Source organism: Nitrospirillum viridazoti CBAmc (assembly GCF_000730165.1).
GTDB lineage: Bacteria > Pseudomonadota > Alphaproteobacteria > Azospirillales > Azospirillaceae > Nitrospirillum > Nitrospirillum viridazoti.
This window is the reverse complement of record NZ_CP022110.1, coordinates 782632-894773: the sequence shown is the minus strand read 5'-3', so window position 1 is coordinate 894773 and position 112142 is coordinate 782632. Positions and strand designations below refer to the sequence as shown.

Genomic DNA, 112142 nt, shown 5'->3' with positions numbered 1-112142 from the left:
ACGCGCGTCCCGACGGTTCATGGTCTGGCGAGATAATTGTCTTTGGTTGTATTTTCCTTGATGGCGCCAATGCATAACGGCATTTTTGGCAAATAAATCATATGTGGGGTAGCGAAGATGGCGTTGATCCAGTGCGAGGATTGTGGCCGCGATGTCTCCGACCGGGCACCAGCTTGCCCCAATTGTGGTTGCCCCATCGCCGCTGCGGATATCGCCGCCACCGAAGCCCCGACCACGGTCACCGTTTCTGGCGATAAGTTCATCGGCACCAAGGCCTTGCTCATCAAATTGTCGGTCAAAGCGATCCAGTCATTGAACTATAAAGTCGATGCCGCGGACGAGACATCAGGCTTGGTATCGTTCACGACGGGGATGACCTGGGGTTCCTGGAGCGGTGTTTCAGGCTCCATTTATTTCGACGAAGTGGAACCGTTCCATTTCGAAGCCTCGGGCAACGCCAAACAGAACGTGAAAGGGCGGCAGATCGCCGCCTTCGACATTGGGGGCGAAGCAAAAGGCAAGGTGGATAAGGTTATCCAGGAAATGCGCCTACTCGCCAGTCGTTGAGCCACCCCGCCATTCCCTCCGCCGCCGCCACCGCCCCGCTGAAGCAGGCTTGCAGCAGATAGCCGCCGGTGGGCGCTTCCCAGTCCAGCATTTCCCCCACGGCGAAGACACCCGGCAGGCGGCGCAGCATCAGGTGATCGTCCAGTTCGGTCAGCGTGATGCCGCCGGCGGTGGAGATGGCCCGATCCATAGGGCGGATGGCGGCCAGGGTGATGGGCAGGGCCTTGAGGCGCTGGGCCAGCGCGGACGGGGTGGCGAGATCGGCGGGCGGGACGCCTTCCCGCAGCAGGGCGGGGATCACGCCCTCCAGCCCCAGGGCCTTGCGCAGGCGGTTCTTCAGGCTTTCCGACGGCGGCGCCTTGGCCAAACGCGCCGTAATGGCGGCCAGGTCCAGGTCGGGCTTGAGGTCGATATGCAGCACCGCCTGGCCGTCGCGGGCGATCGCCTCCCGCAGCGGCGCGCCCAGGGCGTAGAGGGCGCCGCCCTCCAGGCCGGTGCGGGTCACCACCGCCTCCCCCCGGCTGGTCTGGCCGGCGAAGGACAGGGCGATGCGCTTCAGGGGCTGCCCCTCCGCCCGCTCGATGAAGGCGGGGGACCAGGCGACGTCGAAGCCGGCGTTGGCGGCGCGGAAGGGGGCGAGGTCGATGCCCTTCGCCGCCAACAAGGGCGCCCAGCCGCCGTCGGAGCCCAGGCGCGGCCAACTGGCGCCCCCCAGGGCCAGCAGGGTGGCGTCCGCCGCCACCGCCAGCGGCCCCTCCGGCGTGTCGAAGGCCAGCGCGCCGTCGTCGGTCCATCCGGTCCAGCGGTGACGGGCCTTCAGCGTCACGCCCAGCCCATCCAGCCGGCGCAGCCAGGCGCGCAGCAGGGGGGAGGCCTTGAGGCCTACGGGGAAGACGCGGCCGCTGCTGCCCACGAAAGTTTCGATACCCAGGCCGTGCACCCAGGCGCGCAGGTCGTCCGGCGTGAAGCGCCTGATCCACGGCGCCACCACCGCCGCCGCCGCGCCATAGCGGGTGAGAAAGCGGTCCAGCGGTTCGGAATGGGTGATGTTCAGGCCGCCGCGCCCGGCCATCAGGAACTTGCGCGCCGGTGAGGGCATGGCGTCATAGACGGTAACGGCGATGCCCTTCCCGGCCAGCGCCTCAGCCGCCATGAGGCCGGCGGGGCCGGCACCGATGATGGCCACCGCCGGGCGCCCCCGCCCCTCTTGCCCTGCCGTCTGCGGCACCGCTCAACCCTTCCATAATGATCTCAGGCGCTTCTAGGCATGGGCGCCCGCCGCCGTCAATCCGCACCACCACAAAAGCACATGGCGCCTGCACTCGACGCATCACATAAAGACATCTTTATGTTTGCATCTGTATCCCCAGATGACTAGGGTGGCGAACATTGTTACCTGGAACATACCCGGCGCCCTTATGCCGGTGGAGTACGCGATCATGGCCCTGACCCGTTCCGAACGTTTGGCCCGCCTGCCGGACCTGCTGAAGCAGCGCATCCTGGTGCTGGACGGCGCCATGGGCACCATGATCCAAGGTTACAAGCTGGATGAGGCCGGCTATCGCGGGGAGCGGTTCAAGGACTGGCACCGCGACGTGCGCGGCAACAACGACCTGCTGAACCTGACGCAGCCGCAGATCGTGCGGGAAATCCACCAGCAGTATTTCGACGCCGGTGCCGACATCGTCGAGACCAACACCTTCAACTCCACCAGCATCAGCCTGGCCGATTACGGCATGGAGGATCTGGCGTACGAGTTCAACAAGGCCGGCGCCGCCCTGGCCCGCGCCGCCGGCGACGCGCTGGAGGATGCGGACCCCACGCGCCCGCGCTACGTCGCCGGTGCCATCGGCCCCACCAACCGCACCGCGTCCATCAGCCCGGTGGTGACCGACCCCGGCTTCCGCAATGTCGACTTCGATGAGCTGCGCACCGCCTACCGCACCCAGGTGGAGGGCCTGATCGACGGCGGCGTCGACATGCTGTTGGTCGAGACGATCTTCGACACGCTGAACGCCAAGGCCGCCCTGTTCGCCGTCGACGAGGTGCTTGAGGAAAAGGGGCTAGAACTGCCGGTCATGATCTCCGGCACCATCACCGACCGCTCCGGCCGCACCCTGTCCGGCCAGACGACGGAGGCCTTCTGGAACAGCCTGCGCCATGTGAAGCCGCTGAGCATCGGCCTGAACTGCGCGCTGGGTGCCGACCTGATGCGCCCCTATGTTCAGGAACTGAGCCGCGTCGCCGACACTTACGTCAGCGCCCATCCGAATGCCGGCCTGCCCAACGAGTTCGGCGGCTATGACGAGACGCCGGAGCAGATGGCCGACGCGCTGGGCCACTGGGCCAGCGACGGACTGGTGAACATCGTCGGCGGCTGCTGCGGCACCACCCCCGTGCATATCCGCGCCATCGCCGAGGCGGTGAAGGGTATCACCCCGCGCCCGCCCGCCGACCGCCCGGCGCGCATGCGCCTGGCCGGGCTGGAGCCGTTCGAGATGCCGGCATTCTAAACCACCCATCCAGACCCAGGCGCCCCGCCCCTCGTTTCGCTTCCGGAATCAGCCGCCATGACCCAGCCCCGCACCGCCATCTTCATCAATGTGGGTGAGCGCACCAACGTCACCGGATCGGCCAGGTTCAAGAAGCTGATCCTGAACGGCGACTATGAGGCGGCCCTGGCCGTCGCCCGCCAGCAGGTGGAGGGCGGCGCCCAGATCATCGACGTGAACATGGACGAGGCCATGCTGGACAGCGAGGCCGCCATGGTCCGCTTCCTGCGCCTGATCGCCTCGGAACCGGACATCGCCCGCGTGCCGGTGATGATCGACAGTTCCAAATGGAGCGTGATCGAGGCGGGGCTGAAGAACGTCCAGGGCAAGGCCATCGTCAATTCCATCAGCCTGAAGGAAGGCGAAGAGGCCTTCATCGCCCAGGCCAGAAAGGTGCGCCGCTATGGCGCCGCCGTGGTGGTCATGGCCTTCGACGAGAAGGGCCAGGCCGACACCGAGGCGCGCAAGGTGGAAATCTGCCGCCGCAGCTATGACGTGCTGGTGAACAAGGTGGGCTTCCCGCCGGAAGACATCATCTTCGACCCCAACATCTTCGCCGTCGCCACGGGCATCGAGGAACACAACAACTACGCCGTCGACTTCATCAACGCCACGCGCCGCATCCGCGCCGAGCTGCCGGGCGCCCACGTCTCCGGCGGCCTGTCCAACGTCTCGTTCAGCTTCCGCGGCAACGAAACGGTGCGCCAGGCGATGCATGCCGTGTTCCTGTACCACGCCATCGCCGCCGGCATGGACATGGGCATCGTCAACGCCGGCGAGCTGCCGGTGTACGAGGATATTCCGGCCGAGCTGCGCGAGCGGGTGGAGGATGTCATCCTCAACCGCCGCGAGGACGCCACCGACCGCCTGCTGGAAGTGGCGGAGAAGTACAAGGGCGGCGGCGCCAGGAAGGAGGCTGACCTCAGCTGGCGCCAGGCGCCGGTGAACCAGCGCCTGACCCACGCCCTGGTCCACGGCCTGACCGACTGGATCGACGAGGATGTGGAGGAGGCGCGCCAAGCCGCCGACCGCCCCCTGTCGGTCATCGAAGGCCCGCTGATGGACGGCATGAACGTGGTGGGTGACCTGTTCGGCGCCGGCAAGATGTTCCTGCCCCAGGTGGTGAAGTCGGCCCGCGTCATGAAAAAGGCCGTGGCCTACCTGCTGCCCTACATCGAGGCGGAGAAGGACGGGGCCGCCAGCCGCAGCAATGGCAAGGTGCTGCTGGCCACGGTGAAGGGCGATGTGCACGACATCGGCAAGAACATCGTCGGCGTCGTTCTGCAATGTAACAACTACGAGGTCGTGGACCTGGGCGTCATGGTGCCCTGCGCCAAGATCCTGGAGACGGCCAAGCAGGAGAAGGCCGACATCATCGGCCTGTCCGGCCTGATCACCCCGTCGCTGGACGAGATGGTGTTCGTGGCCAAGGAGATGCAGCGCGAGGGCTTCGACCTGCCGCTGCTGATCGGCGGCGCCACCACCAGCAAGGTGCACACGGCGGTGAAGATCGACCCGGCCTACCAGGGCCCCGTCGTCCACGTCATCGATGCCAGCCGCGCGGTGGGCGTGGCCGGCAACCTGATCAGCCTGGCGGCCAAGGGCGACTACACCCAGGGCGTGAAGGGCGATTACGCCCGCATGCGCGAGGCCCACGCCCGCGCCCAGGCTGGCCGCGCCCGGCTGCCCATCGCGGACGCCCGCGCCAACCGCGCCAAGTTGGACTGGGCCGCGTATGAGGCGCCGCAGCCGCTGAAGCCCGGCCTGACGGTGTTCGAGGATTACGACCTGGCGGAGCTGGTGTCGCGCATCGACTGGCGCCCCTTCTTCCAGGCCTGGGAACTGGCCGGCACCTTCCCCGCCATCCTGGAGGACGCCGTGGTGGGCGAGGCGGCGCGCAACCTCTACGCCGACGCCCAGGCCATGTTGCAGCGGATCGTCGGCGAGAAGTGGCTGACGGCCCGCGCCGTGGTCGGCCTGTGGCCCGCCCACACCGTGGGCGACGACATCGAGGTCTATGCCGACACCAACCGCACGACGGTGACGGCCACGCTACATACCTTGCGCCAGCAGATGGCGCGCGAGGCCGGCCGTGATCGCCCGCATCTGGCCCTGGCCGACTTCGTGGCGCCCAAGGAAACGGGCGTGGCCGACTGGATCGGCGGCTTCGCCGTCACCGCCGGCATCGGGCTGGAGGAACGCGCCAAGGCCTTCGAGGCGGCGCATGACGATTACAGCGCCATCCTGCTGAAGGCCCTGGGTGACCGCCTGGCCGAAGCCCTGTCGGAACGCCTGCACGAGCGCGTGCGCACCGAACTGTGGGGCTATGCCGCCGGCGAGGACCTGAGCAATGAGGACCTGATCGCGGAGAAGTACCGGGGCATCCGCCCGGCCCCGGGCTACCCCGCCTGCCCCGACCATACGGAGAAGGGCATCCTGTGGCAGCTGCTGGACGCGGAGAAGAATGCCGGCATCACGCTGACCGAGAGCTACGCCATGACCCCCACCGCCGCCGTCAGCGGCCTGTATTTCGCCCACCCCGACGCCAAGTATTTCGGCCTGGGCAAGGTGGAGCGCGACCAGGTGGCGGACTATGCCGCGCGCAAGGGCATGGACATGGCCACCATGGAACGCTGGCTGGCCCCCAACCTGAACTATGAGCCCACCGCCGCCGGAGACGTGGCGGCGGCGTGAGGCTGCGCCCCTTGTCCGGCTAACCCTCCGGCCAAATGTCGGTTTGGCGGTAGGCGCAGTTATAGCCCCACACCTTGCCGTCCCAGGTGAGGCGCCCGTCACTTGGGCCGCCGTCGAAATCACCCTCACCGGCGGAGTCGAAGCGTTGGGCGAAGGCCGCACGGATATCGGGCCGGCAGTCGCCCGCGCTGGTGAGGGACCATAGGGTCGCCGGCCGTCTGGTGTTCCACACGATGGGTGAACCGGTGCCGGTGGTCGCCGCCGGTTCCGGCGCCGGCCGGTCAATCCGGCGTACGGAGGAAATGGCCTGGTCCAGGCCGATGCGGGACAGGTCGTTGACCACGTCCCAAGCCCTGACCGTCTCACAGTCACGATAGCCGGCGTGGCGGCACACCTCCCACGTTCCGCCCGTGACCGCCAGGGACCGCGCCCGGTCGTTCCAACCGTCGCCGGCCAGGTTCTCGGTATCCTCTTCAATATCGAGGGTACTTCCGCCCCGGTCCTGTCCCGAATACAGGATGACCATGGCGTCGTATGCCCATGCGGTCCCGGGCAGGGTGGCACCCAACATCAGGCCCGCGGAAATCAGCAGCCGCGCGGTGACCCCTGCCATTCCCATCCCCCATCATCACTGCCAGATGTTGATCTGCTCCGGCGTGCAGCGATAGTGCCAGCGATCCCCATTCCAGAAGATGCGGCCTTCCCACTCCTCACCCCGGAAATTGACGTCGCCCGGCGGGCCGAAGCGCTGGACGAAGGCGTCATAGATGCGGCGGCGGCAGTCGCCCATGGGCGGGGGGCCGTCCCGCCGGTCGTCATTCCAGGTGACGCCACCACCATAACTGGGCGGTGGGGGCGGTGGCTGGTCATAGGCCGGCGGGCCCGAGGGAGCATTGTTCCAGGTGATGCCGCCGCCATAACCGGGCGGTGGGCCGTATGAGGGCGGGGGCGGCGGGTCGTAGACGGGCGGCGGAGGCGGTTCCGGCTGGTAGTAGCGGCCATCGATCTGCCGGGCGGAGGAGACGGCGTTGTACAGCCCGATCTCGCCCAAATCGCCGATCCGGGTGCCGCGCCCCACGCGCTTGCAGTTGCGGAAGCCGGAGTCCTTGCACACCTCCCACTCGCCCGAGCGCACGATCATGGATTTGGCGCGGTCGTTCCAGCGCCCCATGTCGGCCAGGTTTTCCACGCCGTCGCGGATGGTCAGCGCCTCGCCCCGGAAGAAGGCTTCGGAGTACAGGGTGATTTCCCCCGCCAGCGCACCGCCAGCGGTCATCAGGGTGCCGGCCAGCACGGCCGCCCCCATCACTCGGTGCATCAATCGTGTCATGACGGTCCACCCTGTCGTCCGGACCAGCGGGCGTGCCCGCCGGATCAAGTCAGTACCGGCCCAATTCCTTGCAATCATCGTTTGCAAGAATGCCTGCCGGCGGATTTAACCTAAAGCCACGAGAATGGCGAGCCCGTGGCGACGCGGTGGCATCATCCGGATTTTGGGACCGCGACTGCGGGTTCGCGATTTCGGGCACGCTCAGACGGCCTTAGGCGCCCGTACCCCCAGCATATGGCAGATGGCGACCGTCAGGTCGGCGCGGTTGAGGGTGTAGAAATGGAAGTCCCGCACCCCTTCCCGTTCCAGCCGCAGGCACTGCTGCACGGCCACGGTGGCGGCCACCAGTTGGCGGGTTTCCGGTTCCGCGTCCAGGCCGCCGAACAGCTCATCCATCCAGGCGGGCACGGCGCAGTTGCATTTGGCCCCCAGTTCCACGGCGCGGCCGAAGTTGGTGATGGGCAGGATGCCCGGCACGATGGGGATGTCGATGCCGGCCGCCGCCACCGTGTCGCGGAAGCGCAGGAACCGGTCGGTGTCGAAAAAGAACTGGCTGATGGCGCGGGTGGCGCCGGCGTCCACCTTGCGGCGCAGATTGTCGATGTCGGCGGCGGCGCTGGCGGCCTCGGGATGGGTTTCGGGGAAGCAGGCCACGGAGATTTCGAAGTCCGCCACCCGCTTCAGCCCGGCCACCAGGTCGGTGGCGTAGGCGTAGCCGCCGGGATGGGGCTGGTAGCCGCTGCCGCCCAGGCCGCCACTGCCGTCCGCCGCCTGGGGCGGGTCACCACGCAGCGCCACGATGTGGCGGATGCCGGCGTCCCAATAGGCGCGCGCGATGGTGTCGATCTCTTCCTTGGTGGCCGCGACGCAAGTCAAATGGGCGGCGGCCGGAATGCCCGTCTGCTGCTGGATGGCGGTGACGGTAGCGTGCGTGCGTTCACGCGTGGAGCCACCGGCACCGTAGGTGACCGAGACGAAGGCCGGTGACAGCGGTGCCAGGCGGCGGATGGCCTGCCACAGCGTCTGTTCCATCTTTTCCGTCTTGGGCGGAAAGAATTCGAAGCTGACGCGCAGGTCCCGCGGCACTGTCACCAGTGGCTCCCCCCCGCCCAGTTGGCGGGCCAGGGGCGTATCGGCGGCGGTCTCGGTCACGGCGGTCTCATTCGCGGTGGTCATGGCTTTTCTCAGCGTCTTCGGGGCAATCAGGCGGGCCGCTGGCCGGACCACAGGGTCACGGTCAAGGGGGTGCCGGGCAGGTGCACAGGTTGGGCCGGCGTCAGGCCGGCATGGCCGAACCACTGCGCCATTTCGGCGTCCGTGAAGCCCAGGCGGCGGTGGGCATGATCGGTCCGCAGGTTCTCCAGGTCATGGCTGGTGAAGTCGACCACCACCACACGGCCGCCGGGGCGCAGCACGCGCGCGGCCTCCACCAGCACCTCCTGCGGGTCCTCGGCATAGTGGAGCACCTGGTGGACGATCACCATGTCTTGGCTGCCGCTGGGGACGGGCACCTGGTACATGTCGGCCAGCCGCACCTGCACATGGCGCAGGCCCGCCTTTTCCAGATTGGCCCGCGCCACCGCCAGCATTTCCCGCGAAGCGTCAATGCCCAGGGCGCGGGTGACATGGGGGGCGAACAGCTCCAGCATGCGGCCGGTGCCGGTACCGATGTCCAGCAGGTCGCCGATGCCGCCGCCCGGCACCAGGGCCAGCAGCGCCTGTTCCACCTCGCGCTCGGGCACGTGCAGGCTGCGCACCTCATGCCAGCGGGCGGCGTTGTCGCGGAAATACTGGGCCGCCGTTTCCTGCCGCGCGCGTTTGATCTGGTCCAGCCGCTCCAGGTCCAGCGCCAAGCCGGGGTCGTCCGCCGGGATGGCGTCCACCAGAGTCCGCGCCAGTTCTGCCACCGCCCCCCGCTCCGCCAAGCGATAGTAGGCCCAGATACCTTCGCGGAAGCGGTCCAGCAGCCCCGCATCGCACAGCAGCTTCAGATGCCGCGACACGCGCGGCTGGCTCTGCCCCAGGATCTGCGTCAGTTCGCTGACCGTCAGTTCGCCATGGGCGCACAGGGCCAGCAAGCGCAGGCGCGTCGGCTCAGCCGCCGCCTTCAGGGCCCCCAGCAGAAAATCCATGGTCCAACGATCCCCATGCCACCGCAGTCTAGGGGATCATTTGTACATATAAAGATGTCTTTATGCGAGAGAATAATGACAACGATACGAGACGACCAACGCGCCACACGGGTGACGGGCAAGGCGGTATAATGGCCTACATCCCAGCGCCGGCCCGAAAACGTGGGTGCGCCACCCCGCTCGTCCGCCCCACTCGTTCGATGGCCGACCCCTATATCGAAGGTCAGATAGAAAATGGCCCCACCTTGGCCCACCTCTTAGTGGCGCCTGGATTTGGCCACAAAGTATGCCAATCATTCATCAATAACCAACTTAACCGTGGGTTGACGCATGCGCCTGATGTCGCCGATCCCGCAGGGCGGGCCCTTGGTTTCTTTCATGCCGACATGGCTCCTTGCGAACCGGCGGCGGCGATTGGCCCCCGCATTACTTGCGGTGGGGATGCTACTGGGCGTCTCGGCCTGTGCCCACAATCCCGATGGCACGCCCCAGCACCCGGCCCTCGCGGGGCCCGAGGCTAACGACCCGTTGGAAGGCATGAACCGGGGCATCTTCTGGTTCAACGACCAGGTGGACCAAGCCGTGCTGCGCCCCGTGGCCCAGGCCTACCGCTGGGCCATCCCGCCGGCGCTGCGCGACGCCGTGTCCAACGTGCTGAACAACGTGCGCTCCCCCCTCACCCTGGCCAACAACCTGCTGCAGGGCGACTGGGATGGCGCCGGCGTGACCGTGGAACGCTTCGTCATCAACTCCACGGTAGGCATCGGCGGCCTGGTGGACGTGGCCGCGGCCAATGGCATCCCCTATCATTACGAGAGCCTGAGCCAGACCTTCGCCGTCTGGGGCATAGACGAGGGGCCCTACCTGGTGTTGCCCTTCCTGGGCGCCTCATCCGTCCGCGACGCCGTGGGCTTCGGCCTTGAAGCATGGGGTGACCCGGTCACCCGCGTGTCCAGCAACACCAACAATGACTGGGCCAACTATACCCGCGTGGGCCTGACGGTGCTGGACGTGCGTTCGACCTATTTCGAGGCGCTGGACGATTTGCGCAAGAACAGCGTCGACTATTACGCCGCCATACGCGCCGCCTACCGGCAGCAGCGTGATGGCTATGTCCTGAACGGCAAGGCAGATCCGCGCCAATACCCCAGCATTCCCGACTACTCCCAGAACCCTGACCCGTAATAGAAAGGCGCCGGGCTCCGGGGATCACCGGCATCGGTCGGGTGTTGAAACTGTACTGCCCCGCCGTGACACCCATCACTGCATCCGTTCCCGTCCCCGACAGACTGTCCTGACACACGAAGAGATCAACAAGGCCATGACCAACATGCTGACGCGCCGCACCCTTTTGCTCGGCACCGCCACGATGGGCCTTGCCCTGTCCCTGGGCTTGCCGCTCGCCACCCCCGCCCAGGCCGCCGCGGATGCCGGTGCCGCCGTGAAGTTCGTCCAGGGCCTGGGCGACAAGGCCATCGGCGTCCTGTCCAAGCCTGGCGCCTCGAAGGCGGAGGTCCAGTCCACCTTCACCCAACTGCTGCAGCAGAACTTCGACCTGCAGACCATCGGCCGCTTCGTCCTGGGCCGCTACTGGAACGTCGCCAATGACGCCCAGCGCCAGGAATACATGAAGCTGTTCCAGACCATGATCGTCTCGGTCTATTCAGAGCGCTTCAGCCAGTACGCGGGCGAGACCTTCAAGGTCGGCGCCGCGCAGCCGGATGGCGAGAAGGATGCCATCGTCAACAGCCAGGTGGTCCGTTCCAACGGACCGGCGGTGAACGTCGATTGGCGCCTGCGGTCCAAGGATGGCAGCTTCCGCATCATCGACGTGGTGGTGGAAAACGTCAGCATGAGCCTGACCCAGCGGTCGGAGTTCGCGTCGGTGATCGAAAGCCATGGCGGCGACTTCAACGCCCTGCTGGAAGCCCTGCGCGACCGGATTCAGAAGGCCAACGCCGGCGTGGCCCAGTAAAGGCCGGCATCCGAGAGAATTGGCAGTTGGAATGGCGTCCCGAGGCAACGACCCCGGGGCGCCATTTTCTTTTGGCGCGGGGCGCCGTAGCCTTCCGTCATGCTTAGGGAATGGATCGCCAGCCGGCTGACGCTCTGCTCACCCGCCGCCCGGCGGCTGGGCTATCATCACGAGTCCGCCGCCATCACGGCGCGGGCCCGGCGCCAGCGCGTCGCGTGGGCGTCCCATCTGGCCAACAGCCACCGCGCGGTGGCGCAGGCGGCACAGCGCTTCGGCCGGGGCGGCACCCTGCTGGTGCTGGGGTCCGGGCCATTGCTGGACCTGCCGCTGGACATCCTGACGCCCCGCTTCGGCCGCATCATCCTGGCCGACATCGCCCACGGGCCGGAAGCCCGGTGGCGCGCCTGGCGCGATCCCAAAATCACGCTGGACCTGGTGGATCTGACGGGGACGGTGGCCGACATCGTTGCCGGCCGGCCACTGAATCCCTATTGCGACGCGTACGCCGACACAGCACCGGACCTGGTTCTTTCCCTGAATCTGGCCTCGCAGTTGCCGCTGGCGGCGCGCAGCCTGGTGGCGGCGCAGGACGGGGAAACGGCGGCCGATGTCCTGGCGGCGGACATCGTGCGGGCGCACCTGGACCATGTCGCGCGCCTGGCCGCACCGTGCCTGATCCTGGCGGATGTGGAGCGGCGGTGGCTGGACGGCCAAGGCCGCATCCAAAGGGTCGAGGACCCCTTGTTCGGCCTGACACTGCCGGGGGAGCCGCTGGCCACCTGGCCATGGACCGTCGCGCCCGCCGGTGAAATCGCCCGAGACCAAGGCTTCGAAACCACCGTCGCGGCCCACCTGCTGCCGGCGCCCCCTCCGCCTTAAGGTGAGGTGCCGGTCATGAGAATGTCACGCGCCGGAGGTCGCAATTGGTGGCGGTTGGTGATAGAGGCCGCGCCATCGAAGGCCAAAGGCGCACGCCATGACCGAGGATTCGCTTCCAGAACGTACCAGCCTTTACCGGTTCATCATGCGCCGCGTGGGGGATCCCTGGGTCAGCGAAGACCTGGTGCAGGAAACCTTCATCCGTCTGTTCACCTACCGGCTGAAAAGCACGGTGGGCGACAGCGCCGCCCTATGCTTCCGCATCGCCCAGAATCTGGTGCGCGATCATTTCCGCGCCAGCCGCCGGGCGTCCACCGAGGAGTTGGGCAACGACCTGCCCTGCGAAGCGCCCCGGGCGGAAGAGGTGATCATGCATCGTCAGCGCGTCGCCGCCTTTCAACGGGCGCTGGATGCCATGCCGCCCCTGCGCCGCGAGGTCTTCGTCCGCCGCCGGCTGAAAGGGGAAAGCCTGCGCGACATCGCCCAGACGCTGGACATCAGCGAGGCGGCGGCTGAAAAGCATGTGGTGCGCGCCTTGGAATGGCTGCACCAGGAGATGTCCCGCAGTGAGCGCGCCCGCCCCCGCGCCACGCGGCAGGAGGAATTGCCGTGATGGCCGAGCGTCGCGTTGTCTGGAACCCCAGCCCGGTGGAAGAGGCGGCCCGCTGGGCGCTGCGCCGTGCCGACGCGCCCCTGACGCCCGAGGAGGAAGCCGCCTTCCAGGCCTGGCTGGCGGCCGACCCTGGCCATCGCGACAGCTATCAGGCGCTGCACGCCACCCTGGAGGACCCCGCCCTGGCCGAGGCGATGGCCGGGCTGAACGCCGCGCCGCGCGCAGCCCGCCGGCCCGCGTCCCGTGCAGTCCCCCGGACGATCCCCCGGGCGCGGCGCCTGCTGCCCGGCCTGGCCCTGGCGGCCTGCGCCGCGTTGGCGCTGATTGTCGTCTGGCCCAACGTCGACCGCTACATGGCGACACCGCTGCGCTATGAGACGGCCGGCGGCCAAGGCCGCACCGTCACCCTGCCCGATGGCACGGCCCTCAACCTCAACGGCGACACGGTGGTTGAGGCGCGCCTGGGCCACGGCCATCGCTGGCTGACCCTGAGCCGGGGGGAGGCCTATTTCGACGTGGCGCATGACAGCGACCGGCCCTTCGAAATCGAGGCTGGCGGCCGCGCCGCCATCACCGTGCTGGGCACCGCCTTCGACGTCGACCTGACGCGCGACGTGGTGGAACTGTCGGTTTACCGCGGCCGAGTGCGCTTCACCGCCGCCGGCGCCGGCACGGGCCGGGAATTGACGGCTGGCCAGCGCGCCGCCGTGCACAACGGCCAGCTCCAGTCCCTGGCGGACTTCAACCCCGCCGCCGAGGACTGGCGCCAAGGCTGGCTGGAGACGGAGGGCATCACCCTGGGCCGCTTGGCGGAAAGGTTGAGCCGCCGCAGCGCGCTGCCCATCGTGCTGACCGACAGCCGCCTGGCGACGCGGCAGATCTCCGGCCGCTTCCGCCTGGATAATCCCGCGCGGCTGCTGGCCACGCTGGGCCGGGTGCATGGCTTCACCGTGGACCGGCAGGCCGACCGGCTGCTGCTGGTTCCCGCGGCCTGAGCCCCGAGCCCCGTCTTATAAGCTTCATAAAATTCGATGTCCGGTTTCCGGACCGCCGGTCGTCTTCCGGCCCGAGGTCGCGTCCACGGGGGGACGTGGCCACGGGATTTGGGGACAAGAATGAAGAACCTGGACACGCCGCTCAATCGCGCCCTGCGCCGCCTGCGCGCATCGGCCTCCGCCCTGGCCCTGGCCACGGCCGCCCTCACCGCCACGGCGCCGGCCGCCCCGGCGGCGCAAAACGTGACGCAGTTCACCATCGCCGCCGGCGACCTGCGTGCCGCCCTCAACGCCTTTTCCCGCGCCACCGGCATGCAGGTGCTGGCCGACCCGGTGCTGCTGGACGGCAAGCGCACCGGCGGCCTCACCGGCGCCTTCAGCACGCCGGACGCGCTGGACCGCCTGCTGGCCGGTACCGGGCTGGACTACACGCTGGATGGCGACAGCGTCGTGCTGAAGGTCGGGGCCGCCAAGGCCGCGACCGCCGCCCCGGCGGCGACGGCCGCCAGCAGCCTGGCGACCGCCGACGCCAGCCCGCTGGAAGAGATCATCGTCACCGGCTTCGCCGGCAGCGTCACCCGCGCCTTGGACACCAAGCGCCAGGCGGACAACGTGGTGGACGCCATCTCGGCGGAGGATATCGGCAAGTTCCCCAGCCAGAACGTGGCCGAGGCCATGCAGCACATCCCGGGCGTCACCATCTCCCGCGACCGGGGCGAGGGCCTGTTCGTTCGCATCCGCGGCCTGGGGCCCGATTTCGAGGTCACCACCCTGAACGGCCGCAGCATGGCGGTGAACGAGAACGTGCGCGACAGCGGCCAGTCGGGGCGCAACTTCCGCTTCGATACCCTGCCGTCGGAGCTGGTGTCGGGCATCGAGGTGGTGAAAAGCCCCCTGGCCAGCCAGGATGAGGGCGCCATCGGCGGCCTGGTGAACATCCGCACCTTTCGCCCCCTGGAGTTGGGCGACCTGACCTTCACCGGTTCCGCCAGCGGCAGCTATGCCCAGCTGGCCGACGCCGCCGATCCCCACGTCTCCGGTCTGACCAGCTGGAACAACGACGCCAGGACCTTCGGCGTCCTGCTGGCCGCCGTGTATGACGAGCGCACGGTGCGCCAGGATCGCGTGCTGGGCAGCAACTGGACCCTTTACCCCAACGGCATCGACACGAACGGCGACGGCAAGGCCGACAGCGGCGCGGTCATCGATGCCAGCGGCGTGCGCCCGACCCTGGAGATGCAGCACAGCCGCCGGGTGGGCATGAACGCGGCGGCGCAATGGGCGCCGAACGACAATCTGGAAGTCGGGCTGGACGTGCTGTTCACCCGGCTGAACATGCACTACGACGAGAAGACCTACTCCGCCGACTGGACCATATCCAAGGCGGTGCCGGGCAGCGTGTCCATCCGGGATGGCGCTGTCGTGGCGGCGACCGCGCCGGTCAGCGTGCAGATCGGGCGCGAGGAGTCCGACCTGCTGCACACCAACTACCAGGTGGGGCTGAACGGCAAATACCGCATCGCCGGCTGGACCCTGTCGGCCGACGGCGCCTACAACCGAGCCGACAGCGGCACGCCCACGCCCATCCGCCGGTCCCGCATCCTGGGGTCCGCCGGCCAGGTCAGCTTCAGCATGCCGTCGTCGGACGATGGCGTGCCCAGCCTGAACTATCTGACCGCCGACCTGAACTCCATCACCCTGCTGCCGGGCCGCCGCCTGGAATGGCGTACCGAGAACGCCAAGGACACGGAAGGCGCCATCCAGTTCGACGCGGCGCATGAACTGGACTGGGGCCCCTTTTCCAAAATCCAGATGGGCGCCAAGTACCGCGATCGGGGCCGCGACTACGACCGCCGCGACCTGACCATCACCCAGAACATCGCCGGCCAGTACTTCCCCGCCAGCTATTACGACAGCTTCCCGGTCAGCGGCTTCCTGGCCGACGCCTCCGGCACCCTGCCCCGCACCTGGCTGGTGCCGGACACCAACGCCTTCTACAGCCGCATGGACCCTGCTGTGGTGAACCAGCCGCTGACGGCCGCCGATCAGCGCAATTCCTACAAGGTGACGGAAACCATCGGCGCCGGCTACGTCATGACCAGCCTGTCCACCACCCTGTTCGGTTTGCCCCTGCGCGGCGACGCCGGCGTGCGCGTCACCAACACCGACCAGACGTCCAGCGGCAGCGCCACCAGCGGCACCAAGGCCATCCCGGTGCGGTACGAGCGCATCTACACCAACGCCCTGCCCTCGGCCAACCTGGTGCTGGAGCTGCAGCCCGACGTGCAGTTGCACCTGGCGGCCTCCAAGGTCATCACCCGGCCGTCGCTGTCCAGCCTGGGCCCGCAGATCACGCTGAACTCCTCCAACACCATCTTCACCGCCAGCGGCGGCAACCCGCAGCTGCGCCCCTACGAGGCCTGGCAGTACGACGCCTCGGCCGAGTGGTACTTCACCCGCAGCAGCGCGCTGATCGCCGACTTCTTCTACAAGGACATCAGTACCTTCACCTTCAACCAGGTGACCCCGCTGGTGGTGGACGGGCAGAGCTATCTGCTCACCGCGCCCGTCAACGGCGGCGGCGCCCATGTCATCGGCGGCGAACTGGCCTATCAGCAGCTGTTCACCTTTCTGCCCGCCCCCTTCGACGGCCTGGGCTTCCTGGCCAACCTCACCATCACCAACTCCGGGGCGACCTACCACGACATCACCACCGGCCGCTTCTTCGAGGCCGACCTGGCCGGCGTGGCCCGCCACAGCTACAACCTGACCGCCTTCTATGAGAAAGGCCCCATCGGCGTGCGCGCCGCCTACAGCTGGACGGGCAACATCCTGAACCAGGTGGGCACCAACGGCCTGTCCTCGGTCAACGATCGGGCCTTCGGCACCCTGGACCTGAACGCGACCTACGCGGTGGACGACCACCTGACGCTGACGGCGGAGGCCATCAACGTCACCGGTGCGGCCCAGAGCCAGTATGTGAACAACGGCATCTTCGCGACCTACACCGACTTCGGCCGCACCTTCCGGTTCGGCGTGCGGGCAAAGTATTGATGCGCGGCAAGGCCCTGCTGCGGGGGCTGGCGGCGGCGATGCTGCTGCTGGCCCTCCCCACCCGGCCGGAGGCGGCCGGGGCGCCGGCGGACCATCTGGAGCGGGTGGTCATCCTCACCCGGCATGGCATCCGCGCCGCCATGTCGGCGCCGGAGGAGCTGGGCCGCTGGACGGCGGAGGCCTGGCCGACCTTCGCCGTGCCGCCGGGGCATCTGACGGCCCACGGCTTCCAGGCGGCCAGCCTGTTCGGCGCCTATTACCGGGAGCATTACCGGGCGTTGGGCCTGCTGCCGGCCGGGGACTGCGCCGCCGCCCAGGTGCACGCCAACCTGCCCCAGCGCACGGTGGAGACGGGGCGGGCGCTGGCCGAACAGCTGTTGCCCGGCTGCCCCGCCCGCGTCGACACCGTGGCGACCAAGGCCGATCCGCTGTTCGACCCGGTGCCGGCAGGGGTCACGCATCTGGATCCCGACCTGGCCCTGGCCGCAGTGCGCGGGCGCATCGGTGACGCCACGGCCTGGACGGCGGCGCATGCCGACACGGTGGAGGCCCTGCAGCGCCTGTTGCTGAACTGCGCCCCGGTGGAGTGCCGCGCGCAGGTCCAGCCCGGCGGCAGGCTGGCCGGCCGCCGGCTGCTGACCGACGTGCCGTCGTCGCTGGATCGGGGCCAAGGCGAGGACTGGCTGAGGCTGCAAAGCCCGCTGGCCACGGCGTCAGGCCTGACGGAAAGCCTGATCATGGCCTATGCTGATGGGGCACCGTTGGACGGCCTGCTGGGTGGGCGGGTGAACCCCGACGCGCTGAACCGCGCCGGGGCCGCGCATGCCGCCGATCTGGACGCCCGGCTGCGCACGCCCTACATCGCCCGCGTGGGCGCCGGGCCGCTCGCCCGGCATCTGGCGGACCTGTTGGCCGGCGACGGCCCCGCCGTCACCGTGCTGGTGGGTCACGACGGCACCCTCCTGCTGCTGGCCGGCCTGCTGCGCCTGGATTGGGTGCTGCCGGGCTATCAGCCCGATCAGGTGCCCCCCGGATCGGCGCTGGTGCTGGAGCGCTGGCGCCGGGCGGACGGCCAAACCGTCATCCGGGCCCGCTTCACGGCGCAAAGCCTGGACCAGCTGCGCGCCCTGAGCCCGCTGACCGAAGCCCAGCCGCCCCTGTCGACACCCGTCTTCATTCCCGGGTGCAGCCAAGCGGGCCCGGCGATGGACTGCCCGGTGGAACAGTTCCGACGGGTGGTGGAAGGCGCCACACGGGACGAATGAGTCACCAATGAAAACGGGGAGCGCCATCACCGCTCCCCGTTCCCCATTTCACTGACTCTGGCGCTCAGTTGCGCACCAGCGGGCGGTACTTGATGCGGTGCGGCTGGTCGGCCGCGGCACCCAGGCGCCGCTTGCGGTCGGCTTCGTAGTCCTGGTAGTTGCCCTCGAACCAGACCACCTGGCTTTCACCCTCGAAGGCCAGGATGTGGGTGGCGATGCGGTCCAGGAACCAGCGATCGTGGCTGATGACCACGGCGCAGCCGGCGAAGCTGACCAGCGCCTCTTCCAGGGCGCGCAGGGTTTCCACGTCCAGGTCGTTGGTCGGTTCGTCGAGCAGCAGGACGTTGGCGCCGGACTTCAGCATCATGGCCAGGTGCACGCGGTTGCGCTCACCACCCGACAGCTGCCCCACCTTCTTCTGCTGGTCGGAGCCACGGAAGTTGAAGGCGGAGACATAGGCGCGGCTGGGCATGGACTTCTTGCCCAGCTCGATGATGTCCAGGCCGCCGGAGATCTCTTCCCACACCGTCTTGTTGGGGTTGAGGGCGTCGCGGCTCTGGTCGACATAGCCCAGCTTCACCGTCTCACCCACCTTGAAGGTGCCGGCGTCCGGCGTGTCCTGGTTGGTGATCATGCGGAACAGGGTAGTCTTGCCGGCGCCGTTGGGGCCGATGATGCCCACGATGCCGCCCGGCGGCAGGCGGAAGGACAGGTCGTCGATCAGCAGGCGGTCGCCGAAGCCCTTCTTCAGGTGATCGGCCTCGATGACCACGTTGCCCAGGCGGGGCGGCACGGGGATGACGATCTGGGTGTCGGTGATCGCCTCCTTCGTGCTCTGGGCCAACAATTCCTCGTAGGCCTGGATACGAGCCTTGGACTTGGCCTGGCGGGCGCGCGGGCTCTGCCGCACCCACTCCAGTTCCTGGGCCAGCTGCTTCTGGCGGGCGTCCTCGGTGCGGCCTTCCTGGGCCAAGCGCTTTTCCTTCTGCTCCAGCCAGCTGGAGTAGTTGCCCTCGTAGGGGATGCCCGAGCCGCGGTCCAGTTCCAGGATCCAGCCGGTGACGTTGTCTAGGAAGTAACGGTCGTGGGTGACCATCACCACCGTGCCCTTGTAGTCGGCCAGGAAGCGCTGCAGCCAGGCGACGCTCTCGGCGTCCAGATGGTTGGTCGGTTCGTCCAGCAGCAGCATGTCGGGCTTGGACAGCAGCAGCTTGCACAGCGCCACGCGGCGCTTCTCACCACCCGACAGCTTGGTCACATCGGCGTCACCCGGAGGGCAGCGCAGGGCGTCCATGGCGATGTCCACGGTGCGCTCGATATCCCAGGCGTCGGCGGCGTCGATCTTCTCCTGCAGCTCCGCCTGCTCGGCGATCAGCGCGTCGAAGTCGGCGTCCGGATCCGCCATGGCGTTGCTGACCTCGTTGAACCGGTCCAGCAGGCCCTTGGTGGCGCCCAGGGCGTCCATGACGTTTTCCTGGACGTTCTTGTTGGGGTCCAGCTGCGGTTCCTGCGGCAGGTAGCCGACGGACACGCCGTCGGCGGCCCAGGCCTCGCCGTTGTAGTCCTTGTCCAGACCGGCCATGATCTTCAGCAGGGTGGACTTACCCGAGCCGTTCACGCCCAGCACGCCGATCTTGGCGCCGGGGTAGAAGCTCAGCCAGATGTTCTCGAAAACCTTGCGGCCGCCGGGGTAGACCTTGGTCACACCCTTCATCACATAAACATATTGGTACGACGCCATGGGCTGTCTCTTCACAAAGGGTGGCAACAAGGGCAGGGTCGCAACCCAGCCGGCGACGCCTTTTACCCCACCATCCCACCCGCGCGCAACGCGGGCGGCACGCATTCGAAAGCCTTAAACCCTATGCTGGAGATCTATGTCGACGCCGACGCCTGCCCCGTGAAGGAAGAGGTGTTCAAGGTGGCGGAACGCTATCAGCTGAAGACCTACCTGGTCTCCAACGGCCCGCTGCGGGTACCGCCCGGCGGCCTGGTGCAGCTGGTGGTGGTCAGCGACGGGTTCGACGCCGCCGACGATTGGATCGCCACCCATTGCGGCGTCGGCGACATCGTCATCACCGCCGACATCCCCCTGGCCGACCGCAGCCTTAAGGCCGGCAGCAGGGTCATCGGCCCCACCGGGCGCCCCTTCACCCCGCAATCCATCGGCACGGCCATCGCCACCCGCGCCCTGATGAGCGACCTGCGCGCCATGGGCGTGGTCCAGGGCGGCAACGCCCCCATGGCCAAGCGCGACAAGTCGCAGTTCCTGCAGGCCCTGGACCAGGCGGTGAACGCCGTCAAGAAGATGGGTAAATAAGCTCGACACTCGATCGCATGTCACAGCCTGGTCACAGGGCATCCCTTCCCCTGCCCCTTTCCCGCCCCAATGGCTGCCCACGCTGATGCTGACGTACAGCGTGGGCCTTGTTGGGGCCGCAGCGATTGGAGGGTTTGGGCATGCAACATGGTTCCTGGCGCAAATCCGCCGTGCTAGCGGCCACCCTGCTGCCCCTGTGCGCCGCTCTGGCTGGCGGGGTCGCCTTAGCCAACACACAGAAAGGCGTCGGCGCGTTCGAGCGCAAGGATTACCCCACCGCCCTGGCCGACCTCGCGCCCGCCGCCGACAAGGGCGATGCCGAGGCTCAAACTTATCTCGGCTGGATGTATGAAAAGGGGCTGGGCGTGCCGGTGGATTACGCCCGCGCCCAGGCCTGGTATCGGAAGGCGGCCGATAAGGGCCACGCCCACGCCCTGAACAACTTGGGCTCCCTCTACTATCTGGGCAACGGTGTTCCGAAGGACGCGGCCAAGGGCATCAGCCTGTTCCGCAAGGCCGCCAAGAAGGGCGACGCCCAGGCCCAGATGAACCTGGCGATGATCTATTATCTTGGTCAGGACGCGCCCAAGGATGATGCGGAGGCCGCCCACTGGGCCCGCGCCGCCGCCCGCCAGGGCAACCCGCACGCCCAGACCCTGCTGGCCCGCCTCTACGACACCGGCGCCGGACTGCCGCGCAACCCCGTGCTGGCCTACACCCTGACCATGCTGTCCGGCGACAACCCCGACGCCCAGGCCCTGCGCACCCGCCTGGACGGTGAACTGACGACCGCCCAAAAGGCGGAGGCGCAGACCCTGGCCAAGTCCTGGCAGCCGGGCCAACCGCTGCCGACGGCGACGCGGACGTGAGACGCCCGCCATTGTCCCGCCTTAGTTGTTTAACATTCTTCCCTAACACGCCTGGTAACGGGCGAATGGAGGGGAATGTCAGATGGGGAACAACAGGGTGGGGTGGCCGTGCGCGTCGCGCGCCTTAATCGTGGCGGCGTGGGCCGTCGCCGGACTGACCATGGCGGTGGGACCAGCCGGTGCCGCGACAATGCAGGCCGACACGCCACCGACATCCGGCATGCCAGCCGTACAACCCGCCGCAACATCCACACTGGACCAGGGTATCGCGGCCTTTGAGGCGGGGAAAGAGACCGAAGCCGTGGCCCTGCTGACGCCGCTGGCGGAAAAGGGCGACGCCGAGGCGCAAACTTATCTCGGCTGGATTTATGAGGAACCGCCGGTGAAGATCGAGCCGGCCTCGGGCCAGGGCGCGCCGCCCCCGTTCCTCCATGACAACGCCAAGGCCCGCGCCTGGTATGAGGAGGCCGCCGCGCAGGGCCAAGCCCATGCCCTGAACAACCTGGGCTCGCTCTATTTCCTGGGGCGCGGCGTGCCGGAAGACCAGGCAAGGGGCATCACCTTGTTCCGGCAGGCGGCGGCCAAGGGTGACCTGCAGGCCCAGGACAACCTGACCATGATCTACTACAACGGCGTGGGCGTGGCGAAGGACACCCAGGCGGCGCTGATGTGGTGCGAGCGCGCCGCCACTCAAGGCGATCCCGAAGCCCTGCGTTTCCTGGCCGTCCAGACCCTGGCCGGCGAGGGCGCGCCGCACGACCCGACACGGGCCTACATCCTGGTGCTGCTGAGCCCCAGCGATGACCCCGACATCGCCAAGATGCGGGCCGCGCTGGAACAGCAACTGCCGGCCAACGTCCAGCAACGTTCCCATGAGCTGGCCGCCGCCTGGCACCCTGGCCAGCCTCTGCCCACGGCGGATCAGACCAGAGGCGCCATACATCCGCTGTGACGCCGCGCCGGAATGAGAAAAGGGCCGCATCCCGGCAGGGATGCGGCCCTTCACTTTACTCAGACAGTCGGTCGCCTCAGGCGGCCGGCTGTTCCGTCGAGACGTCCGCCGGCAGGGCCGGATCCTCGCCCGCCTGCAAGGCGGAGAGTTCGCGGTCGCGCTCGGCGGCGATCTGCTTCAGGCGGTTCACGACACTGCCGGTACCGGCCGGGATCAGACGGCCGACGATGACGTTTTCCTTCAGGCCTTCCAGGTTGTCCGACTTGCCCTGGACGGCGGCTTCCGTCAGGACGCGGGTCGTTTCCTGGAACGAGGCGGCCGAGATGAAGGAACGCGTCTGCAGGCTGGCCTTGGTGATGCCCTGCAGCACCGGACGGCCGCGGGCGAACCGCAGACCACCCTCGCCTTCGTCCATGCGGGCCTGAACCTTGCGGTTCTCGGCCTCGAACTCGGCGCGGTCGACCTGTTCGGCGATCAGCAGCGTGGTGTCACCCGGCTCGTCGATCTCGACCTTCTGCAGCATCTGGCGAACGATCACCTCGATGTGCTTGTCGTTGATCTTCACGCCCTGCAGACGATAGACGTCCTGGATTTCGTTGGTGAGGTAGGAGGCCAGAGCCTCCACGCCCATAACGGCCAGGATGTCGTGCGGGACGGGGTTGCCGTCCATCAGCAGGTCGCCCTTCTGGACATAGTCACCCTCCTGCACGGAGATGTGCTTGCCCTTCGGGATCAGGTACTCACGCGGCGTCTCGTTCTCGTCGTTGGGGACGACGACGATGCGGCGCTTCGTCTTGTAGTCCTTGCCGAACTCAACCCGTCCGTCGATGTCCGAGATGATGGCGAAGTCCTTGGGACGACGGGCTTCGAACAGCTCGGCCACGCGCGGCAGACCGCCGGTGATGTCACGCGTCTTGGAGCTTTCACGCGGGATACGGGCCAGCACGTCACCGGCCTTCACATGCGCGCCGTTCTCCACCGACAGGATGGCGTCCACGCTCAGGTAGTAGCGGGCTTCCACGCCGTTCGGCAGCTTGATGACATCGCCGTTGGCGTCGCGCAGGGTCACGCGGGGGCGGAGATCCGCACCGCGCGGCTGCTGGCGCCAATCGACCACCACCTTGGACGAGATGCCGGTGGCCTCGTCGACCACCTCGCGCATGGACACGCCCTCGACCAGGTCGACGTAGTTGGCGACACCCTCCCGCTCGGTGATGATCGGCAGGGTGTAGGGGTCCCACTCCGCCAGGCGATCGCCCTTCTTCACCAGCACGCCGTCCTCGACCAGCAGCTTGTTCAGCTTGGCGCCGTAGGGGACGCGGTGACGGGCGCGCTCGCGGCCCTGGCTGTCGAACAGCGCCAGTTCCACGTTGCGGCCCATGATGACGGGAACGCCCTCGCCGTTCAGAACCATGTTGCGGTTCTTCACGACGACCTTGGCGTCAAGGCTGCTGTCCACGGACGACTGCTCGGCACCACGCTGGGCCGCACCGCCGATGTGGAAGGTACGCATCGTCAGCTGCGTGCCGGGCTCACCGATCGACTGCGCGGCGATGACGCCGACGGCCTCACCGATGTTCACGGTGGTGCCGCGGGCCAGGTCGCGGCCATAGCAGCAACCGCAGACACCCTCGCGGGTCTCGCAGGTCAGCACCGAGCGGATCAGCACGGTGTCGATGCCGGCGCGCTCGATCAGCTCCACGGCCTGCTCGTCGATCAGGCCGGCGGCCGGAACGAGAACCTTGCCGCTCAGCGGATCGACCACGTCAACCGAGGCGCAACGGCCCAGGATGCGTTCCGACAGGGGCGAGATGACCTCGCCGCCGTCGATGACGGCGCGCATGGTCAGGCCCTTGGTGGTGCCGCAATCGTTTTCCACGACGATGGCGTCCTGGGCGACGTCGACCAGACGACGCGTCAGGTAACCGGAGTTCGCCGTCTTCAAGGCGGTATCGGCCAGACCCTTACGGGCGCCGTGGGTGGAGTTGAAGTACTCCAGCACGGTCAGGCCTTCCTTGAAGTTGGAAATGATGGGCGTCTCGATGATCTCGCCCGAGGGCTTGGCCATCAGGCCGCGCATGCCGGCCAGCTGCTTGATCTGGGCGGCGGAGCCACGGGCACCGGAGTGCGCCATCATGTACACCGAGTTGACGCCCACGCCGGGGCGCGGCTGCTCGATGACCTTCATCATGGCGCCGGCGACCTTTTCGGTCGTTTCCGACCAGACGTCGACCACCTTGTTGTACTTTTCGCCCTGGGTAATCAGGCCGTCCAGGTACTGCTGCTCGTACTCCTTGACGCGCTCCTGCGCCTCATGGATCAGCGTCTCCTTCTCGGCCGGGATGACCATGTCATCCTTGCCGAAGGAGATGCCGGCGCGGCAGGCGTGGCTGAAGCCCAGCTTCATCAGGCGGTCGGCGAAAATCACCGTCTCCTTCTGACCGCAATGGCGGTAGACGGCGTCGATGATGTTGCCCACGTCCTTCTTGGTCAGCAGCCGGTTGATCATCGAGAAGCCGATGGCCGGGTGACGGGGAAGGATTTCCGACAGCAGCATGCGGCCGGGGGTGCTCTCCACGCGGGTGATGATGGGGTTACCATCCTGGTCCACGGTGTGGTAGCGGGCCTTCACCTTGGAGTGCAGGGTGACGACCTTGGCCGCGAGCGCCTGCTCGATCTCGCCGATGTCGGTGAAGGCCATGCCCTCGCCCACGGAGCCCGGCAGTTCCATCGTGATGTAGTACAGGCCCAGGACGATGTCCTGGCTGGGCACGATGATGGGCTTGCCGTTGGCGGGCGACAGGATGTTGTTGGTCGACATCATCAGGACGCGCGCTTCCAGCTGGGCCTCAAGGCTCAGCGGAACGTGCACGGCCATCTGGTCACCGTCGAAGTCCGCGTTGAAGGCGGTGCAGACCAGCGGGTGCAGCTGGATGGCCTTGCCTTCGATCAGGGTCGGCTCGAAGGCCTGGATGCCCAGGCGGTGCAGCGTGGGCGCCCGGTTCAGCATGACCGGATGCTCGCGGATGACCTCTTCCAGGATGTCCCAGACCTCGGGCCGCTCCTTCTCCACCATGCGCTTGGCCGCCTTGATGGTGGAGGCCATGCCGTACAGTTCCAGCTTGGCGTAGATGAAAGGCTTGAACAGCTCCAGCGCCATCTTCTTGGGCAGGCCGCACTGGTGCAGCTTCAGCTCCGGGCCCACCACGATGACCGAACGGCCGGAGTAGTCGACGCGCTTGCCCAGCAGGTTCTGACGGAAGCGGCCCTGCTTGCCCTTCAGCATGTCGCTGATGGACTTCAGCGGACGCTTGTTGGCGCCGGTGATGACGCGGCCGCGGCGGCCGTTGTCAAACAGGGCGTCGACGGCCTCCTGCAGCATGCGCTTCTCGTTGCGCACGATGATGTCCGGCGCGCGCAGCTCGATCAGCCGCTTCAGGCGGTTGTTACGGTTGATGACGCGGCGGTACAGGTCGTTCAGGTCGGACGTGGCGAAACGGCCGCCGTCCAGCGGGACCAGCGGGCGCAGTTCCGGCGGAATGACCGGGACGACGTCCAGGATCATCCATTCCGGACGCGAGCCGGATTCCAGGAAGGCTTCGATGAGCTTCAGGCGCTTGACCAGCTTCTTGCGCTTGGCCTCGCTGGAAGTCTCCTTCAGCTCCTCGCGGACGGTCTTCATCTCCTCTTCCATGTCGATGGCGGAGAGAAGGACCTTGATGGCCTCGGCGCCGATGGACGCGGTGAAGGCGTCCTCGCCGTACTCGTCCTGGGCCTGGATGTACTCCTCCTCCGACAAAAGCTGGTGCAGCTTCAGCGGGGTCAGGCCGGGCTCGGTGACGACGTAGTTTTCGAAGTACAGGACCCGTTCCAGATCCTTCAGCGTCATGTCCATGAGCAGGCCGATGCGGCTCGGCAGGCTCTTCAGGAACCAGATGTGGGCGACGGGCGAGGCCAGTTCGATATGGCCCATGCGCTCACGCCGGACCTTGGCCAGCGTCACCTCGACGCCGCACTTCTCGCAGATGATGCCGCGGTACTTCATGCGCTTGTACTTGCCGCACAAGCACTCGTAGTCCTTGATCGGGCCGAAGATGCGGGCGCAGAACAGGCCGTCGCGCTCCGGCTTGAAGGTACGGTAGTTGATGGTCTCGGGCTTCTTGATCTCGCCGAACGACCACGACCGGATGCGCTCAGGGCTGGCGATCGAGATGCGGATCTGATCGAAGCTCTGCGGCCCCTGCACCTGGCCGATAATGTTCATCAACTCATTCATAAGCCGTCTCCCCTGGGAAGGGCTGGGAATTCAATTGGCTGCGAACCGGGACGGACGAGCGCCCCCGGGGGAATCCCCCCGAGGGCGCCGCCCAAGCTCAACCGGTGATCAGTAGGACCGCTCGTTCAGCTCGACGTTCAGGCCCAGGGACCGCAGTTCCTTGACCAGCACGTTGAAGCTTTCCGGAATGCCGGCCTCGAAGTTGTCGTCGCCACGGACGATGGCTTCGTAGACCTTGGTGCGGCCGGACACGTCGTCCGACTTCACCGTCAGCATTTCCTGCAGCGTGTAGGCGGCGCCGTAAGCTTCCAGCGCCCAGACCTCCATTTCACCGAAGCGCTGGCCACCGAACTGGGCCTTGCCGCCCAGCGGCTGCTGGGTGACCAGGCTGTACGGGCCGATGGAGCGCGCGTGGATCTTGTCGTCCACCAGGTGGTGCAGCTTCAGCATGTAGATGTAGCCGACGGTGACCTTGCGATCGAACGCCTCGCCGGTACGGCCGTCGGTCAGCACCATCTGGCCCGAGCTGTCGATGCCGGCTTCCGTCAGCATGCGGACGATGTCGTCCTCCCGCGCGCCGTCGAAGACGGGGGTCGCGAATGGGATGCCGCGGCGCAGGTTGCCCGCCAGTTCCAGAACCTCACCATCGGTCAGGTCGCTCACCTCCTCGGTGTAGGCGGCCTCGCCGTAGATATGCTTCATGCGGCCCTTGATGTTCTCAAGGACGGGGGCCTTGGCCTCCGGCTCGGCATGGCGCATCTGGTCCAGCATCTGGCCGATCTGCTTGCCGAGGTTGGCCGACGCCCAGCCCAGGTGGGTCTCCAGGATCTGACCGACGTTCATGCGCGAGGGCACGCCCAGCGGGTTCAGAACGATGTCGACCGCCTGGCCGTCGGCCAGGTAGGGCATGTCCTCGATGGGCAGGATGCGGCTGATCACACCCTTGTTGCCGTGACGGCCGGCCATCTTGTCGCCGGGCTGCAGCTTGCGCTTCACCGCCACGAAGACCTTGACCATCTTCATGACGCCGGGCGGCAGCTCGTCACCGCGCTGCAGCTTCTCGACCTTGTTCTCGAACCGCTCCTGCAGCTTCTGGATGCTCTCGTCGAACACCCGGCCGTAGGCCTCCACGTTCTCCATGATCTGGTCGTTGGCGACCGCGATCTGGCGCCACTGGCCGCGCGACAGGCCGGACAGCAGCTCTTCCGTGATGACCTCGCCCGACTTGATGCCGCGCGGGGCGGACAGGACGGACTGGCCGACCAGCGTTTCCTTCAGGCGGGTGTAGAAGCTGCGCTCCAGGATCCCCTTCTCGTCGTCGCGGTCCTTGGCCAGCTTCTCGATCTCGGCCCGCTCGATCGCCAGCGCGCGCTCGTCCTTGTCGACGCCGCGGCGGGAGAAGACGCGGACCTCGACCACCGTGCCGGTGACGCCCGGCGGCAGGCGCATGGACGTGTCGCGCACGTCGCTGGCCTTTTCACCGAAGATGGCGCGCAGCAGCTTCTCTTCCGGGGTCATCGGGCTTTCGCCCTTCGGCGTCACCTTGCCGACCAGGATGTCGCCCGGCTTTACCTCGGCACCGATGTAGACGATGCCCGCCTCGTCGAGGTTCTTCAGAGCCTCTTCGCCGACGTTGGGGATGTCGCGGGTGATTTCTTCCTGGCCCAGCTTGGTGTCGCGGGCCATGACTTCGAACTCCTCGATGTGGATCGAGGTGAAGACGTCATCGCGCACGATGCGCTCGGAGATCAGGATCGAGTCTTCGAAGTTGTAGCCGTTCCAGGGCATGAACGCGACCAGCACGTTGCGGCCCAGGGCCAGCTCGCCCAGGTCGGTCGAGGGACCGTCGGCGATGATGTCGCCCTTCTCCACCCGGTCGCCCACCTTCACCAGCGGACGCTGGTTGATGCAGGTGTTCTGGTTGGAGCGCTGGAACTTCAGCAGGTTGTAGATGTCGACGCCGGGGGCCGCCGCATCGGTGTCGCCGGTGGCGCGCACGACGATGCGGGTGGCGTCGATCTGGTCGATCACGCCGGCGCGGCGCGCGGCGATGGCCACGCCCGAGTCACGGGCGACCGTCGCTTCCATGCCGGTGCCGACCAGGGGCGAGTCCGCCTTGATCAGCGGCACGGCCTGACGCTGCATGTTCGAGCCCATCAGCGCGCGGTTGGCGTCGTCGTTCTCCAGGAACGGGATCAGCGCCGCGGCGACGGACACCAGCTGCTTCGGCGACACGTCGATCAGGTCAATCATGTCCGAGCGGGTCATCATGTACTCGCCGCCCTTACGGCAGCTGATGAGCTCGTCCATGAAGCGGTTGTCGGCGTCCAGCGTGGCGTTGGCCTGCGCCACCATGTAGCGGCCTTCCTCCATGGCGGAGAGATAGACCACCTCGTTGGTAACGCGCTTGTCCACCACCTTGCGGTAGGGGCTTTCGATGAAGCCGTACTGGTTCACGCGGGCATAGGTCGCCAGCGAGTTGATCAGGCCAATGTTCGGACCTTCGGGGGTCTCAATCGGGCAGATGCGGCCGTAGTGCGTCGGGTGCACGTCGCGGACTTCGAAGCCCGCGCGCTCACGGGTCAGACCGCCCGGCCCGAGGGCCGAGAGACGACGCTTGTGGGTGATTTCCGACAGCGGGTTGGTCTGGTCCATGAACTGCGACAGCTGCGAGGAGCCGAAGAATTCACGCACCGCGGCCGCGGCCGGCTTGGCGTTGATCAGGTCGTGCGGCATGACCGTGTCGATCTCGACCGAGCTCATGCGCTCGCGGATCGCGCGCTCCATGCGCAGCAGGCCGACGCGGTACTGGTTCTCCATCAGCTCGCCGACGGAGCGGACGCGACGGTTGCCCAGGTGGTCGATGTCGTCGATCTCGCCGCGGCCGTCCTTCAGCTCGACCAGGAGCTTCAGGATGGCCAGGATGTCGTCCTTGCGCAGGACGCGCATCTGGTCGTCGGTCTGGAAGCCCAGGCGCGCGTTCATCTTCACGCGACCCACGGCCGACAGGTCGTAGCGCTCGCTGTCGAAGAACAGGCCGCTAAACAGGGCCTCAGCACTTTCCAGCGTGGGCGGCTCGCCCGGGCGCATGACGCGGTAGATGTCGATCAGCGCGTCCTCACGGCTGGCGTTACGGTCAGCCGCCATGGTGTTGCGGATGTAGGCGCCGACGTTCAGATGGTCGATGGCCAGGACCGGCACCTCGTCCACGCCGAACTTCTCCAGCTTCTCCAGGGCGGCGGTGGTGATCTCGTCACCCGCCTCGAAGATCACTTCGCCGGTCAGCTCATTGATGATGTCGATGGCGAGGTAGCGGCCAGCCAGCTCCTCGGTCGGCACCTTCACCTCTTCCAGGCCACCCTCCTGCAGCTTCTTCAGCACGCGGGGGGTCATCTTGGTCTCGCGCTGCAGCAGGACCTCGCCCGTGCGGGCGTCGATCAGGTCGGAGGCCAGCTTCACGCCCTTCATACGCTCGGCGACGAAGGGGGTCTTCCAGCCGTCGCCGGCGCGGGAATAGGTGATGGTGTCGTAGAAGGCGGAGAGCATCTCCTCCTTCGACATGCCCTGGGCCTCATACGGGGCCAGGCCCTGACCGGCCTTGGCGCGCTGGGCCCGCAGCTGCTGCGTCTCGGCGCCGTCCAGCGCGAACAGCAGGGTGGTGGCGGGCAGCTTGCGACGGCGGTCGATGCGGACGTACACGAGGTCCTTGGCGTCGAACTCGAAGTCCAGCCAGGAGCCGCGGTAGGGGATCACGCGGGCGGCGAACAGGTACTTGCCCGACGAATGGGTCTTGCCCTTGTCGTGGTCGAAGAACACGCCCGGCGACCGGTGCATCTGGCTGACGATGACGCGCTCGGTGCCATTGATGACGAAGGTGCCGTTGGCCGTCATCAGGGGCATGTCGCCCATGTAGACGTCCTGTTCCTTGATGTCGCGGATGGACTTCAGGCCGGTGTCCTCGTCCATGTCGAAGACGGTCAGGCGCAGGGTCACCTTCAGGGGCGCGGCGAAGGTCATGCCGCGCTGCTGGCATTCCTCGACATCGTACTTGGGCTGTTCAAGCTCGTACTTAACGAAGTCGAGCACGGCACGGTCGGAAAAGTCCTTGATCGGGAAAACCGACTTGAACACTTCCTGAAGGCCCAGATTGGCGCGCTTCTCGGGCGCCGTGTCCATCTGAAGGAAGTGGTCGTAGGAACTCCGTTGAACCTCGATGAGGTTCGGCATGCGGGTCACTTCGGGGATGCGTCCGAAGCTCTTACGAATACGCTTACGTCCCGTGAACGACTTGGCCATGAAATGCGCCTCTCGTGAACTAGGCCCGGGTCAACTGCGCCGGCCGATTTGGATGCGACGGCAAGCGAAACAAACACAAATAGGCGCGTCCGGCCCCGCCCCCTTCGGAAGCGGCCGCCGTCCGGCGCCAAACACTCAAACTGCCCTTCCCGCCCCAAATTCCATCGCGGAACCTTCTTCGGGAAGAAACTGGAGGATCACCATACGACATCCTCCAGAAAAAGGCGACAGCGCCGGGCGGCGGTCCCCCATATGGGGAGTGCCACCGTCCAGCGCCATCTTTTTTTCAGAAACGCCCACAGGGGATCGTTTCTTACTTCACCTCGACCTTCGCGCCGGCGTCTTCCAGCTGCTTCTTAATCTTAGCAGCTTCGTCCTTCGTGGCGCCTTCCTTCACGGTCTTCGGCGCACCCTCGACCAGGTCCTTGGCTTCCTTCAGGCCGAGGCTGGTGATGGCGCGGATTTCCTTAATCACGTTGATCTTCTTGTCGCCGGCGTCGGCGAGGATCACGGTGAATTCGGTCTGCTCTTCGGCGGGAGCGGCGGCTTCAGCGGCCGGGCCGGCAACGGCGGCAACGGCGACGGGAGCAGCGGCGGAAACGCCCCACTTCTCTTCCAGCAGCTTCGACAGCTCGGCGGCCTCGATGACGGTCAGAGCGGACAGCTCTTCAACCAGCTTTTCCAGCTTGGACATGGATGTTCTCCTAAATCAGGTCTTGTCTTGAGATTTACGAAAAGTACGCGAGGCTCAGGCCGCCTCGCCCTTCTTGGCATAAGCCGACAGCACGCGCGCCACCTGGCCGCCCGGAGCCTGCAGCACACCGGCGATGCGGGTGGCGGGCGTCTGGAGCATGCCAAGCAGGCGACCACGCAGTTCTTCGATGGACGGGAGCTTCGAGAGAGCCTCGATGCCCTTGTCGTCCAGGACGGTAGCGCCCATGCCGCCGCCAATGATCTTGAACTTGTCATTGGCCTTGGCATAAGCGATCGCAACCTTGGCCGCCGCGACCGGATCGCTCGAGTAAGCGATGGCGGTCACGCCGACGAATAGGTCGTCCAGCTTTTCGAACTGGGTGCCCTTCAGGGCGATACGGGCGAGCCGGTTCTTGGTCACCTTGAAGCTCGCGCCAGCGGCCCGCATCTTACGGCGCAGGTCCGTCACCTCGGCGACCGTCATGCCCGACTGGCGGGTCACGACGACCAGGGAAGTGGCGGAGAGCGCCTGATGCAGAGCCGCGATAGTCGCTTGCTTTTCTGTGCGATCCACGGTTCGCCTCCTAACAACTGGGACAGACGGGCGGGTCACGCCCTTCTTCCCGGTCCAAATGTAGCCTCAGCCTCCACCCACGAATGGGTTTCACCCGAAACCGGTGAACCTGCCCCAGAAGCGACAAGCCATCCAATCCAAGCGGGGGGGGGAACCGTCCACCTGCAAAACGCTTGTTACTCCCGTCTATGCCGGCGTTCATTAAGCCGCCCCGGTCGTCACGCCCCCGAAGGGATGATCGGTTCCGGCTTGGCGCCCGCAGTCTTGGACAGGGTTGGAAGGACGGATCGCTCCGGCCCTCCGGCCGCCCTCACCGTCCGCCCCCTTACGGAAACGGACGGCTTGGACGGAAACTCTCTGCAGCCTTAGGCCGAGATCGAGGCGACCAGGGCGGCAACGTCGAGCTTCAGGCCCGGGCCCATGGACGAGCTCAGGCTGACCTTCTCGATGTAGGTGCCCTTAGCACCCGTCGGCTTGGCGCGGTTGATGGCACCAACGAAGGCCTTGATGTTCTCGGCCAGGGCTTCCTGGCTGAAGCTGGCCTTGCCCACGCCGGCGTGCACGATACCGGTCTTCTCGGCGCGGAACTCGACCGAGCCACCCTTGGCGGACTTCACGGCTTCGCCGACGTTCATCGTCACGGTGCCCAGCTTCGGGTTCGGCATCAGGCCGCGCGGGCCCAGCACCTTGCCCAGACGGCCGACCAGCGCCATCAGGTCCGGGGTGGCGATGCAGCGGTCGAAGTTCATCTCGCCCGCCTGGATCTTCTCGGCCAGGTCTTCCGCACCCACCAGCTCGGCGCCGGCGGCCAGGGCTTCGTCAGCCTTGGCGCCGCGAGCGAAGACGGCGACGCGAACGGTCTTGCCGGTGCCGTTGGGCAGCTGGACCATGCCGCGGACCATCTGGTCGGCATGACGCGGGTCGATGCCCAGGTTCATGGCGATCTCGACGGTCTCGTCGAACTTGGCGGTGGCGTTGCCCTTCACCGACTGGACGGCCTCGTCCAGGGCGTAGAACTTGTTCCGGTCGACGGTGGCGTTAGCCTTCTTGAGACGCTTGCCGGCCATGATCAATCCTCCACCACTTCCAGGCCCATGGAACGGGCCGAGCCGACCAGCATGCTGGCAGCCGCCTCGATGTCGTTCGCGTTCAGGTCCGGCATCTTCGTCTTGGCGATTTCGCGGATCTGCGACATCTTCACCTTGCCCACCGCGGCGCCCTTGCCCACCTGGACGGCGCCCTTGGTGATGCCGGCGGCCTTCTTCAGGAAGTAGGTGTTCGGCGGGGTCTTGGTGACGAACGTGAAGGTACGGTCACCGTAGGCGGTGATCACGACCGGGATGGGCATGCCCTGCTCCAGGTCGGCCGTCTTCGCGTTGAAGGCCTTCACGAATTCCATAATGTTCAGGCCGCGCTGACCCAGGGCCGGACCGATGGGCGGCGACGGGTTGGCCTTGCCGGCCGGCACCTGCAACTTGATATAACCGACGATCTTCTTCGCCATGATACGTCCTCAACAACAATCCGGACGGAACCCCGATTAAGGGGCGCCACCCGGATCTGCGGGATGCGTGGTTCGGCTTGCCCCATGGACTTTGGCCCCGTTGCCGGGACCTTCGGGCTTGCCTCCCACGCGGGGAATGGGAAGACGCCCCGGTTTCCGAAGAACCGGGGCGCCGTCCCGCTTAAATCTTTTCGACCTGCGCGTACTCGAGCTCGACGGGGGTCGCACGGCCGAAGATGGACACCGCCACCTTGACCCGCGCCTTGTCCTCGTCGACCTCTTCGATGAGGCCGGTGAACGAGGTGAAGGGGCCGTCGGTGACACGCACGTTCTCGCCCACTTCGAAGTGGATGGAGGGCTTGGGCCGCTCGATCCCTTCCTGCACCTGGTTCATGATGCGCAAGGCTTCCGCCTCGCTGATGGGCTGCGGCTTGCCGCCGCCACCCAGGAAACCCGTCACCTTCGGTGCGTTCTTCACCAGGTGCCAGCTCTCGTCCGTCAGTTCCATCTTCACCAGCACATAGCCGGGAAAGAACTTGCGTTCGGAGTTCACCTTGGCGCCGCGACGCACCTCCACGACCTCTTCGGTCGGGACCAGGATTTCCTCGAACTGATCTTCCAGACCCTTCTGGGCGGCCTTCTCACGAATCGACTGAGAGACCTTCTTTTCGAATCCGGAATAAACGTGAACAACGTACCAACGCGCGGCCATGACCTTAGCCTCCGATACCGAAAACGAGGCGGACAGCGAACGCGATGATCTGATCGACCGCCAGGAAGAACAGAGACGCGACGATGACCATGAGGAACACCATCCAGGTGGAGATGACCGTTTCCTTGCGGGTCGGCCACGTCACCTTGGCGATCTCACGGCGCACTTCGCGCGCGAACTGGGCAGGACTGGTCTTCGCCATAAGGGCTACGCCACCACGTTCAGAGCTACTCGTCATACTGTTTCGGCATCGCTGCCGCCACCGGCCCGCTTGGCCGTCCGGGCGCGATCTTCAGCGGGGCGACGTGGCAGGAGTGGAGGGGATCGAACCCCCAACCCCCGGTTTTGGAGACCGGTGCTCTACCAATTGAGCTACACTCCTACGTCGCCGGCCGCAGTTTCCCGCGTCTCGGAGGGCCGGTTTATTCACCATTCGGAACCGCTTGTCCAGATAAAACAGCATACCCCTCGTATGCGGGGCAGATCTGCGTCTGTGCATGCGGCCGGTGGGCCGGCAACACCTTTCCCCGACAGGCCCAGGGCCCCGAAAAGAATGGTGTTTTCAGGGGTTTGACCGTCGGCGCCCAGGAAATCCCAAGCAGCCGCCGGAGGGCCTCCGACGGCCCTCCCCTACTTAAAGGCAAGGGGCGCCACCGGCGGACCGGGGCACCCCTCACCAAATCGCATGGGTGCGGGTGGCCTTCAGGGAAGACCACCCGCGCGACCCAAACGTCCCTTAGGCGATGATCTTCGCGACCACGCCGGCGCCGACGGTGCGGCCGCCCTCGCGGATGGCGAAGCGCAGGCCTTCGTCCATGGCGATCGGGGCGATCAGCTCCACGGTCACCTGCACGTTGTCGCCCGGCATCACCATCTCGGTGCCTTCCGGCAGCGAGACCATGCCCGTCACGTCCGTGGTGCGGAAGTAGAACTGGGGACGGTAGTTGGTGAAGAACGGGGTGTGACGGCCGCCTTCTTCCTTCGTCAGGATGTAGGCTTCGGCCACGAACTTGGTGTGCGGGGTGATCGAGCCGGGCTTAGCCAGAACCTGGCCGCGCTCGACGTCTTCACGCTTCGTGCCGCGCAGCAGCGCGCCGATGTTGTCGCCAGCCTGGCCCTGATCCAGCAGCTTGCGGAACATTTCCACGCCGGTCACGGTCGTCTTGACCGTCGCCTTCAGGCCGACGATCTCGATTTCCTCGCCCACCTTCACGATGCCGCGCTCGACACGGCCGGTCACCACGGTGCCGCGGCCCGAGATCGAGAACACGTCTTCGATCGGCATCAGGAAGGGCTTGTCAACCGGACGCTCCGGCTGCGGGATGTAGGCGTCGACCTGCTTCATCAGCTCCAGGATGGCTTCCTTGCCGATCTCGGGGCTGCGGTCTTCCAGGGCGCACAGGGCGGAGCCCTTCACGATCGGAATGTCGTCGCCAGGGAAGTCGTAGCTGCTCAGCAGCTCGCGCACTTCCAGCTCCACCAGCTCCAAGAGCTCGGGATCGTCGACCATGTCGACCTTGTTCATGAACACCACCAGCGCGGGCACGCCGACCTGGCGGGCCAGCAGGATGTGCTCACGGGTCTGCGGCATCGGGCCGTCGGCGGCGGACACCACCAGGATCGCGCCGTCCATCTGCGCCGCGCCGGTGATCATGTTCTTCACATAGTCGGCGTGGCCGGGGCAGTCGACGTGGGCGTAGTGACGGTTGGCCGTCTCATACTCGACGTGCGCCGTCGAGATCGTGATGCCGCGCGCCTTCTCTTCCGGCGCCTTGTCGATCTGGTCGTACGCGGTGAACGTCGCGCCACCGGTCTCAGCCAGCACCTTGGTGATCGCAGCCGTCAGCGACGTCTTGCCATGGTCAACGTGACCGATCGTGCCGATGTTGCAGTGCGGCTTGGTGCGCTCGAATTTCGCCTTGGCCATGGTCTTATCCGCCTTTGCCTGACAGTCTGAAGTTAAGCTTTAGGATTTCGCGTGGAGCTTTGTACTGGAGCGGGTGAGGGGAATCGAACCCCCGTCGTAAGCTTGGAAGGCTTCTGCTCTACCATTGAGCTACACCCGCCTAAGTCTCTACCGCCCCATACCCCGGAACTGCTTCGCGCACGCGGGGAGCCAGTAAACCCACCCCTCATCACTGGGGGGCGGTTTTACCGGCAAAGTGGTGGAAGGGGTAGGATTCGAACCTACGTACGCTAACGCGGGCAGATTTACAGTCTGCTGCCTTTAACCACTCGGCCACCCTTCCGTCGCCGCGTGTCCGACCGGGGTCGAAAACGGTGGACAGGTGGGTAGGCGTTTCGACCCCCTCCTGTCAACGGGGAAATGTTGGTCGGACGAAAAGACTTGGCGGCAACCGTGCCATGCCCTGCGGAAACCAGTGGCAACCCTGCACCGCTTGGCGCTAAGGATGGCACCATGAAGCGATCTGGATTTTCCAACCAGGGTGGTTCCCGCGCCGGCGGCAACGGCCCCTCCTCCCCCAATTCGCCCCGCCCGCCCCGCGATGGCGGCCGTCCGGGTGCGTCCACGCCGCGCACCCAGGGTGCCCGCGTCCAGGGGGGCCACGGCCAGGGTGCCCACGTTTCGGGTGAACGCCCGCGCGCGCAGGATGGCCGTGCGGACGGCGCGCCGCGCGCCGAGAGACAGGCCGAGGGGCGAAGTGAGCCGCGGGGCGGCGCCAAGAAGCCCACGGGCCCCAAAGCCACGCCCAAGCCCGGCATGCTCTATGGCCAGCACCCCGTCGTGGCGGCCTGGACCAATCCCGAGCGGCGCTGCAAGGCCCTGCTGGCCACGCCGGCCGGCCTGGAGCTGATGACCGAGGCCTTCGCCCAGGCCAAGGCCGCCGGCCTGGCCCGGCCCGAGCCCACGGTGGTGGAACGCGAGGCGCTGGACCGACTGCTGCCGGCCGGCGCCGTGCACCAGGGGCTGGTGCTGGACGCCAGCCCCCTGCCCGAGCTGGACATCGCCGACGTCGCCCGCGCCTGCGGGGAGACGGATATGGTGGTGGTGCTGGACCAGGTGACCGATCCGCACAACGTGGGCGCCATCCTGCGCTCCGCCGCCGCCTTCGGCGCCAAGGCCGTCATCGTCCAGGACCGGCACGCGCCGGAGGTGACGGGCGTGCTGGCCAAGACGGCCTCGGGCGCCCTGGAAGTGGTCCCCCTGGTGCGGGTGACCAACCTGTCCCGGGCCCTGACCGAATTGCAGGACAGTGGATTCTTCTGCGTCGGCCTGGCCGAATCGGGGCCGAAGCCCCTGCACGCGCTGGATTTCCCGGGCCGCGTGGCCGTGGTCATGGGGTCGGAGGGTGATGGGCTGCGCCGCCTGACCATGGAACGCTGCGACGCGCTGGCTCATCTGCCGACCCAGCCCCCCATCGGCAGCCTGAATGTGTCGAACGCGGCCGCCGTGGCGCTTTACGAGGTCGCGCGGCGACGCTAAGGTCTGCCCGCGTTCGACGCCCCGGGCTACCCCGGGGGTCCTGGGAGCCGGCTTAGCTCAGTTGGTAGAGCAACCGCCTTGTAAGCGGTAGGTCGCGAGTTCAAGTCTCGCAGCCGGCACCATTTTCCAGCCGCCCGCCGCCGGAGCGAGCGGCGTCACCTGATCACATACGGCTTGTGGCCCAGATCCAGCCCGACATTACCCTCGGGCACGTCGTTGAAGCTGCGGTAGCGGGTGCCGGGGCCGCCGACATATTCGGCCAGCGCGTCGTCGTTCACGTAGTAGATCGCCTGCGAGCGGTAGATGTAGTAGCCGTCCCGGCTGATGGAGACGGTCAGCATCAGCTCGGTCGAGGTCTCCTCCACCGTGGCGCGGGCGGTATCCAGCGCCAGGCCGCCCGCTGCCGCCGTGATCCCCCAGGGCATGGCGTCCAGCATGAGCTTGCCCACGGCGACGCCGGCGCCGAGGGCCGTCAGCGGGCCGGGCACGGTGTGGTTGGCGTTGGTGAACTTGGGATGGGCGATGGCGTTGGCGTCGATGGCCACCGCCACCACGTCGGGCTTGGGCTCCATGGCCACGGCGTGGCCGTTCTGGACGAAGGCCGTGGTCAGCGCCTGCTGGAAGGCATCGGCGAAAGTGGTGTCGCTGTGCCGCGTCAGATAGATCTGCACCGGCGGTTTTTGCCCCGTCTGCTCCTGCAGATAGGCGGAAACTGCCGAGGCCACGTCCTTGGCCACGATCACCCAATGGGCCGCCGTTTCCATCTTGTACTGCGGCGGCGTCAGGAAGGCTGCCGCCATGGGCCGTTCCGAACAGCCGGACACCAGGCCACCCGCCAGCAGCAGACCGCCAAGCGCCGCCGCAGGCAGGGCGCGCAGGTGGGGGGAAAGGCGGGACCGAAGCGCGGCGCGGGGCATGGGGCGGTTCATCTCTGGCGTCTCGATTCTTGGGGGAGGAGCCGCCACCGGACGGTCCCCCACCAGTCACAAGAGCAAACCACGTGCCAGGTTTATGCCTGGTTTCCTGCGCGCCCCCCGGGCCGTCACGCCGGGGGCGTGAGGATGGTCAGCGCGGTGTCGTCACCCTTGGCGCGTTCCGCGTCGGGGGCCTGGCCCAGGACCTGGAAGCACAGCGTCTCGGCGATGTTGGTCGCGTGGTCGCCGATACGCTCCAGGTTCTTGGCAGCGAACATCAGGTGGGTGCAGGCAGTGATGCGCTGCGGCGCTTCCATCATATAGGTCAGCAGTTCGCGGAACAGGGCGGTGTAGGCCAGGTCCACCTCGTTGTCCGCCTCGCGCACGGCCAGCGCCGCCGCCGCGTCGCCATCGGCGTAGGCCGTCACCACCTGGGTCAGCATGTCGTTGGCCGCATCGCCGATGCGGCGCAGCGAGCGGGTCAGTTCCACCTCCGGCATCTGGTTCAGGGCGAGCGAGCGCTTGGCCACGTTGGCGGCGAAATCGCCGATGCGTTCCAGGTTGTTGGCGATCTTCAGCGCCGCCACCACCTCACGCAGGTCACGGCCCACCGGGGCCCGCAGCGCCAGCAGCTTCAGCGTCTGGTTCTCGATCTGCTGTTCCAGGGCGTCGACCTGGGCATCGTCGGCCATGACCGCCGCAGCCAAGTCGCCGTCACGCTCCAGAGTCGCCTTCAACGCCCGGCTCAGCTGTGTGGAGGCCAACCGTCCCATATGAGTGATGGTGCGGTGCAGCTGGGCCAGTTCCTCGTCATAGGACGCCACGATATGGCCGGTCGACATTGGCTCTTGTTCCTTAAAAGCGATAGACGGCGAAAACGATGAACCGAGGCATGCCCGGAAGGAGCCGCCCAGGATCGATCTTACCAGGACCTTAAAGGACCACGGCCCCCGATTCCGCCCGGGTCCCGCCCCCCTTTACCCGCGGCGCGGGCTGCAGATTCACGACCTAGCTTGTCCAATGTGCCGCCAGCGTCAATGTTTTCTTAGCAAAGGGATAGGATGTTTAGTTGTAACCAGCCCGAAAGAAATACAGACTGCCCGCAAATTTGTGAACGCTGCTGAGGGGCCCAATCGGGGCATGACACCGCACGAACTGATCGCCGTACTGGAAAAGCACGATCGCTGGCTGAAGCGGAAGACCGGCGGCGCGCGCGCCATGCTGCCCCTGGTCGATCTGCAGGGCGCCAGCTTCGTCGGCATGAACCTGCAGTCGGCCAAGCTGTCCGGCGCCAACCTCACCGGCTGCGACTTCACCACCGCCAACCTCAGCATGGCCGACCTGTTCGCCGCCAAGCTGACCCGCGCCGTCCTGATCAACGCCAACCTGTACCGCGCCGACCTGCGCGGCGCCCACATGCGCGGCGCCCGCCTGAAGGGCGCCATCCTGCGTGAGGCCGACTTGCGCGGCGGCGCGCTGCTGGATCGCCGGGGGCCCGGCCAGGTCAGCATGCAGCAATCCGACCTGCGCGGCGCGGACATGGATGACGCCCTGCTGTCCAGCGCCAACCTAGCCGGCGCCGACCTCAGCGAGACCAGCATGGTGGGTGCCGACTGCTCGGGCGCACAGCTGTCGGGCTGCAACCTGGCCAAGTCGGTGCTGAAGTCGGCCAACTTCACCAATTGCGATATGCGCGGCGTGAACCTGTCGGGCAGCAACCTGACGGGCGCTGTGCTGCGGGACTGCCGCCTGACCGGCGCCAGCCTGGCCGGCGCTATCCTGATGAACGCCGACCTGACGGGCGCCAACCTGGACGGCGTCGACCTGACGGGTGTGGACACCACCGGCGCCAACCTGGCGCGCGGGTCGGAAAACTTCTCGGAGAAGATCCAGAAGGCGCTGGGCCACCACCGCACCTGGATACTCAGCAACGGCGCCAAGGGCATCCGGGCGGAACTGGCGGCCGAGGATCTGAGCCACATCGACCTGAAGGGCGTGAACCTCAGCGGCGCCGACCTCAAGGGCGCCAAGATGGTGGGCGCCAAGCTGCGCGATTCCATGTTCATCATGTCGGACCTCGCCGGGGCCGACCTGCGCGGCGCCGACCTGACGGGCGCCACCCTGGATGGCGTCAGCCTGCGCGGCACCGACCTGACGGGCGCCAAACTGGACGGGGCAGAGATCGGCTCCGTCGACATCAAGGGGCCGGACGGCCGCCCCATCGGCCGGCTGTGGCCCGCCAACCTGGCCGACGCCCTGTTGCTGAAGGCCAGCCTGCAGCGCGCCAACCTGCGCAGCGCCAACCTGTCGGGCGCCGACCTGCGCGGCGCGGACTTGTCCGGCGCCAACCTGATCGACGCCAACCTGCGCGGCGCCCAGTTGGAGGGCGCCATCCTGGATGGCGCCGCCATGCCGGCCCAGATCGACGACGACGACGAATAAGCACCGCCTTCAGAGCAATGACCTACCGCTGTAGTACAGGCGGGGTGAAGCCGCGGCCGTCGCCGTGACGGGCCGCCGCCCTGCCGGCCCTGCGCCCACCATGCGAATCGGCCGTGCGCTGGAACCGGCCCCAACCCGCACCATTTAGGACGCGACGGCACGCTAGTGCCTGTCACGAACACGGCTATGATGGGCCCGGTTTCAGGATCGGCTTCTGAAGGAAGGGAGTGCGCGATGCGACAGGTGACGGTAGCGGCCACCCAAACGTGGTGCGACTGGAACAAGGAGGGCAACGTCGACCGGGTGGAGGCGCTGGTGCGCCGTGCCGCGGCCCAGGGCGCCCAGATCATCCTGCCGCAGGAACTGTTCGAGACGCCCTACTTCTGCATCAACCAGAAGGCCGCGCACTTCGCCCACGCGGCCCCGGCAGAGGGCCATCCCGTGCTGGCCCGCTTCAGCGCCCTGGCTCGCGAGCTGCAGGTGGTCCTGCCCACCAGCTTCTTCGAGCGGGCGGGCAACGCCTACTTCAACTCCCTGGCCATGATCGACGCCGACGGCGGTATCCTGGGCATTTATCGCAAGAGCCACATCCCCGACGGCCCCGGCTATCAGGAGAAGTTCTACTTCAGCCCCGGCGACACCGGCTTCCAGGTCTACAAGACCCGCTACGCGACCATCGGGACCGCCATCTGCTGGGACCAATGGTTCCCGGAGGCCGCACGCGTCATGGCCCTGCAGGGGGCGGAGATCCTGTTCTACCCCACCGCCATCGGGTCGGAGCCGCAAGACCCCACCCTGGACAGCCGCGATCACTGGCAGCGGGTGATGCAGGGCCATGCCGGTGCCAACCTGGTGCCGCTGGTGGCCAGCAACCGCGTGGGCACCGAGCCGGACGACGACCGCTCCATCACCTTCTACGGCTCCTCCTTCATCGCCGGCCCCAAGGGCGAGAAGGTGGCGGAAGCGAATCGCGAGGAGGAGACGGTGCTGACCGCCACCTTCGACTTGGACGAAATCGCGAAGGTCCGTTCCTCCTGGGGGGTGTTCCGCGACCGCCGGCCGGAGCTCTATGCGCCCCTGTTGACCCTGGATGGACGCACACGCAGGGGTTGACGGCAAATCATTGCCAATTCGGTAGGCAAATGACGCGTTAACCAACAATAACCATTACAAATATGTCATGCATTGGCCTCAACTGCCGCATCCTCAGATAAATCCTTTTGCCAAGGGCGATTCTGCGATAAATGAGGGACGGCAGTTGTTAAATCGAGGTCAATACAAATGGGTGCTCAAAAGAGCTCTGTGACCGGTACCCTTGCGTCCGCGTACTCACTTTCCAAGCGTGGCGAGGGTCCCAATCCTATCGATATCCATGTCGGCAATCGCTTGCGCTTGCGCCGTACTTTGCTGGGCCTGAGCCAGGAAATCCTGGGTGAGGCCGTGGGCATCACGTTCCAGCAGCTGCAAAAGTACGAGCGGGGCATGAACCGCATCAGCGCCAGCCGGCTGTTCAACCTTTCCCAGGTGCTGGGCGTGCCCGTCGGGTACTTCTTCGAAGACCTGCCGGCGACCGAGCAGGCCACGCGCATCGCGCTGGGCAGCGAGGAAGGCGAGACCATGGCCCGGCGTGAGACGCTGGAGCTGGTGCGCGCCTATTACCGCGTGCCGGACGGCGCCGTGCGCCGCCGCGCCTTCGATCTGCTGAAGGCCCTGGGCGGCGACGTTCGGGAAGCCGAAGACGCCTAAAGCCTGAAAGCGTCACGTTTTTTCAGGTATAGTGCCGACCGCCGGATGGCCCCCATCCGGCGGTTGCCTTTTGGGCCCCCTCACCCGCGGATGCCGGAATGCCGCTAACTACCGAAGAGATCATCCTGGACCATGGCTTTCCGGGCACCCACCGGGCCGTGACCGTCCATCGCTTCGGCCCGGCACGCACCGACGCGGCCCCCCGCCCCAAGGCGTACATCCAGGCGGCCCTGCACGCCGACGAGATCCCCGGGCTGTTGGTGGCGCAGCATCTGCTGGCTCGGCTGAAGGCCGCCGACGCGGAAGGCCGCGTGCGGGGCGACATCATCCTGGTGCCCTACGCCAACCCCATTGGCCTGTCGCAAGCCGTGCTGGGCACGGCCATCGGCCGCTTCGCCCTCAGCAGCGGCGTCAACTTCAACCGCGACTTCCCCGACCTGGCCGCCCCGGTGGCCGACCAGGTGCTGGGCCGTCTGGGATCTGACGCCGCCGCCAACGTGGCCCTGGTGCGCCGCGCCGCCCTGGCCGCCATCACGGCATGGGAAACGGCGACCGAGGCCGACAGCCTGCGCAAGATCCTGATGGGTCTGGCCATCGACGCCGACCTGGTGCTGGACCTGCATTGCGACAGCGAAGCCCTGGTCCATGCCTACACCGGCACCGAATCCTGGCCCGACGCCGCCGACGTGATGGCGGAGCTGGGCTGCCGCGCCGTCTTCCTGGCGCTGGAGTCGGGCGGCAATCCATTCGACGAGGCCTGTTCCGGCCTGTGGTGGCGCCTGCGCAACCGCCTGACCGCCGGCCTGTCGGGCGCGGTGCCGCCCCTGCCCGCCGCCTGCCTGGCCGCCACCATCGAGCTGCGCGGCCGCCGCGACGTGGATGATGCCCTGGCCGCCGCCGACGCCGACGCGCTGGTGCGCGTGCTGACCCGGCGCGGCCTGCTGGCGGGCGACGCTAGCGAGCAGCCCGCCCCCGCCTGCCAGGCGACGCCGCTGGCCGGGGTGGACCGTGTGCGGGCCCCCGTGGCCGGGGTGGTCCTCTACACGGTGGCGCTGGGCGACACCGTCACCGTGGGCCAAACGGTCGCGGAGGTGGTGGACCCCGCCACCGGCGCCCGCCACCCCGCGCGCGCGCGCACCCCGGGCATCGTCTGGGCCCGGGCGGAACAGCGCTACACCGCCGCCGGCGCCATCATCACCAGCATCGCCGGCGACCGCCCCCTGGCGGAAGAAGGCAGCGGGCTGCTGACCGCGCGCTGATTTACATCTCCTCAAGCGCCGGGCCCGCATCCGCGGGCTCGGCTATCCTTGTAACTTGAATGAGGCCGGGTCCGGTAAGCTACCGGACGCGGTGGCAGGCAAGAGACCGCGTCTCATGCCGGTGCTAAGGGCACCATCCCTTTCATCCCCCCGTCATAATGGCCCCCTTCCCGTCCACGCGGGCGGCCCTTGCCCCTGGGCCAGGTTCCAGGGAAAGTGACGGTGGGAGAAGCCCCGTCGCGAAAGCGAAGGGATTGAGTCAACGCGGGGATATCATGGTGCGGGGATTTCGGGCGGCGCTGGCCGCCTTCATGTTGGCTGGGCTGATGGCGGTACTGCCGGCGCCGGCCGATGCCGCCTGGTACACGGGGCGCAATGTCACGGTGGACCAGGCAGCCGACGATACGGTCATCGCCTTGGGACGCAACGTCCAGCTCAACAGCACGGTGGCCGGCAGCGCCATCCTGATCAGTTCCACCGCCACGGTCAGCGGCACGGTGGCCGACAGCCTGATCGTGGTGTCGGGCAGCACCACCCTGACGGGCCAGGTGGGCGGGGACGTCGTGCTGGTGGCCGGCAACATCGACATGCAGAAGGGTTCCGTCGTGTCCGGCGACGCCACGCTGCTGGGCGGTGAGGTCACGCTGAACGGTACGGTGGCCGGCGACGTGGCGGTCAAGGGCGGCGAGTTGACCGTGGCCGGCACCATCATGGGCGACGTCGACGCCACCTCCGGCAAGCTGATCCTGCAGCCCGGCGCCCACATCATGGGTGACGTCACCTTCAGCGGCGGCCACGCGCTGGAGCTGCCGGCCGGCGCCCATATCGAAGGCAAGGTGCAGTACAAGGGCGACGGCATGGAACACCACCGCCACCGGGACCGGGATGAAGACGCCGACACGGATGGCGGCAACGACACCCGCGGCCACCACCACAGCGGCTGGCACATCTGGATGCCCTGGTTCGGCGGCATCGGCATGATCAGCTTCGCCGTCGGCATGCTGCTGGTGGGCGCTGTGCTCTACATCTTGTTCCCCGGGACCGTCACCAACGTGGCCGCCGGGATCGCCGGCGACCCCGGCCCGGCGGCGGTGAAGGGCCTGGTGCTGCTGGTCCTGGTGCCGCTGTTCAGCCTGTTCTGCCTGATCACCATCATCGGCATCCCCGTGGCCCTGGTGCTGGGCTTCGCCTACATCCTGGCGCTGATGGTGGCGATGCCGCTGGCCGGCTTCGCCCTGGCCGACATGGTGACCCAGCGGCGCGGCCCGCCGGTCAGCCCGGGGGACCGCATCCGCCGCTATGCCCTGGTGGTGCTGATCCTGGCCGTGCTGCAGCTGATCCCCTTCGTGGGCGGGCTGGTGAAGTTCGGCCTGCTGATGATGGGCCTGGGCGGCCTGGTCAGCCACCTGCGCCGCCGGGGGCCGGTGGCGGCCTACTGAGCCGCCACCGCGTTAGGGCATTGATGCTGCGAGCGGCTGTGGTCCATCGCCGCCCGCAGCGCCTGTCCCTCCGCCAGGATGTCGGATAGGCGCACCTGGCCCAGCGCTGCTTCCAGCGCCGCGCTGGCCTGGTCGAGGGCACCGGTGATGGCCTGGTTGGCCAAATTCTCCACCGGGCACGCCGCGTGGTCGTCGCTGGGGCCGATGGTGAAGACCGACGCCGTCTCCAGCGCCCGGTGCACATCCAGCAGGGTGAGCTCTTCCAAGCGCCGCGTCAGGCGCCAGCCGCCGCGCGGCCCCTTTTCCGAGGCGACATAGCCCCGGTCGCGCAGGCCCGCTATGGTCCGACGCACCACCACGGGGTTGGTGTTCAACATGCGCGCAATGGTTTCCGACGTGGCCACCCCCTCGTGGCAGGCCATGTGGACCAGGACATGCGCCATGCGCGCCAATCGGGAATCCCTGCTCACAGCCCCTAACCTTTCCTGGTGACGGCCCAGCTTAACGGCCCCTGCCGTCATTCGCAACTGTGACAGTGGCGAATCCCTTGACGGCTTCGATTGAATCGTAATAGTCAAAGTTACGATTAATCCACCGGAGGCCATCATGCCCTACGACATCCTGATCATCGGCGGCAGCTATGCCGGCCTGTCGGCTGCCCTGCAGCTGGGCCGCGCCCGTCGCCGCGTGCTGGTGATCGACGCCGGCCAGCGCCGCAACCGCTTCGCCCACGCCTCTCATGGCTTCCTGGGCCAGGACGGCGTGGCGCCCGCCGACATCATCGCCACCGCCCGGGCGCAGCTGGCGCGCTACGCCACCGTGGAGATCCGCGAGGCGGCCGCCATCGCCGCCGCCCGGACCGAGGACGGCGTCTTCAGGGTGGAAGCCACCGCCGGTCCCGTCAGCGGCGCCCGCCTGATCCTGGCCAGCGGCGTGACCGATACCCTGCCCGAGGTGCCGGGCCTGGCGGAGCGCTGGGGCAAACACGTGTTCCACTGCCCTTACTGCCATGGCTATGAGCTGAACCAGGGCCCCATTGGGGTGCTGGCGACGGGGCCCATGTCCCTGCACCACGCCCAGATGCTGCCCGACTGGGGCCCGACCACCCTGTTCCTGAACGGCGCGTTCGAGCCCGACGCCGACCAACTGGCCGACCTGGAGCGACGCGGCGTGACGGTGGAACGCATCCCCGTCGCCGGTTTCTTCGGCAAGGCCGCCGATATCCGCCTGGCCGACGGCCGCACCGTGCCCCTGGCGGGCGTCTTCACCCTGGCCCCCACCCGCATCACCGGCCCGCTGGCAGCGGAACTGGGCGTGGCCATCGAGGATGGCCCCCTAGGTCAGTTCGTGAAGGTGGATGAGCTGCAGCAGACCAGCGTGCCCGGCGTGTTCGCCTGCGGGGACGTGTCGCGCATGATGGCCTCGGTGGCCCTTGCGGTCGCCAGCGGCGCCATGGCCGGCGTCGCCGCGCACCGCTCGCTGCTGTTTCCAACCTGATGGGTTTCCCGAACGCCGCGAGTAGGCTGCACAGCGGACGGGAGAAGCGGGGGCGGATGCGCCGCTATCCTCAGTACAGCGCCCGCTTGCCCGGCGGGCGGCGCGGCAACGTCGTTTCCCGGCGCAGGGTGGCGTAGGCGACAGCGATCTGGGCCGCCACGGCGGCGTTGTTCAGCAGCAGGGCACGGTTGGCCACCAGGCTGGCACCTTCCGTCAACTGCTCCAGGCGGGCCAGCAGGAAGGGCGTCAGTTCCTTGCCGCGCACGCCCTGCCCCTCGGCCTCCGCCACCGCCAGGCGGATGGCCTGCTCGATGGCCTCGGCGTCCAGGGCCGCCTCTTCCGGGATGGGCACGGCGATGATGGCGCCGCCGCTCAGGCCCAGCTGCCACTTGGCGCGCAGGATGCGGGCCACGTCGTCCGCCGAATCACAGCGGCTGTCGACCGGCAGGTTGCACTGGGCGGTGTAGAAGGCGGGGAAGTTGTCGGTGCCGTAGCCGACCACCGGCACGCCCCGTGTCTCCAGGTACTCCAGCGTCTTGGGCAGGTCCAGGATGGCCTTGGCGCCGGCGCAGACCACGGCCACGTCGGTGCGGGCCAGTTCCTCCAAGTCGGCGGAGATGTCCAGCGTGGTCTCCGCTCCCCGGTGCACGCCGCCGATGCCGCCGGTGGCGAAGACGGAAATGCCGGCCAGGCGCGCGGCGATCATGGTGGCGGCGACGGTCGTGGCGCCATCGCCGCCGGCCGCCAGCACCAGCGGCAGGTCGCGCCGGCTCACCTTGCGGATGCCGCCCGCGGCCAGGCGCTCAAAATCCTCCGCCTCCAGGCCGATGCGGATGCGGCCGTCCAGGATGGCGATGGTGGCGGGCACGGCGCCGTTGGCCCGCACTGTCGCCTCCATGGCCTTGGCGGCCTCGATATTGGCGGGATAGGGCAGCCCGTGACTGATCACCGTGGATTCCAGGGCCACGACGGCGCGCCCGGCCTTGATGGCGGCCGCGATCTCCCCCTTGATCACGCAATAGTCCAGCATGCCCGCCCCCTTTATCGATGCCCTCAAGCGCCGGGCGCGGCCATCCGGCCGCTTGGCTTCCTCAGTTTCCAGTCCGCTACGCTCCCCGGAAACTTCCGGCGGATGCAGTCGCATCCTAGCAGCGGCAGGCGAAAAGTCTCATGCCGCCGCAGTTGCCTTGATGCCCTCAAGCGCCGGGCGTTACAGTACCGCCGCCAGGCGCCGGATCAATTCGGCGGCACCGGCCGCCGCCGCCTGGCAGAAGGCGGGGAAGTCCATGTGGCTATCAGCCCCGGCCAGGTCGCTGAGGCTGCGCACCACCAGATAGGGCACGCCCCAGCGCGTCGCCACCTGGGCCACCGACGCGCCCTCCATCTCCACCGCCTGGGCGGCGAAGGTGCGGAACAGCCGGTCGCGCGAGGTCTCGCAGTTCAGGAACTGGTCGCCCGTCAGCACGGTTCCGAAATGGATGCCAGGCATCCGCGCCTCCCCGCCCGTGGCTTCCGCCGACAGGGCGGGCAGCGTCAGGCCCGACAAAGCGGCGCGCGCCTTGGCCTCCAGACCCTTGTCCAGCTCATAGCCGTGGGCTTCGTCGAAGCCCGGCAGGGGCGGCACCCCCGGCTGGTAAACTTTCAATTCGCCATCCGCCAGGGCGCCATAGTCATGCTGCACCAGGCGGGTGGCCACCACCACGTCGCCGATGGCCAGGGCCGGGTCCACGCCGCCGGCCACGCCAGAGAACAGCAGGGCGCGGGCGCCGAACACCTGCAGCAGCAGGGTGGAGACGACGGCGGCGTTGACCTTGCCGATGCCGGCCTCCACCAGCACCACCTGGCGGCCGTCCATGCTGCCCTGCTGGAAGGTGAAGCCGGCGATGTCGCGCGTGCTCTCCGCCCGGAAATGCGCGCCGAAATGGGCGATTTCCTCGGGAATGGCGCAAATCAGCCCCAGCGGGCCGCCCTTCTGCTCGGTCATGTCGGACTTGATCCCATTATTCGCACTGGAGCCCGGCAGCATCCTATTGGGCGCCGGGCCTGAACCTCATATATCCTGAGGGCATGCCGCCTGTCGCGCCAATCTCTGTTCCAGGGCCAGATCCAGAGCTGTTGCCCGCCAACATCGCGGGGTGGTTCGCCCATCGCGGCTGGACGCCGCACGCCCATCAGCTGGAGATGCTGCGCACCGCCCAGCGGGGGGACCATACCCTGCTGATCGCCCCCACCGGCGGCGGCAAGACGCTAGCGGGATTCCTGCCCAGCCTGATCGACCTGTCGGAACGCCCGCGCGAGGGGCTGCACACCCTCTACATCTCCCCCCTCAAGGCGCTGGCGGTGGACATCGCCCGCAACCTGGAACAGCCGGTGGCGGAGCTGCGCCTGCCCATCCGGGTGGAGACGCGCACCGGAGATACGCCGGAGGCCAAGCGCCGCCGCCAGCGCGCCCACCCGCCGCAGATCCTGATGACCACGGTGGAAAGCCTGGCGCTGCTGCTGTCGTATCCCGAGGCGGCGACGCTGTTCGGCACCCTGCGCACCGTCATCGTGGATGAGCTGCACGCCCTGGCCGGGTCGAAGCGCGGCGATCTGCTGGCCCTGCACCTGGCGCGGCTGGCCAGCCTGGCACCCAGCGCCCGTCGCGTCGGCCTGTCCGCCACCGTGGCCCATCCCCAGGCCCTGGCCGATTACCTGGCCCTGCCCAACCATCCTGCGGCACCGACCACGCCCGTCGGTCCACGTGGGGTTAAAATCGTCCGCGGCGCCCCCGGCGCCCCGGCGGAGGTGGGCATCCTGCTGACCATGGAGATCCCCTGGGGCGGGCACATGGCCCTGCAGACCATGCCGGACGTCTATGAACAGGTGAAGGCCTGCGGCACCACCCTGATCTTCGTCAACACCCGCGCCCAGGCCGAGCTGGTGTTCCAGGAGCTGTGGCGCGTGAACGCCGACGCCCTGCCCATCGCCCTGCACCACGGCAGCCTGTCGACTGAGCAGCGCCGCAAGGTCGAGGCGGCCATGGCCCGTGGCGCCCTGCGCGCCGTGGTCGCCACCAGCTCTCTGGACCTGGGCATCGACTGGGCCGCCGTGGACCTGGTGGTGCAGATCGGCGCACCCAAGGGCGTGAGCCGCCTGCTGCAGCGTATCGGCCGCGCCAACCACCGCATCGACCTGACCTCCCGCGCTTTGCTCGTTCCCGCCAACCGGTTCGAGGTGCTGGAGTGCAAGGCCGCCATCGACGCCGTCCATGCCGGCACCCTGGACGGCGACCCGCCGCGCCCCGGCGGGCTGGAGGTGCTGGCCCAGCACGTGGTGGGCACCGCCTGCGCCGGGCCCTTCGACGCCGACCACCTGTTCGCCGAGGTCACCAGCTGCGCGCCTTATGCCCATCTGACTCGGGAGCGGTTCGAGCAGGTCATGGATTTCGTCGCCACCGGCGGCTATGCCCTGCGCGCCTATGAACGCTTCCAGCGCCTGCGCCGGCGGGAGGATGGGCTGTGGCAGCTGGCCAACTACCAGGTAGCGCGACAGTACCGCCTGAACGTCGGCACCATCGTGGAGGAGCCGACGGTCAAGGTCCGCATGTCCAATGGCGGCTCCATCGGCGATGTGGAGGAATATTTCATCCAGGGCCTGGTGCCGGGCGACACCTTCATCTTCGGCGGCCAGCTACTGCGCTTCGTCGGCATGCGCGATAACGCCGCCATCGTGGTCAAGGGCGGCCAGGGCCAGCCCAAGGTGCCGGTCTATGCCGGCGGCCGCCTGCCCCTGACCACCCACCTGGCGGACCGGGTGCGCGCCATGCTGGCCGACCCCGGCCAATGGCGCGAGCTGCCGGCGGAGGTGGCGGAGTGGCTGCGCATCCAGCGCTATGTCTCGGCCCTGCCCGACCGCACCGGCCTGCTGGTGGAAACCTTCCCGCGCGGCGGCAAGGAGTTCCTGGTGGCCTACACCTTCGAGGGCCGCAACGCCCACCAGACCCTGGGCATGCTGCTGACCCGCCGCATGGAACGGCTGGGCCTGCACCCGCTGGGCTTCGTGGCCACCGACTATGTGCTGGCCATCTGGTCGCTGAGCACCGCCACCGACATGGATGCCCTGTTCGCCGAGGACATGCTGGGCGACGACCTGGAGGAGTGGATGGACGAGTCCAGCATGCTGCGCCGGACCTTCCAGACCGTGGCCACCATCGCCGGCACGCTGGAGCGCCGCCACCCGGGGGAGGAAAAGACCAAGCGCCAGATGACGGTCAGCGCCGACCTGATCTACGACGTGCTGCGCCGCCACGATCCCGGCCACCTGCTGCTGCAGGCCACCCGGGCCGAGGCCGCCGCCGGCCTGACCGACGTGCGCCGCCTGGCTGACATGCTGGCCCGCGTGAAGGGGCACATCCGCCACATGGCGCTGGACCGCATCTCCCCCCTGGCGGTGCCCGTGCTGCTGGAGATCGGCCGCGTCATGGTGGGCGGCCGGGCGGACGAGGTGCTGTTGCAGGAGGCGGCCGAGGAGCTAGCGGCCGAGGCGCTGCTGCCCAAGACCATGCGCCAGGGCCAGGGCCTGTTGCCGTTTTAAGGCCGCCCTACCCCTGCCGCCGGGACGGCCCCGGCGCTAGCGGACCTCCTGAAAAACGATAATATAGCCGTCGGGGTCCTTGGTGCTGAACTGCCTCAGCCCATACGGCGCCAGGGTCGGCGCGTCGGCATGAAGGCCGCGCCGCGTGAGCTCGTCGAAGGCTTCGTCGACATCGGCGCAGCCGATGTACAGGACCGTATCTCCATGCGCGGCCACCCGCGCCGGATCGTTTTCCGCAGGCCGTTCGTTCGAATCGAACTGCGTGTTCAACATGATTTGCGCCTGTCCGCGCCGAAGCCAGACCCAATGGGAAAAGGTGCCCTCGCGCGCCTGCACCTCCGGCGAAGCCGCCACCAGGTCGAAGCCGAGGATCTCCCGGTAAAACCTCAGCGCGTCAGGCATGTCGAAGACGCTGATCAAAGGCGTCATTCCCAGTGCGGCAAAGGTCATGGGCGATCCTCCCTGAGGCTGCTCCACTATGATCCCCGCCAACCGGCGCCGCAATCGCTCCACTCGGCTGGGCCAGGGCGCAGGCGGCGCGGGATCGCCCCCGCACCGCTTCGACTGCGCCCGGCCTCAGCCCTGGGTGGACGGGTGCTGGCCATAGGCGTCCATGACGCGAGTGGTATAAACCAGCGCGGCACCGGCGCCGATGGCCACAGCCACGCCCAGGGCCTCGGCGATTTCCTCTTTGGTGGCACCATTCTTGATGGCGGCGTCGGTGTGGACGGTGATACAGCCGTCGCACTTGACGCTCACGGCCACGGCCAGGGCGATCAGCTCGCGGGTCTTGGCATCCAGGTGGTTGGTGTGCTGGCCGGCGCCGCTGATGGTGACGTAGCCCTTCACCGTGTCGGGGCTGAGCTTGGCATAGGCACCGACGCCGGCGCCAATCTGCTGACGATACTGGTTCCAATCGAGCATCATGATCTGCTTCCTTTCATCCGCGGAGCGCCGTCGGGTAAGGCGCCGTCCGGTGTGCGTTTCGATGAGTGAAAGGTAACGCCGGGCCGCCCGCCGCTGAATGCCCGGGCGGATCAAGGTCATGACCGGCAGGATCAACGTTGGCTGGGTGAAGCAAAGTCGATGGACGACGATCGCAACGATGTGCTGAGCGCGCTGGCCCCCCTGATCCAGGTGCGCCCGCAGGTGGAGCAGCACTGCCTGTTCGGCCCCGGCTGGTCGGCCCCGCACGGGCGGGAACCCTTCGGTCTGGCGCCCTTCCACATCGTCACGGCGGGCAAGGCCCAGGTGCTGCTGCCCGACCTGGACCGGACCCTGGATATGAGCGATGGCGATGTCCTGTTGTTGCCCCACGGCGCGCGGCACACGGTGCGCACCGCCGGCGCGCCGGCCGACGCCACAACAAGACTGGAGCGTCACGACAACGGCGTGGTGGAGGTGCGGCGGACCAGCGACCTGTCCGGCGGGCCCCTCGCCGCCCCGACCCTGGACCTGATCTGTGGGCGATTCGCCTTTGAACGGGTGGCTGACAACCCGCTGCTGGCCCTGTTGCCGGAGGCGGTGCACCTGCGCGGTGGCGGGCCGCGCCTGGCCCGGCTGGTGGAAACCATCCGCGACGAGGTGGCCGCCCCCCGCCCCGGCGCCCGCGCCATCGCCACCGACCTGGCCCGCGCCCTGTTCACCATGATCCTGCGCGGGCACCTGGAGGATCACGGCGAGGGCACGGAGGCGGCGGGACTGCTGGCCCGACCGGCAACCGCCCGTGTTGTGGCCGCCCTGGTGCAGGATCCCGCCCGGCCCTGGACCCTGGACCAACTCGCGGACCAGGCCCATCTTTCCCGCGCCAGCCTGGTGCGCGCCTTTCGCGCCGCCGGCGCCCCCGCCCCCCTGGCCTTCCTGGCCCAGGTGCGCATGCAGCTGGCGGTGCGCCATCTGGTGGCCGAGGGCCTGTCGCTGGCGGAAACGGCGGCCCGCGTGGGCTATGAATCGGAAAGCGCGTTCAGCCGCGCCTTCAAACGCCATTACAATGCAGCACCCGGGGACTACCGGGACGCGGCGCGCGCCTGACTGATGGGGACCTCTTTCGCATGAACGCCCGTTTCGGCACCGGCAGCACCGGCGACCAGACCAGCCTGACCGTCAACGGAGCCATGGTGCTGGCCGATGCCAGCGGCGCCCTGTACTGGCCGGACCGGGGCCTGCTGGTGGTGGCCGACCTGCACCTGGAAAAGGGCACGGCCTTCGCCGGGCGCGGCACCCTGCTGCCGCCCTACGACACCGCCGCCACACTGACCCGGCTGGAGGCGGTCTGCCGCCGCCTGGCGCCGCGGCGCGTGCTGTGCCTGGGTGACAGCTTTCATGACCGGCGCGCGGGCGCCCGCGTCTCGGCCGATGACGGCCGGCGCCTTGCGGCGCTGATCCAGGCCCATGAATGGCTGTGGGTGGTGGGCAACCATGACCCCGCCCCGCCGCCGGACTGGGGCGGCCGAGTGGTGGACGATTGGGTGGAGGGCCCCTTGGTTTTCCGGCACGAGGCCCAGAACACGGCCCCTGGGGACCTCACCCCGGCTGGTGAAATCTCCGGCCATTACCATCCCAAGGCCAGCGTGCCGACGCGGGCGCGGCGGGTGGGGGGGCGTTGCTTCATCACCGACGGCAACCGCCTGGTGCTGCCGGCCTTCGGTGCCTACACCGGTGGCCTGGACGTGCGCGAGGCGGCACTGCGCCGGTTGTTCCCGGGCGCCTTCAGCATCGTGCTGCTGCACCGGGATCGCGGCTATGCCTTCCACTCGACCCATATCCTGGGGGCCGATTTGGCGGATACCGGCACATATTGACAAGGCCCCAAAAAGGAAACGGGCGGCCCGGGGATGGGGGGACCCGGGCCGCCCTTAGGTCGTCCGCCGAACGCGCTTTTGGGGGGTGCGCAGCCAGGCCGGGATGGGGGAACCGGTACACTGGATCATCGAGCGGACACTGTTTCAAATAGGATCCCTGCTGGGAAAAACAAGCACGCCAATACATCAGTATAGGGTGGGGAATAGATTTCGCCGGGGGTGATCCACCGGATGGACGGGTACGTATCTTCCGTCATATGCGGTTCGTCCTGCGGCGTTCCGTCCAACATCCTGTCAAAACCCGCGCCAGCCCTACGGTCAGCCCCGAATGTCGCCTTTTTTCTTGCCCGCTATTGTAGCGCTCACACCACGCCGGCCCACCGGCGCATGCCTGTCATCTGCAGAAATGCTAGGGTTCGCCTGATGTTCGCCGTCCCGAAGCCACCCGTCATCGTCTGGTTCCGTCAGGATCTGCGCCTGGCCGACAACCCCGCGCTGGGCCATGCCGCCCAATCCGGCAGGCCGGTGGTCCCGGTCTACATCCTGGACGACCACACGCCGGGACCGTGGGCGCCGGGGGGCGCTTCGCGCTGGTGGCTGCACCACAGCCTGGCGGCGCTATCCGGAGCGCTGGCCGGCCTGGGCTGCCCCCTCATCCTGCGGCGGGGCCGGGCGGACGTGGCGCTGCGCGCCCTGGTACGGGAGACGGGGGCGGAGGCCGTGGTGTGGAACCGCTGCTATGAGCCGCACGCCATCGCCCGCGACAGCACGCTGAAGGCCGACCTAAAGGCCGAGGGCATCGCCGTCGACAGCTTCAATGCCGCCCTGCTGGCGGAACCGTGGACGGTGAAGACCGGCACAGGCGGTCCCTACAAGGTATTCACCCCCTTCTGGAAGGCTGTGCGGGAGGGGTTGGACCCGGGGCGGCCCGAGCCCGCGCCCCGGCACTTGGCCACCCTGCCCACGCCGCCCGACAGCGACCGGCTGGCGGATTGGGGCCTGCTGCCCACCAGGCCCGACTGGGCGGGGGGCCTGCGCGACAGCTGGACACCCGGCGAAGCGGGCGCGCGACAGCGCCTGGAGGATTTCCTGGCCCGGGCCGTGGCACGCTACCCCGAGGGGCGCGACTACCCGGCACAGCCGCTGACATCTCGCCTGTCTCCCCATTTGCACTTCGGAGAGATCTCCCCCCGCCAGATCTGGGCGGCGGCCCAGGCCCAGGCCAAGACCCAGGGCAGTGACGGCGTGGACTCGTTCCTGCGCGAACTGGGGTGGCGCGAGTTTTGCCACCACCTGCTCTATCACTTCCCCTTCCTGTCCGAACGCCCCTTGAACCCGAAGTTCGAGGCCTTCGCCTGGGATGACAACGCCGGCCATCTGGCGGCGTGGCAGCGCGGCCTCACGGGCTACCCCATCGTCGACGCCGGGATGCGGGAGCTGTGGGCCACCGGCTGGATGCACAACCGGGTGCGCATGGTGGTCGGGTCCTTCCTGGTGAAGCACCTGCTGCTGCCCTGGACGGCCGGCCAGGCCTGGTTCTGGGACACGCTGGTGGACGCGGACCTGGCCAACAACACCGCCAGCTGGCAATGGATCGCCGGCTGCGGCGCCGACGCCGCCCCCTACTTCCGCGTGTTCAACCCGGTGCTGCAGGGCGAGAAGTTCGACGCCAAGGGTGATTATGTCCGCCGCTGGGTGCCCGAGCTGGCGGGCCTGCCCGACCGCGTGCTGCACCAACCCTGGACCGCCGATCCCATCACCCTGCGAACCGCCGGCGTGCGCCTCGGCCACGACTACCCCCACCCGGTGGTGGAGCATAAGGCGGCGCGGCAGCGGGCGCTGGACACCTTCGCGGCGATCAGGGACGACAACGATTGACCTCTGGGGTTAAATGCCGATGCGAGATCAGATGGATGACCAGGGACCCACGAATGACGCGGGCAGCGGGAGCGCGGGTATGAAGATCGCCGTCATCGGCGCCGGCATCACGGGCATGAGCTGCGCCTGGCTGTTGGCGCGGCAAGGCCATGACGTGACCCTGTTCGAGCAGAACAGCTATCTGGGCGGCCACTCCAACACGGTGGACGTGCCCGGTCGCGGCGCCCATCCCATGCCCGTGGACACCGGTTTCATCGTCTACAATGCCGCGACCTATCCCAACCTGGTGGCGTTGTTCGAGCACCTGGACGTACCCACCCAGGCGTCCGACATGTCCTTTGCCGTCACCCTGGACCGGGGCAAACTGGAATATTCCGGCACGAACCTGGCCGGCATGTTCGCGCAAAAGCGCAACCTGCTGTCGCCCACCTACCACCTGATGCTGCGCGACATTCTGCGCTTCTACAAGACAGCCCCGGCGCTGCTGGACCAGCCCTCGGCCGCCGCCATGACGCTGGGCGAATACCTGGTGGCGCAGCGCTATGGCCATCGCTTCATCTACGACCATCTGTTGCCCATGGGTGCCGCCATCTGGTCCTCCACCATCGGGGAGATGCTGTCGTTTCCGGTGCAAAGCTTCGTGCGCTTCTTCTGCAACCACGGCCTGCTGAAGCTGAAGGAACGGCCGCAGTGGCGCACGGTCACGGGCGGCAGCCGCGCCTATGTCACCCGCCTGACCCGGTCGCTGGAAGGCCGCCTGCACACCGGCCGCGCCATCGTCGCCCTGCGGCGTTCCGGTACCGCCGTGCACATCCAGGACTCCCAGGGGTGGAGCGGCAGCTATGACCACGTCGTGCTGGCCACCCACGCCGACCAGGCCCTGGCCCTGCTGCTGGACCCGTCGGAGGAGGAGCGGCGCATCCTGGGCGCCTTCCGCTACCAGATGAACCGGGCGGTGCTGCACCGCGACCCGCTGCTGATGCCCCGGCGCGCCAAGGCCTGGTCCAGCTGGAACTACAGCGCCCATTCCACCCGGGACCGGGACGCCAAGGTGTCCGTCACCTATTGGATGAATTTGCTGCAGGGGCTGGACAAGCGCGTACCCCTGTTCGTCACCCTAAACCCCATCACCGAACCGCGCCCGTCCCTGAAGGTGCGGGAGTTCATCTACGACCACCCGCTGTTCGACCTGGCCGCCGCGACGGCACAGCAGGAATTGGGCCTGATCCAGGGCACCCGCCGCACCTGGTTCTGCGGCGCCTATTGCGGCTATGGCTTCCATGAGGACGGCCTGTCCGCCGGTCTCGCTGTGGCGGAATCGCTGGGCGCCCAGCGGCCGTGGCAAGTCACCGACGCCTCCCCCGCCGGGCGCAACGCCCGCCCACGGGGTAGCGCCCGCCTGGCGGCGGCGGGGTAAGGCGGGATGATCCTGGTCCGCAAGCACGTGAGGCGAATTACCACCCCGGCCTGATCGTCAGGCCGGGCCGTTGGCGTTCGCCCATCCTTCGCGGTTCCCAAGGACATCATCCCATGACATTCCCCACACCCATGCTGCACCTGGTGTGCGGCAAGATCGCCGCCGGCAAGTCCACGCTCACCGCCGCCCAGGCGGCAGCGCCCGGCACCATCCTGCTGAGCGAGGATCACTGGCTGGCCCGCCTGTATCCCGAAGAACTGGCCAGCGTCGCCGACTACATCCGGCTCAGCGCCCGCTTGCGTCAGGTCGTGGGCCCGCACGCCGTGGCCTTGCTGCGGGCCGGGCTGTCCGTGGTGCTGGACTTCCCCGCCAACACGCCCGGCTTGCGTCTATGGATGCGCGGCCTGTTCGAGGAGGCCGGCGCCGCCCACACCCTGCACTACCTGGACGTGCCCGATGAGGTCTGCCGCCAGCGCCTGCGCGCCCGCAACGCCGCCGCCGGCCACGACTTCGCCGCCACCGACGCGGAGTTCGACGCCATCACCCGCTACTTTGTCCCGCCGGATGAAGCGGAAGGGTTCGTGATCGTACGCCACCCGTAAACTGAGCCTGCCCCTAAACTCAGCCTGCCCCTAAACTCAGCCTGCCAGGAAATCCGCGATGGCCCGGCCCAGGTCGGGCTTGGTCACGGCGCTCATATGGTCGCCGGGGATTTCGACGTAGCGGGCATCGGGCAAGGCCGCCACAAGGTCGGACGCGGACCCGTTGTCCTGGTCCTGCGCGCCGGCCGTGATGAGGATGGGCAGGTCCAGGCCGGCCAGCACGCCCGGCGGGGTGTCGACGAAGGTCTCCAGGATGTTGAGCAGGGCGACGGGGTCGCCACCGACCGTCTTCAGGAAGGCCTCCGCCATCCATTCCGGCGTGCCGCGCTCGAAGGTACCCAGGTTGGTCAGGATGCGGCGGAAATGCTCCCCCCGGCCGGCGGTATGGGTCAGGCCGGCCAGGCCCATGCCGGCGCAGATGGCGCGGGCCGGGGTGGCGCCGCGCGCCAGCATGCGCATGGTGGTGCGCCCGCCCAGGGAATAGCCGCCCAGGTCATAGTCGGTCAGGCCCAGATGCTCCACCAGCGCCAGGCCGTCATCGGCCAGCACGTCGGGCGGGTAGGCCGACACCTCATGCGGCTTGGCACTGTCGCCATGGGCCCGCAGGTCGGGCATGATGACGCGGTAGCCGCGCTCCGCGATGCGGGCGGCGTGGCCGTACTTCAGCCAGTTGACCGTGGCGGTGGAAAAATAGCCGTGGATCAGCACCAGCGGCCGGCCGTGACCCAGTTCGCGGTAGGCCAGGCGCTGGCCGTCGCGGCCGAAGAAATGCTGAACGGTGATGTCGGAGGGGGCCACGGGCATGCATCCGGCGTTGGGGAAACCTTGCCCCAAAGCTACCGTCAGGCCATGGGATTGGAAAAGTCTTCCGCCGCTTAACGGCCGAGCGCCTTGCGCATGCCCCAGGCGGCCAACTGGGTGCCGCAGCCCATGGTCATCAGCCGGGGACCCTGGCGCTGATAGCCCATGGCCTCATAAAACCCCACCGCGTTCATGGAGGAGGTGAGGTACAGGGCGCCGGCGCCCCGATCGCGGGCCAGGGTCTCGATCTCTTCCAGCAAGCGGCGGCCGGTACCCTTGGCGGCCACCGGATCGACATAGACGGCCCGGACCTCGGCGCTGTAGAGCGCAGAGAAGCCGACCACGCGCCCCGCCTGCTCCGCCACCAGCACATGCTCCCCCCATTCCGTCATGGCGGTGCGGTAGTCCGCGGCCTCACGCCCGCCCAGAAGGGCGATGAGTTGTTCGGGCGAGTAATGCCCGGCGCAGAAAGCGTGGACGGAGCGGATATGGACCTGGCGAATGCCCTCGGCGTCGTCGGCCTCCCCAGGCCGGATCACCGGCGTTGGGGCATCAAGGGGGGGTGTGCGTATGCTCGACCGGTACATGCCGCCCAATTCTATCCTCGCCCAGGGGCTTCGGCAGCGCCCGTCCAGCACCTGGAACAGCCGCGGTCATTTCAAAGGAAACGTGCGCCATCCGGCTCCCCAACGCGGGAAAGCTGCACGTCGATGAAGTATGCACGGGGAAGACGCTGAAAGCGATGCCTCGCATGCACCCATTGCTATTTTCCCGGTAATTTGGGCGGCGCGCAAGCCGGCCGTTCATCGTTTCGACATCAACGGTGCAGGAATGCCCGGCGGGGGCTTCCATCCCCGACCGGGACCGCTATCCTGGCAGGGCATATCCCTTGCGATTAGGCCGCCCCTTGGACACGCTTGCCTCTCCCGCCGCCTTGCTCACCCCTGACGAGCCACCCGCCGTCACGGTGGTGAATCCCCAAGGGCCCGCCCCCGTGGTGCTGCTGTGCGAACATGCCGCACGCCGCGTGCCCGCCCGCCTGGGCACCCTGGGCGTTCCAGCCGCCGACATGGAGCGGCACATCGCCTGGGACATCGGGGCGGAGGCGGTGACTCGCGCGCTGGCCCGGCGGCTGGACGCGCCGGCGGTAATCGCCGGATATTCCCGCCTGGTGGTGGATTTGAACCGCCCGCTGGACAGCGCCACGCTGATGCCGGCGGTCAGCGACGGCACCCCCATCCTGGCCAACCAGGCCCTGACCGATGCCGACCGCCAGGCGCGGCTGGACGCCCTGTTCCACCCCTACCACGCCACCGTCGCGACTTGCGTCGACGCCAAGCGCGCGGCGGGCCAGGTGCCGGCCATCATCTCCGTCCACAGCTTCACGCCGGTCATGAACGGCTTCCAGCGCCCCTGGCACCTGGGCGTGCTGTGGGACCAGGATGGCCGCCTGCCCCTGCCCTTGTTGGAACTGTTGCGGGCCCTGCCGGGCGTGGTGGTGGGCGACAACGTTCCCTACTCGGGGCGCGACGGCCACGGCTACACCCTGAAGACCCATTCCACCCGGCCGGGCCTGCCCGGCGTGCTGATCGAAATCCGGCAGGATCTGATCGGCGACGCGGTGGGCGTGGAGCACTGGTCCGCCCTGCTGGCGCAAGCCCTTGGACAGCTGATCGGCCGCCCCGATATACACCACGTTCTGGCCGGCGCCTAAGCCGGCCGCCCCCCTTCACAAGGATATTCCATGGTTCCCGAGATCGACGACACCACCCGGGTCGAGCTTGAGGCCGCGGCCTTCCGCCGGCTGGTGGCGCATTTGCGTGAGCGCACCGACGTCCAGAACATCGACCTGATGAACCTGGCCGGATTCTGCCGCAACTGCCTGTCCAAATGGTACCGCGCCGCCGCCGAGGAAAAGGGCGTGGCGCTGGACTATGAGGCCGCGCGCGAGATCGTCTACGGCATGCCGTACGAGGACTTCAAACGCCTGCACCAGCGCGAGGCGACGGCGGAGCAGAAGGCGGCGTTCGAGCAGAGCAAGCCGAAGGACTGACACGGGGGCGGCGCCCCTTTACCGGCGCTTGCCCATCCCCGGCCGCGCGGGTAAGGTCGCGCCCTCACCATTCAGACCACCCACTTAGAACGAAGAGGCATTCCCCATGTCGGACGCCCCTGTTGCGACGGATGTTGGCGGCATCGCCGGCGACCGCCTGCGCTCCATCATCGAGCGCATCGAACGCCTGGAAGAGGACAAGAAGGGCATCGCGGACGACATCAAGGACATCTACGCCGAAGCCAAGGGCGTGGGGTTCGAGACCAAGATCATCCGCGCCATCGTCCGCCTGCGGAAGATGGAAAAGAACGACCGGCAGGAGCAGGACGCCCTGCTGGAGCTCTACAAGGCCGCGCTGGGCATGGAGTGAGCTGCGGGGCTCGCACGAGCCCGGCACCGTCAGGATCAAGGCCGGGCCGCCAGCGGGCGCCCGGCCTTTTTCTTCAGCCCCCAAGCCCGATGAGAGCCCCCAGCTTCGCCCTCAAGTCCACCAGCACATCCGACGGAACCGCAGCCCCCATGGGCCGGATAAGCCGCGCCAAAGTATCTATACTGCGCACGTGACTGGTCAGTATTTCGCCCGTGATCGGCAGCCCCTCCGGCAGCACCACGCTGGTTCCGAAGGGTCGAATCTTGCTGGTGATGGGGCAGACGATGGCGAAGCGGCTGGCATCCCAGAACACCGCCGGCGATACCACTACGGCCGGTCGGCGGCCGCCCTGTTCCCGTCCCAACCTGGGATCAAAATCCGTCCAGATGAGGTCCCCGGCCTCAGGCCGGTATTCAGTCACTCGACCACCTCGCGGCCGACATCGTCACCCCAGTCGAAGGCGGCCCCCATGGCATGGGGAGTCATGCCCACGAGCAGATCAGCCAGCTGATAACGCGGGCGGGTCGGCGAGATGACGATTCGGCCATGCTCGGCCACCACCTCCACGCGGTCGCCTTCGGCCAGACCCACTTCAGTGGCGATATCCTTGGGGACCCGCAGGCCCAGGCTGTTACCCCACCGTGAAATCTGAACCTGCATGATAGCCTCCTGGCTTCTTCCAGGCCAAAGGATATCCGCCGGATATACAAACTTGTCAATCGAACCGGTAGGCGTCCATGGCCAGGGCGCCCAGTTGCACGCTGGCGTGCAAACGGCGGCCGGGCTGGCCAGGGCTGGCGGCGCCCACGGCGGCGAACAGGGGTAGCAGGTGCTCGTCGCGCGGGTGGTTCTGGCGGGCGAAGGGCGCGCGGGCGCGGTAGTCGTCCAGGGCCGCGACGTCGGCGCCGCTGACCTTGTCATGGATCCAGGATTGGAAGGCGGCGGCCCAGGGCGCCACCTCATCCGTGCCCTCCCACGCCAGGTCACGCAGATTGTGGGTCAGTGAACCCGAGGCGATGATGAGCACGCCCTGGTCGCGCAGGGGCCGCAGCGCCTCGCCCAGGCGGCGGTGGTGGGCGGGTCCCAGATGCGGCTGGATGGACAGCTGGGCGACCGGAATGTCGGCCTCCGGGAACATCAGGATTAAGGGGACCCAGGCGCCGTGGTCCAGGCCGCGCGCTTCCCCGCCCGTGACGGTGATACCGGCGGCGGCCAGGGCCGCCAGGGCCGCCCGCGCCACCTCCGGCGCGCCGGGGGCGGGGTAGCGCATCTCGAACAGGGCGCGGGGAAAGCCGCCGAAATCGTGGATGGTCTCCGGCTGGTCAGCCAGGGAAGCCGTCGGTGCCGCCGTCTCCCAATGCGCCGAAAGCACCAGGATGGCGCGGGGGACGCCCGCCGCCCGGATGTCGCAACCCAGGGTCTGCAGGAAGCGCTGCGCGTCACTGTCCTGCAGCGCCAGCATGGGGGAGCCGTGGGAGATGAAATAGACCGGCTGGCGCGCCGCCGTGACAGGGGCCGGGGCGGCGGCGGGCATGGCGGAGAGGGCGGGCATGGGGCGGAACCTTGGGTTTGGAAAGACTGACCCTTCCAACATGGCCCCATCGACACCATTTGCCAAATCACTGGTTATCAACATCACCATTCACCATAGTGATGGTCAATTGCCAAGGGACCGTCCATGGACATCAGCCAGATCGACCTGAACCTGCTGCACGTCTTCGACGCGCTGTACCGGGAACGGCAGGTGACGCGGGCCGGCCGGGCGCTGGGCCTGTCGCAGTCCGCCGTCAGCAACGCTTTGGCCCGCCTGCGCCAGCATATGGGCGACGACCTGTTCGTGCGCACCCCCACCGGCATGGTGCCCACCGCCGTGGCCGACACCATGGCCCGCCCCCTGCAAGGCGCCCTGGACCAGGTACGGGCCGCCCTGGCCGCCCGCCAGCCCTTCCTGCCGTGCGAGGCGCGGGACGCGATCACCGTGGGCCTGTCTGACCATGCCGAGTTCGTGCTGGGCCCGCCCCTGGTGGCGGCCCTGCGGGCGGAGGCCCCGGGCCTATCCCTGGTGCTGCGCCATGCCGATAAGGACAACGCCCTGCCCGGGCTGGAATCGGGCCTGCTGGACCTGGCGCTGGGCATGCTGCCCGATCCCCCCGCGCACATGACGCGGCAGATGCTGGTGCGCGACGGGCTGGCGGTGCTGATGCGTCCGGGTCACCCAGCCTTGGATGCCCACTGGACCCTGGAGACCTACCTCGCCTTCTCCCACCTGCTGGTCTCGGCCACCGCGTCCAAGGTGGGGGCGGTGGACCGCATGCTGGAAACGGTGGGCCGGCAGCGCACCCTGGCGGTGGTGGCGTCCCACCTGCTGGCGGCCGCCCCCATGCTGCGCGATAGCGACCTGGTCTGCACCATGCCGGCGCGCGTGGCCCACCCGTTGGCCGACTCCTTCGGCCTGGCGGTGCTGCCCCTGCCTGCGGACATGCCGGTGGGTGACAAGCCAGCGGGCGGCATGCGCCTGTCCATGGTGTGGCACCGCCGCCTGAACAGCCACCCGGCCCACGCCTGGCTGCGCCGCCGGGTGGCGGAGGTCGCCCGGTCCCTGCCTCCCGTCCCTGGGGTCGCGGGCGGCGGGAGCGACACCGCCGCCGCTTGACCTGCCTCATTGGCCACCAACCGGTGGCGATGTAAAGTGCGGCCCCTGATTCTTCCCCTCCTGATCTGGTGACGACGCCTTGGCCGAGCCGAACTTTTTCCTGAACGACATCTGGTACTACGCCATGCCCGGCCGCACCCTGGCCGTGGGCGCCATGCGGGCGCAGACGCTGCTGGGCCAGCCGGTGCTGTTCGGCCGCACCAAGGAGGGCGCCGTCTTCGCCCTGCGCGACATTTGCCCCCACCGCGGCATACCGCTGTCCTGCGGCCGATTCGACGGCAAGGAGGTGGAGTGCTGCTACCACGGCTGGCGCTTCGACCGGGAGGGCAAGTGCACCGACATCCCCTCGCTGGTGGAGGGGCAGGAGTTCGACCTGAACCGCATCCGCGTGCGCAACTATCCGGTGCGGGAGATCAGTGGCAACATCTGGATCTGGATGGGCGCCGGGGAGCCCGACCAGGAACCGCCGCAGCCGCCCGGCCTGCCCGCCGACAAGCAGCCGGACATGGTCATGTCCATGGATTTCCCCTGCCACCTGGACCATGCGGTGGTGGGCCTGATGGACCCGGCCCACGGGCCTTTCGTCCACCAGTCCTGGTTCTGGCGCTCCACCAAGTCCATTCATGCCAAGGAGAAGGCCTTCGGCCCCGGCCCCTACGGCTTCGTCATGAAGAAGCACCGGCCGTCCAGCAATTCCCGCGCCTACACCATCCTGGGCGGCGTGCCTGAGACGGAGATTGCCTTCCGCCTGCCCGGCATCCGGACGGAAACCATCTCGACCGGCAAGCACACCGTCTGGAACCTCACAGCGGTGACGCCGGTGGATGAGGGCAATACCCGCATCACCAACCTGTTCTACTGGACCCTGCCCTGGGCCAACCTGCTGAAGCCGGTGCTGCGCCCCATCGCGGAGCGCTTCCTGGGCCAGGACCGCGACGTGGTGGTGATGCAGCAGCAGGGCCTGCGCCACGACCCGACCCTGATGCTGATCAAGGATGCCGACACCCAGGCGCGCTGGTATTACCAGCTGAAGAACGAGTTCCGCCGCGCCCGGGAGGAGAAGCGCCCCTTCGAAAATCCCGTGCGCGATACCGTCCTGCGCTGGCGCAGCTGAGGGATCGATCCGCTATAGTCATGTCCGAACCGCTCGCTGATGAGAGACCGGACATGACTGCGACCGCCGAACCCACCGCCCCCCTTGGGACCCTTCCCCTTGGGACCCTGCCCAACTGGGACCTGTCCGACCTGTACAGCGGGCCGGACAGCCCACGGCTGCGGACGGATCTGGAGCGGGTGGAGCGCGAGGCCCAGGCCTTCCATGGCCGCTATTCGGGCAAGCTGCCCGGTCTGTCAGGCAAGGAGCTGGGCCAGGCGGTCGTCACCTACGAGGCGCTGGATGAGACGCTGACGCGGATCATGAGCTACGCCGGCCTGCTGTACGCCGGGGACCAGAGCGACGGCGCCATCGCCCGCTTTTACCAATCCATGCAGGAGAGGGTGACCGCCGTCTCGGTCCATCTGCTGTTCTTCACGCTGGAACTGAACCAGCTGTCCGACAAGGACATCGACGCCAAGCTGAAGGCGCCGGAGTTGCACCGCTACGCCGCCTGGCTGCGCGACGTGCGCATCTTCCGCCCCCACCAGCTGTCGGACGAGCTGGAGCGCTTCCTGCATGAGAAGGCGGTGGTGGGACGCAATGCCTGGACCCGCCTGTTCGATGAGACCATGGCGTCGTTACGCTTCCGTATCGATGGCCAGGATCTGACTTCGGCGGAGGCCTTGAACCTCCTGTCGGCGCCGGACGCCGCCACGCGCAAGGCGGCAGCCATCGAAATCGGCGCCGTGCTGGGCCGCAACATCAAGCTGTTCGCCCTGATCACCAACACGCTCGCCAAGGACAAGGAGATCGAGGACAAGTGGCGCCGCTATGACCAGCCCTGGTCATCGCGCAACCTGTCCAACCGCGTCGAGGACGCGGTGGTGGAGGCGCTGGTGGGCGCCGTGAAGGACAGCTACCCCGCCCTGTCGCACCGCTATTACACGCTGAAGGCCAAGTGGTTCGGCGGCGACACCCTGGACTATTGGGACCGCAACGCCCCCCTGCCCGACGTGGCCGAGCGCACCATCCCCTGGGAAGAGGCGCGGGAGATCGTGCTGTCTTCCTACGCGCGCTTCAGCCCCGACCTGGCCGGCGTGGGCCGCCGCTTCTTCGAGAACGCCTGGATCGACGCGCCGGTGCGGCCGGGGAAGAACCCCGGCGCCTTCGCCCACCCCACGGTGCCCAGCGCCCATCCCTATCTGCTGGTCAACTACATGGGCAAGACGCGGGACGTCATGACGCTGGCCCATGAGCTGGGCCACGGCGTGCACCAGGTGCTGGCGGGCGGCCAGGGCCATCTGCAGTCCGACACGCCCCTGACCCTGGCGGAGACGGCCAGCGTGTTCGGGGAGATGCTGACCTTCCGCGGCCTGCTGGCCGCCGAGACCGACCCCGCCCGCCGCCGCGCCCTGCTGGCCGGCAAGGTGGAGGACATGCTGAACACCGTGGTGCGCCAGACGGCGTTCTATGATTTCGAGCGCCGCGTCCACAGCGAACGGCGCCAGGGCGAACTGTCGGAAGAGCGGCTGGGCGAAATCTGGCAGGCGGTGCAGACGGAAAGCCTGGGCCCTGCGCTGCGATTCGACGCGGGCTATGCCACCTACTGGTCCTACATCCCCCACTTCGTCCATTCGCCCTTCTACGTCTACGCCTACGCCTTCGGCGACTGCCTGGTAAACAGCCTCTACGCCGCGTTCGAGGAAGCGTCGGCCCACAACGGGTCCGAGGCCTTCGCGCGCCGCTATCTGGAGATGCTGGCGGCGGGCGGCACCAAGCGGCATAAGGAACTGCTGGCGCCCTTCGGCCTGGACGCCACCGACCCGGCCTTCTGGCACAAGGGCCTGGGCATGCTGAAGGGCTTCATCGATGAGCTGGAGGCGCTGGGCTGAGCGCCCGCCGGCTTGTCCATTTCCGATTCGGGGCATTCCTCGTGGAACGAAGAACAACAACCATGAATCATCGCATTTCCCGCCTGGGCGTTGGCCTGTTGGCGGCCTTGGCCTTCAGCGCGGTCGCGGGCACAGCGCTGGCGGCCGCCCACCCCAAGCACGAGGCGGCCAAGAAGCCTCCGGCCAAAGCTAAGGATCTGAACGGCTGGGGCCAGGTCACCTGGGGCATGACCCACAAGCAGATCCTGGCCGCCTACCCCAAGGCCCGGGAGTTCGAAATGGGGAATGGCGCACATGTCCGCTACCTGTTCGGCCTGGAAAGCGTGCGCCTGGGCGGCTGCGCCTATGCCGTCGACTTCGAGATGAAGAAGAACGCCCTACGCCGCGTCACCCTCTACGGCCAGGAAGCGTCCAAAGAATGCGGTGACGGCGTCGACGCGCAACTGGTGAAGCAGCTGGGCGCCCCCGCCGGCCGGCAAAAGGACGCCGAATCGGCCAGCGCCGAATGGAAGGCCGGCCACACCAAGATCACCCTGCGCCGGGGCATCGGCAAGGCCGTCCGCAAGGTGGCACCGGTGGTGGAATACCAGCCGAAGTGAGGGCCGATTTTTTAGGCCGGCTCGCTGGCCTGCGCACGCAGGGCAATGATCCCCTGCCGTGTGGCCATCCATTCGGGCTCCTCCTTGAAAGCGGCCTTACTTCGATGAACCCTCGCCATCAGTGATGCCGGCCAGTTTTCTCCACCCCGCTTATGGTTGCGGATGGCCTGCTCAAGCCAGTCGGCATTGAAGCCCTCCCAGACACCAGCCACGTCGAACAAGTTTGGAAGACATACGGGACGGACTTCATCCCGGTGAATGGTGTCGAGTTCGTCGATACTGTAAGGCGACGCCGACAGCACCCTGATTCGCCAATCGCGGTCCTCCGACACCTCAGTGTCCAGGTACATCCACGACAAAGCATTCCAAACCGGGCGGCGCGCTTGCAACTGCGCTTCTGAAAACCAATTGCCGCCGCCGCTCATTTGGACCGCCAAGTTGCCGCCATCATAGACCCAACAGCGTATCGCGCCCCAATCTCCGAAGCAAAAAGGGCGGCCCCCATTGGGACCGCCCTTTTTCATTTCGGCTGTGCCTTCTGATCAGGGATCAGTGCAGCTTGCCAGGCAGCTCCTCGATGGCCGAGGCCACCATGGCGTCGCTGCGCGACTGGTCGATGGTCTGGGTCAGCAGCGATTCGGTGGCGGACAGGGCCACGTCCACGGCCAGGCTGCGCACCTGCTGCAGGGCGGCGGCCTCGGCCTGGGCGATCTTCTCCAGGGCCTGGGCCTCGCGGCGCTTCAGGGTCGCCTCCAGGTCCGCTTCCGCGTGCTGGCGGATGCGGTCGGCTTCCTCGCGGGCGGCGGCGATGATGGCGTCAGCCTCCTTCATCGCGTCGCGCTGCTTCTTCTGGTAGGCGGTCAGGGCCGCCTCAGCATCCTGGCGCAGCTTCTGCGCGGTCTCGATCTCCAGGCGGATCTTCTCGGCGCGAGCGTCCAGGCTCTTGCCCAGAGCACCGAAGCCGCCCTTCCAGATCACCAGGGCCAGGAAAACGACGAAGGCGACGCCAACCCAGAAAGTGGGATTCTGCAGATCGAACATCACGCACGCTCCTTCAGGGCGGCATCCACGGCGCCATCGACGCCGGCCTGATCGGGCGAGACACCCGCCAGCTTGGCGACGGCAGCGGCAGCAGCCTCGGCGGCCACGGCGCGAACGTTGGCGAGAGCGGTCTGCTTCTGGCCCTCGATGCGAGCCTCAGCTTCCTTCTGCTTAGCGGCCAGGCCGGCGACGACATCGGCCGTGCGCTTGGCGGCCGCGGCGTCGGCCGTGGCGGCGGTCTCGTTCAGCAGCTTGTGGGCGCCGGCGCGGGCCTCGGCCACCGCCTTCTCATAGGCGGCGACGATGGCATCCGTCTCGGCCTTTAGCTGCGTGGCCTTGTCCAGGTCGCCGGAAATCTTGGCCTCGCGGGCCTCCAGAACGGCGCCGACGCGCGGCAGGCCGACCTTGGTCACCAGCACGTAGAGCGTGCCGAAGGTGATGGCCAGCCAGAAAATCTGAGACGCGAACGTCTTGGTGTTCAGCTGGGGCAGGCCCTTTTCCTCGTGCACGCCAGCTTCCTGCTCCACGCTGTCCGTCGCGTGGGCGGTTTCTTCACCCGTCTGCGCGAACGACGGCGTGCCGCCTAGGGCCACCGTCAGGACGGCGGCGGCGGCAAGGCCCTTCAGCCACACCATGAGCCTTGGATTCACCATGAAGATCACCTTGTTTGCGAGATCGCCCGGAAAGGGCTGGCGCTGACATCGCATCACGGGTGTTGGCCCATGAGACATCCCGCACCGGGCCATCGCCGGAAATCGGATCGGAACCTGTGAAGCGGGTTGACGATACGGCCGGCCGCATTGGCCCCAAACATGGGCTCAGGGGCGGCGACCGGCATGATGCCGGCCCCGCCCCTTCAACCTACTTCAAACGCGGGCAGTCTTCCCCTAAGGGCTGGCCGCCGCGGCCGTTCCATCAAGCCCAGGGTCAGGCTTAGGCGAACAGGATCAGGAAGGCGATCAGCAGCGCGAACAGCGCCACGGCTTCGGTCAGCGCGAAGCCCAGAATGCCGATCGGGAACACGGAGGCGCGGGCGGCCGGGTTGCGACCCACGGAGGCGATCAGGTTGGCGAAGATGTTGCCGATGCCGATGCCGACACCAGCCAGGGCGAACATGGCCAGACCGGCGCCGATGAACTTAGCGGCTTGCGGATCCATTATAGACTTCCTCTGTGTGATGGAACGGTTGAAGGGTGAAGACAGGCCCTACGGTCGGACGATCGCGGCTTAGTGCAGCTCGATGGCGTCGCGGATGTAGAGGCAGGTCAGGATGGTGAAGACGTAAGCCTGCAGGAAGGCGACCATGATCTCGAAGCCGATCAGGGCCACGTTGATCGCCACCGGCACGGCGCCGGCCAGCCAGCCGACGGCGCCCAGGGCACCGATCATCGTGATCGTGAAGCCGGCGAAGACCTTCAGCATGGTGTGGCCCGCCATCATGTTGGCGAACAGTCGGATGGACAGGCTGACCGGCCGCATCAGATACGAAATGATCTCGATGGGGATCAGGATGGGCGCCAGCGCGATGGGCGCGCCCGAGGGGAAGAAAAAGCTGAAGAAGTGGAAACCGTGGCGGATCAGCGCCACCAGGGTCACGAACACGAACACCAGGGCCGCCAGCGTGAAGGTCACGATGATGTGGCTGGTGAAGGTGAAGGTGCCGGGGATCATGCCGATCATGTTGCCGAACAGCACGAAGGCGAAGATCGAGAACACCAGCGGGAAGTAGGGGCGCGCCTGGGCGCCGGCGTTGTCCCGCACCATGCCCGATACGAATTCGTAGAGCAGCTCCGCCACCGACTGCAGCCGGCCGGGGACCAGGGCGCGCGACGCGGTGCCGGCGACCAGCAGGCCCGTGACAAGCACGGCCGCGACCACCATGTAGAGGGAGGAGTTGGTGAAGGAGACGTCGTGCCCGGCGAGATGCAGAGGAACGATCTGCTCGATGCGAAACTGATGCAGCGGATCAGTGGCCACGATTCCCCTCACCTTCATCCTTGTCGGGGGTGGAGTTGGTTCCGCCCCCTGAGTTGGCGCCCGTGTCCGGTCGCCGATATCCCACCGCGTATCCCATGCCGTTGACGGCCCGGTATACATTCAACATCGCGGCAGCCGCCCCCAGGACGAACATCACGATCAGTCCCCAGGGCGACGTGCCCAGCCAGCGATCGATGACCAAACCGCCACCAACGCCGACCACCATCGCCGCGACCAACTCGGCACCGACACGAAACGCGACGCCCAGCATGCCGTTTCCCGCCTCATCCTTCCGCTGTGTGGGGGAGGAAGAGGAAGACTCGGTACCGCGTCGCGCATCCCGCAATCGGGCCTCAAGCTCATCCAAGGAAGGCGGGGGTGTCTGGTCCGTCAAGGTCTAAACCCCTGGAGGTATGCCCCTTCCGCCGCAATGGAGTCGTCGCCATGCGAAAGCGGCGGCACCATACGGGGCGGTACACCCCCTGTCAAGTCGCAAAAGTACGGGGCCAAGCCCATGATTCTAAAGGACTATTTTGGCGCCCCGCGTGGCATGCAAGGGGGTGATGCCACAAGCTCAGCCGCCGCCGCGCGCGCCACCCTGCGTAGCACCGCCAGCCATGCCCGGCTCGGCCCCCGGCGCCAGCACGGTCGCCTCGACCGCCAACGGCGCCGCGGCCTTGAAGCGCAGGGTCAAATGGACGCGCTGCCCAACCTGTAGGGGCTGGGTCAGGCCCATCAGCATGATGTGCGGCCCCTCGGGCTTCAGCGTCACCGTGCCCCCCGCCGGCAGCGCCACGCCATCGGCCAGTGGCCGCATGCGGGCGATTCCGTCCACCACCTCCGCCATGTGGATCTGGGCCACCTTGCCCACGTCGGCCTCCACCCCCACCAGCCGGTCGGCCGGCCCCTTGTTGTGCAGGGTGAGGAAGGCGACGCCGGCCCTGGCGCCCCGGATGGTGGGCCGCGACCAGGCGGCGCTGGCCTCGATGGCGGACGCCGGCGCCTCCTGGGCAACGGCCGGCGCGACGGCCGTCACCGGCGCGGCGGCGATCATCAGCGACGCGAGAAGGGAGCGGATGCGGACCATGTTTGCCCCTATTGAGGATGCGACGGGCCCCTCTGCCCCATCGGGGCGGGATGTCGCAATTGGACAGAAGCGCCCAGCGGCGCTCCCTGGCGGCGCCCTACTTCCGGGCTCCTACTTCCCGACCGGCCCTTTGGCCATGGCCTCGCGGATGCCTTTCACCATGTCCTCCGCGGTGGTGCCCCGGGCGAAGATAGTAGCCAGGCGGTTGTCCGGGTCCATGAGGTAGACGTAGGTGGAGTGGTCCATGAGGTAGTTTTCCGGGTCGTCGCCGGCCACCTTGGCGGCATAGACCCGCCAGGCGCGCGTGGCGGCGGAGACCTGGGCGGCCGTGCCGGTCAGCCCCACCAGGCGGGGATGGAACTGGGCCACATAATCCGACAGCTGCTGCGGCGTGTCGCGGCCGGGATCGACGCTGACGAAGATGGGCTGCACCTTGTCGCCCTCCACCCCCAGCTGATCCATGGCCTGGGCCATGACCTGCAGCTCGGTGGGGCAGATGTCCGGGCAGAAGGTGTAGCCGAAGAACATCAGCCGCCAGGACCCGGCGTAGCTTTTCTCCGTCACCGTCTTGCCGGACTGGTCCACCAGGGTGAAGGGGCCGCCCACGGCCACACCCGGCACGATCTGGCCGCCGCCACCCGACGCCGGGGCCGCACCCGTGCTGCTGGCGCTGGACGCGGGGCGGGAGGACGGTGGCGCCCCCAGCCACCATGCCACCAGGGCCGCGAAGGCGAGCGCCGGCACCAGGGTGACCAGCAGGCGGATCAGACGTTTCTTGGCCATGGGATGTGCGGCGCCCGTGCGACGGGAAGATGGGTCCCCTTTACCCTAGCGCGCCCCGGCCCTGAAAACAAAGGCGGGCGGCACCCATCGGCACCGCCCGCCCCTGGTTCTAAAGTCTAGGCCACCCGCTTAAAGGACGCCCAGCATGCTGGCCACCAGCGGGTGGCGCACGATGTCGCGGTCGTTCAGGCGGACCACGGCGATGCCTTCCACCGCCTCCAGCCGGCGGGCGATGTCGGCCAGGCCGGACAGCCCGTTCAGCAGGTCGGACTGGTCCGGGTCGCCGGTCAGCACCATGGTGGAGTGCCAACCCAGACGGGTCAGCAGCATCTTGATCTGGCCGTAGGTGCAGTTCTGCGCCTCGTCGATCACGACGAAGGCGTTGTTCAGGGTGCGGCCACGCATGAAACCCACTGGCGCGATCTCGATGGTGCCTTCCGCCATCAGGGTGCGCAGGCGCTTGCCGCCCAGGCGGTCGTTCAGCGCGTCGTAGAGCGGGCGCAGGAAGGGGGCCATCTTCTCCCCCATATCGCCCGGCAGGTAACCGATGCTCTCACCCGCCTCGATGGCCGGGCGGGAGAGGATGATGCGGTCCACCCGGTTGGCCTCCAGCGCTTCCACGGCACTGGAAATGGCCAGGTAGGTCTTGCCCGTGCCCGCCGGGCCCAGCGCCAGCGCCAGGTTATGGCTGGCGATGGCCTCCATCAGGACCTTCTGGTTGGGGCTTTGCGGTTTGACCTTGCGCACATAGCTCTGATCCCGCCGCTCCTCGATGGGGTCCCAGCTGCCGCTGACGGGGCCGCCAGCGGCCCCATTGGCGGCCCGGGCGGGCATCGCATCGGGGAAAAGCGGGCGCACCTTGTCGGAGCTGGAGCCGCCGGAAGTCACCTTCACTGGACGCTTGGCCATGTCTGTCTCCTCAGTCACACCGAATTGAGCCGCGGGAACGCCCGCGGCCAGGTTACTAGGCAGGCAGGAACCGCGTGCCGGGCGACCCCGGGGGTTGGGACCCCGGGCGCCGGAGACCGGGCACGAAAAAACCGCATCCCCAGGTCAGCGGGGCATGCGGTTTGGAGAGGGCCATCGTGGGGCGCCGGATGGGGCGATCCGCATCCCCTTGCGGAGCCGGATGCCGCGGACCGTGCGATGCGGCGGGACGATGGCGGCCGATTGCGGGCGGCCTCAAGGGTCAACGGCGGCGGGGGCATCGGGGGAAGTCCGTTCCCCCGGCAGGCACACGACAGCACAGGCAGCGGCGCACAGTTTGGCAATACCCCGACCCGTCATTCTTGAGTGACGACCCTGGTATGCACTCTACCGCACCTGCGAGCATCTGTCAGCAGGCCTTGGGGCATACATCAAATATTCATACCAGATGTGGTGACCAGAAGACCCCGAGTCGCCGCACCCAGCCAACCGCGAAGACATTCCCGAGTCGGACCGCCCTTGCCCTTTCGGGATAAGGTGGCGTGAGCCGGTGCGGCCGGCCGGTTTCGGCACCGCGGCGAAAACGCCCCCGCGATTCAAGAGGCTGCCCCTTGGCCGCCCCCCGCCACCCAGGTTCGCACCAGAGACGCGAGCACCCCGAAGGTGCACTAAGACTCAATAAATATTGTGTGCGCTGGCGCTTTCCGCTCAAAATGTGGATCTGAGGATTCCCTTGACGCCTGCGCCCATCTGGTCTTGAAACGCGCCTTCGATGGGTCCGGCCTGGGGCGCCATCCTGCCGTCCGGCAAGGATGTACCGTCGCATTTCGAGGACCCTCTGCCCCCCGCGGGCGATCGGACGCAGGCCCCTGCCCCCGGCTGGGGCGCCAAGGGACGTTCCGGTCACGCGTGGACGGGTGATGGTCAGGCAGATTAGGGACTAAGGGGTCAGGGGCGAGATGAGCAACCAGGTGGCATTTCGGGACGCGCCGTTCCAATTGCGCGGCAGCAACTTCACCATGATGGTGCTGAAGGTCTCGGACCCGCATGCCCAGAACTTTTTCTTCGCCCTGTCGGACAAGGTGCGTCAGGCGCCCAATTTTTTCCGCAATGCGCCGGTAGTGCTGGACCTGGACGATCTTCCCCCGGGGCAAGGCTTTGATTTCGAAAATTTCTGCGACCTGTTGCGCACGTTGGGCCTGATCGCCGTGGGCCTGCAGGGCGGCACGCGTGAACAGCAGGAGGCGGCACTGGCCGTGGGCCTGGCCGTGTTCCCGCAAGGGCGTGCGGCGGCGGACGCCCAGCCGGCGGCGCCCCGGCCCGTCGCCGTGGCGGACGCACCGGCGGCCGCAGCGCCCGCTCCGGCGCCCGCGCACGACCTGCCCTACCAGAAGGCCACCCTGCTGGTGCGGGAGAACGTGCGGTCCGGCCGGCAGCTGTACGCCCAGGGCGGCGACCTGGTGGTCATCGGGTCGGTCTCGCCAGGCGCCGAGCTGGTGGCCGACGGCAACATCCATGTCTACGGCGCGTTGCGCGGCCGTGCGCTGGCGGGAATGGCGGGCGACCGCAACGCCCGCATCTTCTGCCAAAGCCTGGAGGCGGAGATGGTCTCCATCGCCGGGCTGTACCGGGTGAGCGAGGATCTGGAGAAATCCGTCCTGCGCCGCCAGGTCCAGATCTACCTGGACCAGGGTTTCCTGCACATCGATCCGGTCACCGTCTGACGCACGGCCGGTTTTCCCAGTAACCTTCTTTTCCAAGGGAGACGTTCTTGGCCAAGATCATCGTCATGACATCGGGCAAGGGCGGCGTCGGCAAGACCACCTCATCCGCCGCCTTCGGCACCGGCCTGGCCTTGCGGGGGTTCAAGACCTGCATCATCGATTTCGACGTGGGCCTGCGCAACCTGGACCTGATCATGGGGTGCGAGCGCCGCGTGGTGTTCGACTTCATCAACGTCATCAATGGCGAGGCGCGCCTCAGCCAGGCGTTGATCAAGGACAAGCGGGTGGAGAACCTGTACATCCTCCCCACCTCGCAGACCCGCGACAAGGACGCGCTGACCGAGCAGGGCGTCGAGAAGATCCTGAATGAGCTCAAGAAAGAGTTCGACTACATCATCTGCGACAGCCCGGCCGGCATCGAACGCGGCGCCCTGATGGCGCTGTACTTCGCCGACCACGCCATCATCGTCACCAACCCCGAGGTCTCCTCGGTGCGTGACAGCGATCGCATCCTGGGCGTCATCCAGGCCAAGTCGCGTCGCGCCGAGAAGGGCGAGGCCCCGGTGCAGGAACACCTGCTGGTCACCCGCTACGACCCGGAGCGGGTGGAAAAGGGTGAAATGCTGAAGGTCGAGGACGTGCTGGAGATCCTGGCCATCCCGCTGCTGGGCATCATCCCGGAAAGCCCCGCCGTGCTGCGCGCCAGCAACGTCGGCATGCCCGTGGTGCTGGACGACAAGTCCAACGCCGGCCAGGCCTACTCCGACGCCGTCGGCCGCTTCCTGGGCGAGAAGATCGAGCACCGCTTCGTCAAAGTGGAGAAGAAGGGCTTCTTCGACCGGCTGCTGCGGAGGACCGCATGAGCATCTTCGATTTCTTCCGCACGCCCAAGAAGGCGTCCGCGGCCGACCAGGCCAAGGAACGCCTGCAGATCGTCCTGGCCCATGAGCGGGCCGGCCGCGACAGCCCGGATTTCCTGCCCCAGCTGCAGAAAGAGCTGCTGGACGTCATCAAGAAGTACGTCTCCATCGACGACGACAAGGTGGCGGTGAAGCTGGACCGGGCCAGCGGCTATTCCACGCTGGAGGTCAACGTGGAATTGCCCGCGCCAGCCAAGGGGGCGGCACGCGCCGCCTCCGGCGGCAAGGTCGCGGCAGCCGGGAACGCCTGATCGTTTTCCCTCAGGCGCCGGGCGGCCGCATCCGCGGCCTTGGCTATCCTCGTTCCGCCCTGCGGTGCTCACTCCAGGGCCAGCGGTCACTGGCCTGAGGAGAGCTGGGCGGATATGAACTCGGCAGAGGCCGGTCCCCGGGGGCCGGCCTTTGTCGTTTCAGGCAGCGTCCGCCTGCACCGCTTGCTGACGCAACTTGGCGGCCAGCGCCGTGGCCTGGGCGTCGTCGAAGCCGTCCAGCGCCCCCAGCACCACCTCGCGCAGGTCGGCATGGCGGGCGGCGCGACGCAAGGCTACCAGGCTGTCGGCATCTACGCCGACATGATCCATGACCGAGGCCAGGGCGGCCACCGTCTCCCGCGTTGGCGCCGCCGTCACCAGTTGCGCCAGATCGGCGCGCACGGTGGGGCGGCCCAGCCGGCCCAGGGCGCAGACGGCACCGGTGGCCACCGCCCGGTCGGGATCGGCCCGCAGCTTTTCCAGCGCGTCGATCACGGGGAATTCCGCTTGGCGCACGCAGCGGCAGGCGGCCGCCCGCGCCGCGGCGTCGGCCGTGCCCAGCAGGCGCAGCAGCACCTTGCGGTCCAGCGCCACCTCCAGCCGCACGGCGGCGGTGAGGGCCGCCACCTCCACGGGGCCGGCCAGCCCCACGCCACCCAGCAAGCCGGCGACGATGGCCGTCGCCTGTGGCCCGCCGATGGCGGCCAGCGCCTCCAGCACCGCCACCGGTTCCCGGCCGTCAAGCCCATAACCGGCCAGGCGCCTCAGACGCAGACCCAGCAGCGGCACGGCGGCGCCCAAACGGCGACGCCCCACCTCCGCGATCAGGGGCAGGGCTTTGCTGAGCGGCGCGTCCGGCAGCCGGGCCAGCAGGGCGGCGTCATCCAGGTCGGCCGGCGCCGGTTCGGCAGGCAGGCGGGGACGCAGAGGCGTGGGCGGGTTCACGGCCACCGGCGCGGGGGTCCCGAACAGGTCCATCTGGTCCAGGGTCGATTCCACCCCCTTGGGTTTGCGCACTTTCGCCATCATCTTCCCCGCCAGAACGAACAATACAAGAACATACTAGGCACGCCCGTTCCCATCCGTCAATCCGGCGCGGCACATTCCGCTGGCCTTTCGGCAGGCGGCTTTTGCGGCATCGTCGCCCCTCTTCCGGTCGTGGTAAGAGGGCGGACCTGCAATGTATGGGAGCGCGCGCCGTGGCCGGCCTGTCCTGGATCAGCAAGTTCACCGGCGCCCCGCGCCCCGTCGTGAAGGGCGCCGCCTTTCTGTTCCTGGCCCTGGGCGCGGCGCTGCATCCCGGCACCGCCCGCGCCGCCAATTGCGACCAGCCGGCCTCCGAAGAGGAACAGATGCAGTGCCTGGGCGCCGATCTGCGCCGCACCGATGCCGAAATCAACCGCGTCTATGGCGAGGTGCGCGGCAAGCTGGAGGACGCCGGCAAGCTGGCCCTGCGCAATGAACAGCGCGCCTGGCTGAAGCGGCGGGATGAAACCTGCGGCCTGGACAACAAGGAAAGCGACCGCGAGAAGTGGTTCCAAGCCATCCTGACCAACCGTGCCAAGACGGTCTGCGTCGTCCGCTTCACCAACGAACGCTCGGCCCAGCTGGCGGCGGAGCAAAATGGCAAGGCGCCGGAAGCCGAGGCCGCTGCCGCCTCCACCGACCTCTATGAAATCTGGGGCAAGGCGCCGGTCAGCACTGGCAAATGGTATATCGAAGCGACCATCGACATGGGCGCCGTGGCCAAACGGGCGGAGACGGCCCTGTTCCTGGGCGCGGAAAGCCGGGAAGGCAGCTATGGCACCCTGATCCAGTTGCGCCACAACCGCGCCGGCGAACCCCGGCATGTGGTGGGTCTGGCTGTGGATCTGGACAGTGGCTGGGTCTATCTGCGGTCGGACGGCCAGTGGCACGGTGCCGCCCCCGGCCAAGCGGGCGGCATCCAGACCCCACCCCGGCTGCCCACACGCATCGGGCTGACCTCCAGCGTGTCCATGACCGACATGATCAAGGACGGGCTGATCAGCCTGAACTTCGGCGAACGGCCCTTCGTCTACGCCGTGCCCGATGGCTACAGGCCGCTGAAATAAGGGTCAGGCCTTGGGCCGCTTTTCCGCGAACGTGTGCTCGGGCCCGGGGAATCGCCGGGCCCGGACATCCTCGGCGTAGGCCTGGGCGGCGGCGCCCACCTGGGTGGCCAGATCGGCGTAGCGCTTCACGAACTTGGGCGTGAAATCGGCGAACAGGCCCAGCATGTCGTCCGACACCAGCACCTGGCCGTCGCAGGCGGCACTGGCCCCGATGCCGATGGTGACCACGGGCACCAGTTCCGTCACCTGGCGGGCCAACGGCTCCACCACCCCCTCAATCACCAGGGAGAAGGCGCCGGCCTCGGCCACGGCCCGGGCGTCCCCCAGGATCTTGGCCTGCTCCGCGTCGCTCCGCCCGCGGGCGCGGTAGCCGCCCAGCACGTTCACCGCCTGGGGCGTCAGCCCGACGTGGCCCATGACGGGTATGCCCCGGCGCACCAGGAAGTCAATGGTGGCCGCCATCTCCTCCCCCCCTTCCAGCTTCACGGCGGCGGCGCCGGTCTCGGCCAGGATGCGGGCGGCGACGCGGAAGGCCTGCTCGGGGCTTTCTTGATAGCTGCCGAAGGGCAGATCCACCACCACGGCGGCGTGATTGGAGCCGCGCACCACGGCCGCGCCATGGGCCACCATCATCTCGACCGTGACGCCCAGGGTGCTGGGCAGGCCGTACAGCACCATGCCCAGGCTGTCCCCCACCAGCAGCACGTCGCAATGCGGGTCCAGCAGGCCGGCCATGGGGGCTGTGTAGGCCGTGAGGCACACCACGGGGGTAGCCCCTTTGCGGGCGGAAATGTCAGGAACGCTCAAGCGTTTCACGGCGGTGGTAGCGCTCATCCCGGTGGCGATCCTCAAGGGAAGGACGTTTTGCGCCGCATCCCTACACCAAAGCAGCGCGCCGCGCCAATGAATGGCGACGCGTCGCAGCCGGCGCACCACTCCCGCCCTCGTTCCGTCACCAGAACTTCGCTATGTTAATCTTTTAGCCCGCCCACTACGGATGGCGGGCCCGGACCAGAGCCAGGACCAGAAAAGGCGGCGCATGCAGTCGGCGGTGGACGCGAGCAAGGACAAATGGCCCGGCCCCTCGGCGGAGCCCACGGCCGGCGTACCCGTCTCCGGGGGGTTCTGGCGCAAGCTGCTGGCCTTTTCCGGCCCCGGCTATCTGGTGGCCGTGGGCTATATGGATCCCGGCAACTGGGCGACCGACATCGCCGGCGGTTCCCGCTTCGGCTACACGCTGTTGTCCGTGGTGCTGCTGTCCAGCCTGATGGCCATGCTGCTGCAGGCCCTGTCGGTGCGCCTGGGCATCGCCAGCGGCCGCGACCTGGCCCAGCTGTGCCGGGAACGGTATGGCCCCCGCACCGCCGTCCTGCTGTGGATATTGTGCGAAATCGCCATCATCGCCTGCGACGTCGCGGAGGTCATTGGCTCCGCCATCGCGCTGAAGCTGCTGTTCGGCCTGCCCTTGATCGTGGGCGCCCTCATCACCGCGTTCGACAGCCTGCTGATCCTGGCCCTGCAGAACCGGGGCGTGCGCCGGCTGGAGGCCTTCATCCTGGGCCTCATCACCCTGATCGGCCTCTGCTTCCTGGCGGAGGTGGCGTTGAGCCGGCCGGGTGTGGGCGCCGTGCTGGCGGGCTTTCTGCCCACGGCCGACCTGCTGGGCGACCCGGCCAAGCTGTACGTGGCGGTGGGCATCCTGGGCGCCACCGTCATGCCCCACAACCTCTATCTCCACTCCGCCGTGGTGCGCACCCGCGCCTTTCCCCGGGATGAGGAGGGCCGTCGCGAGGCCATCCGCTTCGCCACGCTGGACAGCACGGTGGCCCTGTTCATCGCCTTCTTCATCAACGCCGGCATCCTGATCCTGGCGGCGGCCGCCTTCCACGGCCAGGCGTTGGTGGAGGACATTGAGGAGGCCTACCGCTTGCTGGCCCCCATGCTGGGCGCGCCGCTGGCCAGCCTGCTGTTCGCGGTGGCGCTGCTGGCCGCGGGCCAGAACTCCACCGTCACCGCCACCCTGGCCGGCCAGGTGGTGATGGAGGGCTTCGTCTCCCTGCGGCTGAAGCCGGTGTGGCGCCGGCTGATCACCCGCCTGCTGGCGCTGGTGCCCACCCTGCTGGTACTGGCCATCGCCGGCGACGCGGCGGCCACCACCCTGCTGATCTTCACCCAGGTAGTGCTGAGCCTGCAGCTGCCTTTCGCCGTCATTCCCCTCGTCCGCTTCTGCGGCGACCGGAGCGTCATGGGACGCCTGGCGGCGCCCCGCTGGCTGCTGGCCCCCGCCTGGGCGGTGGCGGGCGTCATCGTCATCCTGAACGGCGTGCTGATCGTCCAGACGGTCACAGGGTAAGGGCGGCGGCGGAAGGGGCTAAAGCCCGAACAGGCGGCGGAACGCCACCTCTTGCGCCGCTGGCACGCTATGCCGGGCCGCCAGCTCGGCCAAGGCCGCCGCCATGGCCGCCATCGGGCCGGACCAGTCGTTCATGCGCGTCTGGCGGAACAGCCGGGCGGTGGGGTACCAGGGGCTGTCGGTCCGATCGCGCATCCACCGCCAATCCGGCCGGTTGGAAATGAGCAGCCAGACCGGCTTGCCCAAGGCGCCCGCCAAATGGGCGACCGACGTGTCGACGGCGATCACCAGGTCCAGGTTGGCGATGGCCGCCGCGGTCTCGCCGTAGTCGCTCAGGCGTGTGGACAGGTCCGTCACCCTCCCAGCCGACATTTGCCCCACGTCAGCCGCGCGCGGTCCCACTTGCAGGCTGTACCAGCGCACGCCGGGCACTGCCCACAGGGGGTCCAACGCCGCCAGCTGGTGGATGGACCGGTGGCGGTCGCCCCTGTGGCCGGGATTGCCGGCCCAGACCAGCCCCACCCGCAGGCCCGGCGCGCGAATGCCCGCGTCCTCCGCCGCGAACCCGGCGCGCCAGCGGGCCAGGGCTGCGGCCGGCGGTGTCATATACGGGACCACCGCCGGCACCGTCGCCAGCGTGGTGCCCAGCAGGTAGGGCAGGCTGAGCAAGGGGGCGTGCACATCACAGGTCGTCGGCACCTCGTCACCCACCAGTAGCGCGTCGACGCCCGGCACGCTGGCCGCCAAATCCGCCAGGCTGCGCGGCGTGCGCAGGACGATGCGGGCTGGCGGGCCCGAGCATCCCGGTCCGCCCCACCAGCGCCGGTCGGCATAGCGGCTGAACTGGATCAGGTCGCCCATGCCCTGTTCGGTATGCAGCGTCAGGGTGCGCCCGGTCAGGTCCTGGCCCGGGCGCCAAGCCCGTTCGGGCATCACGTCCCACAACCGGGTCTCGTGCCCGTCCTGCAGGCGCCACTCATATTCCGCCCAGCCCTCCTCCAGCTGACCCATCTGCAGGCAGGCCATGCCCAGGTTGACGTGGGCCGTGACGAAATTGGGCTTGAGGGCGATGGCCCGGCGCAGTGAAGTCTGCGCCTCCGCCACCCGCCCGGCGTCCAGCAGCACGATTCCCAAGGTGTTGTGCATATCCGCGTTACGGGGTGCCACGGCCAAGCCGCGGGCGGCGGCGGCGAGCGCCTCTCCGCTACGGTCCAGTCCGTGCAGGGCGGCGGCCATCACGCCCAGCGCCAGCTCACTGTCAGGCTGCAGCACCAGCGCCTGCCGGGCCATGTCCAGCGCCTCCTCCAGGCGGTTCTGGCCCTGTAAGGCGACCGCCAGGCAAACGCGGGCGTCGATCGACTGCGGGTCGCGGGCCAGCGCGTTGCGCCCCAGCGCCTCCACCTCCTCCCAGCGCTGCCGCTCCACCAGGCAGCCCGACAGCGCGTGGATGGCGTCGGACTGCCCGGGGTCCAGCGCCACGGCCTGCCGGAGGGATTCGATGGCGGCGTCCAGGTCCTTCATGTCGCGCAGGGCCACGCCCAGGCAGGTGTGGGCCAGGGCCAAGTCCGGCCGCAGGGCAAGGGCCCGGCGCGCCATGTCCGCCGCCTCCGCCAACGCGCCATCAGCCTGCAGCGCAATGCCGAGGTTGCACCAGTGCCCGGCGTCGTCGGGCGCCAACTCCACCGCGCGCCGATAGGCGGTGACGGCCTCCCCAAGGCGCCCAAGGCCGCGCAGGGCGTTCCCCAGGTTGCCCTGGGCGTCGGCATAGTCGGGCCAGAGGGCCAGGGCCTGGGCATAGGCATCCAGCGCGGCCTGGGCGCGGCCCGCCGCGAGGTGGGCGTTGCCGACGGTATTCAACTCGACCGCCTGGTCCCGCCGCCCGTCCGTCTCAGGCGGGCGCGGCTCCTTCTCGGCCGGCGGCGGGACCGGCTGCAATTCCGCAGCCCGGCGGTGGGCGGCCATGGCCTCGTCCTTGCGGCCCGCATCGGCCAGGGCGTTCCCCAGATTGACGAGCAGTTGGGCATTGTCCGGTTGGGCCGCCACGGCGGCGCAGTAAGCCTCAATGGCCTCGACCAGCTGGCCCTGGCGGTGCAAGGCCACGCCCAGATTGGCCAGCGCCGGCATGAAGTCCGCCCGCACGGCCAGGGCCCGCCGGAAGGCATCCACCGCCGCCTCGGCATAGCCCAGTTGCAGCAGCGCCACGCCCAGGTGGGTCCAGGCGGCGGCGTCATCCGGCGCCGCCGTCACGATCGCGTTATAGTGGGCCGCCGCCTCGGCCCATTGGCCGTCCAGCATCAGTTTCTGGCCGTCGTCACTCACGTCCGCCCCACTTCCCTCAAACCGCCCCATGGGACGGCATCCTAAAACGAAAAAGGGCGCCGATGTCACCACCGGCGCCTTCTCACCCCCGAATGAACCGCGCCCGCATGCCGGGGCGGGTCAGTCGAACGCCTCGTCCCAGCTGCCGCCGGTGGCGGCCTTGCTGTATTCGGTGGCGCGATTTTCGAAGAAATTGGCGTGTTCCACGCCGTTCAGCATGACGTCCATCCAGGGCAGCGGATTTTTTTCCACGCGATAGATGGGCTGCAGCTCCAGCTGCACCAGGCGGCGGTCGGCGATCCAGCGGATGTATTGCTTCACGTCCTCGGCCGTCAGGCCTTGCACGCCGCCCATCTCGAACGCCAAGTCGATGAAGGCATCCTCATGCGCCACGATGGTGGAGCAGGCGACGTAGAGATCCTTCTGGAAGTCTTCCGTCCAGATCTCCTGGTTCTCGGCGACGAAGGTGCGGAACAGGCGGATGGCGGACTGCGTGTGCAGCGTCTCGTCGCGCACCGACCAGGTCACGATCTGCCCCATGCCCTTCATCTTGTTGAAACGCGGGAAGTTCATGAGGATGGCGAAGGAGGCGAACAGCTGCAGGCCTTCGGTGAAGGCGCCGAACACCGCCAAGGTCTTGGCGATGTTGGCGGGGTTGTCCACCGTGAATTCCTGCATGTAGTCGTACTTGTCCTTCATCTCCTTGTAATGGAGGAAGGCGGAGTACTCGACCTCGGGCATGCCGATGGTGTCCAGCAGGTGGCTGTAGGCCGCGATGTGGATGGTTTCAATGTTGGAAAAGGCCGAGAGCATCATCTGCACCTCGGTCGGCTGGAACACCGCCGCGTACTTCTTCATGTAGCAGTTGTTCACCTCGACGTCGGCCTGGGTGAAGAACCGGAAAATCTGGGTCAGCAGGTTGCGCTCGCCGTCCGACAGCTTCTGGCGCCAGTCCTTCACGTCGTCGGCCAGCGGCACCTCCTCCGGCATCCAGTGCAGGCGCTGCTGCGTCAGCCAGGCCTCATAGGCCCACGGATAGCGGAAGGGCTTGTAGACGGGGTTCGGGGTCAAAAGCTGGCTGGGCACGGGCGAAATCCGTTCGTCTATACGTCGTTGGTGAAATAATCAGAACCAGCCTGACGACTTGGTCAGCGCCTCGAAGGGCGCCATCATCGCCGCCAGGAATTCATCGGCGGTCACTTTGCCGTCGTGGTCGGCGTCCCACTTGTCGAACTTGCGCAGCGACTGGGCGCGCAACTCCTCGCGGGTCACCCGGAAATCGCTGTCGGTGTCGGCCGACATCACCGGATCCAGGCCCACCTGCAGGCGCACGCGGGAGCCCTGGTAGCTCGCGCCATCAGGTAGCGCCTCCACCGAGTCCGGCTGCACCGCGCGGTCCTGGGCGCCCAACAGGGGCGTCACCGGATGCGGCTGCGCCCGGAAGGGCTGGGTCAGGCGGTACTTCTCCAGCTCGGCCGAGGTGATGCTGCCATCGTGGTCCAGGTCGAACAGGTCGAAACTCCGGTCCGCGTCGGCGATCACCTCATCCCGGGTCAGCACGCCGTCGTGGTTGGCGTCTGTCTGGTGAAACCAGAGCATCAGCACCGCCTTGTACTGCAGTTGGCTGCCCGAGGGGGGCCCCAGGATCTGCCCCGACGGGCTGACCGGCACCAGTTGCAGGTAGGGATTCACCGGCAGGTCATGCCCCCCGCACCCTGCCAGGCCGAACCCCAGGGCGCCCGCCAAGGCCACCCTGGCCAGTGCCTTCACAACCCGCATGCGACTTCCCCGCCAGCATCAATGGACCGATCCAGGAAGACCGGCCCCCTGGAGCCATCGATCGTCGATCAACGGCTCACTGGCAAGCCAGGCATTCCTCATAGTTGTTGGTTTCCACGGCCGCCGGGGCGCTGGCTTTCGCTTCCGTCTTCTTGGCCACGACGGCGCCAATGTCGGCCTCCGCCCGCTGGATGGACATGGAGCGGAGATAGTAGAGGCTCTTCACACCCTTCTTCCAGGCCTGGAAATGGATCTGGTGCAGGTCGCGCTTATGCACATCGGCCGGCAGGAAGATGTTCAGGCTCTGCGACTGGCAGATGAAGGGCGTGCGATCGGCCGCGTGTTCGATCAACCAGCGCTGATCCAGTTCGAACGCCGTCTTGAAGACATCACGCTCCAGATCCGACAGGAAGTCCAGATGCTGGACGGATCCACCGTTCAGGGTGATGGACGACCAGGTGTCCTCGTCGTTGCGGCCATATGTCGCCAGCACCTGCTCCAGGTGCTTGTTGCGTACCGAGAACGATCCCGAGAGCGTCTTGTGGTTGAAGGCGTTGGCCGCCGCCGGCTCGATGCCCGGCGAGGCGCCGCCGCAGATGATGGAGATGCTGGCGGTGGGCGCGATGGCGATCTTGTTGGAGAAGCGCTCCTCATAGCCGTAGTCGGCGGCGTCCGGGCAGGCGCCGCGCTCCCGGCCCAGCTTCAGCGAGGCCTCGTCGGCCTGGCGCTTGATGTGGGCGAACATACGCTTGTTCCACACCTTGGCCATCACGCCCTCGATGGGCAGGCCCTGGCTCTGCAGGAAGCTGTGATAGCCCATGACGCCCAGGCCCACCGAGCGCTCGCGCATGGCGGAATAGCGGGCACGCTCCATGTCGTCCGGCGCCTTCTCGATGAAGTCGCTCATGACGTTGTCGAGGAAGCGTAGCGTGTCCTCGATGAAAGTGGGATGGTCCTGCCATTCCAGGAAATATTCCAGGTTCAGCGACGACAGGCAGCAGACGGCCGTGCGCTGCTGCCCCAGCTGGTCCAGGCCGGTGGGCAGGGTGATCTCGCTGCACAGATTGGACATCTTCACCGACAGGCCGGCCAGCTTGTGGTGTTCCGGCATGGCACGGTTCACGTGGTCGATGAACAGCAGGTAAGGCTCGCCCGTCTCGATGCGGGCGGTCAGGATGCGGATCCACAGGCTGCGCGCGGAAATGCGGCGAATGACGGAACCGTCCTTGGGGCTGGTCAGCGCCCATTCACCATCGGTCTCGACCGCGCGCATGAAGGCGTCGGGGATGACCACGCCGTGGTGCAGGTTCAGCGCCTTGCGGTTCGGGTCGCCGCCGGTGGGGCGGCGCATCTCGATGAATTCCTCGATCTCCGGGTGCGACACCGGCAGGTAAGTCGCGGCAGAGCCACGGCGCAGGCTGCCCTGGCTGATGGCCAGGGTCAGGCTGTCCATCACGCGAATGAAGGGCACGACGCCGGAGGTCTTGCCGTTGCCGCCGACCTTCTCACCGATGGAGCGCAGGTTACCCCAGTAGCTGCCGATGCCGCCGCCGCGCGAGGCCAGCCAGACGTTCTCGTTCCAGAGGTCGACAATGCCCTTCAGGCTGTCGTTGCACTCGTTGAGGAAGCAGCTGATGGGCAGGCCGCGCGAGGTGCCGCCGTTGGACAGCACGGGCGTGGCCGGCATGAACCACAGCTTGGAAATGTAGTCATACAGCCGCTGGGCATGGGCCGCGTCGTCGGCGTAGTAGCTGGCCACGCGCGCGAACAGATCCTGGAAACTTTCACCGGGCAGCAGGTAGCGGTCGGTCAAGGTGGCCTTGCCGAAGGCCGTCAGCAAATCGTCACGGGAATGATCCACAACGACCGCCGGACGGTTAGCAACTTGAATCCTGCCGAAAACGTCTCCGTCCCGCATGACTTATCCCCAGGCTGTGTATGAATTGCGCTGTGGATAACCGAGGACCGGATACCACATCTAGCGGCAACGAGCGCTGATCCTACCAAATCGTGACAGTACGCCAACGGATTTTTTGTACCTCCGAAGGGCATTTTTCCATTGCGTCGGAAAAGCCCAGGGATACTGCGGCCGGCATGGGGTATCCTGCCCGCCAGCCATGGTTAATGAGGGTGCGGAACCTGCCCGAAAGGGGGCCGCCCGATGCCCTGGAGGGTCGCCTGATGTTCATCGCGTGCTCCAACCTCATCGTTCCCAACCCCCCTATATCTTGTGCCGGCATCGCGGTGGGGGACATAGATGGTGATGGACGCTTTGATTTCGTCGTCACCTGCGCCGACGCGCCCAACCGCGTGCTGAGCTGGGACGGCGGCGCCTTGGTGGAGCATCCGGCAGGCCCCCTGGCCGACGCCAGCGCCTGCGCCCGGGCGGCCCTGTTCGCCGACATGGATGGCGACGGCCGGGAAGAGCTCTACATATTGAATGAACCCGTCGCGGCCGGCGCGCTGCCCACGCCGGACCGGCTGTTCGCCTGCTTCGGCAACCGCTGGGTCGACTTGGCCGCCCTGCCGGAGAACTTCGCCGCCGCCAACCGCGCGGCCGGCACGTCGCTGGCCTGCCTGGACCGCCACGGCACCGGCCGCTACAGCATCGTGGTCGGGGGCGAGGGCGTGCCCCTGCAGCTGTTCGAGCTGGACCGCCGCGGCCGCCTGCACGAGGTGGCGGAGGAGGCGGGGCTGGACATTGAGGCCGACGCCCGGCTGCTGCTGGGATCCTGCCTCACCGGCTCCCTGCCCGACCTGTTCGTCGGCTGCGCCAACGGCCCCAACCTGTTGTTCCGCAACCTGGGCGGCGGCCAGTATGAGGAGATCGCGGACGAGGTGGGGCTGGACGACCCCTTCGCCAACGCCAGCGCCGCCACCATCCTGGACGCCGACGGCGACGGGCTGGTCGACCTGCTGCTGGGTAACGTTCAGGGGCCGCAGCGCCTGTTCCAGCATCGCGCCGGCGGCGGCTTCGTCGACGTGGCGCCGGCGGAGATGGCGCAGCCGGCTCCGGTACGCGCCGTTATCGCCGCCGACTTCGACAACGACGGCTATGAGGAGCTGTTCTTCCACATGCATGGCCAGCCCAACCGCCTGTTCGCCTGGCGGGAGGATCGATGGGTGTCCATCGACGTGGGCGACGCCGCTGAACCGGAGGGCCTGGGCACCGCCGCCGTGGTGGCCGATATCGACGGCGACGGCCAGCTGGAACTGCTGCTGGGCCATGGCGATGGCGAGGCCCAGCCCCTGTCGCTGTTCCTGGCCTCCCCCACCGGCAACAACTGGCTGCGCGTCCTGCCCCTGACGGCCGGCGGCGCGCCGGCGCGGGGCGCCACCGTCTGCCTGACCGCCGGCGGCCGGCGGCAGCTGCGCAGCATCACCAGCGGGTCCGGGGGCCCCTACCAGCGCGAGCCCGTGGCCCATTTCGGCCTGGGTGAACTGACACTGGTCGACCTGCTCGACATCACTTGGCCGGACGGCGCCACACTGCGGGTGGAACAGCCCGACCTCTGCCGCCTGATGGTGGTCCACCATCCCAGCCTGGGGCAGCAGCCGACGTGCTAGCTTTCGTTGCTTTCAAGCGCCAGCGGCCCCTTCCGGGGCCCTGGCTGATCGCTCGCTTTTCAGAAAGTTCCGGCGCCCACCGTCCCGGGATTGTCGCTTCGCTCGGGAAAGCGGGTGCCGGTGACCTCTCCCAGGCCTAGGCCTGGTTGAGCAGCGAGGGGGCGACGCCCTTGGTCTGGGTGGCGGCGCCAGCGAGATCGCTCATCAAGGACTGAACGGCCTCCATCATGGCATCCATGGCGGTGGGGTTGTTCTCCCCCTCAGGCCCGCCATGGCGGACCTCGATGGAGGTGCCGTCGGGCAGGTCGGCATGGAAGGTGTCGAGCGTGCGGGACTGTTGTGCGCCACCACCCGAGGCCGGATCGGCGGACGCCTGCTTCGACGGCTGCGCGCCGTCCTGGATGTCCACCTTGCTGAACGCCTTCACCATGTCTTCCAGCGAACTGAGCATTTGGGCGCTGAACCCGCTGAAACCGCCGCCGATATGCGCGATTCCGACAGAGAAGCCATTGGGAAGGCTCACGCTCAGGGAATCGGTCTCGGTGTTCCCGTCGCCGAGCAGGCTGCTGAAGCTGGCCGACGGGTCGGCCGGGGCCCCGGCCGGGCCGCTCACGCCGGGCTGCGTGGGCGTGAGGGGGGAATTGCTGATGTTGCTGATGGACATGGGTGACGCACTCCCAAGAAGAAGGTGTGCGCACGAACGCAACCATCGTGCCGATGATTGCAGAACTGCCAAACCCAGGCGTTTCGGGCAGAATTTTCCCGCAATAGGAAATTTATGCCCGGCATTTTCTACCTATGGGAAATACCGCCCCGGCAGAAACCGCCCCTTAGGATGAGGGCACCATGACGGTGTGCCGGCGGGTGCGGCCCAAGGTCAGACCGTAGAAACGGGCCAGCATTACAGCGTAGGCCCCCCAGCCCACGCCATAAAGGCCGACGCTGACGACATAGCTGGCGGCGATCTCCACCGGATCGGTCAGGCGGCTGAACAGGGGGGTCACGAAGGCGGGCAGCACCGTCAGCAGGCTGAGTGCCGTCAGCCGTACGGACAGGCCGCGGGTGGCGATCCAACCCAGGCGGAAAGAGGCGGCACCACCCACCGCCAGCGGCACCACCCCCACCATGAGGCGGCCGAAAATGCCCATCATGATCAGCACCAGCGGCAGGGCCACCAGCACGAACAGGCCGCCCGCCACCGATTCCGGCATCTCCATGCCCAGCGCCACCAGGGCGCCATCCAGCAGACGCAAGGAGGGCAGCAGGAAGACCAGCACCGGCAGGGCGCTGACCATGGCCGCCAGCATCCACCCCAGATAAGCCAGTTCCCGCCGGCCCAGGCTGGGGCTGAGGAAGCCGACACCGTCATCGGCCTGCAACACCCAACGCGCCCACCAAACCTGCATGCGGATGAAGAACCAGGCGTTGAAGGCCATAGGAATGAGATGGAAGGGCAGGACCTCCGCCTCCCACGCCTCCTCCAGCGCGGGGTCCACCGGCCGGGGGTGGGTCAGCGCCAGGATGATATAGAGGACCATCATCACCAGGGCCGGCATGCCGGCGAAACGCACGGTGCGCCCGGGATCGGACAGCACCTCGCGGAACGCGGCCGCCGCCTCATGCCACACCATCGGCTTGCGCCGCACGTCCTCCATAACCAGCCAACCCTCGACTACCGTCCCGCCGCCCCGGAGAATGCCGGATCGCGCCGGTTGTGGCGAAGCGTTATGTTGCCGCGCCCCGCCGGCGGCGGCGCCTTTTCCTCAAGGTCTATCCCAATGCCCTCTTCCCCAATGCCCTCGTTGCTGACCGTCCGTGCCGAGACCTTCCCCATCCGCGGTACCTTCCGCATCTCGCGCGGCGCCAAGACCGAGGCGCACGTGGTGGTGGCGGAGGTGACGGACGGGGCGGCCACGGGCCGGGGTGAATGCGTGCCCTATGCCCGCTACGGCGAAACGGTGGCCGGCGTGGTGGCGGACCTGGAGGCGCTGGCGCCCGCCGTGGCCGCCGGCCTGACCCGCGCCGACCTGCAGCGCCTGCTGCCCCCGGGGGCGGCGCGCAACGCCCTGGACTGTGCCCTATGGGATCTGGAGGCCAAGCGCACGGGCATCCCCGCCTGGCGCCTGGCCGGCCTGGCGGCAGCCCCGGGGCCGCTCGCCACCGCCTTCACCCTATCGGTGGACACGCCGGAAGCCATGGCCGCCGCCGCCCGCGCCGCCGCCCATTGCCCTTTGCTGAAGCTGAAGCTGACCGGCGAGGGCGACCTGGACCGGGTGGCCGCTGTTCGTGAGAACGCGCCCCATGCCCGCCTGATCGCGGACGCCAACGAGGGCTGGAGCCTGGAGCAACTGGACCGCTACGCCCCGGCGCTGGCGTCCCTGGGGGTGGAGCTGCTGGAACAGCCCCTGCCAGCCGGCCGCGATGCCGACCTGGCGGGGTATCAGTGCCCCATCCCCCTGGGCGCCGATGAATCGGTGCACGGGCTGGACAGTCTTGGCGCCCTCGTCGGCCGCTACCAGGTGGCCAACATCAAGCTGGACAAGACCGGCGGCCTGACCGAGGCGCTGGCCCTGAAAGCGGCCTGCGAGGCGGCGGGCCTGCGCGTCATGGTGGGCTGCATGGTGGCGACCTCGCTGTCCATGGCTCCCGCCCACCTGCTGGCCCAGGGGGCGGCCTTCGTCGACCTGGACGGGCCCCTGCTCCTGGCCCGCGACCGAATGCCCGGCCTTCGCTACGAGGGTGCCACCGCCGACCCGCCGTCCCCTGTCTTATGGGGATAGGGAAAGCAATGCGCACCAATGGCTTATGAGGGGATACCCTCCCCTTTGGCGCCGTCCCCGCCCCTCTGTCGAACGGCCTCCCCCTGGGGGCCTACGCCCAAGGGCGCACTTCGCTTTTGGCCTAAAAGAGGATTAACTCGGGGCCTGCCAAGTAAAACGTCTGGTTGGGGCCATGTTAAATAGAATTCTGGGCCGGGAGCAGGGAGAGCAGCGGGAAGAATTGGCCCGCCTGCGCGCGGAAAACGCCGCCCTGAAAGCGGAAAACGCCCTGCTGAACCGCCTGTCGGCCCCTGCCCCCCTGCTGGCGTTCGTGCAGGACAACGATCTTCGCTACGTCTGGGCCAAGGGGCCCGTAGCGGCCTTCGGCCCCGGCGTGCTGGGCCTGACCGATCTGGACATCCGCAATGGCCGCGGCAAGAGCGCGGAGGGTTTCACCACCCTGCACGCCATCAAAGGCCGCATCCTGGAAACCGGCCGGGGTGAGCGGCACATGTTCCGCCTGGAAATCCCGGGAGAGACGGAAAGCCGGCTGTACGACCTGGTGCTGGAGCCCCACCGCGAGCCGGACGGCAGAATCACCGGCATCGTCGGCCTGGGCCTGGACATCACGGTGGAAACGGCGCGCCGCGGCGCCGTGGCCTTGGCCGAGGCGCAGGCGGTGAAGGCGGAAGCGGAACGGGCCAACCGCGCCAAATCGCGCTTCCTGGCCGCCGCCAGCCACGATCTGCGCCAGCCCTTCCAGGCCATGCGCCTGTTCCTGCATCTGCTGGAAACGCGCCTCACCGACGATCCCCAGCGCGACCTCGCGACCAAGCTGACGGAGTCGCTGGACGCCACCGAGGATTTGCTGAACGCCCTGGTGCAGATCTCCGCGCTGGAGGCCGCGACCGTCACGCCCACGCCCACGCGCTTCGCCCTGTCAACGGTGATGGAACGGCTGGCGGGTGAGTTCCGGCCGCTGGCGGCCGCCAATGGCGTCAAACTGCGCTATGTCCCCACCACCGCCCAGGTCAACAGCGACCCCGTCCTGCTGGACCGCATGGTGCGCAACCTGATCGTCAATGCCGTGCGCCACACCCGCAAGGGCGGGATCCTCATCGGCTGCCGGCGCCGGGGCACCACGGCGCAGCTGCAGGTATGGGACACCGGCTGCGGCATCCCGGCCGACCAGTTGCCCTTCATCTTCGACGAGTTCTACCGCGGCGAGACCGCCGCCGGCACGCCGACCGCCCAGAGCGGGCAAGCCAAGCGCGACGCACAGCACGGCCTGGGCCTGGGCCTGGCCATCGTCAAGAAGACGGCCACCCTGCTGGGCCTGACGGTCACCGTCGTCTCCACCCCGAACCGGGGGTCCGGCTTCACCATCACCCTGCCACTGGCCGAAACGGTGCGGGCGCCGGCACCCCGCCCGATCCTGGTAACCGAGGTGCGTCCGGCGGCGGCCGGCCCCGCGACCGAACCGGTCAAGGAACCCCCGCCCGGCCCGGCCCAGCATCCGGAAGTGAAGGAGCCCGGCACCGCGGAACCGCCGGTGAAGGAGCCATCGAAGGACCAGCCGCCCAGCGGCGTGTTGGTGGCCCTGCTGGAAGATGACCCGCTGCAGTTGGCGGCGCTGGAGGCCATGGTGGAGGATTGGGGCTGCGTCCCCCTGGCGGCATCCACGCCCGAAGCGCTTTTCGAAGGGCTGGACAAGACGGACGCGACCCCGCGCCTGGTCATTTCCGACAACCGCCTACCGGGCAACCGGCGCGGCATGGACGTCATCGCCGAGATCCGCAAGCGCTATGGCGGGGATGTCGGCGGCATGCTGGTGACGGGCGACACCGATCCCCAACTGATGGAGCAAGCCACCGCCGCCGGCGTCGTGGTCGTGCACAAGCCCATCGCCCCGCCCCGCCTGCAGCGCCTGGTGGTGGACGCCCTTCAGAACGGCACGGGGCAGGACGGCACAGGCGCCGGCCAGGGCCGCGCGCCCGCTCCGCCGTCCCCCGGGATCAGTCCCGGAAGTTCTCGTATTGCAGCGGCTGCTCGATCTTGAGCCCCTTCACCAGGCGAATGGCGTCCTGAAGGTCGTCGATCTTCTTGCCGGTGACACGCAGCTCATCGCCCTGGATGGCGGCCTGGACCTTCATCTTGCTGTCCTTGATGGCCTTGACGATGGTCTTGGCCAGTTCCTTGTCGATGCCCTGCTTCACCTTGACCTCCTGGCGGCGGGCGTCGCCGGCGGCGCGCTGATCGTCGCCCCAGTCCAGGCAGCCCACGTCCAGCTTGCGCCGGGTCAGATGCACCTTCAGCATTTCCTGCATCTGGGACAGCTTGGGCGCGTCATCGGCCACGATGGTGATGACGTCGTCCTTGTGCTCGATGGTGCACTTGGCGCCCTTGAAGTCGAAGCGCTGGCCAAGTTCCCGCACCACGCCCGCCACGGCGTTGTCCACCTCGGCTTTGTCGGTCTTGGAAACGATGTCGAAGGACGGCATGGCAGTCAGGCTCCCGCAATGAACGATGATGAAACGGCGCCGCACGGACGGCGCGCCTTCCCCGGTTCTAGCACGCCCCTTTGACGGGGCACACCCCCGGGGCGCCGGCGGGGGGCATGCGGTGGCTTGGGGCCGGCCAAGGCCGTCATCCGGCCGCAACACCTGCCCATGTTTCTATAGCCTCCCCCCAAGATTTTGTTGCGATACGGCATAGTGCGGGTCAAACATACCGCATGCGGAAAGGTCCGGGCTTTCCGGGCGCGGCGCATGCATCGCATGGTTGCGTCGCGGAACGGCACCGCACGCCAAAGCACGATTCTCAAGCAGTTCATTCGGGCGGATTTAGTCTCATGGATCGCAGGGCCATCCTCCGGCTTGCCGTCGGAATACCGTTCCTGGGCGTCGGCGGCCTTGTCCGCCCGGGACAGGCCGAGCATCTGATCAACGTGGCCGCGCGTCCCACCGCGCTGCGGGCCCCCCGGTTGGTGATGATCGATCCCGGCCACGGCGGCAAGGACCCCGGCGCCATCGGCCACGAAGGCACCTATGAGAAGGACGTGACGCTGGACCTGGCCAAGGAACTGGCCCTGCAGTTGCGTAAGACCCAGGGCCTGAATGCCGGCCTGACCCGGGAAGACGATCATTTCCTGGAGTTGGGGGAGCGGGTGGACGTGGCGCGTGAGGCCAAGGCCGACCTGTTCCTGTCCATCCACGCCGACAGCGCCCCCAACGCCAACGCGCGCGGCCTGTCGGCCTACACCCTGTCGGAAAAGGCGTCGGACGCGTTTTCCCAGGCGCTGGCCGACAAGGAAAACTACGCCGACCGCCTGGGCCTGGACCTGAAGCACACCAAGCCGGTGGTGGCCGATATCCTGATGGATCTGGCCACCCGCCGCACCAAAGCGGCGTCACTGGCGGCGCGCCAAGGCATCGTGCACGGGGCGGGGCGTGACCTGCGTCTGCTGGAAAACCCCATGCGCTCCGCCAACTTCGTGGTGCTGAAGGCGCCGGACATCCCGTCCGTGCTGGTGGAGACCGGATTCCTGTCCAACCGCCAGGACGAGGCGCTGCTGCGCGACCCCACCCAGCGCAAACGCATCGCCGGCATCCTCGCGCGGGAATTGGCGACGCTGCTCGCCTCCCCTACTTTCGCCTGATTTCCGCCATAGCCTGCCGCCGCGAATTTCTGAAAAACAGGGACCAGGGCATCGTTCATGACCTCCGCGACCATCATCGGCCAGCGCCGCCCCGTCACCGGCCCCCTTCTTCTGCTGTTGGCGGGCATGGGCGCGCTTCTGGCCGGGTGCCAGTCCCCGGGCCGCGAATCGCCCGAACTGGCGCGCCAGCGGGCGGAGGCCGCCGCCGAGGCGCCCGCCGTGCCCGATGGCCAGATCGATGAGCAGATTCACCGGCTTTGGAAGGAAAAAAGCCCGGAGATGAACAGCCGCCTGAACGTCACGGTCGACCGGGGCGAGGTGCTGCTGACCGGCAACGCCCGCGACCCTGATATGCGGGTGGACGCGGTGCGCCTGGCCTGGCAGGCCGACGGCGTGCGCAAAGTTTTGAATGAAATCAAGATCGCGGACGAAAGCAGCCTCTCCGACAGCGCCACCGATGCCTGGATCAACACCAAGCTGTGGGCGGCCCTGCTGCTGGACGGGCAGGTCAGATCCAGCAACTACAGCATCGAAACCGTCAACCAGGTGGTCTACATCATGGGCGTCGCCCGTAGTGGGGTGGAGCTTGAGGCCGTGCTGCAGCACGCCCGCGAACTGCCCCGCGTCCGCCAGGTTGTGAATTATGTCCGTCGTTGAGCGTGTTGCCGTGGGTGCTGTTGGTCCTCTGGGTCGCTTCCTGGCCCTGGGTCGTGTCCTGGCTCTTCCCGTCCTGGCCCTGGCGCTGGCCCTGACGCCGGGGGCGCCGGCCGGCGCACAGCCCATTCCCGGGCTGGCTGGCAACCAGACCCTGCCCGACGCCCAGGCCATGGCCAACCGCCAGTTCGTCCAGGCGATGGAGTCCATCAAGAAGGCCGACCAGAGCTATGATTTGCAGGAGCAGACCAAGCTGCTGCTGCAGGCGGACAAGCTCCTGTCCAACATCCTGGTGCAAAGCCCGGAAAGCCCCCTGGCGGTGCAGCTGTCCACCAATCAGTTCGTGGGCGACTTCGACTACAACGACTTCAAGTCCCGCATCCGCAGCCTGGCCTGCAACGATGCCCAGTCCACGGGCTGTTTCCTCTACCGTATCGAAGGGCTGATCCAGCCGGTGGACTATCCCATCACCGCCCCGCGCTGGGATTGGCTGTCGCTGGCGGTCGCCCATTACCACCTGGGCGACAAGGAACGCACCAAACAGATCATCGCCCCCTTCATCGCCGCCTTCCGCCGCGCCCCGCCGGTGACGGACACCGGCCGTGACCTGTTCCTGGGCCGCGCCCTGTCGCTGACGGGCGAGGTGGACATGGCCTTGGACATCACCCGGCGCATCAACGACTGCTCCACCCGCATCTACAACCTGACCGACATCAGCCAGGCGCTGATCTGGAAGGGGGACAAGGGCCAGGCGGGCAAGCTGGTGGAAGAGGCGGCGGAATATGCCCAGGCCAACAACTGCGCCTGGGAACTGGGCCTGGTGGCCGAAGGCTTCTACAAGGCCGGCAACGAGGCCCGCGCCCACACCATGTTCCTGAACACGGTGGAGGAGCAGTTCAGCCGCTTCAAGGACCGCAAGGGCAATTGCTGCGCGCCGGAGCTGGCGGTGGCCGCCGGCGACCTGGGCGACCCCAACCTGGCGCTGGGCCTGTTGCGCACCGTGCAGCAGGAAAGCCCCTGGACCATACCGGCGGTGCTGGGCCGCCTGGGCGCCCGGGGCGAAATGCAGCTGGCCACCACCTATGCCGAACAGGTGCAGGACACCGACATCAAGGCGGAAACCTTCGTCCAGCTGATGGCCGACGCGCTGAAGACCGGCGACCGCAAGCAGGCGGAGGCCCTGTCCGGCCGCATCGACAAGCTGCTGTCCGCCGGGACCGACCCCAAGCCCCTGATCCTGGCCCAGCGCGCCCGCGCCGACAAACTGCTGTTCAAGGACCAGCGCTGGCGCAACACCTATCTGGCCGGCCTGTCGGCGGCGGAACGCAGCAACAGCGGCGACACCCAGCGCAAGGACATCGCCGTGCCCATGCTGGCAGCACTGGTGGAGATCGAGACCGGCACGCCCATGCTGCAGTAACGAAAAAGCCCCCGGAGCACCGCCCCGGGGGCTTTTCCTTAAGCCCGCCTCACCCGGCCGTGCGCCGCGCCTCATAGGCCCGCAGGTGGGTGGTGGCCAAGGTCAGCAGGGGCAGGTCCAGACCCAAGTCGCGGCCCCGGCGCAGCATGTCGCCGACGATGTGCTCACCCTCCGTGGGGCCGCCTTTCTCGATGTCGCGCATCATCGAGGCGGACAGGCTGCTGTCCTCCTTGGTCAGGTGATAGCGGGATTCGGCGTCGCGCTCGGCACTGGGCGGATGGCCGGCGGCGGTGGCGACGCGGGTGCACTCGTCCAGCAGGCCGGTGATGAAGGCCAGGCCGCCCGGCGCCTTCAGGATGGCGCCGATGGGGGCCCGCATCAGGGTGGTGCTGCCTGCCAGTGTGGCCAGGAAATAGAACTTCTCCCACATGTCGTGGACGATGTCCGGGCTGTTGACCACGGTGATGGGGCACTTGGCGTAGGCCTGGGCCAGCGCCTCGGCCAGGGGCGCCTGAGCGGGGGAACGGGCGCCGAAGGTCAGGCGGTTGAAGGCATGCAAGTGGCGGATAGTGCCGTCCGGGTCCATGGTGATGGTCAGGTGGCACAGGCCGCCCATCACCCGCTCCGCCCCGAAGGCGGCGTCCAGCCGGTCCAGGTGGTTCAGGCCGTTCAGCACCGGCAGGATGCGCGTCTCCGGCCCCACCGCCGGACGGATGGTTTCGATGGCGGCGTCCAGGTCGTAGGCCTTGCACGACAGCAGCACCAGGTCGAAAGGCTTGCTGACGCGGGTCACCGCCTGCACCGGCCTGATGATGTTGCCCTGGGGGCTGACCACCACCAGGCCGTTTTCCATCAGCTGGGCATGCCGCTTGGGCCGCACCAGGAAAGTGACATTCTCCCCCGCCTGCATCAGGTGGCCGCCGTAGAATCCGCCGGTGGCGCCGGCGCCCAGGACCAGGACACGCATGGTCATCGCTATCATCCCTTCTCGTTCCCCGGCCTTGACCGGGCCTAATCCTTTTCCGCCAACCAGCCGGCCGCCTTCAGGCGAGGCAGGGCGGTGCGGCTGACCGGCACCACCGTTCCGTCGCTGAGGCGCAACTGTGCCGCCTGGCCACGCACCATGGCCTCCGCCACCGCCGCCCGCGCCACCCAGAAGGAGCGGTGGACCTGCATCCCCAGCCCTTCCCCCAGTTCGGCGATGGCGTCGCGCAGGCGCATCAGCACCAGCTCGGCCCCGCGATCGGTGTGGATCCGCAGATAGTGGTCCTCCGCCTCCAGCGCCAGAAGCCGTGCGTCGCAAAGACGCGGGCAGGCGCGGGCCAGGAAGGCTGCCGCCACGTCGGGGTCCGGTTCCGGCGCCGCTGCAGCCGGTGGGAATGCGACCGGCTCGGGCGCCGGTGCCGTGGCCAGGGGCGCCAACGGGTCCCGGCGGCCCAGGATGACGGCGAAGACCATGCTGGTCACGATCACCTGCGGCCAGGTGCGCCAGAAATGCAAGGCGCCGAGGGGGACCTTGGCGCACAGGCTGAACAGCAGGATGATCCACAGCGTGGCGGGCAGCGAGGCGATCAGCGCCGACAGCGCGCGCCGCTGCCAGGCGGGCCAGGCGGCCGCGATGGGCCAGCGGCGCAAGCCCGCATGGGCCGTCCGCGCCATGGCCGCGATGCCCAAGGCCGACGCGCACCAGAAGACCACGCGCGACACGCTGTCCATGGACAGGAACGTGCCGTAGGGGCCGAACATCGCCAGCACCAGGGACAGCGCCACGACGCCGCCCCAACTGCGCACCCAGTCGGGCAGATCGAAGGCGACGATGCCGGCAAGGCTGCCCGGCGGCCGCTTGTCCGCGACCCCGGCGTCCGCCCCCTGCTGCACCCCGCGTTCCGCCGTCAAGACCGGCCTCATCCGTTCGCGCTTCGTGAACGGCCTTTACCAGCCACTCACGAAATCCGTCAAGCGGACCGCGAAGGGACCGTTGCCGGGGAAGGGCAGCCCGAGTGAAGGCTAGGCCCATCAATCACTTGGAACACGCCGCCCGGCGCAACATCCTGGAGCCCGCCCGTCATGGAAATCCTCTCCCGCATCATCAGCCACACCCCCACCTGGATCTTCGCGCTGTTCGCCTTCCTGGTGTTCATGGGGGCGCGGCGCCTGCGGACCACGGTGCAGCAGACGGGCCGCGTCTGGCTGATCCCCGGTGTCTTCATCATCTGGGGCCTGTACGGCCTGGTCACCCGCCCCGGCCCCCTGGGCCCGGTGCTGCTGGACTGGGCTGTGGGCGCCGTCATCGGCCTGGGCCTGGCCAGCTTGACCACCGTCCGGGTGGAGGTGGACCGCGAGCGTGGCCTGGTGCGCCAGCCGGGCAGCTGGGTGCCCCTGGCCCGCAACCTCTTCCTGTTCGGTTCCCACTACGTCCTGAACGTCCTGGCCGCCGCGCGCCCCGACCTGCATGACACCGCCATCGCCCTGGACATCGGCGTGTCGGGCTTCAGCGTCGGCTACTTCGCCGGCTGGTCCTGGGGCTTCATCCAGAGCTACCGCCGCGCCCCGGACGTGGCGCTGGCCCTTGCCTGAAGGCGAAAGCGGCAGGAGGGTGACCTCCTGCCGCCCGAATAAGCCGAGGGCCCGGACGGGCGCACCAAGAACCCTTATCCCACGCTTTTTCCCGTGCAGCTGGCGTACAGGGTTTCCACCACCTGCCGGCTGACGTTGCGGGTGATGAAGACGATGCGGCTGCGGCGGTCGTCGCTGGGCCAGGCATCCAGCTGCACCGGGGGGTGGAACAGGTGCTGGACGCCGTGGATGACGATGGGCTGGTCGCTCTCCACCACGTTCAGCACGCCCTTCACCCGCAGCACGTCGGGGCCGCGCAGGCGGGCCAGCGTCTCCAGGAAGCCCACCAGCTCATCCCATACCAGGGGCTGGGTGAAGGTCAGGCAGAAGGCGCCGATGGCCTCGTCATGGCGGTTGGGGTCGTGGTCATGGTCCTCATGCTCGCAATGGCCGTGATCGTGATCGCAGTCGGCATGGTCATGGCCGTCGTGATCATGGCCATCGTGATCATGATCGTGGTGATGGTGATCATGATGGTGCCCGTGGTCGTCATAGGCCTCTGCGCGCAGCCAGCGCTGCACGTCCAGGCTCTTGGTCTCCGGGTTATAGAGGCCGGCGTCGAACAGCAGCACGGGCAGCGCCTCTTCGGTCTGGGCGTCCACCACCAAGGCGGCGGGGTTCAGCTCCTTCAACCGGTGCTTCAGATAATCCACCGCCTCCGGTGTCGCGATGTCGGTCTTGGTCAGCACCAGCCGGTCGGCCACCGCCGCCTGCTTCAGGCTTTCCTCCTGCGCGTCCAGCTGCCCCATGCCGTGGACGGCGTCCACCGTGGTCACCACGCCGTCCAGGCGGAAGCGGGCCGCCACCAGCGGGTCGGTCATCAGGGTGTGCAGGATGGGCGCCGGGTCGGCCAGGCCGGTGGTCTCGATCACCACGCGGTCGAACTCCGGCACCTCGTCGCGCAGGCGGCGCAGGTACAGGTCGCGCAGGGTGTCGGCCAGGTCGCTGCGGATGGTGCAGCAGATGCAGCCCGAATCCATCAGCACGGTGTTCTCGTCCGCCTTGGCCACCAGCAGGTGGTCCAGCCCGACCTCGCCGAACTCATTGATGATGACGGCGGTGCGGGCCATGCGCGGGTCGCGGATGATGCGGGACAGCAGCGTGGTCTTGCCGCTGCCCAGGAAACCGGTCAGGACGGAGATGGGCAGGCGGGCGGCGGAAACAGCGGTCACGGCAGGCATTCCTTGAAGGTCATCGTTGGATCAGGCGGCCGTGGTCAGACCGCCGCTTGGCAGGCCGGGCAAAGGCCGAGGACCTCCACCGTCTGGCGCACGGCGTGGAACCCACGGGCGGCGGCGCCGTTGGTGATGGCGTCGGTCACGGCAGGGTCGTTCAGCTCGGTGGCGTCGCCGCAGCGCTCGCACACCAGGAACTGACCGGCATGGCTCTGGCCCGGCTCGGGACAGCCAACATAGGCGTTCAGCGATTCGATGCGGTGGACCAAGCCCTGTTCCACCAGGAAGTCCAGGGCGCGATAGACGGTCAGCGGCGCCACGCGTTTGCCGTCCACCGCCATCTCTTCCAGGATGGCATAGGCGCCCCGCGGCTTATGGCTGGACCACACCAGTTCCAGCACCCGCTCGCGCAGGGTGGTCAGACGGGCGCCGCGCGCCTCGCACAGGCTGTGCGCCCGGGTCAGGGCATCGCCGACGCAGGCCTTGTGGTCATGGGCCTTGTGATCATGACCCTGGGACACTTCGCCACCATGGACATGCGGGCTAGGGCTTTGGGTAGCCACCGGCATTGTTGCTAGCCTTTCTCGAACTGCCATTTCAGGCGAACCATAGCACGGAAGGAAGGGTGTCCGGTTCTTCCGCGTAAACCAAATCATGTTACCGTTCGTATCGGCCCAGAGAACTCGCTCGTATCGGCAGAGAATATGGCACCCGGCTGGGCCGAAGCCAGGGCACCACCGCATCGAAGGGAAGCGCGATGCCACATGACACCCTTGCTCCGATCGTCGCCGGACGCGCTCGCCGCGCCGGCGCGGCGTTGGCCCGCGTGGCGCTGATCGTTGGCGCCACCTTGATATGGGGCGGCCCACCGACCCGCGCCAGCACCGCGACACCGCCCGAGCGGGAGGACGCCCCGGCGGCGATGCCGTCGACCCCCGGCACGACGGTGGAGCGGTCGTTGGACTTCACCGCCCATTACGGCCGCGACACGCCCCTGGGCCATCACCGCGTCACGGTGGCCAAGGCGGCCAACGGCGACACGGTCGTGGATGTCGATATCCGTTTCGAGGCCAAGCTGCTGATGATCACGGCCTACCGCTATCATCATGTCAGCCACGAGGTGTGGCATGAAGGCCGTCTCGCCGCGCTGGACAGCAGCACCGACGACAACGGCCAGAAGGACTGGGTGAAGGGCCATGCGGTGGAAGACGGGTTCGCGGTCGAAAGCTCGCACGGGGCGGTGACGGCGCCGGCCGACATCATCCCCACCAGCTATTGGAACCCGGCCATACTGACGGCGTCGCGCCTGCTGGACACCATCCGGGGCGTGGTCATGGACGTCAAGGTGGAACACCTGGGGCAGGAGATGATCCGCGCCGACGACGCCACCGTGGCCGCCACGCACTACAGCCTGGGCTTCATCACCAACCCGCCGCCCGCCACCAGCCGGGTGGATTTCTGGTACGACGATTCCGGCCATTGGCTGAAGCTGGCCTTCCATGCCAGGGGGCATGACGTCGCCTATGCCCTGCAGGGGCCGTCCAACGCCGGTGCGCTGGTCGCCTCCCCTTCCGGGACGGAGGCAGGCCTGCCCGCTCCCGAACGGCGGGATTGACCAGGGGACGGAAAGCGCTTGCCCGCCCCCGCCACCCGTCGCTAAATGCCGGGCCATGAGCACGGACACCGCCGCCATGGCCCCGCCCCCCGCCTCTTCTTCCACTGGCCCCTTGGCCATTGTCCGCACCCCCGCGGACTTGCGCGCCCGCGTCGCCGCCTGGCGCAAGGAGGGGCTGCGCGTCGGCCTGGTGCCCACCATGGGCGCCCTGCACGAGGGGCACCTGACCCTGGTGAAGCGCGCGCGCGAATTGGCCGACCGCGTGGTCGCCAGCGTGTTCGTGAACCCCACCCAGTTCGGGCCCAACGAGGACTTCAGCCGCTATCCCCGGGATGAGGCGGGTGACGCCCGCCTGCTGGCCGGTGCCGGCTGCGACCTGCTGTACGCGCCGGGGGTGGAGGCCATCTATCCGCCCGGCTTCACCACCACGGTGGATGTCGGGCCGGTGGCCGTGCCGCTGGAGGGCCACTTCCGCCCCGGCCATTTCCAGGGCGTGGCCACGGTGGTGACCAAGCTGCTGTTGCAGGCCCTGCCCGACGTCGCCTGTTTCGGGCAAAAGGACTACCAGCAGCTGGCCGTTATCCGCCGCCTGGCGGCCGACCTCGACATCCCGGTGCGCATCGAGGGCGTGCCCACGGTGCGCGAGGCCGACGGCCTGGCCCTGTCGTCCCGCAACCGCTATCTCTCGGCGGAGGAACGCCAGCAGGCCGTCGCCATCAGCCGGGTCTTGAACCAGTTGCGCGACACCCTGGGCGATGGCAGCCGGCCCGTGGCCCCAGCCATCACCCAGGCGACGGAAACACTGACGGCCGCCGGCTTCACCCGCATCGATTATGTGGCGGTGGTTGACGCCGGGACGCTGGCGCCGCTGGAGCGGGTGGACCGCCCCGCCCGCGCCCTGGTCGCCGCCTTCCTGGGCCGCACCCGCCTGATCGACAACCTGGCGCTGGGGCCGGGAGCCTGAATTTCAGGGGCTCAGCAACGTGGCGGGCATCGTGGCCCAGCCCTGGTTCCGCATGCAGGACAGCACGGCATCATGACGCTCACTTTCCATGAACCAGCCTGAGGTGGGGTAACCCCGACCAGCCTCCAGCTCCGGAAGGCGCTCTGGGTCATTGGCGATTACGCAAGCCCGCAACGCCTCGAAGAAGGGGCCGCGCTTCTCCATGATCTCCTGAAGCGGCACCCTTGGCCCCAGGTGGTTCGGCGTGGATTCCCGAACCCAGTACCGTTCCGCCGTATAGACGCAACCGGTCAGCGGCAGGCAGGCGGCCAAGGCGGCCAGCCACCCCAAACGTATGGCGTTCCCCATTCCATCATTCCCCACCCAGCGCCCTCGCTCGGGACGCGCAGAAGCAGGGTGGCGACCTGTTGTGGCGGAAGTAGGGATCATGCCGCCTTTCGGGAAGCGGTGGCCAAGGACGACCTGTTCAGGGAGACAAGCGGCTGGTGGAGGTCGTGACCCAGCCCTGGTCGCGCATGCACGCCAGCACGGCGTCGTGGGCCCGGCCCACGTGCCAGTCGGAAATGGGATAGCCCCGGCCCGCGTCCAGGTCCGCCAGGCGCTCTGGGTCGTTGGCCGCGACGCAGGCGCGCAGGGTCTCAGGAAAATGCTGTTCCTTTTCCCGCACCAGGGCCTGCTGTTGCGCCAGCGAGGGGTGGTCGCGGGTCAGCAACGCCATATCGACGTTCCAGCGCCGGTCACCCGTGTAGGCGCAGGCGGCCAGCGCCAGGCACATCCCCATCATCACCAGCCGCCGCATCACCATCCCCTCATACCGCCGCGATATAGCCCATCGCCAGCAGCCACACCGTGGCCAGCAACAGGGATAGCACGGTCATGGGCACGCCGCAGCGGGCGTGGTCGCGGAAGCCCAGGGTCACGCCCACCGCCGCCGCCCGCTCCACGGTGATGATGTTGGCCAGGCTGCCGGGCAGCAACAGGTTGCCGGCCAGGGTGGAGAACAGGGCCAAGGCGTACAGCGCCCCTTCCGGCGGGTGGGCCCACACCTTCATCAACAGCACCACCGCCGGCACGTTGCCGATGCTGTTGCTGGCCAGGACGGAGAAGGCGCCCAGGAAAGGCAGCCGGTCCAGCGCCAGGCCGGACGCCGCCAGCTGGTCCACCAGCTGGCCGGGAAGTCCGGTGTCGGCCAGGGCGCCCGTCAGGATGAACAGGCCGGCGAACAGGGCCAGCAAATGCCAATCGACCAGGCCCAGCATGTCGCGGCTGGCGAAGCGGCGGCTGACCAGCATGCAGCCGGCGATGCCCAGCACCGCGACGTCGCGGGGAAAGGCCGTGGTGAAGGCCACCAGCAGGACCACGACCCCGATCAGTCCCTTGGACAGCTGCCAGGCCCGGGGCGCGTCGGGGGGCCCCTCTCCACGGTTCACCAGGGCCGGGGCCTGGCCGTCCGACAGGCGCCCCCGCCACACCCGCGCCACCACCCAATAGACGATGACCAGCGACAGGAAGGCGGGCACGCCGCAGGCAAACAGGAAGCGCCAGAATCCCAGGTGGCCCAGCTGGCCGATGAGGATGTTCTGCGGGTTGCCGATCACGGTGGCGGCGGACCCGGCGTTGGCGGCCCCCGCCAGGGCGATGAGATAGGGCCGCGCGTCCAGCCCCCGCGCCCGCAGGCCCGCGCACAGCAGCGGCGTCATGGCGAAGACCACCACGTCGTTGGCCAGCAGGGCGGACAGGCCGCCCGCCACCACCACCACGGCGGCCAGCAGCGCCTCCGGCCTCCATGGCACGTTGGCCAGGCGCCAGGCGCACCAGTCATAGAAGCCCGACAGCGCGAACTGCGCCGACAGGATCATGAGCCCCAGCAGGATGAACAGGGTGGGGAAGTCGATGGCCTTGATGGCCGCCCCTTCCGTCACCGCGCCCGCCACCAGCAGGACGATGGCCCCCAGCATGGCGATGCCGGTGCGGTCCACCTTCAACCGGGGCAGGTGGCCGATGGCCATGCCCAGGTAGACGACGGCGAAGGTGACGATGATCAGCAGAGTCATGGGGCGAAGCGCTACAGCGCGGGCGCCCGAGCGGCAAGCGGGAAATAGGCCTAAGGAATCAGGTAGATGTGTTTAGGCCGCAGCCTCGGCGCCCTTCTTGGGCGTGGCCAGGGCCGCCATGTCCACCTGCATGCCCTCGCGCGCGGCGAAGCACTGCGGCCATTCCTGCTGCGCCTCGGCCTCGATGGCCTTCATGCGGACATCGTCATGGTCGGGATCATGGTGGAACAGGCACAGGCGGCCCACCTCGGCGGCCTGGGCCAGGCGCACGCCTTCGCGCCACGTTGAATGGCCCCAGCCCCGGCGGCCGGCGAATTCCTCGTCGGTATAGGAACAGTCGTATGCCACCAGATCGGCGCCCTGGATCAGGCCCAGGACGTTGGCGTCCATGCGGTCGGGGTCGTGCTCGGTATCGGTGACGTAGCAGAAGCTGCGCCCGTCGTAGTCGATGCGATAACCGGTACCGCCGCCCGGGTGATTCAGGCGGGCGGTGTGGACGGTGATGCCGTCGCCCAGGTCCAGGGTGGCGCCGGGGCGGAAATCCTCGAACACCAGCGAGGCGCGAAGCTTCTGCAGCGGCACGGGAAACAGGCAGGAATCCATGGGTTTTTCCATGACGGACTGGATGCAATGCGCACCCTGGCAGTGGCCCGCCATCACCCGCATGGAAAAGTCGGTGTTGTAGCACGGCTCGAAAAACGGGAAGCCGTTGATGTGGTCAATATGGGTGTGGGTCAGCAGCAACGTGACATCGTTGATGCCCCGTGCGCGCAGGCTTTTGCCCAGCGACCGCAGGCCGGTGCCGGCATCCAGTACGAGCGTCCGGTCGCCCGCTGTCACCTCGATACAGCTGGTGTTGCCACCATACTCAAGATGACTGGCCATCGGACAGGGGACAGTCCCGCGGACACCCCAGAAGGTAACGGTGAAACCCATAAACCAAAGCCCCGAATTCCATCGCGGCCAAGCTAACCCGTCCTTGAACACCGGTCTGTGACGTCTCGCACAGGAAGGGACGCGCTTGGGCACAAGTGCACAGGGATTGTCAAGTGATGTTCGCTCCGCGAACGCACAACCACACTTTAAGGGGTACCCTTTCCAGCGGGAAAGCCCCCTTGAAATTCAGGCCCTCATCACCGTTTCACCGGCGGCGGGGACGCAGGCGATGGTCCAGCCGCTCATCATCCAGGCCGGCCGGCTCTTGATGGATGGTAACCTCGGCATTGGGAAAGGCGGCGCGCAGGGATGATTCGATCTCATCCGTGATGTCGTGCGCCTCTGTCAGCGTCAAATGACTGTCCAGCTCCAGGTGGAACTCGATGTGCTGGCCCAAGCCGGTGGAGCGCGTGCGCAGATCGTGCAGGCCGCGCGACGCCGGGTGGGCGTTCACCAGGTCGACGACCCGGGTACGGTCCACGTCGGGCAACTCACGGTCCATCAGCACGTCCAGCGCCGTGCGCGAGATGCCGACCGCACCCCAGACCAGGAAGGCGGCGATGCCCAGGCCGAACAAGGGATCCCAGAAGGCTTGGCCCGTCCAGCGGCCCAGCAGCAGCGAGACCATGACGGCGGCGTTCAGCAGCATGTCGCCGCTATAGTGCAGGCTGTCGGCGCCAATAGCCAGCGAGGCCGTGCGGCGGATGACCCAGCGCTGGAACAGCACCAGCACGAAGGTGAGCACGATGGCGGCGGCCATGACCCACAGGCCCACGCTGATGTCGCCCACCGGCCTAGGTTCGAACAGCCGGCCCAGCGATTCGTAGCCAAGGAACAGGGCCGACCCGACAATGAAGGCGGACTGAAAGAGGGCCGCCAGCGGTTCCGCCTTGCCATGGCCGAAACGGAAGGCGGAGTCCGGTGGCTTCAGGGCCCGGGCCACGCTGATGAGGGTGATGACGGAGGCCAGCGCGTCCACGCTGCTGTCGATCAGCGAGGACAGGATGCTGACGGAATTGGTGGCCAGATAGGCGCCGAACTTGCCGGCGATGAGGATGGGGGCCACGGTGACGCTGGCATAGGTGGCGCCGCGGCGCCACCGTCCGTCCGCATCGCCCTCCCCCGCACCGTCGGGCGATTCCGGTTGCACCTTGGCCGTCACATTCATGGGTAGAGGCGTTCCGTCGTCCAGCCCTTGTCCTCAGCATCCCGAGTATAGACCAAGCGGTCGTGCAGGCGGAACTCCCGATCCTGCCAGAACTCCATCCGCACCGGGGTGACCCGGTAGCCGGACCAGTGCGGCGGACGGGGAATGTCGCCCTCGCCGAAGCGCGCCGTCTCCTCCGCCACGCGACGTTCCAGGGTCGCCCGGCTGTCCAGCGGCTGCGACTGCGCCGACGCCCAGGCACCGATCTGGCTGCCCCGCGGCCGCACGCGATAATAGTCGTCGGCCTCCTGAGCCGTCACCGGGCTGACGCGGCCGTCCACCCGCACCTGCCGGCGCAGGCTTTTCCAGTGGAAGCACAGGCCGGCGACGGGATGGGCGGCCAGTTCGCGGCCCTTGCGGCTGAGCGTATTGGTGTAGAAGACGAAGCCGCCGTCATCCAGGCCCTTCAGCAGCACGATGCGCACCGTCGGGATGCCATCGGCGCCGATGGTGGCCAGCGACATGGCGTTGGGGTCGTTGGGTTCGGTCCGCGATGCCTCGTCCAGCCAGGACTGAAACAGCGTGTAGGGATCGGGTGCGACAACAAAATCCATGGTGGTAATCCGTGTCATAGATATGCCGGAATTGCCGCCTACCATACGCCACACTACATCCTTGTCCACGCAGGACGCCGCATGGACGACCCGCACGCCGTCCTGTGATTTTGGGGTTGGTTGATTGCCCCAAATCATTGGCGGATGCCCTGATAAGGGGTAGACGCGGGTATGGTCAGGGATGCGGGACCGGATTTGCGCAAAGCCAGGCCGCCAGGAAGGCGCGGCCGCAGGAGAGGAAAGAAGGACTAACAACCATGAAGAAAGTCATCATCGCGTTGATGGCGTCCAGCGTCCTGTTGAGCGCGTGCGACACCACCGGGGGCAAGAACCAGACGGTGGGCATGCTGGGCGGTGCGGCTGCCGGCGGCCTGATCGGTTCCCAGTTCGGCCATGGCGGCGGCAAGCTGGCCTTGACCGGCCTGGGCGTCCTGCTGGGCGGTCTGGCGGGCAGTTCCATCGGCAAGCGCATGGACGATGCCGACCGCGCCGCCATGGAACGCAACACGCAGATGGCCTACAGCGCCCCCGTGGGCCAGCCCATCGTGTGGAACAATCCCAACAACGACCATCAGGTCATTGTGACGCCGGTGCGCGACGGCACCCGCGGCGACGGCGCCTATTGCCGCGAATTCCAGCAGACCATCGTGGTCGGCGGGGAGAAGCAGCAGGGCTACGGCACCGCCTGCCGGCAGCCGGACGGCAGCTGGAAGATCGTCAGCGAGAACTGATCCCGCCCCTTGCGGGCCTTGATGCGAACCCCTGGCCGCGATCTCGCGGCCAGGGGTTTGTGCATGGGCCGCCCCGATCCCCCAAATAGCCTGGCCCCGCATGCTTGAAGCGGCGCGCGCGTTGCGCATATTGTGGGGGCAGACCGGCAATAGATAGTGCGACCATGCGCGATCCCTACCAAATCCTTGGCGTCGGCCGCAGCGCCAGCGCTGAGGACATCAAGCAGGCGTATCGCCGCCTCGCCAAGCAGTACCACCCCGACCTGAACCCGGGCCGGGCCGATATCGAGCTGAAGTTCAAGGAAGCCAACGGCGCCTACAGCCTGTTGTCGGACCCGGACAAGCGCGCCCGTTATGACCGGGGCGAGATCGACGCCAGCGGCGCCGAGCGGCCGGACCGTTCCTTCCGCCGCGCCTATGCCGGCGCCGGCCGGTCGGGCGACTTCGATTATGAGGACGATCCCTTCGCCGATATCTTCGGCGCCGCCCGCAAGCGCGGCGGCAGCGGCGTGAAGGCGCGCGGCAGCGACGTGGCTTATTCCGTCACCGTGCCGTTCACCGAGGCCTGCCTGGGCGCCAAGCGGCGCCTGAGCCTGTCCACGGGCAAGAGCATCGACATCAACATCCCTCCCGGCACGCAGGACCAGCAGAAGCTGCGCCTGAAGGGCCAGGGCCTGGCGGGGCTGGGCGGCGCCGGGGCCGGCGATGCCATCGTCGAGGTGCACGTCACCCCCCACCCCTACTTCGTGCGGCGGGAGGATGACATCCACCTGGATGTCCCCATCACCCTGCAGGAAGCGCTGCTGGGCGCCACCATCAAGGTGCCGACCTTGGACGGCGCCGTGCAGGTCAAGGTGCCCAAGCCGGCCAATTCCGGCACTACCCTGCGCCTGAAGGGCAAGGGTGTCGCCAATCCCGAGCGCGGCACCCAGGGCGACCAGTACGTGAAGCTCACCGTGGTCCTGCCCGACCGGACGGACGCCGAGCTGCAGGCCTTCATCGAGAAGTGGGGCAAGACCCATGAGTACGATGTGCGGCGCAAGGCCGGCCTGATCTGAGGCCGGCGCCTGCGGGAACAGCAAAAAGGGCGGGGCCTCGCGGCGCCCGCCCATTTTATTTCACCTCAGCGATCCACCATGGCCATGGCGCGCTCGACATAACGGGGGCCGGCCACCTGGTAGGTGTCCAGCGCCGCGTCCAGGCGGGCCACATCTTCCGCCGACAATTTCAATGCATCGGCCGCCAGGTTCTCTTCCAGGTACTTGCGGCGCTTGGTCCCGGGGATGGGCACGATGTCCGGCCGCTTCTGCAACAGCCAGGCCAGCGCCACCTGCCCCGCCGTGGCGCCATAGCCCTGGGCGACGTCGCGCACGAATTCCGCCAGGCGCATGTTGGCGTCAAAATTGTCGCCCTGCAGCCGGGGATCGTTCTTGGAGCGGTAGTCGTTCTCCGGATACTCCTCCGCCCGCTTGGCGATGCCGGTGAGGAAGCCGCGCCCCAGGGGGCTGAACGGCACCATGCCGATACCCAGCTCGGCTAGCAGGGGCAGCACGTCCTGCTCCAGGTTCCGTTCCCACAGGGAATATTCGCTCTGCAAGGCCGTGACTGGCTGCACCGCATGCGCCCGGCGGATGGTGTCGCATCCGGCCTCCGACAGGCCGAAATACAGCACCTTGCCCTCCTGGATCAGGTCCTTGACGGTGCCGGCCACGTCCTCAATGGGCGTGTTGGGGTCGACGCGGTGTTGGTACAGCAGATCGATACGGTCGGTGCACAAGCGCTTCAGCGACGCCTCGACGACCTCGCGGATATGCTCCGGCCGGCTGTCGGTTCCACTCAGCGGCCCCTTGCCCTCGCCGATGACGAAGCCGAACTTGGTGGCGATCTGCACCTGGTCGCGACGGCCTTCCAGAGCGCGGCCCAGCAGTTCCTCATTGGTGTAGGGGCCGTAGACCTCGGCCGTGTCCAGGAAGGTACAGCCCAGCTCGATGGCGCGGTGCACGGTGGCGATGGATTCCGCGTCATCGGGGCTGCCGTAGGCATGGGTCATGCCCATGCATCCCAGGCCCAGCGATGAAACCTCCAGGCCCTGACGGCCCAGCGTGCGTCGTGTCAGCATGTCCAACTCCCGTTTGTATTCTTGTCGGGCCACCGTCACCGGCCGCTGTTGCCGCGGAAAAGGTCCAGCGTGCGCTTGCGGGCCAGCTGCGCGTCCTCAAGGTTAGAGTCAGGCCGGCCGTCGTTGTTGAAGCCATGGCCGGAGTTCTCATAGATGTAGACCGGCACGTCCGGGTGCGCCTTCTGAAGGGTCTCCGCCACCTGGTCGGCCGGGATGTGCTGGTCCTTGCGGCCGAAATGGCAGATGACCGGGCAGAGCGGCGTCAGGTTGGCCAGGCCGGCCACGCCGCCGCCATAATAGCTGGACACCGCCGCCAGGCCCTGGACCGTGGCGGCCGCGCGCCAGGCGACGGTGCCGCCGTAGCAATAGCCCACCAGGAAGACGGGGCCCTTGTCCTTCAGCGCGTCGACGCAGGCCTGGACGTCGGCCACTGGATTTTCGGCGCCATTGGCCTGGGCGTATTGGCGACCGACCGCGAAGCCATGCTCGTCATGCCCGGCGACGAAACCCTTCTCCTGGCGGTCGAACATGGAGGGGGCGATGACTTCGAAGCCCAGGGCGGCCCAGCGGGCCACATCCTCCGCCACATAAGAATCCAGGCCGAAAATCTCCTGGATGACGATGACGCCGCCCTGGCGGGCGCCCTCAGGCTCCGCATGTAGGGCGGTGAACTCGAACCCGTCGACGGGGGAGCGCAGCGTGATGGTCGTGGCCATGTCGGCCTCCTGTTTGGTGGAAAGACGTATAGGGACTTAGCGTCCCGGGGGCTGGGCGGCCACCCGCATGCGCTCTTCCGCCGCGAGCTGGGCCGGCGTCGCCGGCGGCGCGGCGGGCACGGCGTCGGGGGCTAAGAGGTCGGCCAGGGGTGTTTCCATCGCGGCGCCGGCATCGTGCCGCACCTGCTCGAAAATGCCGTGCACCTTGCGCTGCCAGGGGGCCTGCAGATGGCCCACGGACAAGAGGTCGCCCCACATGCCGAAGTCCAGCGCCAGGTACAGGTCGCTGAGGGTGGCGTCGTGCAGGTCGCGGGTGGCGACCCAGGCGCCGTCGGCGGTGCGGATGGTCCAGCTGGCGGCGCACAGCTGTTCCAGCATGCCGTCCACCGCCACAGCGCCCACCGGCACCCGG

108 protein-coding genes and 4 tRNA genes (1 of these 112 running past the window's edge) are annotated in these 112142 nt (G+C 67.8%); 50 read left to right on the top strand and 62 right to left on the bottom strand.

All coding sequences use genetic code 11. The features are described 5' to 3' along the window. Window positions 1-117: 117 nt before the first annotated feature. Window positions 118-567 carry a hypothetical protein gene (locus Y958_RS32120; RefSeq protein WP_088871017.1) on the top strand — a complete coding sequence of 150 codons (450 nt, stop codon included), beginning with the start codon at window positions 118-120 and terminating at the stop codon, window positions 565-567. Here the strand turns inward: Y958_RS32120 and Y958_RS04175 are convergent. Further along, window positions 533-1795 (bottom strand): TIGR03862 family flavoprotein, encoded by a 1263-nt coding sequence (locus Y958_RS04175; protein ID WP_281288777.1) that lies wholly within the window; start codon window positions 1793-1795, stop codon window positions 533-535. The two genes, Y958_RS32120 and Y958_RS04175, sit on opposite strands and share 35 nt — an antisense overlap. 211 nt (window positions 1796-2006) lie before the next feature. On the opposite strand from Y958_RS04175, the gene Y958_RS32115 reads away from it, so the two are divergent. Continuing rightward, a complete protein-coding gene (locus tag Y958_RS32115) occupies window positions 2007-3080 on the top strand; it encodes a homocysteine S-methyltransferase family protein (protein ID WP_211098528.1) in 1074 nt (357 codons plus the stop codon). A 57-nt stretch (window positions 3081-3137) separates the two neighbouring features. Then, complete coding sequence (gene metH / locus Y958_RS04170) at window positions 3138-5813, top strand: methionine synthase (RefSeq protein WP_211098527.1); 2676 nt, start codon at window positions 3138-3140, stop codon at window positions 5811-5813. A 19-nt stretch (window positions 5814-5832) separates the two neighbouring features. On the opposite strand, the gene Y958_RS04165 is transcribed toward metH, so the two are convergent. From Y958_RS04165 to Y958_RS04150, 4 genes are all read right to left on the bottom strand, one after another. After that, the gene (locus Y958_RS04165; RefSeq protein ID WP_186291253.1) at window positions 5833-6426 is read right to left on the bottom strand and encodes a beta/gamma crystallin-related protein; all 594 of its coding nucleotides are present in this window, start codon (window positions 6424-6426) and stop codon (window positions 5833-5835) included. A 15-nt stretch (window positions 6427-6441) separates the two neighbouring features. After that, window positions 6442-7143 (bottom strand): beta/gamma crystallin-related protein, encoded by a 702-nt coding sequence (locus tag Y958_RS04160; protein ID WP_186291252.1) that lies wholly within the window; start codon window positions 7141-7143, stop codon window positions 6442-6444. A 201-nt stretch (window positions 7144-7344) separates the two neighbouring features. Continuing rightward, window positions 7345-8175 carry a methylenetetrahydrofolate reductase [NAD(P)H] gene (gene metF / locus Y958_RS04155; RefSeq protein ID WP_244909413.1) on the bottom strand — a complete coding sequence of 277 codons (831 nt, stop codon included), beginning with the start codon at window positions 8173-8175 and terminating at the stop codon, window positions 7345-7347. 170 nt (window positions 8176-8345) lie between these two features. Beyond that, window positions 8346-9275, bottom strand: a complete 930-nt coding sequence (locus Y958_RS04150; RefSeq protein WP_088871012.1) for an ArsR/SmtB family transcription factor — start codon at window positions 9273-9275, stop codon at window positions 8346-8348. 441 nt (window positions 9276-9716) lie between these two features. On the opposite strand from Y958_RS04150, the gene Y958_RS04145 reads away from it, so the two are divergent. From Y958_RS04145 to Y958_RS04115, 7 genes are all read left to right on the top strand, one after another. Beyond that, the gene (locus Y958_RS04145; protein WP_088871011.1) at window positions 9717-10460 is read left to right on the top strand and encodes an MlaA family lipoprotein; all 744 of its coding nucleotides are present in this window, start codon (window positions 9717-9719) and stop codon (window positions 10458-10460) included. A gap of 136 nt (window positions 10461-10596) precedes the next feature. Beyond that, window positions 10597-11250 (top strand): MlaC/ttg2D family ABC transporter substrate-binding protein, encoded by a 654-nt coding sequence (locus tag Y958_RS04140; RefSeq protein WP_211098526.1) that lies wholly within the window; start codon window positions 10597-10599, stop codon window positions 11248-11250. Between the two features lie 99 nt (window positions 11251-11349). After that, window positions 11350-12129, top strand: coding sequence for a hypothetical protein (locus Y958_RS04135; RefSeq protein ID WP_088871010.1), 780 nt, complete (start codon window positions 11350-11352; stop codon window positions 12127-12129). A 97-nt stretch (window positions 12130-12226) separates the two neighbouring features. After that, on the top strand, window positions 12227-12742 hold the full coding sequence (locus tag Y958_RS04130; protein ID WP_088871009.1) for an RNA polymerase sigma factor: 516 nt from the start codon (window positions 12227-12229) through the stop codon (window positions 12740-12742). Further along, window positions 12742-13737, top strand: a complete 996-nt coding sequence (locus Y958_RS04125; protein ID WP_088871008.1) for a FecR family protein — start codon at window positions 12742-12744, stop codon at window positions 13735-13737. The genes Y958_RS04130 and Y958_RS04125 overlap by 1 nt, the downstream gene beginning before the upstream one ends. Window positions 13738-13857: 120 nt before the next feature. After that, window positions 13858-16791 (top strand): TonB-dependent receptor, encoded by a 2934-nt coding sequence (locus tag Y958_RS04120; RefSeq protein ID WP_088871007.1) that lies wholly within the window; start codon window positions 13858-13860, stop codon window positions 16789-16791. Beyond that, the gene (locus Y958_RS04115; RefSeq protein ID WP_211098525.1) at window positions 16791-18056 is read left to right on the top strand and encodes a histidine-type phosphatase; all 1266 of its coding nucleotides are present in this window, start codon (window positions 16791-16793) and stop codon (window positions 18054-18056) included. Before Y958_RS04120 ends, Y958_RS04115 begins: the two co-directional genes overlap by 1 nt. A 64-nt stretch (window positions 18057-18120) precedes the next feature. Here Y958_RS04115 and ettA read toward each other — a convergent pair whose 3' ends face one another. Continuing rightward, complete coding sequence (gene ettA, locus Y958_RS04110) at window positions 18121-19797, bottom strand: energy-dependent translational throttle protein EttA (protein WP_088871006.1); 1677 nt, start codon at window positions 19795-19797, stop codon at window positions 18121-18123. A gap of 126 nt (window positions 19798-19923) precedes the next feature. Here ettA and Y958_RS04105 point away from each other — a divergent pair, with 126 nt between their 5' ends. Together Y958_RS04105 and Y958_RS04100 are read left to right on the top strand one after the other, a co-directional pair. After that, on the top strand, window positions 19924-20376 hold the full coding sequence (locus tag Y958_RS04105; protein WP_198924897.1) for a YaiI/YqxD family protein: 453 nt from the start codon (window positions 19924-19926) through the stop codon (window positions 20374-20376). Window positions 20377-20516: 140 nt separating this feature from the next. Then, window positions 20517-21245: a tetratricopeptide repeat protein gene (locus Y958_RS04100; RefSeq protein WP_088871005.1), complete on the top strand. Its 729-nt coding sequence runs from the start codon at window positions 20517-20519 to the stop codon at window positions 21243-21245. Window positions 21246-21323: 78 nt separating this feature from the next. On the opposite strand, the gene Y958_RS31830 is transcribed toward Y958_RS04100, so the two are convergent. Further along, complete coding sequence (locus Y958_RS31830; RefSeq protein ID WP_186291251.1) at window positions 21324-21467, bottom strand: hypothetical protein; 144 nt, start codon at window positions 21465-21467, stop codon at window positions 21324-21326. Between Y958_RS31830 and Y958_RS04095 the strand changes: the two genes are divergently transcribed. Then, window positions 21466-22197: a tetratricopeptide repeat protein gene (locus Y958_RS04095; RefSeq protein ID WP_186291250.1), complete on the top strand. Its 732-nt coding sequence runs from the start codon at window positions 21466-21468 to the stop codon at window positions 22195-22197. The two genes, Y958_RS31830 and Y958_RS04095, sit on opposite strands and share 2 nt — an antisense overlap. A 76-nt stretch (window positions 22198-22273) precedes the next feature. Here the strand turns inward: Y958_RS04095 and rpoC are convergent, their stop codons facing one another. The 12 genes from rpoC to Y958_RS04035 all read right to left on the bottom strand — a co-directional run bounded on the left by rpoC (window position 22274) and on the right by Y958_RS04035 (window position 36501). Beyond that, a complete protein-coding gene (gene rpoC, locus Y958_RS04090) occupies window positions 22274-26473 on the bottom strand; it encodes a DNA-directed RNA polymerase subunit beta' (protein WP_088871003.1) in 4200 nt (1399 codons plus the stop codon). Between the two features lie 108 nt (window positions 26474-26581). Then, entirely contained in the window at window positions 26582-30769 is a 4188-nt protein-coding gene (gene rpoB, locus Y958_RS04085; RefSeq protein ID WP_088871002.1) for a DNA-directed RNA polymerase subunit beta, read from the bottom strand. A gap of 313 nt (window positions 30770-31082) precedes the next feature. Further along, window positions 31083-31463: a 50S ribosomal protein L7/L12 gene (gene rplL / locus Y958_RS04080; RefSeq protein WP_040842378.1), complete on the bottom strand. Its 381-nt coding sequence runs from the start codon at window positions 31461-31463 to the stop codon at window positions 31083-31085. Window positions 31464-31517: 54 nt separating this feature from the next. Continuing rightward, window positions 31518-32036: a 50S ribosomal protein L10 gene (rplJ, locus tag Y958_RS04075; protein WP_088871001.1), complete on the bottom strand. Its 519-nt coding sequence runs from the start codon at window positions 32034-32036 to the stop codon at window positions 31518-31520. A gap of 365 nt (window positions 32037-32401) precedes the next feature. Continuing rightward, window positions 32402-33109, bottom strand: a complete 708-nt coding sequence (gene rplA / locus Y958_RS04070; protein WP_411861209.1) for a 50S ribosomal protein L1 — start codon at window positions 33107-33109, stop codon at window positions 32402-32404. Next, window positions 33106-33540 carry a 50S ribosomal protein L11 gene (rplK, locus tag Y958_RS04065; RefSeq protein WP_040842373.1) on the bottom strand — a complete coding sequence of 145 codons (435 nt, stop codon included), beginning with the start codon at window positions 33538-33540 and terminating at the stop codon, window positions 33106-33108. Before rplK ends, rplA begins: the two co-directional genes overlap by 4 nt. 181 nt (window positions 33541-33721) lie before the next feature. Further along, the gene (gene nusG, locus Y958_RS04060; RefSeq protein WP_004271317.1) at window positions 33722-34252 is read right to left on the bottom strand and encodes a transcription termination/antitermination protein NusG; all 531 of its coding nucleotides are present in this window, start codon (window positions 34250-34252) and stop codon (window positions 33722-33724) included. Window positions 34253-34256: 4 nt separating this feature from the next. Next, the gene (gene secE / locus Y958_RS04055; protein ID WP_040842369.1) at window positions 34257-34454 is read right to left on the bottom strand and encodes a preprotein translocase subunit SecE; all 198 of its coding nucleotides are present in this window, start codon (window positions 34452-34454) and stop codon (window positions 34257-34259) included. 104 nt (window positions 34455-34558) lie between these two features. After that, window positions 34559-34634, bottom strand: a tRNA-Trp gene (locus Y958_RS04050). A gap of 354 nt (window positions 34635-34988) precedes the next feature. Then, window positions 34989-36179: an elongation factor Tu gene (tuf, locus tag Y958_RS04045; protein ID WP_088871000.1), complete on the bottom strand. Its 1191-nt coding sequence runs from the start codon at window positions 36177-36179 to the stop codon at window positions 34989-34991. 65 nt (window positions 36180-36244) lie between these two features. Beyond that, a tRNA-Gly gene (locus Y958_RS04040) sits at window positions 36245-36318 on the bottom strand. A gap of 97 nt (window positions 36319-36415) precedes the next feature. Next, window positions 36416-36501, bottom strand: a tRNA-Tyr gene (locus tag Y958_RS04035). Window positions 36502-36671: 170 nt separating this feature from the next. Between Y958_RS04035 and rlmB the strand changes: the two genes are divergently transcribed. Together rlmB and Y958_RS04025 are read left to right on the top strand one after the other, a co-directional pair. Then, window positions 36672-37697, top strand: coding sequence for a 23S rRNA (guanosine(2251)-2'-O)-methyltransferase RlmB (gene rlmB, locus Y958_RS04030; RefSeq protein WP_088870999.1), 1026 nt, complete (start codon window positions 36672-36674; stop codon window positions 37695-37697). Between the two features lie 46 nt (window positions 37698-37743). Beyond that, window positions 37744-37819 (top strand) — tRNA-Thr (locus Y958_RS04025). 33 nt (window positions 37820-37852) lie between these two features. Here Y958_RS04025 and Y958_RS04020 read toward each other — a convergent pair. Continuing rightward, window positions 37853-38614 carry a hypothetical protein gene (locus Y958_RS04020; RefSeq protein WP_145727736.1) on the bottom strand — a complete coding sequence of 254 codons (762 nt, stop codon included), beginning with the start codon at window positions 38612-38614 and terminating at the stop codon, window positions 37853-37855. Between the two features lie 125 nt (window positions 38615-38739). After that, a complete protein-coding gene (gene phoU / locus Y958_RS04015) occupies window positions 38740-39453 on the bottom strand; it encodes a phosphate signaling complex protein PhoU (RefSeq protein ID WP_088870997.1) in 714 nt (237 codons plus the stop codon). 298 nt (window positions 39454-39751) lie between these two features. Here phoU and Y958_RS04010 point away from each other — a divergent pair, with 298 nt between their 5' ends. The 5 genes from Y958_RS04010 to Y958_RS03990 all read left to right on the top strand — a co-directional run bounded on the left by Y958_RS04010 (window position 39752) and on the right by Y958_RS03990 (window position 45497). Beyond that, on the top strand, window positions 39752-41053 hold the full coding sequence (locus Y958_RS04010) for a pentapeptide repeat-containing protein (RefSeq protein WP_088870996.1): 1302 nt from the start codon (window positions 39752-39754) through the stop codon (window positions 41051-41053). 234 nt (window positions 41054-41287) lie between these two features. After that, complete coding sequence (aguB, locus tag Y958_RS04005; RefSeq protein WP_088870995.1) at window positions 41288-42166, top strand: N-carbamoylputrescine amidase; 879 nt, start codon at window positions 41288-41290, stop codon at window positions 42164-42166. Window positions 42167-42334: 168 nt separating this feature from the next. After that, complete coding sequence (locus Y958_RS04000) at window positions 42335-42799, top strand: helix-turn-helix domain-containing protein (protein ID WP_040848567.1); 465 nt, start codon at window positions 42335-42337, stop codon at window positions 42797-42799. Between the two features lie 98 nt (window positions 42800-42897). Then, window positions 42898-44058, top strand: coding sequence for a succinylglutamate desuccinylase/aspartoacylase family protein (locus tag Y958_RS03995; protein ID WP_088870994.1), 1161 nt, complete (start codon window positions 42898-42900; stop codon window positions 44056-44058). Window positions 44059-44333: 275 nt separating this feature from the next. Continuing rightward, window positions 44334-45497 carry a bactofilin family protein gene (locus tag Y958_RS03990; protein WP_088870993.1) on the top strand — a complete coding sequence of 388 codons (1164 nt, stop codon included), beginning with the start codon at window positions 44334-44336 and terminating at the stop codon, window positions 45495-45497. Here the strand turns inward: Y958_RS03990 and Y958_RS03985 are convergent. Continuing rightward, complete coding sequence (locus Y958_RS03985; protein ID WP_088870992.1) at window positions 45491-45967, bottom strand: Rrf2 family transcriptional regulator; 477 nt, start codon at window positions 45965-45967, stop codon at window positions 45491-45493. The genes Y958_RS03990 and Y958_RS03985 overlap by 7 nt on opposite strands. 136 nt (window positions 45968-46103) lie before the next feature. On the opposite strand from Y958_RS03985, the gene Y958_RS03980 reads away from it, so the two are divergent. Continuing rightward, window positions 46104-46994, top strand: a complete 891-nt coding sequence (locus Y958_RS03980) for an NAD(P)/FAD-dependent oxidoreductase (RefSeq protein ID WP_088870991.1) — start codon at window positions 46104-46106, stop codon at window positions 46992-46994. A 70-nt stretch (window positions 46995-47064) separates the two neighbouring features. Here the strand turns inward: Y958_RS03980 and Y958_RS03975 are convergent, their stop codons facing one another. Next, window positions 47065-48024: a pseudouridine-5'-phosphate glycosidase gene (locus tag Y958_RS03975; RefSeq protein WP_088870990.1), complete on the bottom strand. Its 960-nt coding sequence runs from the start codon at window positions 48022-48024 to the stop codon at window positions 47065-47067. Window positions 48025-48204: 180 nt separating this feature from the next. Continuing rightward, window positions 48205-48978 (bottom strand): 5'-methylthioadenosine/adenosylhomocysteine nucleosidase, encoded by a 774-nt coding sequence (locus tag Y958_RS03970; protein ID WP_186291249.1) that lies wholly within the window; start codon window positions 48976-48978, stop codon window positions 48205-48207. Between the two features lie 131 nt (window positions 48979-49109). Here Y958_RS03970 and Y958_RS03965 point away from each other — a divergent pair, with 131 nt between their 5' ends. After that, on the top strand, window positions 49110-51569 hold the full coding sequence (locus Y958_RS03965) for a ligase-associated DNA damage response DEXH box helicase (protein WP_425600665.1): 2460 nt from the start codon (window positions 49110-49112) through the stop codon (window positions 51567-51569). Between the two features lie 36 nt (window positions 51570-51605). On the opposite strand, the gene Y958_RS03960 is transcribed toward Y958_RS03965, so the two are convergent. Together Y958_RS03960 and Y958_RS03955 are read right to left on the bottom strand one after the other, a co-directional pair. Continuing rightward, on the bottom strand, window positions 51606-52019 hold the full coding sequence (locus tag Y958_RS03960) for a VOC family protein (RefSeq protein WP_088870987.1): 414 nt from the start codon (window positions 52017-52019) through the stop codon (window positions 51606-51608). Window positions 52020-52145: 126 nt separating this feature from the next. Beyond that, complete coding sequence (locus Y958_RS03955) at window positions 52146-52496, bottom strand: carboxymuconolactone decarboxylase family protein (RefSeq protein WP_411861221.1); 351 nt, start codon at window positions 52494-52496, stop codon at window positions 52146-52148. 159 nt (window positions 52497-52655) lie between these two features. Between Y958_RS03955 and Y958_RS03950 the strand changes: the two genes are divergently transcribed. The 5 genes from Y958_RS03950 to Y958_RS03930 all read left to right on the top strand — a co-directional run bounded on the left by Y958_RS03950 (window position 52656) and on the right by Y958_RS03930 (window position 58267). After that, window positions 52656-53600, top strand: coding sequence for an AraC family transcriptional regulator (locus Y958_RS03950; protein WP_088870986.1), 945 nt, complete (start codon window positions 52656-52658; stop codon window positions 53598-53600). A 20-nt stretch (window positions 53601-53620) separates the two neighbouring features. After that, window positions 53621-54370: a ligase-associated DNA damage response endonuclease PdeM gene (pdeM, locus tag Y958_RS03945; RefSeq protein ID WP_088870985.1), complete on the top strand. Its 750-nt coding sequence runs from the start codon at window positions 53621-53623 to the stop codon at window positions 54368-54370. Window positions 54371-54793: 423 nt separating this feature from the next. After that, complete coding sequence (locus Y958_RS03940; protein ID WP_088870984.1) at window positions 54794-56248, top strand: cryptochrome/photolyase family protein; 1455 nt, start codon at window positions 54794-54796, stop codon at window positions 56246-56248. 79 nt (window positions 56249-56327) lie between these two features. Further along, a complete protein-coding gene (locus tag Y958_RS03935; protein ID WP_088870983.1) occupies window positions 56328-57665 on the top strand; it encodes an NAD(P)/FAD-dependent oxidoreductase in 1338 nt (445 codons plus the stop codon). 113 nt (window positions 57666-57778) lie between these two features. Beyond that, the gene (locus tag Y958_RS03930) at window positions 57779-58267 is read left to right on the top strand and encodes a P-loop nucleotide/nucleoside kinase family protein (protein WP_088870982.1); all 489 of its coding nucleotides are present in this window, start codon (window positions 57779-57781) and stop codon (window positions 58265-58267) included. A gap of 36 nt (window positions 58268-58303) precedes the next feature. Here the strand turns inward: Y958_RS03930 and Y958_RS03925 are convergent, their stop codons facing one another. Both Y958_RS03925 and Y958_RS03920 read right to left on the bottom strand, forming a co-directional pair. Continuing rightward, window positions 58304-59071 (bottom strand): alpha/beta fold hydrolase, encoded by a 768-nt coding sequence (locus tag Y958_RS03925; RefSeq protein ID WP_088870981.1) that lies wholly within the window; start codon window positions 59069-59071, stop codon window positions 58304-58306. A gap of 71 nt (window positions 59072-59142) precedes the next feature. Next, the gene (locus Y958_RS03920; protein WP_050898742.1) at window positions 59143-59607 is read right to left on the bottom strand and encodes a GNAT family N-acetyltransferase; all 465 of its coding nucleotides are present in this window, start codon (window positions 59605-59607) and stop codon (window positions 59143-59145) included. Window positions 59608-59975: 368 nt separating this feature from the next. Here Y958_RS03920 and Y958_RS03915 point away from each other — a divergent pair, with 368 nt between their 5' ends. The 3 genes from Y958_RS03915 (at window position 59976) to Y958_RS03905 (ending at window position 61491) form a co-directional block, all read left to right on the top strand. Next, the gene (locus Y958_RS03915) at window positions 59976-60782 is read left to right on the top strand and encodes an N-formylglutamate amidohydrolase (protein ID WP_088870980.1); all 807 of its coding nucleotides are present in this window, start codon (window positions 59976-59978) and stop codon (window positions 60780-60782) included. Between the two features lie 30 nt (window positions 60783-60812). Continuing rightward, a complete protein-coding gene (locus Y958_RS03910) occupies window positions 60813-61121 on the top strand; it encodes a DUF1244 domain-containing protein (RefSeq protein WP_050898743.1) in 309 nt (102 codons plus the stop codon). Between the two features lie 106 nt (window positions 61122-61227). Next, window positions 61228-61491: a DUF2312 domain-containing protein gene (locus Y958_RS03905; RefSeq protein WP_040850401.1), complete on the top strand. Its 264-nt coding sequence runs from the start codon at window positions 61228-61230 to the stop codon at window positions 61489-61491. Window positions 61492-61564: 73 nt separating this feature from the next. Here Y958_RS03905 and Y958_RS03900 read toward each other — a convergent pair whose 3' ends face one another. Genes Y958_RS03900 through Y958_RS03890 form a run of 3 tightly spaced genes read right to left on the bottom strand, consistent with a single transcriptional unit; the run spans window position 61565 to window position 63043 of the window. After that, a complete protein-coding gene (locus tag Y958_RS03900; RefSeq protein WP_244909366.1) occupies window positions 61565-61855 on the bottom strand; it encodes a type II toxin-antitoxin system PemK/MazF family toxin in 291 nt (96 codons plus the stop codon). A gap of 53 nt (window positions 61856-61908) precedes the next feature. Further along, window positions 61909-62151: an AbrB/MazE/SpoVT family DNA-binding domain-containing protein gene (locus Y958_RS03895; protein WP_040850408.1), complete on the bottom strand. Its 243-nt coding sequence runs from the start codon at window positions 62149-62151 to the stop codon at window positions 61909-61911. A gap of 55 nt (window positions 62152-62206) precedes the next feature. After that, complete coding sequence (locus Y958_RS03890; RefSeq protein WP_244909365.1) at window positions 62207-63043, bottom strand: DODA-type extradiol aromatic ring-opening family dioxygenase; 837 nt, start codon at window positions 63041-63043, stop codon at window positions 62207-62209. 126 nt (window positions 63044-63169) lie between these two features. On the opposite strand from Y958_RS03890, the gene Y958_RS03885 reads away from it, so the two are divergent. The 4 genes from Y958_RS03885 to Y958_RS03870 all read left to right on the top strand — a co-directional run bounded on the left by Y958_RS03885 (window position 63170) and on the right by Y958_RS03870 (window position 67731). After that, window positions 63170-64144 (top strand): LysR family transcriptional regulator, encoded by a 975-nt coding sequence (locus Y958_RS03885; RefSeq protein ID WP_088870978.1) that lies wholly within the window; start codon window positions 63170-63172, stop codon window positions 64142-64144. A gap of 79 nt (window positions 64145-64223) precedes the next feature. Continuing rightward, on the top strand, window positions 64224-65258 hold the full coding sequence (locus Y958_RS03880) for an aromatic ring-hydroxylating oxygenase subunit alpha (RefSeq protein WP_211098523.1): 1035 nt from the start codon (window positions 64224-64226) through the stop codon (window positions 65256-65258). A 53-nt stretch (window positions 65259-65311) separates the two neighbouring features. Then, window positions 65312-67132: a M3 family oligoendopeptidase gene (locus Y958_RS03875; RefSeq protein ID WP_088870977.1), complete on the top strand. Its 1821-nt coding sequence runs from the start codon at window positions 65312-65314 to the stop codon at window positions 67130-67132. Window positions 67133-67194: 62 nt separating this feature from the next. Next, window positions 67195-67731 (top strand): hypothetical protein, encoded by a 537-nt coding sequence (locus tag Y958_RS03870; RefSeq protein WP_088870976.1) that lies wholly within the window; start codon window positions 67195-67197, stop codon window positions 67729-67731. An 11-nt stretch (window positions 67732-67742) separates the two neighbouring features. Here Y958_RS03870 and Y958_RS03865 read toward each other — a convergent pair whose 3' ends face one another. From Y958_RS03865 to Y958_RS03825, 9 genes are all read right to left on the bottom strand, one after another. Continuing rightward, window positions 67743-68156, bottom strand: a complete 414-nt coding sequence (locus tag Y958_RS03865; RefSeq protein WP_145960788.1) for a DUF7079 family protein — start codon at window positions 68154-68156, stop codon at window positions 67743-67745. A 124-nt stretch (window positions 68157-68280) separates the two neighbouring features. Next, the gene (locus Y958_RS03860) at window positions 68281-68772 is read right to left on the bottom strand and encodes a F0F1 ATP synthase subunit B family protein (protein ID WP_088870974.1); all 492 of its coding nucleotides are present in this window, start codon (window positions 68770-68772) and stop codon (window positions 68281-68283) included. Further along, window positions 68772-69425 (bottom strand): F0F1 ATP synthase subunit B family protein, encoded by a 654-nt coding sequence (locus Y958_RS03855; protein ID WP_244909364.1) that lies wholly within the window; start codon window positions 69423-69425, stop codon window positions 68772-68774. The genes Y958_RS03860 and Y958_RS03855 overlap by 1 nt, the downstream gene beginning before the upstream one ends. 280 nt (window positions 69426-69705) lie before the next feature. Further along, the gene (locus Y958_RS03850) at window positions 69706-69930 is read right to left on the bottom strand and encodes an ATP synthase subunit C family protein (RefSeq protein ID WP_088870973.1); all 225 of its coding nucleotides are present in this window, start codon (window positions 69928-69930) and stop codon (window positions 69706-69708) included. A 69-nt stretch (window positions 69931-69999) separates the two neighbouring features. Next, window positions 70000-70767, bottom strand: a complete 768-nt coding sequence (locus Y958_RS03845) for a F0F1 ATP synthase subunit A (protein WP_088870972.1) — start codon at window positions 70765-70767, stop codon at window positions 70000-70002. Beyond that, window positions 70739-71020, bottom strand: coding sequence for an AtpZ/AtpI family protein (locus Y958_RS03840; RefSeq protein ID WP_244909363.1), 282 nt, complete (start codon window positions 71018-71020; stop codon window positions 70739-70741). Before Y958_RS03840 ends, Y958_RS03845 begins: the two co-directional genes overlap by 29 nt. Window positions 71021-71323: 303 nt before the next feature. Further along, on the bottom strand, window positions 71324-71836 hold the full coding sequence (locus Y958_RS03835) for a copper chaperone PCu(A)C (RefSeq protein ID WP_088870970.1): 513 nt from the start codon (window positions 71834-71836) through the stop codon (window positions 71324-71326). A 111-nt stretch (window positions 71837-71947) separates the two neighbouring features. Then, on the bottom strand, window positions 71948-72619 hold the full coding sequence (locus Y958_RS03830; RefSeq protein WP_244909362.1) for an SCO family protein: 672 nt from the start codon (window positions 72617-72619) through the stop codon (window positions 71948-71950). Between the two features lie 129 nt (window positions 72620-72748). After that, window positions 72749-73528, bottom strand: coding sequence for a PhoH family protein (locus Y958_RS03825; protein ID WP_040847915.1), 780 nt, complete (start codon window positions 73526-73528; stop codon window positions 72749-72751). A gap of 977 nt (window positions 73529-74505) precedes the next feature. On the opposite strand from Y958_RS03825, the gene minC reads away from it, so the two are divergent. From minC to minE, 3 genes are read left to right on the top strand one after another with little or no spacing between them, the layout of a single operon-like run. After that, complete coding sequence (gene minC / locus Y958_RS03820; protein WP_088870969.1) at window positions 74506-75270, top strand: septum site-determining protein MinC; 765 nt, start codon at window positions 74506-74508, stop codon at window positions 75268-75270. Window positions 75271-75317: 47 nt separating this feature from the next. Beyond that, complete coding sequence (minD, locus tag Y958_RS03815; RefSeq protein ID WP_088870968.1) at window positions 75318-76133, top strand: septum site-determining protein MinD; 816 nt, start codon at window positions 75318-75320, stop codon at window positions 76131-76133. Continuing rightward, complete coding sequence (gene minE / locus Y958_RS03810) at window positions 76130-76441, top strand: cell division topological specificity factor MinE (RefSeq protein WP_088870967.1); 312 nt, start codon at window positions 76130-76132, stop codon at window positions 76439-76441. Before minD ends, minE begins: the two co-directional genes overlap by 4 nt. A gap of 159 nt (window positions 76442-76600) precedes the next feature. Here minE and Y958_RS03805 read toward each other — a convergent pair whose 3' ends face one another. Next, window positions 76601-77470: a hypothetical protein gene (locus Y958_RS03805; RefSeq protein WP_145727742.1), complete on the bottom strand. Its 870-nt coding sequence runs from the start codon at window positions 77468-77470 to the stop codon at window positions 76601-76603. A gap of 155 nt (window positions 77471-77625) precedes the next feature. Here Y958_RS03805 and Y958_RS03800 point away from each other — a divergent pair, with 155 nt between their 5' ends. Next, window positions 77626-78534, top strand: coding sequence for a lysozyme inhibitor LprI family protein (locus tag Y958_RS03800; protein WP_088870965.1), 909 nt, complete (start codon window positions 77626-77628; stop codon window positions 78532-78534). Between the two features lie 3 nt (window positions 78535-78537). Here Y958_RS03800 and panB read toward each other — a convergent pair whose 3' ends face one another. Beyond that, on the bottom strand, window positions 78538-79368 hold the full coding sequence (gene panB / locus Y958_RS03795; RefSeq protein WP_040845969.1) for a 3-methyl-2-oxobutanoate hydroxymethyltransferase: 831 nt from the start codon (window positions 79366-79368) through the stop codon (window positions 78538-78540). Window positions 79369-79573: 205 nt separating this feature from the next. Between panB and Y958_RS03790 the strand changes: the two genes are divergently transcribed. After that, window positions 79574-80887, top strand: coding sequence for an Nramp family divalent metal transporter (locus Y958_RS03790; protein WP_088870964.1), 1314 nt, complete (start codon window positions 79574-79576; stop codon window positions 80885-80887). Window positions 80888-80905: 18 nt separating this feature from the next. On the opposite strand, the gene Y958_RS32720 is transcribed toward Y958_RS03790, so the two are convergent. The 4 genes from Y958_RS32720 to Y958_RS03770 form a co-directional block, all read right to left on the bottom strand. Continuing rightward, complete coding sequence (locus Y958_RS32720) at window positions 80906-83206, bottom strand: tetratricopeptide repeat protein (RefSeq protein ID WP_186291248.1); 2301 nt, start codon at window positions 83204-83206, stop codon at window positions 80906-80908. Window positions 83207-83326: 120 nt separating this feature from the next. Further along, window positions 83327-84292 (bottom strand): ribonucleotide-diphosphate reductase subunit beta, encoded by a 966-nt coding sequence (locus Y958_RS03780; protein WP_086008820.1) that lies wholly within the window; start codon window positions 84290-84292, stop codon window positions 83327-83329. A 39-nt stretch (window positions 84293-84331) separates the two neighbouring features. Further along, window positions 84332-84985 carry an EF-hand domain-containing protein gene (locus Y958_RS03775; RefSeq protein ID WP_088870962.1) on the bottom strand — a complete coding sequence of 218 codons (654 nt, stop codon included), beginning with the start codon at window positions 84983-84985 and terminating at the stop codon, window positions 84332-84334. A 76-nt stretch (window positions 84986-85061) separates the two neighbouring features. Then, complete coding sequence (locus tag Y958_RS03770) at window positions 85062-86903, bottom strand: ribonucleoside-diphosphate reductase subunit alpha (RefSeq protein ID WP_088870961.1); 1842 nt, start codon at window positions 86901-86903, stop codon at window positions 85062-85064. Window positions 86904-87166: 263 nt separating this feature from the next. Here Y958_RS03770 and Y958_RS03765 point away from each other — a divergent pair, with 263 nt between their 5' ends. Beyond that, the gene (locus Y958_RS03765; RefSeq protein WP_088872458.1) at window positions 87167-88552 is read left to right on the top strand and encodes a CRTAC1 family protein; all 1386 of its coding nucleotides are present in this window, start codon (window positions 87167-87169) and stop codon (window positions 88550-88552) included. A gap of 136 nt (window positions 88553-88688) precedes the next feature. On the opposite strand, the gene Y958_RS03760 is transcribed toward Y958_RS03765, so the two are convergent. Both Y958_RS03760 and Y958_RS03755 read right to left on the bottom strand, forming a co-directional pair. After that, window positions 88689-89216 carry a hypothetical protein gene (locus tag Y958_RS03760; protein ID WP_088870960.1) on the bottom strand — a complete coding sequence of 176 codons (528 nt, stop codon included), beginning with the start codon at window positions 89214-89216 and terminating at the stop codon, window positions 88689-88691. Between the two features lie 166 nt (window positions 89217-89382). Next, complete coding sequence (locus Y958_RS03755; protein WP_145727744.1) at window positions 89383-90198, bottom strand: hypothetical protein; 816 nt, start codon at window positions 90196-90198, stop codon at window positions 89383-89385. Window positions 90199-90330: 132 nt separating this feature from the next. Between Y958_RS03755 and dgcA the strand changes: the two genes are divergently transcribed. Then, window positions 90331-91332, top strand: a complete 1002-nt coding sequence (dgcA, locus tag Y958_RS03750) for an N-acetyl-D-Glu racemase DgcA (RefSeq protein ID WP_244909361.1) — start codon at window positions 90331-90333, stop codon at window positions 91330-91332. 172 nt (window positions 91333-91504) lie between these two features. After that, window positions 91505-93370 carry a hybrid sensor histidine kinase/response regulator gene (locus tag Y958_RS03745; protein ID WP_088870957.1) on the top strand — a complete coding sequence of 622 codons (1866 nt, stop codon included), beginning with the start codon at window positions 91505-91507 and terminating at the stop codon, window positions 93368-93370. Here Y958_RS03745 and Y958_RS03740 read toward each other — a convergent pair. Next, window positions 93327-93812, bottom strand: coding sequence for a YajQ family cyclic di-GMP-binding protein (locus Y958_RS03740; protein ID WP_040846069.1), 486 nt, complete (start codon window positions 93810-93812; stop codon window positions 93327-93329). The two genes, Y958_RS03745 and Y958_RS03740, sit on opposite strands and share 44 nt — an antisense overlap. A gap of 350 nt (window positions 93813-94162) precedes the next feature. Here Y958_RS03740 and Y958_RS03735 point away from each other — a divergent pair, with 350 nt between their 5' ends. From Y958_RS03735 to Y958_RS03725, 3 genes are read left to right on the top strand one after another with little or no spacing between them, the layout of a single operon-like run. Next, window positions 94163-94969, top strand: coding sequence for an N-acetylmuramoyl-L-alanine amidase family protein (locus tag Y958_RS03735; protein ID WP_040846068.1), 807 nt, complete (start codon window positions 94163-94165; stop codon window positions 94967-94969). A 57-nt stretch (window positions 94970-95026) separates the two neighbouring features. Continuing rightward, window positions 95027-95626 carry a BON domain-containing protein gene (locus tag Y958_RS03730; RefSeq protein ID WP_088870956.1) on the top strand — a complete coding sequence of 200 codons (600 nt, stop codon included), beginning with the start codon at window positions 95027-95029 and terminating at the stop codon, window positions 95624-95626. After that, window positions 95613-97043, top strand: coding sequence for a hypothetical protein (locus Y958_RS03725; protein WP_244909360.1), 1431 nt, complete (start codon window positions 95613-95615; stop codon window positions 97041-97043). The genes Y958_RS03730 and Y958_RS03725 overlap by 14 nt, the downstream gene beginning before the upstream one ends. Window positions 97044-97092: 49 nt before the next feature. Here the strand turns inward: Y958_RS03725 and panE are convergent, their stop codons facing one another. Both panE and Y958_RS03715 read right to left on the bottom strand, forming a co-directional pair. After that, window positions 97093-98016 (bottom strand): 2-dehydropantoate 2-reductase, encoded by a 924-nt coding sequence (gene panE, locus Y958_RS03720; protein ID WP_244909359.1) that lies wholly within the window; start codon window positions 98014-98016, stop codon window positions 97093-97095. Window positions 98017-98054: 38 nt separating this feature from the next. Continuing rightward, a complete protein-coding gene (locus Y958_RS03715) occupies window positions 98055-98939 on the bottom strand; it encodes a LytTR family DNA-binding domain-containing protein (protein WP_211098521.1) in 885 nt (294 codons plus the stop codon). A 171-nt stretch (window positions 98940-99110) separates the two neighbouring features. Between Y958_RS03715 and Y958_RS03710 the strand changes: the two genes are divergently transcribed. Next, window positions 99111-99620 carry a DUF6622 family protein gene (locus tag Y958_RS03710; RefSeq protein WP_088870955.1) on the top strand — a complete coding sequence of 170 codons (510 nt, stop codon included), beginning with the start codon at window positions 99111-99113 and terminating at the stop codon, window positions 99618-99620. 74 nt (window positions 99621-99694) lie between these two features. On the opposite strand, the gene Y958_RS03705 is transcribed toward Y958_RS03710, so the two are convergent. Both Y958_RS03705 and Y958_RS03700 read right to left on the bottom strand, forming a co-directional pair. Further along, on the bottom strand, window positions 99695-100840 hold the full coding sequence (locus Y958_RS03705) for a CobW family GTP-binding protein (RefSeq protein WP_088870954.1): 1146 nt from the start codon (window positions 100838-100840) through the stop codon (window positions 99695-99697). Window positions 100841-100875: 35 nt separating this feature from the next. Beyond that, window positions 100876-101355, bottom strand: a complete 480-nt coding sequence (locus Y958_RS03700) for a Fur family transcriptional regulator (protein WP_244909358.1) — start codon at window positions 101353-101355, stop codon at window positions 100876-100878. Window positions 101356-101591: 236 nt separating this feature from the next. Between Y958_RS03700 and Y958_RS03695 the strand changes: the two genes are divergently transcribed. Next, entirely contained in the window at window positions 101592-102449 is an 858-nt protein-coding gene (locus Y958_RS03695) for a DUF6134 family protein (protein WP_088870952.1), read from the top strand. A 76-nt stretch (window positions 102450-102525) separates the two neighbouring features. Further along, window positions 102526-103413, top strand: coding sequence for a pantoate--beta-alanine ligase (panC, locus tag Y958_RS03690; RefSeq protein ID WP_088872455.1), 888 nt, complete (start codon window positions 102526-102528; stop codon window positions 103411-103413). A gap of 3 nt (window positions 103414-103416) precedes the next feature. On the opposite strand, the gene Y958_RS03685 is transcribed toward panC, so the two are convergent. From Y958_RS03685 to pdxH, 6 genes are all read right to left on the bottom strand, one after another. Then, window positions 103417-103761 (bottom strand): hypothetical protein, encoded by a 345-nt coding sequence (locus Y958_RS03685; RefSeq protein WP_088870951.1) that lies wholly within the window; start codon window positions 103759-103761, stop codon window positions 103417-103419. 118 nt (window positions 103762-103879) lie between these two features. Next, window positions 103880-104212, bottom strand: a complete 333-nt coding sequence (locus Y958_RS03680) for a hypothetical protein (protein ID WP_145727746.1) — start codon at window positions 104210-104212, stop codon at window positions 103880-103882. Between the two features lie 10 nt (window positions 104213-104222). Continuing rightward, window positions 104223-105467, bottom strand: coding sequence for an ArsB/NhaD family transporter (locus tag Y958_RS03675; protein WP_088870949.1), 1245 nt, complete (start codon window positions 105465-105467; stop codon window positions 104223-104225). 72 nt (window positions 105468-105539) lie between these two features. Beyond that, window positions 105540-106403, bottom strand: a complete 864-nt coding sequence (locus Y958_RS03670) for an MBL fold metallo-hydrolase (RefSeq protein WP_088870948.1) — start codon at window positions 106401-106403, stop codon at window positions 105540-105542. Window positions 106404-106608: 205 nt separating this feature from the next. Then, a complete protein-coding gene (locus tag Y958_RS03665; protein WP_088870947.1) occupies window positions 106609-107571 on the bottom strand; it encodes a cation diffusion facilitator family transporter in 963 nt (320 codons plus the stop codon). Then, on the bottom strand, window positions 107568-108164 hold the full coding sequence (gene pdxH / locus Y958_RS03660; protein WP_088870946.1) for a pyridoxamine 5'-phosphate oxidase: 597 nt from the start codon (window positions 108162-108164) through the stop codon (window positions 107568-107570). Before pdxH ends, Y958_RS03665 begins: the two co-directional genes overlap by 4 nt. 257 nt (window positions 108165-108421) lie before the next feature. On the opposite strand from pdxH, the gene Y958_RS03655 reads away from it, so the two are divergent. Further along, window positions 108422-108895, top strand: a complete 474-nt coding sequence (locus Y958_RS03655; protein WP_088870945.1) for an RT0821/Lpp0805 family surface protein — start codon at window positions 108422-108424, stop codon at window positions 108893-108895. A 164-nt stretch (window positions 108896-109059) separates the two neighbouring features. Then, the gene (locus Y958_RS03650; protein ID WP_088870944.1) at window positions 109060-109953 is read left to right on the top strand and encodes a DnaJ C-terminal domain-containing protein; all 894 of its coding nucleotides are present in this window, start codon (window positions 109060-109062) and stop codon (window positions 109951-109953) included. Between the two features lie 65 nt (window positions 109954-110018). Here Y958_RS03650 and Y958_RS03645 read toward each other — a convergent pair whose 3' ends face one another. The 3 genes in view from Y958_RS03645 to Y958_RS03635 are tightly spaced (at most 36 nt apart) and all read right to left on the bottom strand, a layout consistent with a single transcriptional unit that may run on beyond the window. Further along, window positions 110019-111014, bottom strand: coding sequence for an aldo/keto reductase (locus Y958_RS03645; RefSeq protein WP_088872454.1), 996 nt, complete (start codon window positions 111012-111014; stop codon window positions 110019-110021). Between the two features lie 35 nt (window positions 111015-111049). After that, window positions 111050-111730 carry a dienelactone hydrolase family protein gene (locus Y958_RS03640; RefSeq protein WP_088870943.1) on the bottom strand — a complete coding sequence of 227 codons (681 nt, stop codon included), beginning with the start codon at window positions 111728-111730 and terminating at the stop codon, window positions 111050-111052. Between the two features lie 36 nt (window positions 111731-111766). Then, a protein-coding gene (locus Y958_RS03635) for a YihY family inner membrane protein (protein ID WP_088870942.1) crosses the window boundary here: on the bottom strand, window positions 111767-112142 show its end. The gene runs 998 nt beyond the window's last position; the window shows 376 of its 1374 coding nt (coding positions 999-1374); its start codon lies off the right edge, out of view; its stop codon occupies window positions 111767-111769.

Coding starts and splice junctions, on each gene's coding strand:
- metH (WP_211098527.1), top strand. CDS start 3,138: ATGACCCAGCCCCGCACCGCCATCTTCATCAATGTGGGTGAGCGCACC.
- Y958_RS03770 (WP_088870961.1), bottom strand. CDS start 86,903: ATGCGGGACGGAGACGTTTTCGGCAGGATTCAAGTTGCTAACCGTCCG.
- Y958_RS03925 (WP_088870981.1), bottom strand. CDS start 59,071: ATGCCCGTGGCCCCCTCCGACATCACCGTTCAGCATTTCTTCGGCCGC.
- Y958_RS03865 (WP_145960788.1), bottom strand. CDS start 68,156: ATGAGCGGCGGCGGCAATTGGTTTTCAGAAGCGCAGTTGCAAGCGCGC.
- Y958_RS03730 (WP_088870956.1), top strand. CDS start 95,027: ATGACCTCCGCGACCATCATCGGCCAGCGCCGCCCCGTCACCGGCCCC.
- Y958_RS03910 (WP_050898743.1), top strand. CDS start 60,813: ATGGTTCCCGAGATCGACGACACCACCCGGGTCGAGCTTGAGGCCGCG.
- Y958_RS03975 (WP_088870990.1), bottom strand. CDS start 48,024: ATGCTGGACTATTGCGTGATCAAGGGGGAGATCGCGGCCGCCATCAAG.
- panB (WP_040845969.1), bottom strand. CDS start 79,368: ATGAGCGCTACCACCGCCGTGAAACGCTTGAGCGTTCCTGACATTTCC.
- tuf (WP_088871000.1), bottom strand. CDS start 36,179: ATGGCCAAGGCGAAATTCGAGCGCACCAAGCCGCACTGCAACATCGGC.
- Y958_RS32115 (WP_211098528.1), top strand. CDS start 2,007: ATGGCCCTGACCCGTTCCGAACGTTTGGCCCGCCTGCCGGACCTGCTG.
- Y958_RS32120 (WP_088871017.1), top strand. CDS start 118: ATGGCGTTGATCCAGTGCGAGGATTGTGGCCGCGATGTCTCCGACCGG.
- Y958_RS04160 (WP_186291252.1), bottom strand. CDS start 7,143: ATGACACGATTGATGCACCGAGTGATGGGGGCGGCCGTGCTGGCCGGC.
- nusG (WP_004271317.1), bottom strand. CDS start 34,252: ATGGCCGCGCGTTGGTACGTTGTTCACGTTTATTCCGGATTCGAAAAG.
- Y958_RS04150 (WP_088871012.1), bottom strand. CDS start 9,275: ATGGATTTTCTGCTGGGGGCCCTGAAGGCGGCGGCTGAGCCGACGCGC.
- Y958_RS03940 (WP_088870984.1), top strand. CDS start 54,794: ATGTTCGCCGTCCCGAAGCCACCCGTCATCGTCTGGTTCCGTCAGGAT.
- minE (WP_088870967.1), top strand. CDS start 76,130: ATGAGCATCTTCGATTTCTTCCGCACGCCCAAGAAGGCGTCCGCGGCC.
- panE (WP_244909359.1), bottom strand. CDS start 98,016: ATGACCATGCGTGTCCTGGTCCTGGGCGCCGGCGCCACCGGCGGATTC.
- pdxH (WP_088870946.1), bottom strand. CDS start 108,164: ATGGATTTTGTTGTCGCACCCGATCCCTACACGCTGTTTCAGTCCTGG.
- rpoC (WP_088871003.1), bottom strand. CDS start 26,473: ATGAATGAGTTGATGAACATTATCGGCCAGGTGCAGGGGCCGCAGAGC.
- Y958_RS03855 (WP_244909364.1), bottom strand. CDS start 69,425: ATGGTGAATCCAAGGCTCATGGTGTGGCTGAAGGGCCTTGCCGCCGCC.
- Y958_RS03960 (WP_088870987.1), bottom strand. CDS start 52,019: ATGACCTTTGCCGCACTGGGAATGACGCCTTTGATCAGCGTCTTCGAC.
- Y958_RS03725 (WP_244909360.1), top strand. CDS start 95,613: ATGTCCGTCGTTGAGCGTGTTGCCGTGGGTGCTGTTGGTCCTCTGGGT.
- Y958_RS04100 (WP_088871005.1), top strand. CDS start 20,517: ATGCAACATGGTTCCTGGCGCAAATCCGCCGTGCTAGCGGCCACCCTG.
- Y958_RS04130 (WP_088871009.1), top strand. CDS start 12,227: ATGACCGAGGATTCGCTTCCAGAACGTACCAGCCTTTACCGGTTCATC.
- Y958_RS03890 (WP_244909365.1), bottom strand. CDS start 63,043: ATGCCCGCCCTCTCCGCCATGCCCGCCGCCGCCCCGGCCCCTGTCACG.
- Y958_RS03930 (WP_088870982.1), top strand. CDS start 57,779: ATGACATTCCCCACACCCATGCTGCACCTGGTGTGCGGCAAGATCGCC.
- Y958_RS03675 (WP_088870949.1), bottom strand. CDS start 105,467: ATGACTCTGCTGATCATCGTCACCTTCGCCGTCGTCTACCTGGGCATG.
- aguB (WP_088870995.1), top strand. CDS start 41,288: ATGCGACAGGTGACGGTAGCGGCCACCCAAACGTGGTGCGACTGGAAC.
- Y958_RS03845 (WP_088870972.1), bottom strand. CDS start 70,767: ATGAAGGTGAGGGGAATCGTGGCCACTGATCCGCTGCATCAGTTTCGC.
- Y958_RS03735 (WP_040846068.1), top strand. CDS start 94,163: ATGGATCGCAGGGCCATCCTCCGGCTTGCCGTCGGAATACCGTTCCTG.
- Y958_RS03860 (WP_088870974.1), bottom strand. CDS start 68,772: ATGTTCGATCTGCAGAATCCCACTTTCTGGGTTGGCGTCGCCTTCGTC.
- Y958_RS03655 (WP_088870945.1), top strand. CDS start 108,422: ATGAAGAAAGTCATCATCGCGTTGATGGCGTCCAGCGTCCTGTTGAGC.
- Y958_RS04120 (WP_088871007.1), top strand. CDS start 13,858: ATGAAGAACCTGGACACGCCGCTCAATCGCGCCCTGCGCCGCCTGCGC.
- Y958_RS03645 (WP_088872454.1), bottom strand. CDS start 111,014: ATGCTGACACGACGCACGCTGGGCCGTCAGGGCCTGGAGGTTTCATCG.
- Y958_RS03710 (WP_088870955.1), top strand. CDS start 99,111: ATGGAAATCCTCTCCCGCATCATCAGCCACACCCCCACCTGGATCTTC.
- Y958_RS04010 (WP_088870996.1), top strand. CDS start 39,752: ATGACACCGCACGAACTGATCGCCGTACTGGAAAAGCACGATCGCTGG.
- ettA (WP_088871006.1), bottom strand. CDS start 19,797: ATGGCGTCGTACCAATATGTTTATGTGATGAAGGGTGTGACCAAGGTC.
- Y958_RS03745 (WP_088870957.1), top strand. CDS start 91,505: ATGTTAAATAGAATTCTGGGCCGGGAGCAGGGAGAGCAGCGGGAAGAA.
- Y958_RS03980 (WP_088870991.1), top strand. CDS start 46,104: ATGCCCTACGACATCCTGATCATCGGCGGCAGCTATGCCGGCCTGTCG.
- Y958_RS04115 (WP_211098525.1), top strand. CDS start 16,791: ATGCGCGGCAAGGCCCTGCTGCGGGGGCTGGCGGCGGCGATGCTGCTG.
- dgcA (WP_244909361.1), top strand. CDS start 90,331: ATGCCCTCTTCCCCAATGCCCTCGTTGCTGACCGTCCGTGCCGAGACC.
- rpoB (WP_088871002.1), bottom strand. CDS start 30,769: ATGGCCAAGTCGTTCACGGGACGTAAGCGTATTCGTAAGAGCTTCGGA.
- Y958_RS03695 (WP_088870952.1), top strand. CDS start 101,592: ATGCCACATGACACCCTTGCTCCGATCGTCGCCGGACGCGCTCGCCGC.
- Y958_RS03875 (WP_088870977.1), top strand. CDS start 65,312: ATGACTGCGACCGCCGAACCCACCGCCCCCCTTGGGACCCTTCCCCTT.
- Y958_RS03800 (WP_088870965.1), top strand. CDS start 77,626: ATGGGAGCGCGCGCCGTGGCCGGCCTGTCCTGGATCAGCAAGTTCACC.
- Y958_RS03640 (WP_088870943.1), bottom strand. CDS start 111,730: ATGGCCACGACCATCACGCTGCGCTCCCCCGTCGACGGGTTCGAGTTC.
- Y958_RS03840 (WP_244909363.1), bottom strand. CDS start 71,020: ATGCTGGGCGTCGCGTTTCGTGTCGGTGCCGAGTTGGTCGCGGCGATG.
- pdeM (WP_088870985.1), top strand. CDS start 53,621: ATGAACGCCCGTTTCGGCACCGGCAGCACCGGCGACCAGACCAGCCTG.
- Y958_RS03775 (WP_088870962.1), bottom strand. CDS start 84,985: ATGCGGGTTGTGAAGGCACTGGCCAGGGTGGCCTTGGCGGGCGCCCTG.
- Y958_RS03765 (WP_088872458.1), top strand. CDS start 87,167: ATGTTCATCGCGTGCTCCAACCTCATCGTTCCCAACCCCCCTATATCT.
- metF (WP_244909413.1), bottom strand. CDS start 8,175: ATGGAACAGACGCTGTGGCAGGCCATCCGCCGCCTGGCACCGCTGTCA.
- Y958_RS04165 (WP_186291253.1), bottom strand. CDS start 6,426: ATGGCAGGGGTCACCGCGCGGCTGCTGATTTCCGCGGGCCTGATGTTG.
- Y958_RS04125 (WP_088871008.1), top strand. CDS start 12,742: ATGGCCGAGCGTCGCGTTGTCTGGAACCCCAGCCCGGTGGAAGAGGCG.
- Y958_RS03835 (WP_088870970.1), bottom strand. CDS start 71,836: ATGGTCCGCATCCGCTCCCTTCTCGCGTCGCTGATGATCGCCGCCGCG.
- Y958_RS03665 (WP_088870947.1), bottom strand. CDS start 107,571: ATGAATGTGACGGCCAAGGTGCAACCGGAATCGCCCGACGGTGCGGGG.
- Y958_RS03955 (WP_411861221.1), bottom strand. CDS start 52,496: ATGATGCTCGATTGGAACCAGTATCGTCAGCAGATTGGCGCCGGCGTC.
- Y958_RS04145 (WP_088871011.1), top strand. CDS start 9,717: ATGCTACTGGGCGTCTCGGCCTGTGCCCACAATCCCGATGGCACGCCC.
- Y958_RS03885 (WP_088870978.1), top strand. CDS start 63,170: ATGGACATCAGCCAGATCGACCTGAACCTGCTGCACGTCTTCGACGCG.
- Y958_RS03995 (WP_088870994.1), top strand. CDS start 42,898: ATGCCGCTAACTACCGAAGAGATCATCCTGGACCATGGCTTTCCGGGC.
- Y958_RS31830 (WP_186291251.1), bottom strand. CDS start 21,467: ATGCCGGATGTCGGTGGCGTGTCGGCCTGCATTGTCGCGGCACCGGCT.
- Y958_RS03870 (WP_088870976.1), top strand. CDS start 67,195: ATGAATCATCGCATTTCCCGCCTGGGCGTTGGCCTGTTGGCGGCCTTG.
- rplK (WP_040842373.1), bottom strand. CDS start 33,540: ATGGCGAAGAAGATCGTCGGTTATATCAAGTTGCAGGTGCCGGCCGGC.
- Y958_RS03685 (WP_088870951.1), bottom strand. CDS start 103,761: ATGGGGAACGCCATACGTTTGGGGTGGCTGGCCGCCTTGGCCGCCTGC.
- Y958_RS03705 (WP_088870954.1), bottom strand. CDS start 100,840: ATGCCTGCCGTGACCGCTGTTTCCGCCGCCCGCCTGCCCATCTCCGTC.
- rlmB (WP_088870999.1), top strand. CDS start 36,672: ATGAAGCGATCTGGATTTTCCAACCAGGGTGGTTCCCGCGCCGGCGGC.
- Y958_RS04000 (WP_040848567.1), top strand. CDS start 42,335: ATGGGTGCTCAAAAGAGCTCTGTGACCGGTACCCTTGCGTCCGCGTAC.
- Y958_RS03970 (WP_186291249.1), bottom strand. CDS start 48,978: ATGACCGAGCAGAAGGGCGGCCCGCTGGGGCTGATTTGCGCCATTCCC.
- secE (WP_040842369.1), bottom strand. CDS start 34,454: ATGGCGAAGACCAGTCCTGCCCAGTTCGCGCGCGAAGTGCGCCGTGAG.
- Y958_RS03950 (WP_088870986.1), top strand. CDS start 52,656: ATGGACGACGATCGCAACGATGTGCTGAGCGCGCTGGCCCCCCTGATC.
- Y958_RS03760 (WP_088870960.1), bottom strand. CDS start 89,216: ATGTCCATCAGCAACATCAGCAATTCCCCCCTCACGCCCACGCAGCCC.
- Y958_RS03990 (WP_088870993.1), top strand. CDS start 44,334: ATGGTGCGGGGATTTCGGGCGGCGCTGGCCGCCTTCATGTTGGCTGGG.
- Y958_RS04020 (WP_145727736.1), bottom strand. CDS start 38,614: ATGCCCCGCGCCGCGCTTCGGTCCCGCCTTTCCCCCCACCTGCGCGCC.
- Y958_RS03850 (WP_088870973.1), bottom strand. CDS start 69,930: ATGGATCCGCAAGCCGCTAAGTTCATCGGCGCCGGTCTGGCCATGTTC.
- Y958_RS03680 (WP_145727746.1), bottom strand. CDS start 104,212: ATGCGGCGGCTGGTGATGATGGGGATGTGCCTGGCGCTGGCCGCCTGC.
- Y958_RS04095 (WP_186291250.1), top strand. CDS start 21,466: ATGCCAGCCGTACAACCCGCCGCAACATCCACACTGGACCAGGGTATC.
- Y958_RS03650 (WP_088870944.1), top strand. CDS start 109,060: ATGCGCGATCCCTACCAAATCCTTGGCGTCGGCCGCAGCGCCAGCGCT.
- Y958_RS03895 (WP_040850408.1), bottom strand. CDS start 62,151: ATGCAGGTTCAGATTTCACGGTGGGGTAACAGCCTGGGCCTGCGGGTC.
- Y958_RS03805 (WP_145727742.1), bottom strand. CDS start 77,470: ATGATGGCGAAAGTGCGCAAACCCAAGGGGGTGGAATCGACCCTGGAC.
- Y958_RS03905 (WP_040850401.1), top strand. CDS start 61,228: ATGTCGGACGCCCCTGTTGCGACGGATGTTGGCGGCATCGCCGGCGAC.
- Y958_RS03830 (WP_244909362.1), bottom strand. CDS start 72,619: ATGGCCAAGAAACGTCTGATCCGCCTGCTGGTCACCCTGGTGCCGGCG.
- Y958_RS03935 (WP_088870983.1), top strand. CDS start 56,328: ATGAAGATCGCCGTCATCGGCGCCGGCATCACGGGCATGAGCTGCGCC.
- phoU (WP_088870997.1), bottom strand. CDS start 39,453: ATGTCGACCGGCCATATCGTGGCGTCCTATGACGAGGAACTGGCCCAG.
- Y958_RS03670 (WP_088870948.1), bottom strand. CDS start 106,403: ATGGGTTTCACCGTTACCTTCTGGGGTGTCCGCGGGACTGTCCCCTGT.
- panC (WP_088872455.1), top strand. CDS start 102,526: ATGGCCCCGCCCCCCGCCTCTTCTTCCACTGGCCCCTTGGCCATTGTC.
- Y958_RS03790 (WP_088870964.1), top strand. CDS start 79,574: ATGCAGTCGGCGGTGGACGCGAGCAAGGACAAATGGCCCGGCCCCTCG.
- minC (WP_088870969.1), top strand. CDS start 74,506: ATGAGCAACCAGGTGGCATTTCGGGACGCGCCGTTCCAATTGCGCGGC.
- Y958_RS03740 (WP_040846069.1), bottom strand. CDS start 93,812: ATGCCGTCCTTCGACATCGTTTCCAAGACCGACAAAGCCGAGGTGGAC.
- rplL (WP_040842378.1), bottom strand. CDS start 31,463: ATGTCCAAGCTGGAAAAGCTGGTTGAAGAGCTGTCCGCTCTGACCGTC.
- Y958_RS04135 (WP_088871010.1), top strand. CDS start 11,350: ATGCTTAGGGAATGGATCGCCAGCCGGCTGACGCTCTGCTCACCCGCC.
- Y958_RS04140 (WP_211098526.1), top strand. CDS start 10,597: ATGACCAACATGCTGACGCGCCGCACCCTTTTGCTCGGCACCGCCACG.
- Y958_RS03825 (WP_040847915.1), bottom strand. CDS start 73,528: ATGGCCAAGCGTCCAGTGAAGGTGACTTCCGGCGGCTCCAGCTCCGAC.